This window comes from Acetobacter vaccinii, from assembly GCF_008365315.1.
Classification (GTDB): domain Bacteria; phylum Pseudomonadota; class Alphaproteobacteria; order Acetobacterales; family Acetobacteraceae; genus Acetobacter; species Acetobacter vaccinii.
On sequence record NZ_CP043506.1, the window covers coordinates 1040001 to 1153947 of the forward strand.

At 63.0% G+C, this 113947-nt stretch carries 101 protein-coding genes, 6 tRNA genes and 1 riboswitch (1 of these 108 running past the window's edge); of the genes, 63 read left to right on the plus strand and 44 right to left on the minus strand.

Translation table 11 applies throughout. The features are described from left to right. Positions 1–1178: the 5' portion of an efflux transporter outer membrane subunit gene (locus FLP30_RS04520; RefSeq protein WP_149280215.1), read on the minus strand. It extends 322 nt beyond the left edge of the window; the window shows 1178 of its 1500 coding nt (coding positions 1–1178); it begins with the start codon at positions 1176–1178; the stop codon falls past the left edge of the window. Positions 1179–1366: 188 nt separating this feature from the next. Here FLP30_RS04520 and FLP30_RS04525 point away from each other — a divergent pair, with 188 nt between their 5' ends. Further along, a complete protein-coding gene (locus FLP30_RS04525) occupies positions 1367–2026 on the plus strand; it encodes a TetR/AcrR family transcriptional regulator (RefSeq protein WP_149278773.1) in 660 nt (219 codons plus the stop codon). Between the two features lie 98 nt (positions 2027–2124). Here the strand turns inward: FLP30_RS04525 and FLP30_RS04530 are convergent, their stop codons facing one another. From FLP30_RS04530 to FLP30_RS04555, 6 genes are all read right to left on the minus strand, one after another. Next, on the minus strand, positions 2125–3051 hold the full coding sequence (locus FLP30_RS04530; protein ID WP_149278774.1) for an FAD-binding protein: 927 nt from the start codon (positions 3049–3051) through the stop codon (positions 2125–2127). 2 nt (positions 3052–3053) lie between these two features. Then, entirely contained in the window at positions 3054–3803 is a 750-nt protein-coding gene (locus FLP30_RS04535) for an electron transfer flavoprotein subunit beta/FixA family protein (RefSeq protein WP_149278775.1), read from the minus strand. 63 nt (positions 3804–3866) lie between these two features. Next, complete coding sequence (locus FLP30_RS04540) at positions 3867–5504, minus strand: electron transfer flavoprotein-ubiquinone oxidoreductase (RefSeq protein ID WP_149278776.1); 1638 nt, start codon at positions 5502–5504, stop codon at positions 3867–3869. A 140-nt stretch (positions 5505–5644) separates the two neighbouring features. Next, on the minus strand, positions 5645–6325 hold the full coding sequence (locus tag FLP30_RS04545) for a 2OG-Fe(II) oxygenase (protein WP_149278777.1): 681 nt from the start codon (positions 6323–6325) through the stop codon (positions 5645–5647). A gap of 190 nt (positions 6326–6515) precedes the next feature. Then, the gene (gene hemN, locus FLP30_RS04550) at positions 6516–7898 is read right to left on the minus strand and encodes an oxygen-independent coproporphyrinogen III oxidase (RefSeq protein WP_149280216.1); all 1383 of its coding nucleotides are present in this window, start codon (positions 7896–7898) and stop codon (positions 6516–6518) included. 10 nt (positions 7899–7908) lie between these two features. Continuing rightward, positions 7909–8733 (minus strand): OmpW/AlkL family protein, encoded by an 825-nt coding sequence (locus tag FLP30_RS04555; RefSeq protein ID WP_149278778.1) that lies wholly within the window; start codon positions 8731–8733, stop codon positions 7909–7911. 305 nt (positions 8734–9038) lie between these two features. On the opposite strand from FLP30_RS04555, the gene FLP30_RS04560 reads away from it, so the two are divergent. Beyond that, positions 9039–9821 carry a Crp/Fnr family transcriptional regulator gene (locus tag FLP30_RS04560; RefSeq protein ID WP_149278779.1) on the plus strand — a complete coding sequence of 261 codons (783 nt, stop codon included), beginning with the start codon at positions 9039–9041 and terminating at the stop codon, positions 9819–9821. 73 nt (positions 9822–9894) lie between these two features. Here FLP30_RS04560 and FLP30_RS04565 read toward each other — a convergent pair whose 3' ends face one another. Both FLP30_RS04565 and FLP30_RS04570 read right to left on the minus strand, forming a co-directional pair. Beyond that, entirely contained in the window at positions 9895–11475 is a 1581-nt protein-coding gene (locus tag FLP30_RS04565) for a Do family serine endopeptidase (protein WP_149278780.1), read from the minus strand. Positions 11476–11868: 393 nt separating this feature from the next. Then, entirely contained in the window at positions 11869–12315 is a 447-nt protein-coding gene (locus tag FLP30_RS04570) for a nucleoside deaminase (protein WP_149280217.1), read from the minus strand. A 238-nt stretch (positions 12316–12553) separates the two neighbouring features. On the opposite strand from FLP30_RS04570, the gene FLP30_RS14060 reads away from it, so the two are divergent. The 5 genes from FLP30_RS14060 to ssb all read left to right on the plus strand — a co-directional run bounded on the left by FLP30_RS14060 (position 12554) and on the right by ssb (position 15559). Further along, positions 12554–12706 carry a hypothetical protein gene (locus FLP30_RS14060; protein ID WP_168200045.1) on the plus strand — a complete coding sequence of 51 codons (153 nt, stop codon included), beginning with the start codon at positions 12554–12556 and terminating at the stop codon, positions 12704–12706. Positions 12707–12821: 115 nt separating this feature from the next. Then, complete coding sequence (locus FLP30_RS04575) at positions 12822–13553, plus strand: gamma-glutamyl-gamma-aminobutyrate hydrolase family protein (protein ID WP_149278781.1); 732 nt, start codon at positions 12822–12824, stop codon at positions 13551–13553. Further along, positions 13550–14317, plus strand: coding sequence for a pseudouridine synthase (locus FLP30_RS04580; protein WP_210419307.1), 768 nt, complete (start codon positions 13550–13552; stop codon positions 14315–14317). Before FLP30_RS04575 ends, FLP30_RS04580 begins: the two co-directional genes overlap by 4 nt. 3 nt (positions 14318–14320) lie before the next feature. Continuing rightward, a complete protein-coding gene (rsmD, locus tag FLP30_RS04585) occupies positions 14321–14887 on the plus strand; it encodes a 16S rRNA (guanine(966)-N(2))-methyltransferase RsmD (RefSeq protein WP_149278783.1) in 567 nt (188 codons plus the stop codon). A gap of 93 nt (positions 14888–14980) precedes the next feature. Then, positions 14981–15559, plus strand: coding sequence for a single-stranded DNA-binding protein (gene ssb / locus FLP30_RS04590; protein WP_149278784.1), 579 nt, complete (start codon positions 14981–14983; stop codon positions 15557–15559). A gap of 8 nt (positions 15560–15567) precedes the next feature. Here ssb and FLP30_RS04595 read toward each other — a convergent pair whose 3' ends face one another. Further along, the gene (locus FLP30_RS04595) at positions 15568–15792 is read right to left on the minus strand and encodes a hypothetical protein (protein ID WP_149278785.1); all 225 of its coding nucleotides are present in this window, start codon (positions 15790–15792) and stop codon (positions 15568–15570) included. 5 nt (positions 15793–15797) lie between these two features. Here FLP30_RS04595 and FLP30_RS04600 point away from each other — a divergent pair, with 5 nt between their 5' ends. From FLP30_RS04600 to FLP30_RS04615, 4 genes are all read left to right on the plus strand, one after another. Continuing rightward, on the plus strand, positions 15798–17090 hold the full coding sequence (locus tag FLP30_RS04600; RefSeq protein WP_149278786.1) for an O-antigen ligase family protein: 1293 nt from the start codon (positions 15798–15800) through the stop codon (positions 17088–17090). Beyond that, positions 17087–17419 carry a hypothetical protein gene (locus tag FLP30_RS04605; protein WP_149278787.1) on the plus strand — a complete coding sequence of 111 codons (333 nt, stop codon included), beginning with the start codon at positions 17087–17089 and terminating at the stop codon, positions 17417–17419. Before FLP30_RS04600 ends, FLP30_RS04605 begins: the two co-directional genes overlap by 4 nt. Further along, positions 17400–17813: an RNA polymerase-binding protein DksA gene (gene dksA, locus FLP30_RS04610; protein WP_149278788.1), complete on the plus strand. Its 414-nt coding sequence runs from the start codon at positions 17400–17402 to the stop codon at positions 17811–17813. The genes FLP30_RS04605 and dksA overlap by 20 nt, the downstream gene beginning before the upstream one ends. A gap of 71 nt (positions 17814–17884) precedes the next feature. Further along, a tRNA-Thr gene (locus FLP30_RS04615) sits at positions 17885–17959 on the plus strand. Between the two features lie 50 nt (positions 17960–18009). Here the strand turns inward: FLP30_RS04615 and FLP30_RS04620 are convergent. Further along, a complete protein-coding gene (locus FLP30_RS04620) occupies positions 18010–19032 on the minus strand; it encodes a glycosyltransferase (RefSeq protein WP_246856592.1) in 1023 nt (340 codons plus the stop codon). 455 nt (positions 19033–19487) lie between these two features. Between FLP30_RS04620 and FLP30_RS04625 the strand changes: the two genes are divergently transcribed. The 4 genes from FLP30_RS04625 to tyrS all read left to right on the plus strand — a co-directional run bounded on the left by FLP30_RS04625 (position 19488) and on the right by tyrS (position 24930). Continuing rightward, complete coding sequence (locus FLP30_RS04625; protein ID WP_149278789.1) at positions 19488–21320, plus strand: GMP reductase; 1833 nt, start codon at positions 19488–19490, stop codon at positions 21318–21320. After that, positions 21317–22006: a histidine phosphatase family protein gene (locus tag FLP30_RS04630; RefSeq protein WP_149278790.1), complete on the plus strand. Its 690-nt coding sequence runs from the start codon at positions 21317–21319 to the stop codon at positions 22004–22006. Before FLP30_RS04625 ends, FLP30_RS04630 begins: the two co-directional genes overlap by 4 nt. Positions 22007–22089: 83 nt before the next feature. Then, a complete protein-coding gene (gene tldD / locus FLP30_RS04635; RefSeq protein ID WP_149278791.1) occupies positions 22090–23547 on the plus strand; it encodes a metalloprotease TldD in 1458 nt (485 codons plus the stop codon). 120 nt (positions 23548–23667) lie between these two features. Then, complete coding sequence (gene tyrS, locus FLP30_RS04640) at positions 23668–24930, plus strand: tyrosine--tRNA ligase (protein WP_149280219.1); 1263 nt, start codon at positions 23668–23670, stop codon at positions 24928–24930. Between the two features lie 21 nt (positions 24931–24951). Here tyrS and FLP30_RS14350 read toward each other — a convergent pair whose 3' ends face one another. Continuing rightward, entirely contained in the window at positions 24952–25533 is a 582-nt protein-coding gene (locus FLP30_RS14350; protein WP_168200046.1) for a hypothetical protein, read from the minus strand. Positions 25534–25764: 231 nt separating this feature from the next. Here FLP30_RS14350 and FLP30_RS04650 point away from each other — a divergent pair, with 231 nt between their 5' ends. After that, on the plus strand, positions 25765–27012 hold the full coding sequence (locus FLP30_RS04650; protein ID WP_149278793.1) for a cation:proton antiporter: 1248 nt from the start codon (positions 25765–25767) through the stop codon (positions 27010–27012). Positions 27013–27105: 93 nt separating this feature from the next. On the opposite strand, the gene arfB is transcribed toward FLP30_RS04650, so the two are convergent. The 6 genes from arfB to FLP30_RS04680 all read right to left on the minus strand — a co-directional run bounded on the left by arfB (position 27106) and on the right by FLP30_RS04680 (position 30391). Continuing rightward, complete coding sequence (gene arfB / locus FLP30_RS04655) at positions 27106–27534, minus strand: alternative ribosome rescue aminoacyl-tRNA hydrolase ArfB (RefSeq protein WP_149280220.1); 429 nt, start codon at positions 27532–27534, stop codon at positions 27106–27108. Positions 27535–27805: 271 nt separating this feature from the next. Continuing rightward, a tRNA-Gln gene (locus FLP30_RS04660) sits at positions 27806–27880 on the minus strand. Positions 27881–27993: 113 nt separating this feature from the next. Beyond that, entirely contained in the window at positions 27994–28665 is a 672-nt protein-coding gene (locus FLP30_RS04665; RefSeq protein ID WP_149278794.1) for a TetR family transcriptional regulator, read from the minus strand. A gap of 63 nt (positions 28666–28728) precedes the next feature. Beyond that, positions 28729–29544, minus strand: coding sequence for a pyrroline-5-carboxylate reductase (proC, locus tag FLP30_RS04670; RefSeq protein ID WP_149278795.1), 816 nt, complete (start codon positions 29542–29544; stop codon positions 28729–28731). Next, on the minus strand, positions 29545–30045 hold the full coding sequence (locus tag FLP30_RS04675) for a type III secretion system chaperone family protein (protein ID WP_149278796.1): 501 nt from the start codon (positions 30043–30045) through the stop codon (positions 29545–29547). It abuts the gene before it with no gap. A gap of 67 nt (positions 30046–30112) precedes the next feature. Next, a complete protein-coding gene (locus FLP30_RS04680) occupies positions 30113–30391 on the minus strand; it encodes an accessory factor UbiK family protein (protein ID WP_149278797.1) in 279 nt (92 codons plus the stop codon). Positions 30392–30780: 389 nt separating this feature from the next. On the opposite strand from FLP30_RS04680, the gene FLP30_RS04685 reads away from it, so the two are divergent. Then, positions 30781–31665 (plus strand): DnaJ C-terminal domain-containing protein, encoded by an 885-nt coding sequence (locus FLP30_RS04685; RefSeq protein ID WP_149278798.1) that lies wholly within the window; start codon positions 30781–30783, stop codon positions 31663–31665. Between the two features lie 53 nt (positions 31666–31718). On the opposite strand, the gene FLP30_RS04690 is transcribed toward FLP30_RS04685, so the two are convergent. Then, on the minus strand, positions 31719–32168 hold the full coding sequence (locus FLP30_RS04690) for a hypothetical protein (protein ID WP_149278799.1): 450 nt from the start codon (positions 32166–32168) through the stop codon (positions 31719–31721). 175 nt (positions 32169–32343) lie between these two features. Between FLP30_RS04690 and FLP30_RS04695 the strand changes: the two genes are divergently transcribed. Continuing rightward, entirely contained in the window at positions 32344–32592 is a 249-nt protein-coding gene (locus FLP30_RS04695; RefSeq protein WP_149278800.1) for a hypothetical protein, read from the plus strand. A gap of 58 nt (positions 32593–32650) precedes the next feature. On the opposite strand, the gene FLP30_RS04700 is transcribed toward FLP30_RS04695, so the two are convergent. The 5 genes from FLP30_RS04700 to FLP30_RS04720 all read right to left on the minus strand — a co-directional run bounded on the left by FLP30_RS04700 (position 32651) and on the right by FLP30_RS04720 (position 38963). Continuing rightward, entirely contained in the window at positions 32651–33403 is a 753-nt protein-coding gene (locus tag FLP30_RS04700) for a 2OG-Fe dioxygenase family protein (protein ID WP_149278801.1), read from the minus strand. A gap of 32 nt (positions 33404–33435) precedes the next feature. After that, positions 33436–35850: a mechanosensitive ion channel family protein gene (locus tag FLP30_RS04705; protein WP_210419308.1), complete on the minus strand. Its 2415-nt coding sequence runs from the start codon at positions 35848–35850 to the stop codon at positions 33436–33438. Positions 35851–36009: 159 nt separating this feature from the next. After that, positions 36010–36645, minus strand: coding sequence for an RDD family protein (locus FLP30_RS04710; protein ID WP_149278802.1), 636 nt, complete (start codon positions 36643–36645; stop codon positions 36010–36012). 61 nt (positions 36646–36706) lie between these two features. Then, the gene (argJ, locus tag FLP30_RS04715) at positions 36707–37954 is read right to left on the minus strand and encodes a bifunctional glutamate N-acetyltransferase/amino-acid acetyltransferase ArgJ (RefSeq protein WP_149278803.1); all 1248 of its coding nucleotides are present in this window, start codon (positions 37952–37954) and stop codon (positions 36707–36709) included. Positions 37955–38024: 70 nt separating this feature from the next. Beyond that, a complete protein-coding gene (locus tag FLP30_RS04720) occupies positions 38025–38963 on the minus strand; it encodes a peptidylprolyl isomerase (RefSeq protein ID WP_149278804.1) in 939 nt (312 codons plus the stop codon). Between the two features lie 332 nt (positions 38964–39295). Here FLP30_RS04720 and secA point away from each other — a divergent pair, with 332 nt between their 5' ends. The 17 genes from secA to thiD all read left to right on the plus strand — a co-directional run bounded on the left by secA (position 39296) and on the right by thiD (position 57735). After that, a complete protein-coding gene (gene secA / locus FLP30_RS04725) occupies positions 39296–42019 on the plus strand; it encodes a preprotein translocase subunit SecA (protein ID WP_149278805.1) in 2724 nt (907 codons plus the stop codon). A gap of 39 nt (positions 42020–42058) precedes the next feature. Further along, positions 42059–42808, plus strand: a complete 750-nt coding sequence (locus tag FLP30_RS04730) for a YebC/PmpR family DNA-binding transcriptional regulator (protein ID WP_149278806.1) — start codon at positions 42059–42061, stop codon at positions 42806–42808. 2 nt (positions 42809–42810) lie between these two features. Next, positions 42811–43317: a crossover junction endodeoxyribonuclease RuvC gene (gene ruvC, locus FLP30_RS04735; RefSeq protein WP_149278807.1), complete on the plus strand. Its 507-nt coding sequence runs from the start codon at positions 42811–42813 to the stop codon at positions 43315–43317. Next, positions 43314–43922, plus strand: a complete 609-nt coding sequence (gene ruvA, locus FLP30_RS04740; RefSeq protein WP_149278808.1) for a Holliday junction branch migration protein RuvA — start codon at positions 43314–43316, stop codon at positions 43920–43922. The genes ruvC and ruvA overlap by 4 nt, the downstream gene beginning before the upstream one ends. Continuing rightward, entirely contained in the window at positions 43919–44989 is a 1071-nt protein-coding gene (gene ruvB / locus FLP30_RS04745; protein WP_149278809.1) for a Holliday junction branch migration DNA helicase RuvB, read from the plus strand. Before ruvA ends, ruvB begins: the two co-directional genes overlap by 4 nt. Further along, positions 44986–45399, plus strand: a complete 414-nt coding sequence (ybgC, locus tag FLP30_RS04750) for a tol-pal system-associated acyl-CoA thioesterase (RefSeq protein ID WP_149278810.1) — start codon at positions 44986–44988, stop codon at positions 45397–45399. The genes ruvB and ybgC overlap by 4 nt, the downstream gene beginning before the upstream one ends. A 224-nt stretch (positions 45400–45623) precedes the next feature. Continuing rightward, positions 45624–46241, plus strand: coding sequence for a protein TolQ (gene tolQ, locus FLP30_RS04755; RefSeq protein WP_408834561.1), 618 nt, complete (start codon positions 45624–45626; stop codon positions 46239–46241). Positions 46242–46244: 3 nt separating this feature from the next. Beyond that, the gene (gene tolR / locus FLP30_RS04760; protein ID WP_149278812.1) at positions 46245–46676 is read left to right on the plus strand and encodes a protein TolR; all 432 of its coding nucleotides are present in this window, start codon (positions 46245–46247) and stop codon (positions 46674–46676) included. A 29-nt stretch (positions 46677–46705) separates the two neighbouring features. After that, a complete protein-coding gene (locus FLP30_RS04765) occupies positions 46706–47710 on the plus strand; it encodes an energy transducer TonB (protein ID WP_210419309.1) in 1005 nt (334 codons plus the stop codon). Between the two features lie 27 nt (positions 47711–47737). After that, positions 47738–49105, plus strand: a complete 1368-nt coding sequence (gene tolB, locus FLP30_RS04770) for a Tol-Pal system beta propeller repeat protein TolB (RefSeq protein WP_149278814.1) — start codon at positions 47738–47740, stop codon at positions 49103–49105. A gap of 337 nt (positions 49106–49442) precedes the next feature. Further along, a complete protein-coding gene (gene pal / locus FLP30_RS04775; RefSeq protein ID WP_149278815.1) occupies positions 49443–49916 on the plus strand; it encodes a peptidoglycan-associated lipoprotein Pal in 474 nt (157 codons plus the stop codon). A gap of 162 nt (positions 49917–50078) precedes the next feature. After that, positions 50079–50912, plus strand: a complete 834-nt coding sequence (locus tag FLP30_RS04780; RefSeq protein WP_149278816.1) for a tetratricopeptide repeat protein — start codon at positions 50079–50081, stop codon at positions 50910–50912. 102 nt (positions 50913–51014) lie between these two features. After that, the gene (gene tilS, locus FLP30_RS04785) at positions 51015–52256 is read left to right on the plus strand and encodes a tRNA lysidine(34) synthetase TilS (protein ID WP_149280222.1); all 1242 of its coding nucleotides are present in this window, start codon (positions 51015–51017) and stop codon (positions 52254–52256) included. 119 nt (positions 52257–52375) lie between these two features. Beyond that, positions 52376–54292: an ATP-dependent zinc metalloprotease FtsH gene (gene ftsH, locus FLP30_RS04790; RefSeq protein WP_149278817.1), complete on the plus strand. Its 1917-nt coding sequence runs from the start codon at positions 52376–52378 to the stop codon at positions 54290–54292. A 95-nt stretch (positions 54293–54387) separates the two neighbouring features. Continuing rightward, positions 54388–55437, plus strand: coding sequence for a dihydropteroate synthase (gene folP / locus FLP30_RS04795; RefSeq protein WP_210419311.1), 1050 nt, complete (start codon positions 54388–54390; stop codon positions 55435–55437). 115 nt (positions 55438–55552) lie between these two features. Next, complete coding sequence (gene glmM / locus FLP30_RS04800; protein ID WP_149278818.1) at positions 55553–56902, plus strand: phosphoglucosamine mutase; 1350 nt, start codon at positions 55553–55555, stop codon at positions 56900–56902. A gap of 11 nt (positions 56903–56913) precedes the next feature. Continuing rightward, positions 56914–57735, plus strand: coding sequence for a bifunctional hydroxymethylpyrimidine kinase/phosphomethylpyrimidine kinase (gene thiD / locus FLP30_RS04805; RefSeq protein WP_149278819.1), 822 nt, complete (start codon positions 56914–56916; stop codon positions 57733–57735). A gap of 144 nt (positions 57736–57879) precedes the next feature. Here thiD and FLP30_RS04810 read toward each other — a convergent pair whose 3' ends face one another. Then, the gene (locus tag FLP30_RS04810; protein WP_149278820.1) at positions 57880–58698 is read right to left on the minus strand and encodes a response regulator transcription factor; all 819 of its coding nucleotides are present in this window, start codon (positions 58696–58698) and stop codon (positions 57880–57882) included. A gap of 402 nt (positions 58699–59100) precedes the next feature. Here FLP30_RS04810 and tsaE point away from each other — a divergent pair, with 402 nt between their 5' ends. The 6 genes from tsaE to FLP30_RS04840 all read left to right on the plus strand — a co-directional run bounded on the left by tsaE (position 59101) and on the right by FLP30_RS04840 (position 69106). Then, on the plus strand, positions 59101–59559 hold the full coding sequence (tsaE, locus tag FLP30_RS04815) for a tRNA (adenosine(37)-N6)-threonylcarbamoyltransferase complex ATPase subunit type 1 TsaE (RefSeq protein WP_246856594.1): 459 nt from the start codon (positions 59101–59103) through the stop codon (positions 59557–59559). Next, a complete protein-coding gene (gene addB / locus FLP30_RS04820; RefSeq protein ID WP_149278822.1) occupies positions 59556–62639 on the plus strand; it encodes a double-strand break repair protein AddB in 3084 nt (1027 codons plus the stop codon). The genes tsaE and addB overlap by 4 nt, the downstream gene beginning before the upstream one ends. Further along, positions 62636–66241, plus strand: a complete 3606-nt coding sequence (gene addA / locus FLP30_RS04825; RefSeq protein ID WP_149278823.1) for a double-strand break repair helicase AddA — start codon at positions 62636–62638, stop codon at positions 66239–66241. Before addB ends, addA begins: the two co-directional genes overlap by 4 nt. 121 nt (positions 66242–66362) lie before the next feature. Further along, positions 66363–66689 (plus strand): thioredoxin TrxA, encoded by a 327-nt coding sequence (trxA, locus tag FLP30_RS04830; protein WP_149278824.1) that lies wholly within the window; start codon positions 66363–66365, stop codon positions 66687–66689. 154 nt (positions 66690–66843) lie between these two features. Next, positions 66844–67746, plus strand: a complete 903-nt coding sequence (gene accD / locus FLP30_RS04835; protein WP_149278825.1) for an acetyl-CoA carboxylase, carboxyltransferase subunit beta — start codon at positions 66844–66846, stop codon at positions 67744–67746. Positions 67747–67804: 58 nt separating this feature from the next. Further along, positions 67805–69106 carry a bifunctional folylpolyglutamate synthase/dihydrofolate synthase gene (locus tag FLP30_RS04840; protein ID WP_149280224.1) on the plus strand — a complete coding sequence of 434 codons (1302 nt, stop codon included), beginning with the start codon at positions 67805–67807 and terminating at the stop codon, positions 69104–69106. 33 nt (positions 69107–69139) lie between these two features. Here FLP30_RS04840 and FLP30_RS04845 read toward each other — a convergent pair. After that, a tRNA-Thr gene (locus FLP30_RS04845) sits at positions 69140–69214 on the minus strand. 140 nt (positions 69215–69354) lie between these two features. On the opposite strand from FLP30_RS04845, the gene cysS reads away from it, so the two are divergent. Together cysS and FLP30_RS04855 are read left to right on the plus strand one after the other, a co-directional pair. Beyond that, positions 69355–70749, plus strand: coding sequence for a cysteine--tRNA ligase (cysS, locus tag FLP30_RS04850; protein WP_149278826.1), 1395 nt, complete (start codon positions 69355–69357; stop codon positions 70747–70749). Continuing rightward, on the plus strand, positions 70746–71534 hold the full coding sequence (locus tag FLP30_RS04855; protein ID WP_210419343.1) for an RNA methyltransferase: 789 nt from the start codon (positions 70746–70748) through the stop codon (positions 71532–71534). The genes cysS and FLP30_RS04855 overlap by 4 nt, the downstream gene beginning before the upstream one ends. 362 nt (positions 71535–71896) lie before the next feature. On the opposite strand, the gene FLP30_RS04860 is transcribed toward FLP30_RS04855, so the two are convergent. Continuing rightward, positions 71897–71972 (minus strand) — tRNA-Ala (locus FLP30_RS04860). Between the two features lie 86 nt (positions 71973–72058). Continuing rightward, complete coding sequence (locus FLP30_RS04865; protein ID WP_149278828.1) at positions 72059–72691, minus strand: Maf family protein; 633 nt, start codon at positions 72689–72691, stop codon at positions 72059–72061. A gap of 368 nt (positions 72692–73059) precedes the next feature. Here FLP30_RS04865 and hemE point away from each other — a divergent pair, with 368 nt between their 5' ends. Genes hemE through hemJ form a run of 3 tightly spaced genes read left to right on the plus strand, consistent with a single transcriptional unit; the run spans position 73060 to position 75271 of the window. After that, positions 73060–74139 (plus strand): uroporphyrinogen decarboxylase, encoded by a 1080-nt coding sequence (gene hemE, locus FLP30_RS04870; protein WP_149278829.1) that lies wholly within the window; start codon positions 73060–73062, stop codon positions 74137–74139. Further along, positions 74139–74819: an HAD family hydrolase gene (locus FLP30_RS04875; protein ID WP_149278830.1), complete on the plus strand. Its 681-nt coding sequence runs from the start codon at positions 74139–74141 to the stop codon at positions 74817–74819. Before hemE ends, FLP30_RS04875 begins: the two co-directional genes overlap by 1 nt. Further along, positions 74819–75271 carry a protoporphyrinogen oxidase HemJ gene (gene hemJ / locus FLP30_RS04880; protein WP_149278831.1) on the plus strand — a complete coding sequence of 151 codons (453 nt, stop codon included), beginning with the start codon at positions 74819–74821 and terminating at the stop codon, positions 75269–75271. The genes FLP30_RS04875 and hemJ overlap by 1 nt, the downstream gene beginning before the upstream one ends. A gap of 207 nt (positions 75272–75478) precedes the next feature. Here the strand turns inward: hemJ and FLP30_RS04885 are convergent, their stop codons facing one another. After that, the gene (locus FLP30_RS04885) at positions 75479–76054 is read right to left on the minus strand and encodes an NUDIX domain-containing protein (protein WP_149278832.1); all 576 of its coding nucleotides are present in this window, start codon (positions 76052–76054) and stop codon (positions 75479–75481) included. Between the two features lie 120 nt (positions 76055–76174). Between FLP30_RS04885 and FLP30_RS04890 the strand changes: the two genes are divergently transcribed. From FLP30_RS04890 to FLP30_RS04900, 3 genes are all read left to right on the plus strand, one after another. Further along, positions 76175–76759 (plus strand): LOG family protein, encoded by a 585-nt coding sequence (locus tag FLP30_RS04890; protein ID WP_149278833.1) that lies wholly within the window; start codon positions 76175–76177, stop codon positions 76757–76759. A gap of 59 nt (positions 76760–76818) precedes the next feature. Then, a tRNA-Pro gene (locus FLP30_RS04895) sits at positions 76819–76895 on the plus strand. 125 nt (positions 76896–77020) lie between these two features. Then, positions 77021–78088: an FkbM family methyltransferase gene (locus tag FLP30_RS04900; protein WP_149278834.1), complete on the plus strand. Its 1068-nt coding sequence runs from the start codon at positions 77021–77023 to the stop codon at positions 78086–78088. Between the two features lie 54 nt (positions 78089–78142). Here FLP30_RS04900 and FLP30_RS04905 read toward each other — a convergent pair whose 3' ends face one another. Next, positions 78143–78538 (minus strand): hypothetical protein, encoded by a 396-nt coding sequence (locus FLP30_RS04905; RefSeq protein WP_149278835.1) that lies wholly within the window; start codon positions 78536–78538, stop codon positions 78143–78145. Between the two features lie 279 nt (positions 78539–78817). Here FLP30_RS04905 and FLP30_RS14195 point away from each other — a divergent pair, with 279 nt between their 5' ends. Continuing rightward, on the plus strand, positions 78818–79879 hold the full coding sequence (locus tag FLP30_RS14195; protein ID WP_210419312.1) for a hypothetical protein: 1062 nt from the start codon (positions 78818–78820) through the stop codon (positions 79877–79879). 136 nt (positions 79880–80015) lie between these two features. Here the strand turns inward: FLP30_RS14195 and FLP30_RS04915 are convergent, their stop codons facing one another. Continuing rightward, a complete protein-coding gene (locus FLP30_RS04915) occupies positions 80016–80480 on the minus strand; it encodes a methylated-DNA--[protein]-cysteine S-methyltransferase (RefSeq protein WP_149278836.1) in 465 nt (154 codons plus the stop codon). Positions 80481–80728: 248 nt separating this feature from the next. Here FLP30_RS04915 and mnmE point away from each other — a divergent pair, with 248 nt between their 5' ends. The 8 genes from mnmE to FLP30_RS04955 all read left to right on the plus strand — a co-directional run bounded on the left by mnmE (position 80729) and on the right by FLP30_RS04955 (position 89037). Next, positions 80729–81979 (plus strand): tRNA uridine-5-carboxymethylaminomethyl(34) synthesis GTPase MnmE, encoded by a 1251-nt coding sequence (gene mnmE / locus FLP30_RS04920; protein ID WP_246856623.1) that lies wholly within the window; start codon positions 80729–80731, stop codon positions 81977–81979. Between the two features lie 24 nt (positions 81980–82003). Continuing rightward, on the plus strand, positions 82004–83884 hold the full coding sequence (gene mnmG / locus FLP30_RS04925; RefSeq protein WP_149280225.1) for a tRNA uridine-5-carboxymethylaminomethyl(34) synthesis enzyme MnmG: 1881 nt from the start codon (positions 82004–82006) through the stop codon (positions 83882–83884). Continuing rightward, the gene (gene rsmG, locus FLP30_RS04930) at positions 83868–84470 is read left to right on the plus strand and encodes a 16S rRNA (guanine(527)-N(7))-methyltransferase RsmG (RefSeq protein WP_149278838.1); all 603 of its coding nucleotides are present in this window, start codon (positions 83868–83870) and stop codon (positions 84468–84470) included. The genes mnmG and rsmG overlap by 17 nt, the downstream gene beginning before the upstream one ends. Next, entirely contained in the window at positions 84457–85248 is a 792-nt protein-coding gene (locus FLP30_RS04935) for a ParA family protein (protein ID WP_149278839.1), read from the plus strand. The genes rsmG and FLP30_RS04935 overlap by 14 nt, the downstream gene beginning before the upstream one ends. Then, entirely contained in the window at positions 85245–86186 is a 942-nt protein-coding gene (locus tag FLP30_RS04940; RefSeq protein ID WP_149278840.1) for a ParB/RepB/Spo0J family partition protein, read from the plus strand. The genes FLP30_RS04935 and FLP30_RS04940 overlap by 4 nt, the downstream gene beginning before the upstream one ends. 67 nt (positions 86187–86253) lie before the next feature. Next, a tRNA-Lys gene (locus tag FLP30_RS04945) sits at positions 86254–86329 on the plus strand. Positions 86330–86960: 631 nt separating this feature from the next. Continuing rightward, positions 86961–87248: a hypothetical protein gene (locus tag FLP30_RS04950; RefSeq protein WP_149278841.1), complete on the plus strand. Its 288-nt coding sequence runs from the start codon at positions 86961–86963 to the stop codon at positions 87246–87248. Between the two features lie 334 nt (positions 87249–87582). Then, positions 87583–89037 (plus strand): mannose-1-phosphate guanylyltransferase/mannose-6-phosphate isomerase, encoded by a 1455-nt coding sequence (locus FLP30_RS04955; protein WP_149278842.1) that lies wholly within the window; start codon positions 87583–87585, stop codon positions 89035–89037. A gap of 163 nt (positions 89038–89200) precedes the next feature. Here FLP30_RS04955 and FLP30_RS04960 read toward each other — a convergent pair whose 3' ends face one another. From FLP30_RS04960 to FLP30_RS04970, 3 genes are all read right to left on the minus strand, one after another. Next, the gene (locus FLP30_RS04960) at positions 89201–90166 is read right to left on the minus strand and encodes a sulfite exporter TauE/SafE family protein (protein ID WP_149278843.1); all 966 of its coding nucleotides are present in this window, start codon (positions 90164–90166) and stop codon (positions 89201–89203) included. Positions 90167–90243: 77 nt separating this feature from the next. Further along, positions 90244–91593, minus strand: coding sequence for a lipopolysaccharide biosynthesis protein (locus FLP30_RS04965; RefSeq protein WP_149278844.1), 1350 nt, complete (start codon positions 91591–91593; stop codon positions 90244–90246). 57 nt (positions 91594–91650) lie between these two features. Beyond that, positions 91651–93444 carry an ABC transporter ATP-binding protein gene (locus FLP30_RS04970; RefSeq protein ID WP_149278845.1) on the minus strand — a complete coding sequence of 598 codons (1794 nt, stop codon included), beginning with the start codon at positions 93442–93444 and terminating at the stop codon, positions 91651–91653. A gap of 411 nt (positions 93445–93855) precedes the next feature. Between FLP30_RS04970 and nth the strand changes: the two genes are divergently transcribed. Beyond that, entirely contained in the window at positions 93856–94515 is a 660-nt protein-coding gene (nth, locus tag FLP30_RS04975) for an endonuclease III (RefSeq protein ID WP_246856624.1), read from the plus strand. A 23-nt stretch (positions 94516–94538) separates the two neighbouring features. Here the strand turns inward: nth and hemH are convergent, their stop codons facing one another. Both hemH and FLP30_RS04985 read right to left on the minus strand, forming a co-directional pair. Further along, positions 94539–95594, minus strand: coding sequence for a ferrochelatase (gene hemH / locus FLP30_RS04980; RefSeq protein ID WP_149278847.1), 1056 nt, complete (start codon positions 95592–95594; stop codon positions 94539–94541). A gap of 69 nt (positions 95595–95663) precedes the next feature. Beyond that, entirely contained in the window at positions 95664–96725 is a 1062-nt protein-coding gene (locus FLP30_RS04985; RefSeq protein WP_210419313.1) for an A/G-specific adenine glycosylase, read from the minus strand. Positions 96726–96735: 10 nt separating this feature from the next. Here FLP30_RS04985 and FLP30_RS04990 point away from each other — a divergent pair, with 10 nt between their 5' ends. From FLP30_RS04990 to FLP30_RS05000, 3 genes are all read left to right on the plus strand, one after another. Further along, on the plus strand, positions 96736–97305 hold the full coding sequence (locus FLP30_RS04990; RefSeq protein WP_210419344.1) for a DUF721 domain-containing protein: 570 nt from the start codon (positions 96736–96738) through the stop codon (positions 97303–97305). A 165-nt stretch (positions 97306–97470) separates the two neighbouring features. Then, positions 97471–98406, plus strand: coding sequence for a glycosyltransferase (locus FLP30_RS04995; protein ID WP_149278849.1), 936 nt, complete (start codon positions 97471–97473; stop codon positions 98404–98406). A gap of 93 nt (positions 98407–98499) precedes the next feature. Continuing rightward, positions 98500–99822 carry a chloride channel protein gene (locus FLP30_RS05000; RefSeq protein ID WP_149278850.1) on the plus strand — a complete coding sequence of 441 codons (1323 nt, stop codon included), beginning with the start codon at positions 98500–98502 and terminating at the stop codon, positions 99820–99822. 234 nt (positions 99823–100056) lie between these two features. On the opposite strand, the gene gcvP is transcribed toward FLP30_RS05000, so the two are convergent. The 6 genes from gcvP to FLP30_RS05030 all read right to left on the minus strand — a co-directional run bounded on the left by gcvP (position 100057) and on the right by FLP30_RS05030 (position 109359). After that, positions 100057–102987: an aminomethyl-transferring glycine dehydrogenase gene (gene gcvP, locus FLP30_RS05005; protein ID WP_149278851.1), complete on the minus strand. Its 2931-nt coding sequence runs from the start codon at positions 102985–102987 to the stop codon at positions 100057–100059. 120 nt (positions 102988–103107) lie between these two features. Then, positions 103108–103473 carry a glycine cleavage system protein GcvH gene (gcvH, locus tag FLP30_RS05010; RefSeq protein WP_149278852.1) on the minus strand — a complete coding sequence of 122 codons (366 nt, stop codon included), beginning with the start codon at positions 103471–103473 and terminating at the stop codon, positions 103108–103110. 79 nt (positions 103474–103552) lie between these two features. Beyond that, positions 103553–104689 (minus strand): glycine cleavage system aminomethyltransferase GcvT, encoded by a 1137-nt coding sequence (gene gcvT, locus FLP30_RS05015; RefSeq protein ID WP_149278853.1) that lies wholly within the window; start codon positions 104687–104689, stop codon positions 103553–103555. 144 nt (positions 104690–104833) lie between these two features. Further along, positions 104834–104921, minus strand: a riboswitch (glycine riboswitch). Between the two features lie 62 nt (positions 104922–104983). After that, complete coding sequence (gene speE / locus FLP30_RS05020; protein ID WP_149278854.1) at positions 104984–105856, minus strand: polyamine aminopropyltransferase; 873 nt, start codon at positions 105854–105856, stop codon at positions 104984–104986. Positions 105857–105962: 106 nt separating this feature from the next. Further along, complete coding sequence (gene speD / locus FLP30_RS05025; protein WP_149278855.1) at positions 105963–106430, minus strand: adenosylmethionine decarboxylase; 468 nt, start codon at positions 106428–106430, stop codon at positions 105963–105965. 133 nt (positions 106431–106563) lie between these two features. After that, positions 106564–109359, minus strand: a complete 2796-nt coding sequence (locus FLP30_RS05030; RefSeq protein ID WP_149278856.1) for a hypothetical protein — start codon at positions 109357–109359, stop codon at positions 106564–106566. Between the two features lie 104 nt (positions 109360–109463). Between FLP30_RS05030 and FLP30_RS05035 the strand changes: the two genes are divergently transcribed. Then, positions 109464–110396: a LysR family transcriptional regulator gene (locus FLP30_RS05035; RefSeq protein ID WP_149278857.1), complete on the plus strand. Its 933-nt coding sequence runs from the start codon at positions 109464–109466 to the stop codon at positions 110394–110396. 96 nt (positions 110397–110492) lie between these two features. On the opposite strand, the gene FLP30_RS05040 is transcribed toward FLP30_RS05035, so the two are convergent. Together FLP30_RS05040 and FLP30_RS05045 are read right to left on the minus strand one after the other, a co-directional pair. Beyond that, positions 110493–112271, minus strand: a complete 1779-nt coding sequence (locus FLP30_RS05040) for a putative bifunctional diguanylate cyclase/phosphodiesterase (protein WP_149278858.1) — start codon at positions 112269–112271, stop codon at positions 110493–110495. A 694-nt stretch (positions 112272–112965) separates the two neighbouring features. After that, positions 112966–113694, minus strand: a complete 729-nt coding sequence (locus FLP30_RS05045; RefSeq protein WP_210419314.1) for a CHAP domain-containing protein — start codon at positions 113692–113694, stop codon at positions 112966–112968. Positions 113695–113947 lie beyond the last annotated feature (253 nt).

The following is a 113947-nucleotide window of genomic DNA, read 5'->3' on the forward strand; positions in this document are numbered from 1 at the left end:
ACTGTCTTGCGATACTTCAGCGCTGCGGCCTTCTGCGATGCCTTCTTCATCTGCAACTGCCCGACCAGTCGCCCACCCTGGAAAATAGGCAGTGTGATGGAAGGGCCGACATTCCATGCGCGTGAACTCCAGAACCCCAGATCTCGGAAGGACAGGGACTGGAAGCCAAACCCGGCATCGACCGTCACCTTGGGATAGAAGTCTGCCATGGCCTGCCCGACTTCCGCCGTGGCGGCATGCAGCTCGGCCTCGGCCTCCCGAATATCGGGGCGACGGCGGGCCAGTTCGGACGGCAAACCAATAGGAGGAGCAGGTGGCACCAGCGGAATAGCGGTCGCCCCCTGCAATTCCGTATTCAATGCACCGGGGGGGGCACCCATGAGCAAGGTTATCGCATTCATCTGCATGGTAATGCGCTGCTCATGCTGGGGGATCAGAGCGTTGGTGCGCTCCAGCTCTGAGCGGGCGCTTTCAACATCCAGTTCACTGACAAGGCCGGTCTTGTAGCGCGACCCGCTCAGTTGCAGCAGGGCGGCGGCAGCATCGCGGTTGGCGGTGGTAATCCGCAACTGCTCCTGCGCGTTGCGCAGAGCAATATAGTCAGACGCAAGCTCTGCCTGCCGGGCGACGAGAATCCCGCGCTGCTCCTCCTGCGTGGCAGCCATATAAGCCTTTGCGGCCTCATACTGGCGGCGCACCCGGCCCCACAGGTCAACCTCCCAACTGGCCTGAAGACCGTCCTGCCACTGGTTGAGCAAGGGAATACTGGCGGAGGATGCCTGCGATGTCAGCATATCCCCCAGCCCGGTGCCTGCGGCACTTTCACCCACGTTCTTGAGGATGTACTGCATTTCCTTGGAGCTATACTGCGCCTGACTGTACGAGCCAGAGGCCGCAAGATCAGGAAAGCGCTCCGCCCCGGCCAGCAGCAACTGCCCACGGCTGACAGCCAGCCGCTCGGCGGCCTGCAACACATCCAAGTTCTGGCTGGCCAGGCGGTTTTCCAACGCTGTCAGCTCGGCGTCATGGAAAAGGGACCACCACTGCGGGTCGGGTGCCTGCTGGCTGGGCACACTCAAAACCCGGCTTGCTGCCTGCCTGTTGGCAGGTTGCCACTGTGTGGGTGCCCAGCTTTCCGGTTTGTGATAATCCGGCCCTACCGCGCACCCGGCCAGCATGAACGCCAGCGATACCGCACCCGCCCGCTGCTTTTTCCCTTTTGCCACCCGCTTGCCCTCGTCGAAAATTATGCGCCAGCCTTAAGATGCGCTATACCGTTTTCTCGCTGACCGATCGGTTCGGTCAAGGCTCAACCTATCGTCTTTCCTTCGTGCGTCAATCGCCTTGCCTGTGAAGTTTCCCGCTCATGCTCCCTGCATCCCCTTCCTGCCAAACGCCTGATCACCCCCATGCTGGGGAATCCGAGGCCAAACGCCGACAGATTATGGAAGGTGCAAGCGCGGTTTTTGCCGAACACGGCTACGAGGGGGCCAGCATGTCCAACATCGCCCGCAAGGCCGGTGTTTCCAAGGGCACGCTGTATAATTACTTTACCAGCAAGGCCGACCTGTTTACCGCCTTTGTGGAAGAATGCAGCCGCACCAAGATGCCAAGCCTGCTGGCCTCGCTGCAAAGCGACGCCCCCGTGCAGGACACACTCCTGGCCATAGCAGGCAGCATGATCCGGCTGATGACACTGCCAGACAGCCTGACGCTGTGCCGGATCATTATTTCCGAAGCGCCGCACTTTCCGCACCTGGCGGAGTGTTTCTGGCAAAACGGGCCGCGCATTGCCATTTCCGGCATGGCCGAGTGGCTCCGCACCCAAACCGATATGGGCAGGCTGTATGTGGCAGACCCGGTCTTTGCCGCCGAGCAGTTTTTTGCGCTGTGTCAGACACGGGTGACCCACCGTAAGCGCTTTAACCTGCCCATGACCGAAGCCGAGGCGGATGAGGGCAAGGTGATTACCGAGGCCGTGCGCGTCTTTATGGCTGCCTACGGGCCACACACCGCGCAGGGCTGAGCCCACACACAGCATAAAAAAACCCCGCAGACCGGACCCGGCTGCGGGGTTTTTTACACCACAGGAGCACAGCCCCCGTGGTTATCGCCCTTTGGGGCTTATTTCTTCAGCGCGTCAGCAAGCTGGGGCACGATTTCAAACAGATCGCCCACAATGCCATAATCCGCCACCTGGAAGATCGGAGCCTCGGGGTCCTTGTTGACGGCCACGATCACGCGGCTGTCCTTCATACCTGCCAGATGCTGGATCGCACCTGAAATACCAAACGCCATATACAGTTCCGGCGCGACGATCTTGCCGGTCTGGCCGACCTGACATTCGTTAGCCACAAAGCCGGAGTCCACCGCTGCGCGGGATGCGCCAATGGCGGCCCCCAGCGCATCGGCCAACGGGTCGAGAGCATGGAACTTTTCCTCGCTCTGCATCCCACGGCCACCCGACACCACAACGCGGGCCGACTCCAGATCGGGGCGTTCGGAATCGGACAGGTGAATGGCCTCAAACCGCGACACGTCAGCACCATCGACCGGAGCCACAACCTCAACCGGGGCAGAGCCCCCTTCGGCCGGGGCAGCGTCAAACGCGGCGCTGCGCACTGTCAGCACTTTTTTGGCATCAGCCGAGCGCACGGTGGCCAGCGCATTGCCCGCGTAAATGGGGCGCACGAATGTATCGGCCCCTTCAATCCCGACCACATCGGGAATGGGCTGCACGTCCAGCAGAGCAGCGGCACGGGGCAGCACGTTTTTGCCCAGCGCACCGGCAGCAGCCACGATGTGGTCGTAACCGGGGGCGAGGGAGACAATCAGCGCGGCCAGCGGCTCGGCCAGTTCGTGGGCATAGCGCGCATCGGCGGCATGCAGCACGCGGCTGACTCCGGCAATGGCGGCGGCGGCCTGCGCGGCGGCGGCATCACCCGCGACCAGCACATGCACATCACCCAGGCGGGTTGCGGCTGCCACGGCAGACAGTGCCGCCTTCCTGATCCGGCCGCCTTCATGGTCCAGAAGAACAAGAGCGGTCATGTTCAGATCACCTTCGCTTCGTTACGCAGTTTTTCCACCAGTTCCGCGGCCGAGGCCAGCTTGACGCCAGCCGAACGCTCGGCGGGTTCCGCCACGGACACAATGGTCAGACGGGGGGCCATATCAACACCCAGATCGGCAGCCTGAAGGGTCTCAAGCGGCTTTTTCTTGGCCTTCATGATATTGGGCAGCGACGCATAGCGCGGCTCGTTCAGGCGCAGATCGGCCGTGATGATCGCGGGCAGCGCCAGGGAGACATCTTCCGTCCCGCCGTCAATCTCGCGGCTGACAAGGGCGCGGCCATCGGCCAGTTCGACCTTGCTGGCAAACGTGCCCTGGGCCCAGCCCAGCAGCCCGGCCAGCATCTGGCCGGTGGCGTTCATGTCGTCATCAATGGCCTGCTTGCCCAGAATGACCAGCCCAGGCTGTTCCTTCTCGACCAGCTTGGCCAGCACCTTGGCGACGGCCAGCGGCTCGGGGCTTTCGTCCGACAGGACCAGAATAGCGCGGTCCGCACCCATGGCCATGGCGGTACGCAATGTATCCTGCGCCTGCTGCACGCCAATGGACACCACCACAACTTCGGAAGCGGCGCCTTTTTCACGCAGGCGCACGGCTTCTTCCACCGCGATTTCGTCGAACGGGTTCATGGACATCTTGAGGCCAGCGGTTTCGACACCACTGCCATCTGCCTTGACGCGCGGTTTGATGTTGTAATCAACAACCCGCTTTACAGGTACGAGTATCTTCATGACTTCTTTCGCTTGCAGACGCAGGAGACTTCGGACTGACCCTTACAGTATTCCGGCCCGAAATTACATACCGGCCGGATAGTTCGGCCCGCCACCGCCCTCGGGCGTTGTCCAGTCGATGTTCTGTGTCGGGTCCTTGATGTCGCAGGTTTTGCAGTGCACGCAGTTCTGCGCGTTGATCCGCAGGCTGGGGTTTGTCTCCTCATCCGCCACTTCATACACCCCGGCGGGGCAGTAGCGGGCCTCGGGAGCCTGGAAGACATCCCAGTTGACCGTCTTCCACAAGGACGGATTCTTCAGCCGCAGATGTACGGGCTGATCTTCCTCATGATTGGTGGCGGACAGGAAGACCGAGGACAGGCGGTCAAACGTCAGCTTGCCATCGGGCTTGGGGTACAGAGGCTTTTCGCTCATCGCTGCAGGACGCAGGGTTTCGTTGTCCTGATGCTGGAAATGCAGGGTCCAGGGGGCGCGACCACGCAGCAGCATGGCGTCCAGCGCAGCATAAACCGCGCCACCACGTGCGCCAAAGCGGGCAAAGGCCGGGCGGATGTTGCGTGCGCCGCGCAGCTCCTGCCACAGCCAGGACCGCCGCACACGCTCGGTGTAAGAGCCGGGCTCAACACGGTCTGTCTTCAGCGCCTCGGCCACGGCTTCGGCCGCCAGCATACCCGACTTCATGGCCGTGTGGGTGCCTTTGATCTTGGGCACGTTGAGGAAACCTGCCGAATCCCCGATCAGCGCGCCACCGGGAAAGGTCAGCCGCGGGATGGATTGCAGCCCACCTTCGGACAGGGCCCGCGCGCCATAGGCAATGCGCCGCCCCCCTTCCAGATGCTTGCGGAACATGGGGTGCAGCTTCACGCGCTGCATTTCCTCAAAGGGGGACAGCCAGGTGTTGGCGTAGTCCAGCCCCATGACAAACCCGTAGGACACCAGGTTTTCGCCAAAGTGATACAGCCAGGCACCGCCATAGGTGCTGTCGTCCATCGGCCAGCCAAAGCTGTGCTGGACAAGGCCGGGGCGATGATTCTCGGCGGGGATTTCCCACACTTCCTTCACACCCAGCCCGTAGGTCTGCGGGTCCACGCCCTGGCGCAGGTCGTAATGGGCTATGACCTGCTTGGTCAGCGACCCACGGCAGCCTTCGGCAAACAGGGTGTGGCGGGCACGCAGTTCCATGCCCGGCTGATAGTTGGCGCCGGGCTTGCCATCACGCCCGACCCCCATGTCCCCCGTGGCCACACCCACCACGCGGTTGTTCTCGATCAGCACTTCGGCCCCGGCAAAGCCAGGATAGATCTCTACCCCTAGCTCTTCCGCCTGGGTGGCCAGCCAGCGGCAGACTTCGCCCAGGCTGACAATGTAATTGCCGTGGTTGGCCATGTGCGGCATCAGCTTGTCCAGCATGGGCACACGCACACCGCCCGTTGGGGTCAGGTAGAACATGTCCTCCGCCGTCACGGCAGTGGTCAGCGGGGCGCCGCGCTCGCGCCAGTCGGGCAGCAGCTCGGCCAAGGCACGCGGTTCGATCACCGCGCCTGAGACGATATGCGCCCCGATCTCGCTTCCCTTTTCGATCAGGCAGACACTGGTATCGGGCGAAAGCTGACGCAGGCGAATGGCCGCAGCCAGCCCCGCGGGGCCGCCACCAACGACAACAACGTCAAACTCCATCGACTCACGCACAGGCTCGCTCATTCCCTGTCTCTTTCCCCTTAACTTGACCGGCGGACACTCCTAAACCCGATCTTGCGCCAAATTGCAAAGCGCACGGACGGATACCGCCCGTGCGCCCAGCCCCGCCGGATGTTTTTTTTGCAGTCCTGTTGCCGCTGCGTTTAGTGCTGAAGCGCTGCCCGTGGGCCAAACGCCAGTTCATGCACTGCACGCCAGCTTGCATCGACAAAATTGACGATCAATGTCCGGCGCACCCCTGTGATGGGTCGGGGCACAAAGCCGTGCCATGTATCGTCCGACGGAATAAACAGCACCGCCGAATTAAAACGCCCCGGTGCCCGCACAGCCGACTGGCCATCGGGGGTCATCAGATCCGTGCCCCAGTCCTGCGCGCCTTCCCCATCGGAAAGGGAGACCAGGAGTGTCAGCTTCTTGGCCCCGATGTCAGTATGGGGCTCCAGCCAGAAACCATCCGTATCCAGACACAGCTCCAACCGCAGGGAGGCCGTGTCCAGCCCTATGCCGCACACGCTCTCAAACGCCTGCCGGGCCTGGGGGGCATCAAAATGCCGGGCCATGGAATCCAGCCGGGCGTCCCGCGCGCGGGCGTTTTCGTCCACAAAGACCCGGTAGGCATTATGGGTTTCGCGCCGCCCGCCGACATCACCCGCCAGAGCGCTATGGCCCGGATTCCACGCCACCAGCGCCTCGCACGCGGGCTGGGGCAGCACGTCGTGCAGGAACCAGTGCGTAAAAGGGTATGCTGCCGCCGGGGTGCGGGCAAGCTGCCCGGGCAGGGTGAAGTCCGTTGGCGCGCAACGTGTCTGGATATCGGGCCTCATGGTGTCCGATCCTTGAATATGGAACGAAAAAACGTGCCGTGCGAAAGGCCACAACGGGCGGCACTGTGCGGCGAATATCCGCCACAGGTTTTTCTTCCATGCGCCAAAACACCCTCAGGATCAAGCGCTATGGCGTACGACAGCCAGTAGCACCGGGCCTATGCGCCCCACCCCAAGACCCGCCACGCCGTCAGAGTGTGCTGGAAAAACGCCCCGCCGCAGCGCCCCCACCACTTTGCGCGGCAAGACCCACACGGTGTGTGTCAAACACGGCGGCCACGTTCCGTAAAAAGGGACGGCCCTTTTCCGTAACGCGAATAACCGGCCCTGCAAGGCTGACCAGCCCATCGCGCACAAAGGGGGCCATGGCGGCCAGTTCCCCGGCAAAATCTGCCGTGGCATCCGCTGTCTGTGCGCCCAGGTCCACACCCAGATCGCACATAATCCGTTCAATAATAGCCCCACGCTGGCGGTCCTGCGCGGTGCGGGCCACCCCACGGGCCACAGGCAGCCCCGGCCCGGCGGCCAGAGCACGGGCATATCCGGCGGGTGACACCACATTTTGCGCAAAGCCCTGCGGCAGCATGGACACGGCGGAGGCACCAATACCCAGCAAAGCCGTGCAGGAATCCGTGGTGTAACCCTGAAAATTGCGATGCAGCGTACCTGTGCGGGCAGCCTGGGCCAGCGGGTCAGCGGGCAGGGCGTAGTGGTCGAGTCCCACCGGCACATACCCTTCCTGCTTCAGCACCACATCCATCTGGGCGCGCTGGGCCAGACGCTCGGCCGAACCGGGCAGGGACTGGGTGGGAATAAGCTGCTGGCGCTTCTGCTTCCACGGCACATGGGCATAACCGAACACGGCCAGCCGGTCGGGCCGCAGGCTGGCAATGCTGCGGGCCGTGCGGGCAACGCTCTCCACGCTCTGATAGGGCAGGCCGTAAATCAGATCGATGTTGACACCACTGACCCCAGCCGCACGCACCTGACTGATGCAGTCGTGCGTCTGCTCGAAGGATTGCAGGCGGCCACAGGCCTCCTGCACACGCGGGTCAAGATCCTGCACGCCCAGGCTGATGCGGTTAAACCCCAGCTCCCCCAGCAGGGGCGGGCAGGGGGCAGGCACATGCCGGGGGTCCATTTCCATGGACAGTTCGGCCCCTGCTTCCAGCCGGAACAGGGCATGCACATCGCGCATGAGAGCCCGCAGGGCATCGGGGGGCAGGGTTGTGGGGGTGCCGCCGCCAAACTGCACATGCCGCACGGTGCGTGTGCTGCCCATCAGCCGGGCCACACGGGCCAGCTCGTCACGCAGCAGGTCGGCATAGGCGCTGCGGCCGCTGTCATGGCGCATGACGGAGGTGTTGCAGCCACAGAAGCGGCACAGCTCGTCACAAAAAGGCACATGAAAATAAAGGGAGACAGGTTCGCTGTCGGGCAGGGCCGCAAGCCAGCTTTCCACCTGGGGGGAGCCGACCGCATCCGTAAAGCTGGCGGCGGTCGGGTAACTTGTGTAGCGCGGCAGGTTCCCGCCGTAGCGGGCTATCAGCTCGGGAAGCGCTGCCGCGTCCATCACATCACGCTCAGAAGCGGTAGGCGATACCGGCGGACACAACCGTCGGGTCCAGGGACTCGTGGGCACGGATGTGGGCACCATTGCCGTAAGCCGTGTCCAGAATACCGCCTTTTTCCCAGGCGTGCATCCGCACGAACATCTGCTTGACATCGGCGTTGAAGAACCAGTTGCCAACCACCTGGTAGTCAAAGCCTACGTTGACAGACGGGCCACCGGTAAAGCCGGAGTTCAGCTTCATGTTATTTGCGCCATGCATGCTGTGGAACCACATGGCTGTCACACCAACGCCCGCATAGGGGTTAAAGCGCTTGTGCGGCATAAAGTGCCAGGCAAATGTCAGCGTGGGGGGCAGCACCCAGGCGCTCCCGACATCGAACGTGCTGCCAACGGCACCACCGTGGGCGGCCACTTCGTGGCGGGTGCTGGTGGCGATCAGGTCAACCGAGATATTGTCGGTGATGAAGTATTCAACCGTCAGTTCCGGCATGGCCTGGTTGGTGGTGGACAGGTGCGTGCCATTCAGCAGAACCTGCGAATTGCCACGGCCATTCGGGCCACCGGGTGTCAACCACACCTTGCTGTCACGGTCCTGCGGCAGGACGCCAACAGCCGACAGACGGACCATGATGTCACCACGGCCAAGGCCGATCTTGGTGCTGGCGCACGTTTCAAAAATGCCACAGTGGCCTCTGTGCTGCGGCGCATCAGGGATATGGCTCATCACCGGGGCGTTGACGTAGGCTGCGTTGCCAGCCGTCTGGGCCTGGGCGGTACCAGCCATGGCAGCCACACCGGCAACCATCGCTGTAAAGAGGGAACGGAGCTTGACCATACCTGTTGTCTCTTCCACTGCACGTAAATGTTCTGAGAGCGGAGAAATCACGCTTACGGTTACCATCACCTTGATTTAGATCAAGGTACCTGACAGCAGCGGGTATTCCTCAAAAGGCTGTGGCATTTTAACAACAATCCGTGTGTGACACCGCCAGCCCCGCGCAACCCTGCACCGCCCCATGCCGGTCACGGCTGTCATTGATTTATGTCAAGGAATTGGCAATAACTACTGCCGGTTTACTTCTTTTTCTGCCGGGGCGTGGGCGGCCGCCCAGTCACACTCCGGCCCGCGGATTTTACAGCATGGCACAGCCCACCCCGACACCGGCCTTTCCTCTTTCGGGCAAGGCCGTGCGTCCGCAGTCTGACAGCGATATCCGGCGCTGCCTGCTGTGCGAACGCCGCGCTGGCAGTGTGTGCGCTGGCATGGATGAAGCAAGCCTGGCCGTGCTGGCGCGATCGTCACGCAAGATACAGCTCCCCCCCGGCACCACGATTGTGGAGGAGGGAGACCACGCCGGGGCGTTCTTCAACATTACTGCTGGCACGGTCAAACTGTTCAAATCCCTGCCCGATGGCCGCAGGCAGATTACTGGCTTTGCCGATGCCGGGCAGTTTCTGGGCCTTGGCAATACCGATGTGTATCCTTTTGGCGCAGAAACCGTAAACGCGGTGCAGCTCTGCCGCTTCCAGCGCCAGCAGTTGGAAGCACTGCTGATCGACCTGCCCCGTTTTGAGCGGAACCTGCTGGCCTCTGTCACCGAACGCCTGACGGAAGCGCAGGAGCAGATGCTGCTGCTCGGCCGCAAGACCGCGCGCGAGAAGGTGGCCTCCTTCCTGCTCGGCCGCCTGGCCATAGGTTGTCAGGCTGACCTGAGCGCCCTGCCAGAGGCCGAACCTCTGGCCTCGGTCCCCATGACGCGGGTTGATATTGCCGATTATCTGGGCCTGACCATCGAAACCGTCAGCCGCACCATCAGCGCCCTGCGCCGTGAAAAGATTATTGCCAGCACGGAAAGCCACAGCATTCGCATTCTGGCCCCTGCAACCCTGCGCCACATCGCCACCGGCCAGCCGCAGGCATAAAAAAAACCGCCCTCCGTGGTGGAGGGCGGCCTGACCAGTCCTGTCAGTAACGTAAGGCTAGGCTGTACCGGCGTCAGTTCCCGTCGTCATCCCCATCGCCGCTGCCATCAGGAGTTGCCCCGCCAGCCGGAGCATCGGGGGAAATGGCAATAAACAGCGACTGCCCATCGCGCAGGATACGCAGCAGCACGGGCCGCTTGGCTGACAGAGCGGCCTTAACCGCCGTGACCGTAGCGCGGGGGTTATCCACCGTCTGGTTGCCCACGGCCTGAATAACATCCCCAGACCGGATACCGGCCTGGTCTGCCGGGCCACCGCTTTCAACCCCCTGCACAACAACGCCATGCACATCAGCCCCAAGACCAAGCTGCTGGCGCACATCGGGTGTCAGAGCCGCCAGGGCCACGCCCAGACGTTCCCCCGCATTGGCAGCACCGGCTGCCCCTCCGGCATCCCCCGCTGCGGAGGCTGTGGCGAGGTTGCCAATATGAACAGTCGCCGTCTGGGGCTTGTCCGCCCGGATATAACCCAGCGTGGCATCCTTGCCCGGTGCGATAGCCGCCACGCGCACCGCAAGATCATGCGGGCTGGCAATTTTCTGACCATTGAAGTCGGTAATGACGTCACCAGTCTTCAACCCGGCCTTTTCTGCCGGGCTGCCTGCGGTCACGCTGGCCACCAGCGCGCCCGACGGCGGTGCCCCGGCATCCTTTGCCGCAGGCAGGCCCAGCGCCCGCGCCATGACCGGGGAGATAACCTGAGCGTTCACACCGAGATACCCACGGACCACATGCCCCGTACGACGCAGTTGATCGACCACCGAACGCACGGTGTCAGACGGAATGGCAAAGCCGATCCCGATCGACCCGCCGCCAGACGGAGACAGAATGGCGGTATTCACACCCACCACCTTGCCGTCCTGCGTAAACAGCGGCCCACCGGAATTGCCACGGTTGATGGGGGCATCAACCTGGATGAAGTTGTCGTAAGGGCCTTCGTTAATGTCACGCCCACGGGCCGACACAATCCCCGCCGTAACAGTGCCACCCAGCCCGTAGGGGTTGCCAACCGCAATCACCCATTCACCGGGCTGTACGTCATCGGATTCGCCCAGTTCGATAAAGGGCAGCTTCTGGGTTGTTGTCACCTTCAGCAGCGCCAGATCGGTCTTGCTGTCGCGGCCTACAACCTTGGCAGGCAGGGTTGTGCCATCATCCAGTGTCACCGTGACCTTGGTCGCACCTTTGACCACATGGTTGTTGGTCACCACATACCCATCGGGTGAGATCAGAAAGCCCGACCCCCGTGCCTCAACCGGCTGGCGGGAGGTCTGGGGCATCATCTGGAACGGAAACGGGAAGGGGAAGGGTGACCCACCACCGCCCATGCCACCGCCTTCGGCCTCGACCGCCTCGGGGCGGATCATGGCGGTAATGGACACCACCGCCGGTTTGACCCGGTGCACCAGATCAACAAAATCGGGAATACGGTGCGGGGGCTCAGCGGGCTTGATCATGCCTGCCGTATCCGCCTGGGCCTGCCCTGCGGGCCAGACCGAAGCGCCAAGGCTGAACGCACACCCTGCCAGCAGGGCCAGTGTCCGGATACGGCCTACGCCACGATTTCTGACATTCGTCTCAGATTTTGCAGACATCACGATATCGACTGTTCCTTGCTTCTGTCCCGGCGGGACATCTCTTGCGGCAGACCGCCAGCAGGCCGCGCCCCTTAAGGGGCAGTGGCACAGCCTGCCATGCCTTACGCCCATTTTGTTAACATGGTTGCGCGCCGCCCCAAAAAAAGCAGGGGAGAGTATTAAAATCCGCCTTATATTATACCCGCTTGTGCCGCGTGACAGAGGCGCATACAGGCCTACCCGACCACAGCCCGTACGCCTTCTCTGCCGGGACACCGCACCCCAACCGGCAGGGTAGGAACACTGTTGTGGGTGGTCTGCACCCTTTCTGCTTCAGTCCCGGCCCGGGTACGAGCCGTTTTTTACCGGACAGAACCCGACACTGAGGGCAGGGGGCCACACCCCGGATTTTCACCCTGCGCCGGTCTGGCGCAGGGTGCGGAAAAAATCCTTCAGCAGGGCTGCGGCCTCACGCTCGCACACACCGCCCACAACCTCAGTCCGGTGCAGGGCGCCGGGCCGATGGGGCAGGCGTGCGCCATGTTCCACCGCGCCCCCCTTGGAGTCGTACGCCCCAAAAACAAGCCGCCCGAGCCGAAAATGCGCCATGGCGGCCGCACACATGGGGCAGGGTTCCAGCGTGACCACCAGGGTGCAGTCCGCCAGCCTGCGCCCGCCCCCAAGGCGCACAGCCTCGCGCATGGCCAGCATTTCGGCATGGGCGGAAGGGTCCTGCCATTCCTCCACCCTGTTGCCCGCGCTTGATATGACCTGCCCCCTGGAGTCCAGCACGACCGCGCCCACCGGCACTTCCCCCCTGGCTGCCGCAGCACGCGCCTGAGCCAGTGCCAGTGCCATTTCTCCCCGGTCTGTGCATGTTCTCACGCCTGTTGTCCCTTTTGCCCCTGCCTTACCGGCCCACAGGCTGAGTTTTTTACGCCACGATATGCGTCTGGCGCATATTTACATTGCATTTTCATTGGTTCTTTTGCCATCATGCCTAAATGATGCCACGATGTGTTCCACTCAGCGGCATCACGCTGACACGCAACGGTGACACCAGAATGTCACCCCTTGTTCCGGGAGGATTGAAACCATGCACAGCCTGTCTTTCATCCTGGTCGCGGCCGCCCTCGGCCTGGGCCTTGCCACCCTTGAACAGATCCCCGATCAGATGTCAGCCACAAACCCCGGCGCTACGGCTGCGCGGACAATGCCCATCAGCATGCCCTCACTCCTGCCCCACTAGGTGGCAGACAGCCCGCTGCGGCTGAATGGGCATAGGCAAGGCCATACCTGTTGTGGCACCTGAACGCGGGAGTTTCCACTCCAGAGCATTTTCGCGTTCGGGAACAGGCAGGGTCATGGTGGCACAGCGTCCGGTTATCGGCATTACTCTTGACCTGGAAGACGGCGGGGCAGGGCAGTATTCGCGCTATTCATGGTGCGCCATGCGTGAAAACTACATGTCCGCCGTTGCCACCGCTGGCGGGTTGCCCGTGGCGCTACCGCCGTTTGCCCAGCTTGGCCACGACTACGCCAGCCATATTGACGGCCTGCTCATAACCGGCGGCGCGTTTGACATCGACCCCGCCCTGTATGGTGACAGCGACCGCCACCCCTCCATAACCCTGCGCCCACGCCGCACCCGGGCTGAAAGCGCCTTTCTGGCCGCAGCGCTTGCGCGCGACCTGCCTGTGCTGGGGATCTGCGGTGGCATGCAGCTTATGGCGGTGGCTCTGGGCGGCACGCTGATCCAGCACATCCCTGACACGCTGCCCAACGCCCTGCCGCATGAACAACCCAACCCGCGGGACGAGGCCAGCCACACAGTCGCCCTGACCCCAGGCACCCGGCTGGCCCAGGTAGCACAGGGGCGCCTGCAGGCGGCTGTCAATTCGGCCCACCATCAGGCGGTGCGCACACCGGGCCGGGGCGTGGTCAACGCCGTGGCGGATGATGGTGTGATAGAAGGAATCGAAGATCCGGCGCACCGTTTCTTCCTTGGGGTGCAATGGCACCCGGAATTTGGCATAGACCCGGTAGACAAGGCTCTGTTCAGAGCCTTTGCCCAGGCAGCAGGAGAACGAGGGTGAGCGAGGACACGCGCGGAGAGCGCATTGCCAAATGGCTGGCCAGGTCAGGTGTGGCCAGCCGCCGCGATGCCGAGCGCATGATAGAGGAAGGGCGCGTGCGCCTGAACGGGCAGACAGTGACCCACCCGGCCACCTTTGTGGCGCAGGGGGACATTGTGCAGGCCGACGATACGGTGGTGGCTGGGGCCGAGCGCACCCGGCTGTGGCGGTACCACAAGCCCGACGGGCTGGTTACAACCCACCGCGACCCCGAAGGCCGCCGCACCGTGTTTGCCGCCATGCCCGAAGACATGCCGCGTGTGATCAGCATCGGCCGACTGGACCTGAACAGCGAGGGCCTGCTGCTACTGACCAACGACGGCGCTCTGGCCCGCCAGCTTGAGCTGCCCTCCAACGGCTGGCTGCGCCGCTACCGCGTGCGTGTGTTCGGTGTGGTGGACGAGGCCCAACTGGCTGCTCTGGCCGGGGGCAGCGTGTTTGACGGCGTGCGTTACGGCCCGATTACGGCCGCTCTGGATTCGCGCAAGGGCGACAACGCCTGGCTGACCGTGTCCCTGCGTGAAGGCAAGAACCGCGAGATCCGTAAGGTCATGAGCGGCCTGAACCTGCATGTCAGCCGCCTGATCCGCACCAGCTACGGCCCCTTCCAGCTTGGGGTGCTGCCCCGTGGCGCGCTTGAGGAAGTGTCCCCCCGTGTGCTGCGCGACCAGTTGCCCAAGGCCGATAGCAAGGACACCGCCCCCCGCACCCGTCGCAAGGACTAAGGGGTGCGTATTATTGCAGGCAGCCGCCGGGGCCGTGTTCTGGCAGCTCCGGCAGGGCCAGCCACCCGCCCCACGGCGGACAGGGTGCGTCAGGCCCTGTTTGACATGCTGCTGCACGCCCCCTGGGGCGGGCACGCCCTGCTGGCCGATGCCCACGTGCTGGACGCCTTTGCCGGCACCGGCGCACTGGGGCTGGAGGCCCTGTCACGCGGGGCGGCCCATGCCACGTTTTTTGAAACCGACCGCATGGCTCTGGCCGCCCTGCGCGCCAACATCCGCACCTGCCGGTGGGAGCAGGAGTGCACCGTGCTGGCGCGTGATGTCACCCGCCCGCCCCAGGCCCCCCGGCCTGCCAGCCTGCTGTTTCTGGACCCGCCCTATCACAAAAACCTTGTTCCACAGACCATGACAGCCCTGCAAGCCGCAGGCTGGGTGGCACCGGGGGCACTGGCTGTCGTGGAAACCGCCCGGGACGAGGCCCATCCCTATGACCCCGCCGAAGGGGCACACCCCACCCTTCTGGCCGAGCGCCAGCATGGTGCGGCGCGACTGTCCATCTGGCAGCTTTAGGCGCACGGCCAAAAAGGCGCTTTGGTTCGGCCACCGTGCTGCGCTACACAGCACGGAACAGGAACTTACAGAGCACGGAAGGCACGGTCGCACATGGCTGGCAGCGTCAACAAAGTCATACTGGTGGGCAACCTGGGCAAAGACCCGGAAGTCCGCAACAGCCAGAACGGCGGTAAAATCGTCTCTTTCTCCGTCGCCACCAGCGATACATGGAACGACCGCGCCTCGGGCGAGCGCCGCGAACGCACGGAATGGCACCGCGTTGTCATTTTTAACGAACGTCTGGCCGATGTGGCGGAGCGCTTTTTGCGCAAAGGCCGCAAGGTTTACCTGGAAGGCTCGCTCCAGACCCGCAAATGGACCGGCCAGGACGGGCAGGAGCGTTTTACGACCGAAGTTATCATCGACCGTTTCCGTGGTGAACTGACCCTGCTGGACAGCCGCAATGGCGGTGATGAAGGCGGCGGCGGTGGTGGCAGCGCCTATGGTGGCGGCTACGGTGGTGGCAATGGCGGCGGCGACAGCTACGGTGGCAGCAGCTATGGCGGTGGCAACGGCGGCTCTGCCGCACCGTCACGCCTGCCGTCCCCCCAGCGGGGTGGGTCCGCCCCCTCCGGCGGCGGGTGGGATGCCTCTGGCAACAGCGATCTGGACGACGAAATCCCGTTCTGATCTGCCATTTACCCCTTCATACTCTGAGCAACGCGCGTGGTGGCCTGTACCAGCAGAGCCACTGCGCACGATAGCCGCCCCTGCACAGCCCCCGGCGGCCCCGGCGGCGGCGTTGCCCCCCACACCAGCCTGACCACTCCGCCCAGTTCCTGCATGTGGCATGGCCCCGACTGCGGCACACCCCCACCCCATAGCCTACAGGCGGGCCACGGCGTAACACCCGGCCCAGACACACCCCATGCCCCAGACCCCCGTGCGCGCCCACCCCTTCCGGCTTGCCACACTGCTGACAGCCACGGGCATAAGCTGCCTGGCGCTCATGCCCCTGCTGCTGTTTTACACCCGCGCAGGCAGCGACATTGCCGCCACCCTGACGGGCCTGCTGTTTGTGCTGCACAGCGCCATCAAAAAAGACTGGGACTGGACACGCCAGAACTGGGTGCGGCTGGCAGCCCTGTTCTGCGGGCTGTGTCTTGTGTCCTCCCTCCTGTCCGGGGTGCGGCAGTCGTGGGAACAGGCGCTGTGCCTGCCCCGCCTGTTCCTGTTTATTGCGGCACTGCAAAGCTGGCTGCTGCCCACACCGCGCACCGCCACCATGCTGGAGCGGATTTATCTGATCATGACCGTCTGGCTGGTCAGCCAGAGCTGGATGCAGTTTGCGACCGGCCATAACCTGATGGGCTACCCCCGCTGGGCTGACGGCACGCTGACAGGCCCGTTTGAAAAACCCCGCGCGGCTTTTCCCTTTGTCATGATGTTTTTCCCCGGTGTCATGCCCTCCATCCTGCGCGCCCTGCGGGACAGCCGCCTACCCCGGCGTCTGCTGGGGTTTGCGGTGCTGCTGGGCTGTGTGGCCACCATGATCATCATCGGCCAGCGCGTGTGCACCCTGCTGCTGCTGGGCGGGCTGACCCTGACAGCCCTGCTGGTGCGCCGCTTCCGCCTGCCGTTCTGCCTGATTGCGCTGGCGACAGCGGTTATACTCGCCGCCCTGCCGGTGCTGTCGCCCCAGGCCTATGCCAAGCTGGTGCTGAAGTTCCTGAACCAGATGGGGCATTTTGCCCAAAGCGACTACGGCCTGCTGTTCCGCTCGGCCACGGCCATGGTGCTTGCCCACCCCTGGCTGGGGCTGGGCATGGACGGGTTCCGCCACGCCTGCCACCAGAGCATGCACAGCCCTGCCGTGCCGTTTCTGGGTCTGCCATCGCTCAGCAATGATATTGGCGGGGGCTGCAACATCCACCCGCATAACTACTACCTGCAGGTGGCCACATCCGCCGGGATACCGGGGCTGATGGTGTTCTGCCTGCTGATTGTAACCTGGCTGCGGACCGGGTTCCGCGCGCTTGATGTCAGCCAGCACCCCCGGCAGGCCATGCTGCTGGTCATCTGCTGTGCGGTGCTGTGGCCTGTGACCTCCACCAGTTCGGTCTTTTCCTTCCCCACCACGGGGTGGCTGTGCCTGTCACTGGGCTGGCTGCTGGCCAGCAGCCCCACCCGCAAGCCCGATACGGCGGCCGACATGTCATGATCATGTCATATCCTGCCAGCAGCCCGGTTGTGGGCCGCTGGCAGGTGTGTGCGACCGCGTTTGTAGCCGGGAAGAAAAACTGGTTTAAAAATACTTACTTAGTTAAAATTTTTTCAAAAAATACTTTCGATGCTGCTTTTTCAACCAGCACCTGCCCCGATATTCCACCACCAATACCTTGTTGCAGACAGTTTCTGACAGTCCAGCCCCCCAGCCATAAAATTCTTGGCGGACGAAGGTGTTGCGGTTATAAGCCGCCTGATTCTTTCAAGGCAGGTTACCCTGTCATTGCAAAGGCAGAAAAAAGACATGATTACTTTACCGCCTGATTATCGCCCGTCTGAAGATGAAGAATTCATGAATCCTCTTCAGACTGAATATTTCCGGCAAAAGCTGCTCAGGTGGCGGGCTGACCTTTTGAAAGAGGCAGGCGATACGCTGGCCAGTCTTTCCGAAGGGGGCATTCATGAAGCCGACATTACCGACCGCGCCAGTGTCGAAACCGACCGCGCGCTTGAACTGCGTACCCGTGACCGCGCCCGCAAGCTGATCGGCAAGATCAATCTGGCATTGCAGCGTGTTGAAAACGGGTCCTACGGCTATTGCGAGGAAACGGGTGAGCCAATCGGCCTGAAAAGGCTGGAAGCCCGCCCCATTGCCACCCTCTCGATCGAGGCGCAGGAGCAGCACGAACGCATGGAAAAAACACACCGGGACGATTAATTTTCATTTTTTCGTCCTATCAGGCTTGCGGGACACGTTCCAAGCCGCTAGAACGCCCCGCAAGTCAAGCTGCTGCTGTAGCTCAGTGGTAGAGCACTCCCTTGGTAAGGGAGAGGTCGACAGTTCAATCCTGTCCAGCAGCACCAGCTTTTCTTTCCCCTTTCCAAAACACCACGCCCCCGCGAGGGCAGGCTGGTTACGCCAGCAAAAACCACAGCCCGAACACGCATTGGTCGGGCAGCGCACTCCGCCGCATGGCGCGCAGCCGCCAGAGAGTTCTGGCCCTGCGCCAGCGGGCTGGCCCGGCATCATCCAGCACCCCACGCAACCCGTGCAGCCCCGCTCTATTCTGGGCCGACAGGGCAGGGTGCAGCAGCAGCGCGCTGATGTTGGCGTTAAAAATATCCATGAACTGCCGCGGCCCACGCCGCAGCGCACCAGCCGCCCGCACCACGAGCCGGGCAGATGCCCCCACCGTGTTGCCTCCATGCTGGCGGTAGAACAGCGTGGGTTGATTATCCACCACAATACGCCCTCCAGCCCCGCTGACCACCAGATAGGCCCACCAGTCATGCAGGATGGCCGCAGGCGGCGGGCACTGGCACACAAGCCGCACGGCCTGGGCAGACAGCACAACGGTGCAGCCGGTCGCGATGTTCTGTGTCAGCGCCATGAGGAAGCAGGGCGAGGGCGGGAGCCGCGGCGACAGGCCCAGCGGGCGCAGGGCCGAATCCGTCAGCACCTGCCGGGAGCAATACAGCGCAGGTGCGCCCTCCGGCTGGCAGGCCAGCGCCACCAGAGCCCTGTGCAACTTGTCAGGGAACCAGACATCATCCTGATCACAAAACGCCACGGGCATATTCTGGGGGGCATGGGCCAGCAGCCAGGCATAAGAGCGCATGACCCCCAGATGGCTGCCTCCCTCCGGGGCAGGCACGGCCACGCAGCGCCCCGCCCCTCCGGCCTGCGCCTGAAAACGATGCATGATGGCTGTACTGCCGTCGTGCGATCCATCGTCACGCCAGTACAGCACCCACTCCACCCCGCGCTGCTCCAGCAGGGAGGCCAGCAGGGCTTCCAGAAAAGCCGCGCCATTGTAAACGGACAGGAGAATACAGACCGTCGGGAGCGGGGCTACTGTCGCGCAGGCCAGGGCGGGCAGGCCACCACTGCCGCCATCCGCCAGCCGCCATGCGGGCCTTGGCTGCTTGTGTCGCACCTGTCTGCGCCTTTCCCCATGGGTTTGGGTCTTCACACCCACCACACGGCCGCGCAGGCCCGTTGGGTTGAAGGCAATGCGACACTCTAGGCAGCAACATCATAAAAATTCTTAAAGGACAGGCGGCCGATTTTATCCCTGCTTTCAAGTATTGGCTGTACACTCGCACCCAATGCTTTGACCTCTGCACGCCCGGCGGCCAGCACAGTTCTGGCCCCCTGTCTGACGGCCTTCCCTTGCGCGCCTGAAAGAGAGAACATGCCGCCCATGGCCCCGCACCCCACAGACAGACCGGAGATGTCGCACTGACCCTGCCACGCGAGACCGCCCGCAGCCCTGGCCTGCCACCACAGGCCACCATACCGGACCACTGGCGCGCCACCCCTTTCTACACCGCTCTGACACGCTCCATGGCCGGGCTATGCGCGGGGGCTGCCCTGACGGCCGAGAGTGCTATGCGCTTTCTTGTCATTGCCGCGCGGGCCTGCGCCTGTATCCGCCCCGCCCTGCACCCCCGCCCGGACTGGGCGCAGGACATGGCGGGGCCAACACCCCCACTACCAGACAGGCTGGCCGCCTGCCTGACAGACCTGTGGCCTCTGGCGCGCACGCAGCACGGCACCCTGCCACCCAGCCCACCCCCGGCCTCGCCCGAGTGGCTGCACACCGCATGGTCCCTCATCCGCCCCCCCTGCCAGATGATGGAAACCGGAGGGGACGAACGGCTGGACCCCGACCCCACCACCCGGCTGAACCGCTACGGCACCTGTGGCCACAGCAGGCCCGATGTGCTGGCATTTTCCTCCTCCACAGCGTCGTTTCCCTCCCCACTGGCCTGCACCGCAATGGAGGCTGCATGGTTTGGCCTCATGCAGGATCTGGCATACCAGCGCCCCTCCACCAGCATGGCCGAACTGCGTGCTTTTGTGGCTGCTCATTTCGGGGCGGACAGTGCCGGGCATGTTGTCATGGCCGCATCAGGCACCGACTGCTCTCTAGCGGCACTCGCGCTCTGTGCCATGGGGGGGGCGACCGTCAGCACCATTCTGCCCGGCGCGGAGGAGACAGGCAGCGGCGTGCCCATGGCCACCCTTGGCCGCCACTTTGCCCACCGCACGGCCCGAGGCATTGCAGTGGAACCGGGCCGGGTCATTGCCGGGTTTGCCGCGCATAACCTGTGCATCGCCATCCCACTGCGCACGCAGGATGGCACATTGCGGGCCGAAGCCTCTGTGCAGGCCGCCTGCGCGCAGGCCGTGACAGCCGCGCTGGCACAGGGCCACCGGGTGCTGCTGTATCTGCTCGATGTATCCAAAACCGGGCTGATGGCCCCAGCCCCCGACACCATCCGCGCCCTTCAGGCGCTGGACCCCGCACGGGTGGATGTGCTGGTGGATGGCTGTCAGGCACGGCTGACACCCGCCCATGTCCGCGCCTATCTGGCTCAGGGCTGGGCTGTCATGGTCACGGGCTCAAAGTTCTTTGCCGGCCCTGCCTTCTGCGGAGCACTGCTGCTGCCCGAACACTGGCGCGCCCGGCTGGAGACCGGCGCGTTACCCTCCGGTCTGGCCGATTACGCGCACCAGAACGAATGGCCACCGCTGCCTGCCGCACAGGCCACCCTGCCCACGGGGCTAAATAGCGGGCTGGTGCTACGCTGGACCGGTGCCAGAGCGGAAATGGCAGCCTTTGCCGCTGTCCCCGCCCGTGCGCGGCGCGTACGGCTGGGGCGTTTTCTCTCCGGGGTGGAGCACCTGCTACGCCAGTGCCCCTGCGTGCTGCCCGTGACTGCTGCCTCCCCCCGCCGCGCCCATCAGGACGACACCTGGGCTGGGCGGCAGAGCATTTTTTCCTTCCTCATCCTCGCACCGGGCGGGGCCGGGGTGCTGGACATGCCCCGCAGCCGCCTGCTGCACCGCTGGCTTCAGGCGGATCTGTCTGCCTGTCTGCCCCCCCACAAGGCCACACTGGCAGCCATGGCCTGTTATGTCGGCCAGCCTGTGGCCATGACCCACCCTCAGGCTCCAGGTAACATTGCCGGGGCATTGCGGATTGCCGCCAGCGCCCGCCATGCCGCCACACCCCAGCACGACCCCGCCGGGTTTATTGACAGCGAAATCAGCAAGGTCGGGCTGGTGCTGGACAAGATCGCGCTGATCCTGCGCCACTGGGACAGTGTGGCCCGGCACAACCCGGCCCCGACCCTCCCACTCGCCCCCGACACCCCGCCCCAGACCGCCTTTACGGCCTTGCGCTCCGCCCCGACTGAAAGCAAAAAAGACGCATGAGTGAACAGACAGCCTCCGACACCCCGTCCTCTCAGGATCATTTTCTTGACGGGCCAAAGCTGCCGCCGGGCATTACCCGCTTCTGGCTGATCCGCCACGCCCTGGTGGAGGAAAACGCCCGCATGTGCATGTACGGCAGCATGGATGTGCCGCTCTGCCCCGACAGCCTGATTGCCCAAAAGCCCATGTACCGTGCCCTGGCCGCCCGCCTCCCGCGCCCGGCCCACTGGTTTGTCAGCCCGCTGTCGCGCACGCGTGAGACCGCCCGCGCCATTGCCGAAGCCGGATACGGCACTGTGCCCCTGAAGGAAGAAGCCGAGCTGATTGAGCAGAACCTGGGCACCTGGCAGGGCATGCGCTACGCGGGGCTGCACCAGCACCTGACCCTACCCCCCCACCCCTTCTGGCCTGTCGGGGCCACGGAATGCCCCCCCGAGGGGGAAAGCATGATCGGGGTCTGCGCCCGTGTGGGCCGCCTGCTGGACAGGCTGGCCGTCACAAACGCGGGGCAGGACATGGTAGCTGTGGCGCATGGGGGTGTTATCCGCGCGGCACTGGCCCATGCCCTGCGGATCCATGCCGAAACGGCGCTGCATTTTTCGGTCCAGAACCTCTCGCTGACCATTCTGGAGCACCTGCCCTCCGGCTGGCGGGTAGTGACAGTCAACGAACTGCCGGGTATCTGACTCAGGCGCGAAAACCGCCGCGCCGGGGCCGGGGCGACTGACCGGCCCACCTGCGCCCATGTCCTTACTGGAGGGTTTTGCCCATGTCGTCCTCTCCCTCATCCCTCGGGGCCCTGGCGGTCACGGACCAGCTTTTTTTTGACCGCCCCGAAGCCACCCTCCAGCGTGACGAGGCCCAGAGCCTGACCCGCACCGCCCTAGAGGGCATGGATGACGGCGAACTGTATCTGGAATACCGGGAAAACGAGTCCATCGCGCTGGAAGACGGGGCCATCCGTTCGGCCTCCTTCAACACCAGCAGCGGCTTTGGCCTGCGCGCCGTGCTGGGCGAGGAAAGCGGTTTTGCCCATGCTGATGACCTGAGCCGCAACGCCCTGCTGCGCGCGACCGAGGCTGTCAGTGCCGTGCGGGCTGGCCGGTCGGGCCAGATTGCCGCCCCCCCACGCGCCACCAACCAGCGCCTGTATTCCGAAGCCAGCCCCCTGGCCGATTGTGACTTTACCACCCGTGCGGGCCTGCTGGCCGACATGGACGCCTATGCCCGCAGCCGCGACAGCCGTGTGGTGCAGGTCATGGCCTCGCTCTCGGGGGAATGGCAGGCTGTGCAGATTATCCGTGCCGATGGCACGCGCGTGGCCGACCTGCGCCCACTGGCACGGCTGAACGTATCCGTTGTGGTGGAGCAGGACGGGCTGCGCGAAAGTGGTGGCCACGGGCTTGGCGGCCGCTATGGCATAAGCCGCCTGCTGGAAGCTGACTGCTGGCGCGGCGCGGTGGACGAAGCCCTGCGCCAGGCACTTGTGGCCCTGTCCGCACAGGCTGCCCCGGCGGGCGAGATGGAAGTGGTGCTGGGTGCTGGGTGGCCCGGCATCCTGCTGCACGAGGCCGTGGGCCACGGGCTGGAGGGTGACTTTAACCGCAAGGGCACCTCGGTCTTTGCCGGGCGCATGGGCACGCGGGTGGCCGCACCGGGTGTGAGCGTGATTGATGACGGATCGCTCCCCGACCGGCGGGGCAGCCTGAACATTGATGATGAAGGCACCCCCACAGGCCGCACCACCCTGATTGAAGACGGCATTCTGACAGGCTACCTACAAGACAGGCTGAACGCCCGGCTGATGGGTGTGGCCCCCACCGGCAACGGGCGGCGGCAGTCCTATGCCCATGTGCCGCTGCCACGCATGACCAACACCTTCATGCTGCCCGGCAATGCCACCACCGAGGAGATGATCCGCTCGGTCAAGCGCGGGCTTTATGCCGTGCATTTTGGCGGCGGGCAGGTGGATATCACCTCGGGCAAGTTCGTCTTTGCCGCGTCCGAGGCTTACCTGATCGAGGACGGCCGCGTAACGGCCCCGGTCAAGGGCGCAACGCTGATTGGCAGCGGCGCGCAGGCCATGCACCAGGTGTCCATGATCGGGGGCAATCTGGAACTGGACCCCGGCATTGGCACCTGCGGCAAGGCCGGGCAGGGCGTGCCGGTAGGTGTGGGCCAGCCCACGCTGAAAATGACAGGGCTGACCGTAGGCGGCACAGCCTGAACCCTGCCACGGCCCGGCGGTGGGCATAGCGATGTTCTGTTCCCCGCCCCGCCATGCTAGAGCATGGGCCAATGGACGGTACGCCCGCCACAGGCGGGCCTGATGAGTGGAAGACAGAGTATGGTCGAAACCGAATTTCGCAGCCCCTTCATGCAGGAAGCCGCCGCACGCGGCTTTATCTTTCAGTGCACCGACCCCCAGGGGCTGGATGCGCTGATGGTGCAGGGACCTGTCGGGGCGTATATCGGCTTTGACCCCACGGCGGACAGCCTGCATGTGGGCAGCCTGATCCAGATCATGCTGCTGCGCCTGCTGCAACGCCACGGCCACCGCCCCTTTGCCCTTATGGGCGGCGGCACGGCCCGCATCGGGGACCCCTCCTTCCGGGAGGAAGCCCGCCGCCTGATGACGGAAGACATCATCCAGACCAATCTGGCGGGTATTGAATCCTGCCTGCGCCAGTTTCTGACCTTTGGGAATGCCCCCTCCGACGCACGGCTTGTCAACAATGCCGACTGGCTGGACAAGCTGGCCTATATCGACCTGCTGCGCGATGTGGGGGTCCATTTTTCCATCAGCCGCATGCTGGCGTTCGACTCCGTCCGCAGCAGACTGGAGCGCGAACAGGGGCTGACGTTCCTGGAGTTCAATTACTCCATCCTGCAATCCTACGACTTCCGCGAGCTCAACCGCAGGCAGGGCGTGCAGCTCCAGCTTGGCGGGTCTGACCAGTGGGGCAACATTGTCTCGGGCGTGGAACTTGTCCGCCGCACCGACCAGACCGCTGTCATGGGCCTGACAACGCCGCTGCTGACCACCGCATCGGGCGCCAAAATGGGCAAGACCGCCAATGGCGCTGTCTGGCTTTCCCCCGAGCGGATGAGCGCGTTTGACTACTGGCAGTTCTGGCGCAACACGGAGGATGCCGATGTCGGCCGCTTCCTGCGCCTGTTTACCGAACTGCCGCTGGAAGAATGTGCCCGGCTGGAAGCCATGACCGGGGCAGATATCAACGACGCCAAGAAGGTTCTGGCCACCGAGGCCACAGCCCTGTGCCATGGCCGCGTAGCCGCCCTTGCCGCCGCCGAAGCTGCCCGCCAGACCTTTGAGGAAGGTCGCGTTACCGCTGCTGACCTGCCTGTACACACCATGCCCGCCGCCCAACTGGCCGAGGGTGTTCCCGTCTTCCGCCTGCTGGTGGAGACCGGGCTGGCCAAAACCAATGGCGAGGCCCGCAGGCTGGTGCGCGGGGGTGGCGCACGGCTGAACACGGTTGTTGTGGAAGATGAAAACCGGGTGATCTCGACACAGGATATGGTCGATGACGGGATCCGGCTTTCTGCTGGACGCAAGCACCACATTCTGATCAAGCTGGAAGACTGACACCGCCCCACCACCACGCTGTTAAGGGGAGCAACCATCATGAAGCGCATAGTCCTGAGCCTGTCCGCCCTGAGCCTGCTTGCCACGCTGTCGGGCTGTGGCGGGCCGCCACCACGCGGTGGCATGTATGGGGGTGGAGGCGGCGGTTATGGATACGGGTACGGCTATGGCCGCCCAGCCCCACCACCCCCGGCCTACGGCGGCTGGGGCGGCGGTGGCGGATGGCGACCGGGTGGCGGTGGTCCACAGGGAGGCATGGGCCCTGGCCCCCAAGGCAGGCCCGGTGGTGGACAGCCCGGTGGCTGGCAGCAGGGCGGCCGACCCCAGGGTGGGGGTGGCCCCGGCAACAGACCGGGTGGTGGGCAGAATAACGGCCCCAGCATACGCCCCGGTGGCAGACCGGGCGGTGGTTCTGGCTGGGGGGCTGGCAACAGGCCACAGGGCGGGCCTGGTGGCGGTGGCCAGCAGGGCAGACCCCAAAGAGGCGGCAATCGCCCCGGTGGTGGGCAGGATGGCGGCCCACCCCGCCGCTAGGCTTTGGTGACGGAACCAACACCAGAAGGCTGGGGGTGACCCCAGCCAGGGAAGCCCCTTACTCGCCACGCAGGTCACGCTGCCATGCTGAAATTATGCCAACCAATGAAAACAAAAGAATAAAAGTTTTTGGGTGTTCCCTTTTTTCAAAAAGGGGACAGTCTTCGCAGCTTTTTGAAAAAAAACTTCACCAAAAACTTTTATCTTTTTTAGAGTATTCTGCTGCAATACTCGCAGAGAGTTCTTGCTCTCAATCACGTCTGCTTGACAGCACACGCCACACACAGGCCCATGGCAGATATGGACACACTCAGCCTGATTGCCCTGCTGCTAACCCTGTCGGCTGGTTTCAGCATTCTCAACCACCATACGCTGCGCCTGCCAGTAACCATTGGGGTGCTGGTATTTTCGCTGCTGACCTCCCTTCTGGTCATGGCGCTGAACCCGCTGATACCCGCCTATGACCTGCTGGCCCTGCCACGCTCAGTACTTGGTGCCATCAACCTGCCGCACACGCTGCTCAATGGTGCCTTGTCCTTTCTGCTGTTTGCAGGGGCCATGCAGGTCAGTCTGGCGGACATGAAAGCCCGCCTGCTCTCTGTAACAGCGCTGGCTATTCTCGGCACAGTTCTGTCTGTTCTTCTACTGGCAGGGGCAAGCTGGTCTGTCTTTGCCCTGCTGCACCACCCGGTGCCCTTTATCTGGTGTGTAGTGCTGGGGGCAATCCTTGCACCGACCGATCCTGTCTCGGTCGTCGGCATGCTCAAACGCCTTGGCCTGCCCGCCCCCCTGCAAGCTATTTTTGCAGGAGAAAGCCTGTTTAACGATGGTGTGGGCGTTGTGATTTTTGGCGTGACAATCGGGCTGGCCACAGGGGACAGCCAGACCTTTGCCACACAGGATCTGGCACTGGCCTTCTGCCGCGAAGCTCTGGGAGGCGGCATACTGGGGGCCATAACCGGCTGGATTGCACTGCATGTTCTTAAAAACCAGCGTGACCCGCATATCGACCTGCTGGTGTCGCTAGCCCTCGCAACAGGCACCTTCAGCCTTGCCAATCAGCTTGGCATGTCCGGGGCCATTGCCGTTGTGGTGGCGGGGATGAGCTTTGGCACAAACCGCAGCCACGCCATTCTGGATGCCCCCTCCCGCAAGGAACTGGATGCCGCCTGGGGGCTGATTGATGAAGTGCTGAATATTCTGCTGTTTTTATTGATCGGCTTTGAAATTCTGGACATCACCCTGCACCCCTTTGTGCTGGCGGTTATGCTGTGTGTCATTCCCCTTTCCATTGGTGCGCGGGGGCTCAGCGTCTTGCTGTCCACCCTGCCTGTGTACCTACGCAAGCGTGGCAATGGGCGGATGCTGGCCATTCTGACATGGGGGGGCCTGCGTGGGGGTATTTCTGTTGCGCTGGCACTGGGGCTGCCTGCTGGTCCCCTGCGCGACCTGCTGCTGCCTGTCTGTTATGGGGTGGTTGTCTTCACCATTCTTGTGCAGGGTCTGACCATGGAACGACTGGCCCGCAAGCTCTACCCAACACCATAAGCCCTTTTAAAAAGACAAAAGTTTTTGGTGAAGCTTTTTCCAAAAAGCTTCAAAGACCTTCATCTTTTTGAAAACCCGAATACAACGCGGCCCTCAGTCGTCCAAACGGGCACTGCGACCTCGTTTGATCGTGGCCCGGTGGGCTTTGCCGTCCAGCCTGCGCTGGCGGGAGGCACGACTGGGCCGGGTCGCGACCCGAAAAGCCGGACGATGGGCAGCCTCACGAATAAGCCCGGCCAGACGCTCCACCGCGTCCTCCCGGTTGCGCTGCTGGGTGCGAAACCGCCGTGCGGTAATCACAATCACCCCATCCCGCGTCGCCCTGGTGCCTGCGACCTCCAGCAACCGGGCGCGCACCCGCTCAGGCAACGAGGGTGAGCGGGCCGCATCAAACCGCAACTGGGCCGCTGTAGCCACCTTGTTGACATTCTGCCCCCCAGGGCCGGATGCCAGAATGTAGCTGACCTCCAGTTCGGACTCGGCCAGACACAGCCCAGGGAGAATGTGGATTACTGTTGCCATCTGCGCGGCATAGCATGTTTTGCCATGGGGGGAATTGCTTACCAGCGGGCCGTGCCAAACATTCAGGCTGGTTCCAGATGCCTCGCGCATCACGACCCTCCGTCACACATGCTGCTGTCCCGGATTGATACAATGTATCGGAAACGCCGCGATGACCCGGAGTATGTGCCCCGACAGGCACAGGAGTGCGCTGTCAAAAACGCACTGATAGCAATGGTCTCTGGCGTCAGACAGCCACCGGACCATGTATTGCAGACAAATTTTCAGAAAATGGCTGGGGCGGGAGGATTCGAACCTCCGCATGGCGGAATCAAAATCCGCTGCCTTACCGCTTGGCTACGCCCCAACAACACGCCTCAAGACACTGGCAAAGCCCAGCGCCATACGGCGTGGCTCCCTTTTACGCTGAACTGGCGGGTTTCGTAAAGACCACCTGTCGCATGAAATCGGCCCCGTGTTTTAAGACCATTCCCCAGTGGTGCTGGTTGTATCGTCAAACGATGTATCGGCCTGCACACTCTCTGTCTGCACCAGGTCGGGCAGCCCGGTTGTGCCGTCCTCCGCAGCCTCTGCACTTGCAGGAAACAGGCCAAACCGACCGGCCTGATCCAGTGCCTGATCCAGTGCTGCCATGGTGCTGCCCATGTCGGGGTTTTCGTCCTTTTCCCAGGCCCGCAGCGCATGGGTCCAGACACCAACAAGCGCCCCCACCCGCACAACACCGGCCGGGCCAGTAGCCTCGACACCAGCGGCATCAGCCATCCAGCGCATGCTCTCCAGCGTAGCCCCCCCCAGCAGCACAGCCTGCGCGGGGTTGAAAGGCAGGGCGCGCAGCACCGCACGCAACCCGTTGCGATACTGCTGGAAAACATCCAGTCGGCGCATCAGCAGGTCAAACAGGCGTTCGCGCACGCTGCCGCCCGCCATATCGTCCGACAGGGCCACATCGTCCGCCATACGGCCCAGACGCAGCAGAATGGAAAGCTGCAACGGAAAACGCTGCCGGGCCAACGACAGGGACAGCCCAGCATGGCGGGCCGCGTCCACGACGGAAACCCGCGCCCAGCCACGCTCCTCAGCCAGTGTCAGGGCCGAAGCAACAAGGGCTATATCGAAATCGTCAGTATCCATGCCAGAAGCCTGTCAGCGTAAACGTGAAAAACAAGGGGTAAACACCCCCTCCGGGCCGTCGTGTCAGCCTGCCAGTTCCCCGGCGCGGTTAACAGCCGCAGCCACCGCATCGGTGGTTATACGCGGCCAGGCCTCGGGCTGCATCAGCACGGCCAAGGCGGCGGCTGTAGTGCCACCGGGGCTTGTCACGTTGCGGCGCAGTTCCTCCGCATCGGTGGGCAGTTCGTGCAGCATACGGCCAGCCCCGTAAATGACCTCCCGCGCCAGGGTGCGCGCCACCGGGGCGGGCAAGCCCTGTGCCTGCCCTGCTTTTTCCAGCAGTTCGGCCAGCAGGAAGACATAGGCCGGACCACTGCCCGAAACACCCGTGACCGCGTCTATCAGGCTTTCACGCTCGACCCAGACCGTCTCGCCCACGGCGCGCATCAGGCTGTCGCAATGCTGCTTCTGCTCTGCTGTAGCAGTAAGTGGCGCATACAGCCCGCACATACCCGCCCCCAGCAGGCTTGGGGTGTTGGGCATGGCGCGGATTATGGTGGGCTGGGTCGCCGTTGCACCGGCAGCAAAGGCGGCCTCCAGGCTGGCAACAGTCCGCCCGGCCATGACCGACAGCACTGTGGCCTGCGGGTAACGCGCCGCCAGTTCGGCCAGTACGCCATCGGCCTTCTGGGGTTTGACCGCCAGCACGATAACATCGGGCACAAACCCTGCGGGAATATCGGCCACCGCACGCACAACCCTGTGCGGGGCGGGCAGGTCGGACAGGTGGCGGTCCAGCACGACGGAGGGGGCAAGCCCCCCTGCCAGCCAGCCCTGCACCATGGCGCTGCCCATCTTGCCGCACCCGGCCAAAAGAATGGAGGGAAGGGGGGTGGTCATTCAGGCTTCTCCCTGACAATCGAGCAGGGCCATGGCCAGCGCACCCTGTGCATCCAGCCCTTCGGCCAGAAAGAAACGGAACGCGGGGTAGAAACGCTCACACTCGTTGATGGCGATGTCGATCATGTCTTCAAAAATATCAGCACCGATATCCGCCCCGCGCAGCAGCAGGGCGTGGCGGAACAGCAGCACGCCGTCTTCCATATCCACGCTGAAATGTCCGACCCAGATCTGCTCGTTGGCAAGGCCGATCAGCTCATACAAAGCCGTACGGCGCTGGGGGTCGGCCCGTAGGTCAAACGCGCAGGTAAACAGGATGGTACCCAGTTCGGCCGACCAGGAAAAAAACAGACCGTAGTCACACCACCGGGCCGGGGCTTCGGCCGCCATTTCGGTGGGGGTGCAACGGTCGAATGTCCAGCCCAGCCCCCCGATAACCTGTTCCATCAGGTCCAGCGGGTTGGCGGGGATTGTCGCGGTGTCCGTGCTCAAGGCTGGCATGGCGGGGTTCTCCGTGCCTGCGGCAAAAAAGGGGAGACTGGGGTAAAGGGGGTGGACGCCGGAACCTTCAGGCTCCGGGTGCTGTCAGCACGCTTTCCAGCACCGCCACGCGCTCTTCCAGCGCGGCAAGGCGCTGTTCGGCTTCTTCCTGCCCGATGCGGGCGCGTGCAGCCAGCTCACGCATGACCTCAAATTCCTCACGGCGGACAACCTGCAGGCTGGTCAGCACCTCATCCACACGGCTGCGGACGATGGCGTTCATTTCCTCACGCACGCCTGTCAGGGCGGAAACGGCCCCACCGGCCACACCGGCAAGATCATCAAAAAAGCGGGGTCTGTCAGCCATGACCAGGGTCTCCATTCAATCCGTTGCGGGCGGGCATGGGGGGCTGCCAGCCTTCAATACTGCAACATCATATAGAGAATAACGGGATGGGCTAACAGATGTCATGCCCTACTTTGCGTGATTTGCCATACCCAGGCACCCGCAGGCTTTTTGCGCCATCCATTGACCACCCACAAGGCAGATCCCATTATCTGAAAAGAATATGGAAAAATAACGGCATGGGCGGCAGGCTGTGCAACACCTGCTGACACCCCCGATGGAGACAGCGCTCCCATGGACAGATCAGCGGCGGCGGCGTATTTCGGACCCCGCCTGGCGGCACAGGCCCAGCCGGGACAAAACGGCTCTGTGGCCTGCCCCGCAGCCCGGCCAGGAAAAGGAGAAACAGCATGAGCGGGCATGACCCCTATACAGTGCTGGGCATAACCAAAACCGCAAGCCAGGATGACATTCGCAAGGCCTATCGCAAGCTGGCCAAACAGTACCACCCTGACCTGAACCCGGGCGACACCAAGGCGGAAGAAAACTTCAAGGCCGTCAACCAGGCCAACGACCTGCTGTCCGACCCGGAAAAACGCGCCCGTTTTGACCGTGGGGAAATTGACGCCAACGGTCAGGAACGCGCACCCCAAGGCTTTGGCGGTGGTGGTTTTGGCGGCTTCCACCCTGGTGCTGGTGGCGCTGGCATGGGCGGCTTTAACGAGGAAGACCTGAGCGACCTGTTCGGCGGCATGTTCGGCGGGCGTGCCCGCCGTGCAGGGCCACGCAAGGGGGCGGATTCCTCCTACTCCCTCAAGGTCAGCTTTCAGGACGCGGTCAACGGCACAACCTCACGCGTGAACCTGCCTGACGGCAGCACGCTGGATGTACGCATCCCGCCCGGGATCGAGGACGGGCAGGTGCTGCGCCTGCGCGGCAAAGGGGCCGCAGGCCCCGGCGGTGGCCCGGCGGGAGATGCGCTGATTACCGTCAGCGTAACCCCGGACCCGGTCTTTACCCGTGACGGCGCGGACCTGCGCGAAACCCTGCCCATTGACCTGAAAACCGCAGTCCTTGGCGGTTCCATTACCGTGCCCACACCGTCGGGCGCAGTACGGATGAACGTACCCGCAGGCTCTGACAGTGGTTCTATCCTGCGGTTGCGGGGCAAGGGTGTGCAGGCCCACGGCACCAGAGCGGCGGGCAACCTGTACGTGACCCTTCAGGTCAAGGTCGGCAAGCCGGATGCCGCGCTGGAGGCTTTCCTTAAAAGCTGGACACCCGCACAGGGCTGACCCAGCCTACAGGCTGTGCCTGGGGTGGGTCTGAACAGCCCACCCCGGAAGCATCAGGGCGTAGCAGCGGGTTCGTCATCATCGCGGTAGAGGGGCAGTTCCAGCGTGTGACCGTCCTTGCGCACCACCACGATCTGGGCGCTGTTCTGTGACACCAGGCTCATGCTGATCTTGAGCGTATCCTGCGTGCCAGCCCATGTGGTGTCATTGACCTTGGCGAGCGAGAAATGGGCCTGCCCCACCACCTTGGCGTAGGTGTCGGGCAGAGTGACCAGCAGGCGGGCCGCAGGCCCCATGGCGCGGTTACCCGCCACCATGACGGGGTCGATATTGGCCATGACAGACCACTTACCCATAAAAGCCGCCATGGTGTAATGGCCTGCCTGTGCGGGTGCAGCAGCCTTGGTGGCGGGAGCCGCTGCCTTGTCCGCCGCGCCACTGGCGGCCAGAGCGGGAGAGGCCACAAGCCCCGCCGAGAGAAGAAGAAGTGGAAGACGGGTCATGCCTGCTCCATGCAAAAACATTAAAAGCCGAATGTTATTTGCCCTGTTCCAGCCCGGCCCGTCCAGCCTTGCCCCTGACTGCGGGCTTGACGAAAGCCCATCTGGGGTTGGATAAATCTGACATGAACTTACACAGACGCAGGGCAGCATTGCGAAAAACGGGAAGAGGCAGGCCATGAGCAACACACAGGACACCACAGCCGCCCCCCCCACCCAGGCCGCAGCACAGCCTGCCACCCTACAGGCCGAAATGCGCAGCGCCCTGTCGCGCCCCCCGGTGCTGACCCCAGCCCCCGCCACACCCGCCGCCCCTGTTGTGGAGGTTATCTCCCTTCAGGAAGCCGGGCAGATGGCCGGGGCCATGGTGTTTGTGCTGGGTGTCATGGCCCTGACCCTGCATGCCATGGGCTACGCGGGCTACTAAGCCACCCGCGCTCAGACAGCCGGATCACAATACGCTCCACAGGGGCCGGCCCCAGCCCCTATTCGTGCCGCAGGGTCAGCACCAGCACGTCCCGGTAGGCGGGGCGCGTGGGGTCCATGGGTTCAACCGCTGTCACACCATGGTAAACGCGGCTGTCATTGACAAAGGCCGTATCCAGCGGGTCTGTCAGGGTAAAGCTGCCTACCAGCCTGCGGTTGAGGTCGTGGATGGATGTTTCCCCACAGGCAATGTTCTCACGCCGGATCATAGCCACGCAGACCCAGTCCACACCATCGCGGTGCAGCCCTTCGGGCGTGGGCATGCCCACGTGCTCCGGGCTGGCCTCGATCCGGAACTGGTGCATTTCCGCATGCCAGGACTGGGGCTGGCGTTCGGCCGGGGTCAGGTCGGTTGCGACCTGATACACAAGCCGCATAATGGCATGCAGGGCCGGGTGTTCCGCCACGGCAGGCAGAACAGGCTCAAACCACCGCTCCACCCCACCATTGAGGGTATTGTAATCCCGGCTCTGGTAATGGGGCTGGTGCGGCTTGGGCACGATTTCCCCCGCAGCCAGCGAGAACGTGGCGTAACGCCGCCGCCTGTAGCGGCCCCCATCGGCCATGTAGCGGTCCATGCCCAGGTCGTTCCAGCTTGCGGCAAAGCTGTCCCACTGGCTCAGGCCGTAATGCTCCAGCACGGGCCGCAGGGCGCTGGCCCGCATCAGGGCAAAACCATCGCGCTCCAGCGGGGTTTCAATAGCGTGCAGGACAGCCCCCGCGGCAGGCGCGGGGGGTGGGGTATCGGTCATGATCGCGGCTTTCCGAACGTGTGGCCGGTGGATTAATCCCGCGCGGCTGGTGCCGAGGATGGCTCTGTTGGCCTGCCTGTGTCCATCGGGCTAGGGGGCATGGCGTCCAGCGCCAGGTGCATGGGCAGGTTGGGCGGGGTCGTGCTGTAGCTGGTGTTGACATAGAACTTAACGCCAGCCTGCGTCATGCTCTGGGCTGTCCGGCGATAGAATTCACGCTGGACCTTCCACTTCATCATCGGAGCAGTTTTGATGATGCCGAGCAGCACCGCGCCATTCTGGTCGGAACTATCCACCCCAAGGTCCATGTAGTCGGAGAAGATGAGCGAACGGAACGCCTCCTCCTGCCGCATGGTGCGGATGGTGTCCTTGAAGATCTCGGCCACTTTCTCTGTATCTTCCCCCAAATCCAGCGTCTGACGGACGATGATCTGGTTAAAGTCCTTGGCCGTGTTGGCAATCGAGGTCACGGAGGAAAAGGGGATGATGTGCAGGTCACCGTCAAACGCGCGCACACGCAGGGTGCGGATGGACAGATGCTCCACAGTGCCCGCAATACCCCCGGTCGTCACCCAGTCCCCTACCTGAATGGCGTCTTCGGCCAGCATGAAGAAGCCGGTGATAACGTCCTTCACAAGGCTCTGTGACCCAAAGGACAGGCCAACGCCCAGAATACCAGCCCCAGTCAGCAGCGGTGTGACGTTAATGCCGATCTGCGACAGCGTTGTGACCGATACCAGAATGATAATGACCACCAGCAGCACGGTGCGGATAATCGGCAGCACCGTACGCAGGCGCGAGGCGCGCGACATCTGCGCCGAGGAGGAATAGCGCGAGATCTGCTTGTTCAGGATCCCGTTCACCACCTCCCACGCCAGCACGGCAATGGTCAGCCCTACCAGCAGGCACAGCAGCGCACTGGTCAGCCGCAGCCCCAGCGCGGAGGTAAAGAGGAAGGACAGTGCAGGCACGCTCCAGCTCTGTGCCAGCCCCACCGCCGTACCAAACAGGATAAACCCGGTCGTGATCCGGCGGACAAACGGATAGTAAAAATCCGCCCGCTTCTGCAGGTCCGGATATTGTTCCTGCATGGCCGGGCTGACCCGGAACAGCCGGTCCTGCAAGCCATACAGCAGCAGCGCCACAACGCGCGACAGCACAAGGCAAAGGAAGCTGAGCACCGACCCATGCAGCAGCCACTGGTAGCCACCCTTAAGGTGGGCCGCCCACACAAACCACAGTGCCAGATCAAGGAACATGACCGGCACCCACCACAGCCGCGCCAGCGACCCGGCAAAGGCCCACAGGGCATTCTTCTTACGCTCGGACGAGGGTTGCAGCGCATCCCCCACAATCCGGCGGATACGCCACAGGAAGGCCGCAACAATCAGATGCTGGATCAGCACCACCGCGCGCAGCATGGCATCCACCCCACGCTGGGCCAGGTCAAATTCCCCCCCCAGTGTGGACAGGCAGATCACAATGGACGGGGCCGCCACCAGCACGTTCCACCACCGGGTCAGCACCCGGGCTGTGGAGTCAGAGGCCGGAATAAGCCGGATAGCGGGGGAGTGCTGGACCAGCAGGGTCTCCACCACCAGGTAGAGCCCGCGGGCAATCACATAGGCATTGGTCAGGGTCAACGTGACGGTGCGTGACTGCTCGGTGCCGGGCAGGAACTCCGCTCCCATATAGCCCAGCAGCATACAGACCCCCACCGGCACCAGCTTGAGCAGAAAGTGCATGAGGTTGTAAGGCACACGCGACAGATAGCGCAGGACCTCGTCCCCACGGCGCTGGTCGGTTTCACGCGTCTGGGTGGTGTCCTCGCCTTTGGCCGACATGCTCTGCGCCACAGCCTGGCGGGCCTGACGGGCCTCGGCCATGCTGGTCACCTTGCGCAGGGGTTTGCGCAGGGCAATGCTGGTGGCCCGCTCGGCCACAATCGCCACCGCCAGCACCAGGAATGCGCTGCTGAAGGCCTCGATCAGCGTCTTACGCAGGGTCTGGTCACGCATGACATCGCGGAACCATTCCCCCACAAACTCCAGGTCCTTGAACAGGCTGGTAAAGTTGCTGACATAGCCCTGCGCTGTGGAGGTCAGGCCGTGCAGCTCGGTATGCACATCGTCGGTAATGACAGGCTTGCTGCCCCCGCCCGTGGCAGCCTGCGCGGCAGGCAGTCCCTTGGCCATGAGAGAGAGTGTTTTGGAAAACTCCTCCCGCTTCTGGGGGTCGTTCAGGATGGTCAGAAGCTGCTTGGCATCCTGCTGTGTCATGGTCCCCGCAGCGGGGGCGGCTGTCTGGGCATGGGCGGCAGGGCTTGCCAGCATAAGCGCAAGACAACACAGCGCCATGGCCAGACAACGGGCCACAAGGCCACGCGCAGCGGCCGTAGCCCGCGACATCTGGAGGGCAGGAGAACGGTCGAGGCTTCTGGCCGTCATGCGCCGTATCCTTTTGCTGATAAAGAGAGAGGAAAAGCGAAGTGCCACCGCATTCCATACAGGAAAACGCCCCCCAGGGGCAAAGCGGTACGGCACGGGCGGCCTAGTGGCCAGCGGGCAGGGCGGGCGGGCCTGCACGGCCCGCGCACCCCTGCGCGCTCAGTCGTGCGGCTGAAAGGGTACGGCCTGCCCATTGGCGCGGCGCACCACCATGGTGCGGGCAATCAGGTCATGCAGCCCCTGCTTGCGGCGGGTAAATGCCACCATCAGCACGCCGATGTAGAAGAAGGGGAAGGAAATAAACGCCTTGATGACAAAGCGCAGCGTAGCCCGCCAGAACCCCACGCGCCCGCCATCATACGTGACCAGCCGCAGGCGGCAGGCCATCTTGCCCGGTGTGGCCCCCAGGTGGGAGGACTGAAAGAGGATGAAATACACCGCAGGCACCAGCGCCAGGCACAGGCTGGGGCCATGCCACACGCCCGTATGCACATACGGCACCAGAACGGACACGTGCTGCGGCTGGAGGTAGGACGCCACATCCACCACATCCATACTGCGGCCCGACCCGTCGGGAATGGGCAGTTCCTTCCATTGCAGGGAAATATCGGGGCCGATGAAAAAGCCCAGCACGGTCTCGATCACACCCAGGATGACGGCATCAATCAGGAACGCCCATACCCGCCACCAGAACCCGGCATAAACCCACAGGGGTGCCGCGCCATTACCTGGCGGGGGCGCACCATAAGGGGTGGAAGGCTCGCCCCAGCCAGGGGGCAGCGAAGAGACGGACATAAAATCAGGTTCCCTCATCCGGGGTGGGCCGGGCCAGAAACGGGCAGCGGCCGCCTTGGTGTCAGCTCCGGTACGAGCCGTTGATATCAATGTAGCCGTGGGTCAGGTCGCAGCTCCATGTCCGGGCGGAACCCTGGCCAAGCCCCAGATCGACAGCAATGTCGATATCCTGCCCCTTCATATGCGCGACCACGGGGGTTTCATCATACCCTTCGCGCACGGTGCCATCGCTGGCAATGCACACGCCACCGATGGACACGCTCAGCGTATCCCTGTCGGCTGGTTCACCGCATTTGCCAACGGCCATGACAATCCGGCCCCAGTTGGCGTCTTCCCCCGCGATGGCGGTCTTGACCAGCGGGGAATTGCCAATGGCCATGCCCACGCGCCAGGCGGACTCGTCCGACACAGCGCCCGTCACGGTAATGCTCATCATCTTGGTCGCACCCTCGCCATCGCGGATGACCATCAGGGCGAGGTCATGCAACACGGCGTTCAGCGCGGTGCGGAAGTCAGCCAGTTCTGGCGCGCTCAGCGCATCAACCGTTTCCGCCACGGGCGGGTTGGCCGCAGCCCCGGTGCCAAACAGCAGCACCATGTCGGAGGTGGAGGTGTCGGAATCAACAGTAATGCAGTTAAATGTGGTGCGCACACCCGCCGACAGCAGCGCCTGCAACACAGGGGCGGGCAGGGCGGCATCGGTCGCAATAAAGGACAGCATGGTGGCCATGTCTGGCGCAATCATGCCGCTACCTTTGGCAATACCCTGAATAACCACCTCAACACCGCCAATCCGGGCCTTGCGCACAGCCGCTTTGGGGAAGGTGTCGGTGGTCATGATCCCACGGGCGGCGGCTTCCCACCCGGTGTCGCTCAGCGCGTCATGCAGGGCGGGCAGGGCGGTGGTAATCCGTTCGGCGGGCAGTACTTCCCCGATCACGCCGGTGGAGGCCAGACAGACCTGCTCGGGCGTACACCCGGCAAGCTGTGCGGCAGCCTCGGCCGTAAGGCGGCAGGTTTCACGCCCGGCGCGGCCGGTAAAGACGTTGGCATTGCCCGCATTGACAACAAGCGCACGGGCCTGCCCGCCGGGCAGGATAGCGCGGCACCAGTCCACCGGCGCGCCGGGGCATTTGGTGCGGGTAAACACCCCCGCCAGCGTAGTGCCGGGGGCAAATTCCGCCAGGACAAGGTCCGTCCGGCCCTTGTAGCGGATACCGGCCGCAACGGCGCCAAGGCGCACGCCACGCACAACCCCAAGCGGGGGCAGAGGCAGGGCAAGGGGGGATACGGGCAATGTCTGCGCCATCTGGCGGAATCCTCGGGGGTGGTCAGGTCTTTGCGCCCCCGTAACCGGGGGCGCAAAGGGGTGGTTTAACTTACTTCTTGGGGGCTGCCTGGCCGGCCGCCGGAGGGGGCGCGTCGGGCAGGGGCTTGCCGGTGTTGGGGTCAAAACGCACGATCTTGGTGCCACCAGCAGCGTGGTCAACAGCCTCACGCACGTATTTCTGGATCAGAGCCTGACGGATCTTGTCCTTGACCTCATCCAGCTTGGGCACAGCCGCCGTGCGGGTGTCGAGCACCTGAATAACGTGGTAGCCATACTGGCTCTTGACCGGGGTGCTGCTGATTTCACCCTTCTTCATGGAGAAGGCGGCGTCGGAGAAGGCGGGGATCATGTCGGCCTTCTTGAACCAGCCCAGGTCGCCGCCGTTCTGCTTGGCGCTGCCCTTGTCGGTGGACACTTCGGCCGCCAGCTTGGCAAAGTCGGCGCCAGCCTTCAGCTTCTTGATCACGTCCTTCGCTTCGGCCTCGGTCGCCAGCAGGATATGGCGGGCGTGCACTTCTTCTTCAGCAGGCTTGCTGGCGTAGTTCTGCTCGTAATACTGCTTGACGGCATCATCCGTCAGATGCGGCATAACCTGCTGGGACAGCCACGCGTTCTGCAGGGCGCTGTCGGCGGCAGTGGCCATCAGCTTCTGCGTTTCGGGGTTTTTGTCCAGACCGACCTTGCGGGCCGCAATCAGGATGGCCTTCTGGTCCACCAGCTGGTTGACCAGCATGGGGTAGATCATGTTGGGCGGCAGCTGGCGCAGCTGTGCGGGCACGCTGGCCATGGCACCCTGCACATCGGCCAGGGTGATTTTTTCACCATCGACCGTTGCCACGACCGTGTCGGGGCCGGGCGCTGCCTTGTCCGCTGCTGCGGGAGCTGCCGCCGGAGCCTTGGCGTCAGCCGCGTGAGAGAAGGACGAAAAGGACGTGGAGCCCAGCAGGGCGGCAGCCACCAGGGCAAAAGCAGGGGTTTTGAACCGCATGAGGTAAACACCTTGAAGCCAATAAAAACAGTCCGTCATGTATGGCGGAGCCTCCGTGCCCCGGCAAGCCCTGTATGCTTGCCCACCCCCGGCCCAAGCCATCTGGCACCCACCCGGCCCCCGCAAAAGGCGGCGTGGCAGGGTGCCCACGCAGGCTGCATGAAAGCCCACAGGCGGCACCAAAGGGCCGCTCTTGGTTGACCGCAACCCGGCGCGGTCCTATTTTGCCTGCCAAGCCACGCCACGCCACTCCTGCTTTACCTGCCGCGCACGCCTGTTCCAGCGCGGGAAGGGCCTGTGCAGGAGTGATTTACTGCCCCGGAAAGGTGTTCATGCTTTCACGCTTCGTCCGCGCCCTGTTCGGCACCGCAAACGACCGGACACTCAGGGCCTTCCAGCGCCGGGTGTCGGATATCAACGCGCTAGAACCCCGGATGCAGGCGCTGGACGATGCCGGTCTGGCCGGTATGACAACCCAGCTCCGTGACAGGCTGGCCCAGGGCGCCACGCTCGATGACCTGCTGCCCGAAGCCTTTGCCGTCACGCGCGAGGCTGCGCGCCGGGTGCTGGGCATGCGCCATTTTGACGTGCAGCTTATTGGCGGCATGGTGCTGCACGCCGGGCGCATTGCGGAAATGCGCACGGGCGAAGGCAAGACCCTGGTGGCAACGCTGGCTGTGTACCTCAGCGCCCTGTCAGGCAAGGGCGTGCATGTTGTAACCGTCAACGACTATCTGGCCGCGCGTGACGCCGCCGAAATGGGCAGGCTTTACGCATTTTTGGGCCTGAGCACGGGCGTAATCGTGCCCAATATGCCCGACGAGGCCCGCCGCCAGGCGTATGCCGCCGACATTACCTACGGCACCAATAACGAATTCGGCTTCGACTACCTGCGCGACAACATGAAATACCAGTTGTCGGAAATGGTGCAGCGCCCCTTCCACCACGCCATTGTGGACGAGGTGGACTCCATCCTGATCGACGAAGCCCGCACCCCGCTGATCATCTCCGGCCCGGCGGAAGACAGTTCCGACCTGTACCGCGCGGTCGATACAGTCGTGGCCCAGCTGGTGCAGGACACCGAAAGCTACGAGAAGGACGAAAAGTTCCGCTCCGTCATCCTGACCGAGCACGGGTCGGACCAGGTGGAAGCCCTGCTGCGTGACGCAGGCGTGCTGGACGAGGGCGGGCTGTACGACCTGCACCACGTTGCCGTGGTGCACCATGTGCAGCAGTCGCTGCGCGCCCACACCCTGTTCACCCGCGATGTGGATTACATCGTGCGCGGGGGCAAGGTTGTCATCATCGACGAATTTACCGGTCGTATGATGGAAGGCCGCCGCTACTCCGACGGGCTGCACCAGGCACTCGAAGCCAAGGAACATGTCGAGGTCCAGCAGGAAAACCAGACGCTGGCCTCCATCACCTTCCAGAACTTCTTCCGCCTGTATCCCAGGCTGTCGGGCATGACCGGCACCGCCATGACGGAAGCAGACGAATTTGCTGAAATCTACAACCTTGACGTTGTGGCCATCCCGACCAACCGCCCCGTGTCGCGCAAGGACGAGGATGACGAAATCTACCTGACAGAGGCTGAAAAATTTGCCGCTGTCGTCAAGCTGATCCACGAGGTGCACGAGCGCGGCCAGCCCATTCTGGTCGGCACCACCTCGATCGAGAAAAGCGAGACTCTGTCCGACCTGCTCAAGCGCGAGGGCATCCCCCACCACGTACTCAACGCCCGCTTCCACGAAATGGAAGCCAAGATCGTGGCGCAGGCCGGGGCACCGGGGTCCATTACCATTGCCACCAACATGGCCGGTCGCGGCACCGACATCAAACTGGGCGGCAATGTGGAAATGCTGATCGCCCAGGAACTGGGCGATGCCGAGGACACACCAGAACGCGCCGCCGCCGAGCAGGCCATCCGTGATCGTGTCAGCGCCGACCACGAAATTGTCCGCGCCGCAGGCGGGCTGTATGTGATCGGCACCGAGCGGCACGAAAGCCGCCGGATCGACAACCAGTTGCGTGGCCGCGCGGGCCGACAGGGCGACCCTGGCAATTCGCGCTTCTTCATCTCGCTTCAGGATGACCTGATGCGTATTTTCGGGTCTGACCGCATGAGCGGGATGTTCCAGAAAATGGGCATGAAGGAAGGCGAGGCCATTGTTCACCCCTGGCTGAGCAAGGCGCTCGAACGCGCCCAGAAAAAGGTGGAAGCGCGCAACTTCGACATGCGCCGCAACACCCTGAAGTATGACGATGTCATGAACGACCAGCGCAAGGAGGTTTACGCCCAGCGCCGCGAATTCATGGCAACCGAAGATGTGTCCACCATTATCGCCGAAGCGCATGAGGATGTGATCGACGCGATGGTGTCGCGCCATATCCCCGATAAATCCTTTGCCGAGCAGTGGAATGTCGCGGGCCTGACAGCCGACATCAGCCAGGCCTTTGCCCTCGACCTGCCCGTGGCCGAGTGGGCGAAGGAAGACGGCATGGACGCCCAGGGCGTTGCCGAGCGCATTGGTCTGGCCGCCCAGCAGGCCCAGGCTGCCCGTGCTGCCAATATCGGCCCCGAGCTGATGCGCTTTATTGAAAAGCAGATCCTGCTGACCACCTACGACGCGGTCTGGAAGGAACACCTGCACGCGCTGGACCAGTTGCGTCAGGGCATTGGCCTGCGCGCCTACGGCCAGAAAGACCCGCTGAACGAATACAAGCATGAAGCCTTCATGCTGTTTACCTTCATGCTGGAGGAAATGCGCCAGCGCGTGGTGTCGCTGCTGGCGCGGGTTGAGGTCACGCCCCCGCCGCTGGCCAACCCCTTTGACAACACTGCCGCCATCCACGCCGACCCTGAAATCCAGGGCTACGCGTCGGAGCCGGGGCCGGGGCTTGCCCCCGGGGCCGACCCGGCCATGGCGCAGCCCATCGGGGGCAGCGCCATCATGCCTGATGACCCCTCAAGCTGGGGGGAAACACCGCGCAACGCCCCCTGCCCATGCGGGTCGGGCCGGAAATACAAGCATTGCCACGGGCGCGTGGGCTAACACCCCCACCCACCGGCAGGACAGACAAGGTTAAGGAATATGGCTGGTCATTCCCAGTTCAAGAACATCATGCACCGCAAGGGCGCGCAGGACGCCAAGCGGGCCAAGCAGTTTGCCAAGGTTATCCGTGAGCTGACGGTGGCCGCACGTTCGGGCCTGCCCGACCCGGCCTCCAACCCCCGCCTGCGCGCCGCCATTACCGCCGCGCGGGAAGTGAACATGCCCAAGGACACCATCGAGCGCGCCATCAAAAAGGCGTCCGGCGCTGCCGCGGGCGATGATTACGTGGAAGTGCGCTACGAAGGCTACGGCCCCGCAGGCGTTGCCGTGATCGTGGAAGGGCTGACCGACAACCGCAACCGCACTGCGTCCGACGTGCGGGCGGCTTTTTCCAAATACGGTGGCTCCCTGGGGGAAACCAACTCCGTCTCCTTCATGTTCCGCCGCCTGGGTGTGCTGGCCTATCCGGCCAGCGCCGCGTCGGAAGAAGACATGCTGGATGCCGCGATCGAAGCCGGGGCGGAAAACGCCACCTTCGGCCCCGCCGGGCACGAAGTCACCTGCGAGGTAGAGTCCTTCTTTACCGTGCGTGACGCGCTGGAAAGCCGCTTTGGTGACCCAGAAAGCGCCAAGCTGGACTGGCGGCCTGAAAACACCGTAACCCTGGACGAAGAAAAAGCCCGCACGCTGTTCAAGCTGCTGGACGTGCTGGACGACCATGACGACGTGCAGAACGTGTACGCCAACTTCGACCTGCCCGACGACCTGGCCGAAAAGCTGTCGTCCTGACAGTGGTGCGCCTGCTTGGCATCGACCCCGGCCTGCGTTTTACAGGCTGGGGGGTGATTGATGTCGAGGGTAACCGCCTGCGCCACGTCGCCAACGGCGTGATCGCCACCAACAGCGCCGACAGCGTGCCAGACAGGCTGAAGGTGCTGCACGAAAACCTGCTGACCCTGATTGACCAGTGGACCCCCGCCGAAGCTGCGGTGGAGGAAACCTACGTCAACCGCAATGGTGCCGCCACACTCAAGCTGGGCTATGCGCGTGGTGTCGCCCTGCTGGCCCCGGCCCTTGCGGGTCTGGTGGTGGCGGAATACGGGGCGCTGGCAGTCAAGAAAGCCGTTGTCGGCACAGGCAGTGCTGACAAGACACAAGTGGAAATGATGGTGCGCCGCCTGCTACCAGGTGTGGAGGTTGTCCGCGCCGACGCGTCGGACGCTCTGGCCGTGGCCATCTGCCACGCGCACCATCGCGCCAGTGCCCGCCACATTGCAACCGGGGTAAGAATGGCATGATCGCTTTTTTGTGTGGCCTTGTCATCCAGGTCGAGTTGGGCAGTTGCGTGGTGGATGTCAACGGCGTGGGCTACCTGGTTGCGGCCTCAACCCGCACCCTGTCCGCCCTGCCCAACCCACCCGAAAAAGCCCGCCTGCTGATAGAAACCGTTGTGCGGGAAGACGCGATCCTGCTGTACGGGTTTACCGAAAGCGCCGAGCGCGAATGGTTCCGTCTGCTGACAAGCGTGCAGGGGGTTGGGGCCAAGGTGGCCCTTGGCATCCTGTCCACCCTGTCACCGGGGGAACTGGTGGCCGCTCTTATGGTGTCGGACAAGGCCAGCCTGATCCGCGCCCCCGGCGTGGGGGGGCGGCTGGCCGAGCGTATCCTGACAGAGCTGCGTGACCGGGCAGGCAAAATGCCCGGCGGTGGCGGCGGTGTTGTGGTGCCTGCCATGGCCACCCCTGTTGGCGGGATTGAGGCCGATGCCCTGATGGCGCTGGCCGGGCTTGGCTTCCGCCGGGCCGAGGCCGCCCCCGTGGTCCGCCGGATTATGGACACGCTTGGCCCCGCCGCAACGCTGGACACCGTCCTGCGTGACAGCCTGAAAGACCTGGCCAGATGAGCCGCGCCCCAGAGCGGGAACTCGACCCCACCCGCCAGGGGGACGACACGCCCGACGCCGCCCTGCGCCCGCAAACCCTGGCCGACTTTACCGGCCAGCAGGCCAGCCGGGAAAACCTGTCCATTTTTGTCGCGGCCGCCCGCCAGCGCGGCGAGGCACTGGACCATGTGCTGCTGCATGGCCCACCGGGGCTGGGCAAAACCACTCTGGCGCAAATTGTCTCGCGCGAGTTGGGGGTGGGTTTTCGCGCCACCTCCGGCCCGGTTATCCAGCGTGCGGGTGATCTGGCGGCGATCCTGACCAACCTGCAACCACGCGACGTCCTGTTCATTGACGAAATCCACCGCCTGCAACCCGCGATTGAGGAAATTCTCTATCCGGCCATGGAGGATTTCCAGCTCGACCTGATCATCGGAGAAGGCCCGGCTGCGCGCTCGGTACGGATCGACCTGCCCCCCTTTACACTGGTCGCCGCCACCACGCGCGCAGGCCTGTTGGCCACCCCCCTGCGCGACCGCTTTGGCATTCCGCTACGGCTTGTCTTTTACACACCCGAGGAACTGTGCCGCATTGTCGCCCGTGGGGCCGACAAGCTGGGCTTTGCCCTGTCGGCAGAAGGGGCCATGGAAATTGCCCGCCGGTCACGCGGGACCCCGCGTATTGCCGGGCGGCTTTTGCGCCGGGTGCGCGACTTTGCCTCCCTGTCCATTCCGGCCGACCAGCCGGTGGATGCCACCCTGGCCGACGCCGCGCTGCAACGGCTGGAGGTTGACGCCCTGGGGCTGGACGGCATGGACCGCCGCTACCTGCGCCGCATTGCGGAATATCACCACGGTGGCCCCGTCGGTGTGGAAACTCTGGCCGCAGCACTGGCCGAATCACGCGATACGTTGGAAGATGTGATCGAGCCATATCTCATCCAGGAAGGACTGGTGCTGCGTACAAGCCGCGGGCGTGTGCTAGGGGAAAGGGGATGGCGCCATCTGGGCCTGCCCCCACCCCCACGGCCTGACGGTGCGGACAATCCCCAGTTCGACCTTCTGACTGATGCCGAAGGGGACCCATGAGCACCCATTCCATCGATTTCAGAGTGTATTACGAAGATACGGACGCCGGTGGCATTGTCTATCACGCCCGTTATCTGGCCTTTGCCGAGCGCGCCCGCACCGAGGCTATTCGCAGTCTGGGCCACCCGGTTTCTGAACTGGAGAGAGACCACGGGCTGGTCTTTGTGGTGCGCGATGTCCACCTGTCCTACAAAGCCCCCCTGCGGCTGGATGATGTGCTGAGCATCCACACCCGGCTGACAGAACTTGGCGCGGCAAGCTGCAGGCTTGAACAGATTGTGACCAAAGGCGACCAGCACTGCGCGCTGGTTGATGTCAAATTAGCCTGTATTCGCACAGACAATGGGCGGCCTGCCCGATTTCCGCCGTCATGGCATGCTCTGCTGCGCCAGCTCACAGCCCGGGACTGACAAGGCACCTCTTCTGCTTTGTTCTGGAAACAAGTAATAGACAGCACATGTCGGGATGCGTCTGCGCGCGCCCGAGTCGCAAGCTGATGACCCGAAAGCGGGCATAAAGGCAGGAGGCATTATTGGATCGTGCGGTTGATGCGGCAAATCTCGGCGTAGCCACGGCGGGAGACCTGTCGGTTTGGGCGTTGTTCTTAAACGCCTCTCTCGTGGTCAAGCTGGTCATGGTGGGGCTCCTGCTGTGCAGTGTGGTGGTCTGGGCCATCATTTTCGACAAGATCGTGACGTTGCGGCGCATCAACCGGGCCGCCGCTGGTTTTGAGGACCGCTTCTGGTCCGGCGGCAGCCTGGACAGCCTGTATGAAAGCGATGGCGCAAAGCCCACCAACCCGCTGGCCGCCGTTTTTGGTGCTGCCATGGGTGAATGGCGCCGGTCGGCCCGCATCCCCGGTGTGGACCTGGTGCGCGGTGGTGTGAAGGAGCGCGTGGACCGCGCCATCGACATTACCATCACGCGGGAAATGGACCGCCTGCGCCGGTGGGTCATCTTTCTGGCCACGGTCGGGCCTGTGGCTCCGTTTGTGGGGCTGTTTGGCACGGTGTGGGGCATCATGCATTCGTTCAGCTCCATCGCGGCCGAACACAACACCAACCTCAGCGTTGTGGCACCCGGCATTTCGGAAGCCCTGTTTGCCACCGCCATCGGCCTGCTGACCGCCATACCCGCCTATGTGGCGTATAACGTGATCAGCAACAGCCTGGACCTGTTCCAGGACCGGATGGAAGGCTTCGGGACCGAGTTTGCCGCCATCCTGTCCCGCCAGTCCGAGGAAAGGGCGTAAGTCATGGGCATGGCGTCCGGGGGAAAGGGGGGCCGCCGCAGGCGCCCCATGGCCGAAATCAATGTGACACCGATGGTCGATGTCATGCTGGTGCTGCTGATCATCTTCATGGTCACGTCCCCCATGATGACCAGCGGCGTCAATGTTGACCTGCCCAAGACCGATGCGCGGCCTGTCAATTCCGATACCAAGCCCATTACCGTGTCGATCAAGGCGGATGGCGGGCTGTATCTGGGCGACAACGCCGTAACGCCCGACCAGCTTGTGGCCGAACTCAAGGCTGCTTCCAACAATGACCCCTCGCACCGTATTTTTGTGCGTGGTGACGCCCATATCGACTATGGCCGCGTCATGCAGATCATGGGGCAGATCACGGAAGGTGGCTTCACGCACGTGGCCCTGCTGGCGCAGCAGCCTGCCAGCACCGGGCATTAAGCCCCAGAACGGGCGCAGAGGTACGAACAATGCCCATGGCACGGCCACGCCGTTCCGACCGGATTTTGCTCCGGCGGTCGCTTTACCTGTCGGGGGGGGCGCATGTTGCGCTCCTTCTGGCTATTCTGGTCACGCTTCCGCCGCCTAAACCGCCGGAAGAGCCCCCACCCCCCACGGTTGAAATGGCGTTTGAGCCATCCACCACCGACAATGGCGGCCCCTCGGCCAAGGCCGACGCCCCCGCCGAAAACCCCAAGCCGCCCGCCCCGGCCGAGCAGGAAGCCCCGCCCACGCCCGAGCCCCCCAAGGCCGTGCCGAACGAGGAAGCTCCGCCGCCACCACCGCCACCGCAGCCCGTGCCGCCTCCGCCACCGCAGGAGACGCAGGACCTGCCTGACGTGCCGGTGCCGCCCAAGGCGGACGAGCCCTCGCCCGTGCCTGTCAAAACACCGCCAGCCCCCCCGGCACCGGTGTCGCCCACGCATGCGGTCAGCACGCCATCACCCCTGACACAGCCCACCGACACCCTGCCCGATACGGTTGTGCCCTCGCACATCACCCAGCCCAACAAGGCCAAGAAACCCCAGCCGGAAACCCATTCCCTGCTGGAAACGCTTGATACCTTCCGGTCGGACCAGAAGCAGACACACGCCCCCAAGGCACGCGCCAACCCCCTGGCTGGCGGGTCGCCCAAGGGGGGTGGCAGCCCGGTGGGCAATATCGTGGGCAGCCTGAGTGTCGGCCAGCAGAAGGCCATCGGCGCGCAGGTACGCCGCTGCTACACCGAGGACACGGCCGCCAAGGACTACGCCACCTTTGTGGCGCACCTGATCGTGACCGTGGATGACACCGGGGAGGCGCGTATTGTGCAGTTCGCGCCCGAAACGCAGGCCCGCATGAATGCGGATTCATCCTACCGTGCGCTGGCCGAACGCGCCCGCGCGGCTGTGCTGAGCCCGACCTGCGCCAAACTGCCCATTCCCAAGGAGCTGCTTGGACAACCCCGGCAACTCAAATTCGTATTCCGGCCCTGAGTTCCGGGCCGCAAGGGAGGACATGACATGTTGCTGAACACCCGCCCGCTTATTTCCGACCATGACGCGGATATCCTTGCCTCTGCCTTTCGCCGCCGCACGCTGCTGGGGGCCGGTGCCGCTGCTGCCGGTATCCTGGCCACACCGCTGAGCGGGTTTGCGCAGTCGGCCGCAGGGCAGGAAGCCGAAATTACGGTTGACCAGGCCCGCACCGCGCCCATTCCCATCATCATCCCCGACTTTGGTGGGGACATGGGCCAGAAGATTTCCGAGGTACTGGCAAACGACCTGAACAACACAGGTCTGTTCAAGGTTATCCGCGGCAGCAATCCCTCTGGTCAGCCGGACTTTGCCGCTGCCAAAGGCATGGGTGCCCATGCCCAGGTGACAGGCAGCGTGTCGGGTGGCGGGTCCTCCCTGCGGGTGGAAATGCGCCTGTGGGACGTGCTGGCCCACCAGCAGATCCAGGGCACGGCCTACACCACATCGGCCGCCAACTGGCGACGGATTGCCCATATTGTGGGCGATGTCATCTATCAGCGCATGCTGGGTGAAAAAGGCTATTTTGACACCCGGATCGCCTTTATCTCCCGCTCTGGCCCGCGTGGGCACCAGCGCACACGTCTGGCCATCATGGACCAGGACGGTGCCAACGCCCGCATGCTGACCGCAGGCAACTGGCTGACCATTACGCCGCGCTTCAGCCCCGTGAAGGACCAGCTTGCCTTCATGTCCTATGCCAACAACCGCCCGCGCGTGTATCTGTTCGACCTCAACAGCGGCCGCCAGCAGCTGCTGGGTGACTTCCAGGGCATTTCCTTTGCGCCGCACTTCTCGCCCGACGGGCATTCGGTTGTGCTGTCGGTCACGCGTGGGGGTGGGTCCGACCTGTTTGTCGTCGATCTGGCATCGGGCGCACGGCGGCAGATTACTGCCTCGGGCGCGATTGATACCAGCCCCTGCTACAACCCCGACGGGTCGCAGATTGTCTTCAACTCCGATCGTGGCGGGTCGCCGCAGCTTTACATCATGCCCGCATCGGGCGGTAACGCGCAGCGCATTTCCTACGGGCAGGGCAACTACGGCTCACCCGTATGGTCCCCCAGGGGCGACCTGATCGCCTTTACCCGGATTGCCAACGGCATGTTCTCGCTGGGGGTCATGGCCCCCGATGGTTCGGGCGAGCGGATCATGACGCAGGGCTTTACGGTGGAAAGCCCCAGCTTCTGCCCCAATGGCCGTGTGCTGGCCTACTGCAACCAGACGCGCGCCGGGGCCGGTGGGGCAGGCTTTAGCTCCACCCTGAAGATGGTGGACATTACCGGCTTTAACGACCGCCACGTGCCGACGCCTGAAGAGGCCTCCGACCCGACGTGGTCCCCCCTGAACGGCTAAGCGACCTCACCCCCGCTGCACCACCCCGACGCGGGCCGGTGCAGCGGCATGAGTGTTCTTAATCTGGCCATAGTTCACTGTTAAAGAATGGTGAAATGGCTCCAGTATATCTGAAAAAACTGTGTTTTTTCGGTATCAGTCGCAACATGGCTGACACGCGCAAACGATATGCCGCTTGACCCCCACTTCAAGCTATGGCTTACGGCGAAATGGTCTCCAAAATTCGGCGGCTCTTCGATGGATTCGGAGAGGAGCTAGAAGAATACGCGGGGATACAAGGTTTTAACTCTTTTCTCCGAATAGCTCCGCTGTGGGGCTGATTCCCAGGATCCGACACATGAGACTGAAAGTTGTTGCCGCGCTTGGCATGGTTGCTCTTCTCTCAGCTTGCGCGAATGAAAAGGCAAACACCGGTGCTTCCACCGCTGCCGTTGTCCAGCCCGCCGGCCCGGTTCCGGGTAGCGAAGCTGACCTGGTGGCCAATGTTGGCGATCGCGTGTTCTTCCCCTTCAACAAGAGCGGCCTGACCGACGACGCCAAAGCCACCCTGCAGAAGCAGGCTGACTGGATGGCGAAGTACCCGCAGGTCAATGTCGAAGTCGCTGGCAACTGCGATGACCGTGGCACGGAAGAATACAACATCGCCCTGGGTCAGCGCCGCGCCAACTCCGCTCGTGACCTACTGGTCGCCAAGGGTGTTGCGTCTTCTCGCATCTCCACCATTTCCTACGGCAAGGACCGCCCGACCGCCCTCGGTGACAACGAGGAAGCATGGGCCCAGAACCGTAACGCCATTACCTCTGTCAAATAAGACGTCGGATTTTCCGATATCTTGTAACGCAGACAAGCAGGCCGGGCCATTTTGGTCCGGCCTGTTTTGCATTTCGGCTCTTGATTTTGCGGGGCGGAAGGATGAATCCTTGCCAACCCAAGATGAACGGTGAGGTTTCTGATGAAGGCCCGGGTGACGACAATGCATAAGGCCCGCCACGGCCTGGCGGTACTGGGGCTGGCAACAGCACTGGTGACAAGCGCCAGCACACTGGCCCAGGCTCAGGACATAACAAGCCGCGAAGGCATTACCCTTCAGAACCAGATCCTGGCGCTGCGCCAGACGCTGAACCAGATGCAGGAATCCCAGGGGAACGGCAGCCTGCCCGCGCCGTCAGCCAGCCCCGCCACATCCGGCAATGGCGACCTTGTGGCCCAGTTGCTTGAGCGGGTGAACACGCTGGAACAGCAGCAGCGCGAAATGCGCGGTGAAATCGACCAGCTGACCAACGACCTGCAACAAAAAACCGCAGCCCTGTCCAAGCAGGTGGCCGACAGCCAGTTTGCCGCCCAGACCGGGGCCGGTGGGGCCGCCAGTGCCGCCGCTGCCACGACAGCCGCCGCATCATCAGACACTGACAGCGCCCGCGCCACCACGCCCGATGGCCTGCTGAAAGCCGGTAAGGAAGCCTTGCAGCACAAGGACTACACCACCGCGCATGACAATGCGGAAGCTGCGCTGAAAAACGCCAAAGGGGCGTTCCGGGTCGATGCCCAGTTCCTACTGGCGCAGTCCCTTGCCGGGCAGAAGGAATACCGCCCCTCCGCCGTGGCGTATTATGACGCGTACAAGCTGTCACCCAAAAGTGCACGTGCCCCCGACGCCCTGCTGGGTGTCACGGCAACCCTGCTGGCTCTGGGCGACAAAAAAGCCGCCTGCGAGGCTTTGGGCAAGCTGAAGAGCGAATTCCCCAACCCTGCGGAACGTGTCAGCCGGGCCTCCGACATTTATGCCCAGCGGGGCGGTTGCCGCTAACCTCGGGTGCTGACACCACAAGAGCAGGGCGTCGCCTCTGCCGGTTCCGACCGGGCTGTTTTTTCCCCCAGCCCGGTTACCCCTGCCTGGTTTGCCAGCAGGATGCACGCCCTTGGCCCTTTTCTGGCTGACGGGTCTGGCCCTCCGCCGGTCGCTGTGGCCGTATCGGGCGGGGGGGACAGCCTGTGTCTGGCATGGCTGGCACGGCACTGGCGCCCCACGCTGCTGGCTCTTGTCGTTGACCACGGGCTGCGGGCTGAATCCGCGCAGGAAGCGCGCTGGACGGTCGAGCGCCTGCGCCACATGAGCCTGACAGCCCGCCTGCTGACCCTGACCGACCTCCCCTATGGCCCCGGTATTGCCGCACGGGCACGACAGGCTCGTTACGCCGCGCTGGCTCAGGCCTGTCAGGATGCAGGCTGTGTGGACCTACTACTAGGCCACCAGGCCGATGATCAGGCCGAAACCGCCTGCATGCGCGAACGCGCTGGCAGTGGGCCAGACGGGCTGGCAGCCATGGGCTGGGTCAGCATGCGACCGGGCCTGCGCCTGATCCGCCCACTGCTTGATGTCTCACGTCAGGCGTTACGCACCACGCTCACTGCTGCGGGCGAACCCTGGGTGGATGATCCCTCAAACGACGACAGACGGGCCGAGCGCGTACGGGTCCGCCAGACCCTGCACCAGCAACCCCACCTGCGCGACCAGTACTGGCACATGGCCATGCAGGCCGGGGCAGGGCGCATGCGCCAGATGGTGGCCATGGCTGGGGTACTAGCCCGGCAGGTGTCCCTGTCACCACTGGGCTGGGCACGGCTGGGGGCTACTCTGCCCGAACCGGCTGTTCTGGCCAGCCTGCTCCGTGCCGTAGGCGGCATGGCCTACCCACCAGCCCCAGCGGCTGTTGCCCGCCTTCACACAGCAGGGCAGGCGGCAACACTGGGGGGGGCACGGCTGACCCGGTGGCAGGGGCAGTGGTATCTTGTGCGGGAACAGGCTGCCATTGCCCCCCCGCAACCCGCACGCGTCGGGCTTGTGTGGGACAACCGCTTCCAGCTTGTCGCAATGCCCGCTCTGGCCAGCACACGTCCTGATGTCAGCATTGGTGCCTGTGGCTCCGGGCTGCCCCGTGCGGCCCGTCAGGGCTGGCCCGCGCTGTTCTGCGCTACCCTGCCTGCTGTATGGCAGGGCGGCAGGCGTGTGGCTGTGCCCCATCTGGGTCTGGCTGAGGCAGGCTGGGCCGGGGCCGACATCGCCTTCCACCCCCCCGGTGTGGTGACGGGGGGCAGCCTGCATGGCGGCTCCGGGGGCTGGGCGGAACAATATGTTTGCCCTGCATACTAGGAATATGGCCGCCAGCACCCATTATATAAGGGCAGAGGTTGCTTTTTCGACGGTCGCACGGGCAAGATACACCCCTTGTACAGGCGCGTGCGCGCCAGAACCATGGATATTCGGGCACAATGAACAATCTAGGCCGCAATCTGGCACTTTGGGTCAGCATCATCCTGGTGCTGCTGCTGCTTGTAAACATGTTCCAACCAGGGAGCACACAGCACGCAGCCCAGCAGCTGGCCTATTCCGACTTTGTGACAGATGTTGATTCCGGCCGTGTCCGGTCTGTGGTCATGCAGAACCACAACATCTCTGGCACGCTGACGGACGGCACCGCCTTTGAAACCTATGCCCCAACCGATCTCTCCCTTGTCTCGCGCATGGTGGGCAAGGGGGTCGAGGTGGTGGCCAAGCCGCTGGATCAGGACGGCAGCCCCCTGCTGCGCTACTTCCTGAACTCGCTGCCCATTATCCTGCTGGTCGGGGCATGGCTGTTCATGATGCGCCAGATGCAGGGTGCAGGTGGCCGCGCCATGGGCTTTGGCAAGTCCCGCGCACGCATGCTGACCGAAAAGCAGGGCCGCGTTACCTTTGATGACGTGGCAGGCATTGATGAAGCCAAGGGCGAGTTGCAGGAAATCGTGGACTTCCTCAAGGACCCACAGAAGTTTACCCGCCTTGGCGGCAAGATCCCCAAAGGGGTGCTGCTGGTCGGCCCGCCCGGCACGGGTAAGACCCTGCTGGCCCGCGCCATCGCGGGGGAAGCCAATGTGCCCTTCTTCACCATTTCCGGTTCCGACTTTGTGGAAATGTTTGTGGGTGTTGGTGCCTCCCGCGTGCGTGACATGTTCGAACAGGGCAAGAAAGCCGCACCGTGCATTATCTTCATTGACGAAATCGACGCCGTGGGCCGCCATCGTGGCGCAGGCATGGGCGGCGGTAACGATGAACGCGAACAGACACTCAACCAGATGCTGGTCGAGATGGACGGCTTTGAAAGCAACGAAGGCGTTATCCTGATCGCAGCCACCAACCGCCCCGACGTGCTGGACCCCGCCCTGCTGCGGCCCGGCCGTTTTGACCGGCAGGTTGTGGTGTCCAACCCGGACGTCAACGGGCGTGAGAAAATCCTGCGTGTGCACATGCGCAAGGTGCCTCTGGCGTCCGACGTGGACCCGCGCATTATTGCCCGCGGCACACCCGGCTTTTCCGGCGCGGACCTGGCCAATCTGGTGAACGAGGCCGCTCTGGCCGCTGCGCGCCTTGGCCGCCGCACCGTTTCCATGCGTGAATTTGAAAACGCCAAGGACAAGGTGCTGATGGGCGTTGAGCGCCGGTCCCTGGTGATGAATGATGAGGAAAAGAAGCGCACCGCCTACCACGAGGCTGGCCACGCCATTACCGCCGTGCTGGTGCCCGAGAGCGAACCCATCCACAAAGCCACCATTATCCCGCGTGGGCGTGCACTGGGCATGGTCATGCGCCTGCCCGAGGACGACCGCCTGTCCATGAGCCGCAAGAACGCCTTTGCCCACCTTGTGGTGGCCATGGGTGGCCGCGTGGCGGAGGAGGTCGTTTACGGCAAGGACAACATCTGCAACGGCGCGATGGGCGATATCAAAATGGCCACCCGCGTTGCCCGCAGCATGGTGACCGAATGGGGCATGAGCGAAAAGCTGGGTATGATCGCCTATGTGGATGACGACCAGGGCGGTGGCTTCTTTGCCGGTGCGTCGCGCAACTTCTCGGAACAGACCGCGCGTGAAATTGATGAGGAAATCAAATCCCTGATCGACACCGCCTATATCGAGGCCCGCGGCTACCTGTACGACAATGTTGATGCCCTGCACCGTCTGGCCGAAGCTCTGCTGGAGTTTGAAACACTGTCCGGCGAGGAAATCCGCCAGATCATGCGCGGCCAACCCATTGAACGTGCTGAGGAGGAAGACAACGGCCCGATCAACCGCCGTGGGTCCGTGCCTCAGGTTGTGTCGGACGACACCCCTCCGGCTAGTGGCCCGGCTCCGGTGCCCCAGCCCGGCTAACCCCCGGCACCACGTTTTGACCAAAGGGAAAGAGGCGGCATTCTGTGCCGCCTCTTTCGTATGGTAGCCCGTCACAGCAACATCGGATCAGCACTATGTGGAACAGACTGGTTGAACCCATGGGCCTGCTGTACGGGCCAGATGCCCGTGCGGCCATACAGCACGGCACCGGGCTGCCGCTCATGGGTGGCCCCGTGGCCTTTACCATGGCCCGGCTGATCGACGGCACCCACACATCCGCTCCCATGCGGGTCGAGGACATCCCCGGCCCATGGCAGGGGGTGCTACTGCGCCTGACCCGGGCAGCCCCCCCGGCCCATCTGCCTGACGGGCCTCAGGTTATGGGTATTCTCAACGTCACCCCCGACAGTTTCAGCAACGGCGGGCAGCATTTCGGGGTGGCGCAGGCGCTGGGTGCAGCCCGCGCCATGGCCGATGCCGGGTGCCGGGTGCTGGACATCGGGGGGGAGAGCACCCGTCCGGGGGCTGCAACCGTCACGCCCGAGCAGGAATGGGACCGCGTAGGCCCGGTGCTGGAGGCCCTGCGCCAAAACCTGCCCACTGTTGCCCTGTCGGTGGACACCCGCAACAGCCTTGTCATGGACCGGGCACTGGCTGCGGGGGCCGATGTCATCAACGATGTCACAGCCCTCCAGCATGACCCGCAGGCGCTGCCGCTTCTGGCAGAGCGGCACTGTGGTGTGGTGCTCATGCACATGCGTGGCACCCCGCAGACCATGGACACCCACACAGAATACTCCGATGTTGCCTGCGACGTGGTGCGCGAACTGGGTCAGAGGGTCAACGCCGCTCTGGCAGCCGGGATCAGCCATGACCGGCTGATGGTGGACCCCGGCTTTGGCTTTGCCAAAACCCATGAGCAGAATGTCACGCTGCTACGCCGCCGCCTGCTGCTGGCCAATCTGGGCTGCCGGGTGCTGTTTGGCCTGTCCCGCAAGCGCATGATCGGGGCCATGACGGGCGAACCTCGGGCCGAGGCACGAGACCCGGGCACACAGGCCGCAACACTGGAGGCCATGCCCCTGGGGGCTGCGGTGCTGCGGGTGCATGATGTGCCGGGCATGGTGCAGAGTATGCGGCTCTGGCAGGCATTACACACGCCTGCTGGCACGGAAGACGCCTGAACACGGTTTCTTCAGACCTCAAACCGTTTTAGGTAGAAACAACAGCCACAGCGGCAACGCACACGGCTGACACGCGCCGGGCCATGGGGGCCTGCCGCGGCATGGAACAGGCAGCATGAAGCGTTTTTTCGGAACAGACGGCATCCGCGGCACAGCCAACACCGCACCCATGACAGTAGAGATCGCCCAGAAGCTGGGGCAGGCGGCTGGCCTGCATTTCCGGCGTGGCGACCACAGGCACAGCGTGCTGCTGGGCAAGGACACACGGCTTTCGGGGTATATGATCGAAAGCGCGCTGGTCTCTGGTTTTCTCTCTGCGGGGATGGATGTCACGCTGGTCGGCCCGCTGCCCACACCGGCCATTGCCATGCTCACCCGCTCACTCCGGGCTGATCTCGGGGTTATGATCTCGGCATCCCACAACCCGTATGGTGACAACGGGATCAAGCTGTTCGGCCCCGATGGCTTCAAGCTGTCCGACCGGGATGAAAGCGAGATCGAAGCCCTGATGGAGGCCGATCTGTCAGCCCATCTGGCCGCACCAGACCAGATCGGCCGTGCCTCACGCCTGAACGACGCCGCCGGGCGCTACGTGGAAAACGCCAAGGCCTCCCTCCCACGCGGGCTGCGGCTGGATGGCATGCGTATTGTCATCGACTGCGCCAATGGCTCGGCCTATCGCGTGGCCCCCACCGCCCTGTGGGAACTGGGGGCCGAGGTTATCCGGATCGGATGCGACCCCAATGGGGTGAACATCAACGACCGTTGTGGTTCCACCCATGCCCAGACCCTGTGCGCGGCTGTGCTGGAACACAAGGCCGATCTGGGCATTGCCCTTGATGGTGACGCCGACCGCGTACTGATTGCCGATGAAACCGGCCATCTGGTCGATGGCGACCAGATTCTGGCGCTGATCGCCCAGTCCTGGATGCGCGAAGGGCGACTGGTCGGCGGGAGCGTGGTGGCCACGGTCATGTCCAACATGGGGCTGGAGCGTTTTCTGGCCACACTGGGGATCGGGCTTGAACGTACCGCCGTGGGCGACCGCTACGTGGTTGAACGCATGCGCGAGCTTGGAGCCAACGTCGGGGGCGAACAGTCGGGCCATATGGTGCTGACCGATTTTGCCACCACGGGCGATGGGCTGGTGGCTGCATTGCAGGTGCTGGCTGTGCTGATCGGGGCAGGCAGGCCTGCAAGCGAAGTCTGCCGCCTGTTCCGCCCCTTTCCGCAACTGCTCCGCAATGTGCGCTATCAGGGCGCCTGCCCGCTGGACACGCCAGCAGTACGCCAACGCCAGCAGGACGTGGAACGCCGCCTGGCAGGCAACGGCCGCCTTGTGTTGCGCCGCAGCGGCACCGAACCTCTGGTACGCGTGATGGTTGAAGCCGAAGACATGGCTCTGGTGGACGAGGCTGTCAGCATGATGTGCGACGTGCTGGAACAAGCAGCCCTGCCAGCCTGAAGGACACTCCAATGCCCCAGCACCCCACCGCCAAAGCCCGTGTTCTTTCCATTGCCGGCAGTGACTCCGGCGGAGGGGCGGGTATTCAGGCAGATATCAAAACCATTACCGCCCTGCATGGCTACGCCACGACAGCCATTACCGCGCTGACGGCCCAGAACACCGTGGGCGTGCAGGGTATTCTGCCTGTGCCGCCAGATTTTATCCGCAGCCAGATCCGCAGTGTGCTGGACGACATCGGAACCGATGCCATCAAAACCGGCATGCTGGGGGGCAGTGACGAAATTGCCGTTGTGGCAGAGGAAATCACCCGCGCAAAAATGGCCCGGCCGGACCTGCCGATCGTGATAGACCCAGTCATGGTTGCCAAGGGGGGCGCTGTCCTGCTGAAGGCTGAAGCGCTGGAAGCCCTGCGCCGCCTGTTATTGCCACAGGCCAGTGTGATTACCCCCAACCTGCCAGAAGCCGAGTATCTGACAGGCATGGTGCTGGCCGATGTGGCCGACATGCGCGCCGCAGCCCGCTACCTGCACGAAGCCACAGGGGCATCCGTGCTGTTAAAAGGCGGCCATCTGCCTGGGGATGATCTGGTGGATGTGCTGATGGATGAACACGGGCTGCATGACTTCCCCACCACGCGTCTACCCGGCCGCCACACACATGGCACCGGCTGCACGCTGGCCAGCGCGCTGGCAACCCGGCTGGCACAGGGCATACCCCTGCATGATGCGGTGGCGCAGGCCCGCCAGTATGTCCGCAACGCCATTATCCACGCCCCCGGTCTGGGCAGGGGGGCTGGCCCCCTATGGCACGCCGTGGACCCCACGGCCTGAAACCGCAGCAACCTCCGGGGGCTGATCAAGCCTGCCTGCCCCATATCTCTTGTCATGGGGCAGGCCTGTTTGCAGCCATGGGCTAGCCTTTATTCACCCAGCATAGCCTGAGGGATACCATACCGGGCCGTCTGCCTTGCCACCTTACTCACCCACAGCCTGACGCCGCAGGTGCTGCTGGGCCAGAGCGTGTTCCTGCATGGCCATGGCAGGCACCAGTGTCAGATCAGGCACATGGCGCACAGGGGTGGGAGCAACAGCCGGAGCAGAGGCCGCAACAGGCTTGCGTACCTGCGGATCGTGCAGGATGTAGCCTTTGCCCCACACGGTCGAGATCATGTCACCCGCACCAACGGCCTGCAGCTTTTTGCGAAGCTTGCAGATAAAGACATCAATAATCTTAATATCGGGCTCATCCCGCCCGCCATAAAGATGATTGAGGAAGGTTTCCTTGGTCTGGGCAATGCCCTTGCGCATAATCAGCAGTTCAAGGATGGCAAATTCCTTGCCTGTCAGGTGCACGGGCTGATTACGGATGCTGACACTCTGGCTGTTCAGATCCAGTGTCAGATCCCCGACCTGAATGACAGGGTGGGAGAACCCGTTGGACCGGCGCAGCACAGCATGGGTCCGGGCCACCAGTTCCGCCACATCAAAGGGGGCGGCCAGGTAATCATCCGCGCCCATGCCAAAGGCCCGCAAGCGCGCATCCGGCACATCCTGCGCGGCAATGATAATGACCGGGGTTGCAATTTTCAAAGACCGGAGCGTGGCCAGGACCGCATAACCGTCCATGTCGGCCAGATGGAGGCTGATAATTGCCAGGCCATAATCATAATTACGTAAAAGTTCGATAGCGTTCTGCCCGGAGCAGGCAAGGTCTGATGTCAGACCTGCTTTTTTCAGAACAGACTGGATGGCGCGGCTGGAGGTGAATTTATCCTCGGCAAACAGAATGCGCATGGTATGCCCTCACGGCTGAGACGATATGGTTTCATACATCTTAAGGTTGTGCTGGTGATGGTGTCCTACACCTTGGCGCGTCTTTTTGGAAAAATAAACATAATTTCATCTTAGACGCCCAGATAAGGTCATCTTTTGATGCCATAATTAGATAAATGTTATTTTTCATTTGATATGGAACTTATTTGGGGTTTTTCATTCCCCTTAATTTTCAATGTTATATCAAGCTACCTCACGCGCAGCTTTTGCCACAATTGCCACAAAGTAGGCTTTTGGGCCTCTGTTCACTTTTTCTTTTCCACGCACAAACGGCGTATTTCGTATTTTGCCATGGCGCGCCGTTATGCCAGAACTGCGCGAACCCACGCACCCTTACGACAGCAGGAAAAGGCAGGCGGAACAGTGCTCTTTCTCGACACCGAGGACGCAACAGCCGCTCTGGCGGCGCATCTGGCACGGCTGGCGCGGCCGGGCGACTCCATTCTGCTGTCCGGCCCGCTGGGGGCTGGCAAAAGTGTGCTGGCCCGCGCTTTTTTGCGCGCTTTCTGCTCAAGCCCTGGCATGGAAGTGCCAAGCCCCACCTATACGCTGGTGCAGCCCTACGCAGGGCCGATCTGCACGGCACACCATTTTGACCTGTGGCGGCTGGGTGGCCCTGATGAACTGGACGAACTGGGCTGGGACGATGCGCGTGACGGGCTGGTGCTGGTGGAATGGCCCGAACGGCTGGAGGACATGACCCCACCCGACGCCCTGCACATTACCCTTGCCGTGCTGCCTGATGGCCGCCGCACCGCCCGCCTGCACGGCTGGGCCGACCGGCTGCCCCCAACCCTGACCGACACGGGGGCAGCCCCATGACAGTGGCCACCATCCCTGCCCATCTGCCCTTTCTGGACCAGTTGGCCGCCCGCTGGATTGCCCATTCCAACCATGACAGGCTGGCCATGGGGGAGGGCACGATTGTCCTCCCCGGTCGCCGCGCCGCCCGCGCCCTGACCGAGGCCTTTCTGCGCCAGATGAACGGCCAGGGCATGCTGCTGCCCCGCATCATGCCCATTGGCGCGCTGGACGAGGCCGAACTGGGGCTGGCCCTTACCCCCGGCGCGGATGGGCAAAGCCCGCTGGACCTGCCCCCCGCCATTGGCGGCATGACACGTCTGGCCGTGCTGACCAAACTGGTGCTGCAGGCCGACGACGCCTTTGGCACCCGCCCCACACTCGATCAGGCCTGGCCTCTGGCCCGCGCCCTGGCCGAACTGATGGACGAGGCCGAATGGGCAGGCATTGCGCTGGATGAACGCCTGCCCGACGCCGTGCAGGAAGACTTTGCCGAACACTGGCAGACCATCCTCAAGTTCCTGTCCATCGTCACAACAAAATGGCCCGAGTGGCTGCGCGAACAGGGGGCCATGAACCCCATTGCCCGCCAGACCGCCCTCATGCGTATGCAGGCCGCCCTGTGGCGGCAGCAGGCAGCGCAAGACACAGGGCAGGGGGCGGGCCAGCGCCTGTGGGCTGCGGGGTTTACCCATGTCATGGCCCCGACGGTGGAGGCCCTGTCCGCCGTGCTGGCAGGACCACAGGGCTGTGTCGTGCTGCCGGGTCTGGACATGGCCATGCCTGCCGATGTGTTCGACACCCTGCCCGACAGCCACCCACAGGCTGGCATGCAGCACCTGCTGCGTGCTCTGGGGGTCAACAGGGCCGATGTGAGCGTATGGAATGCCGAGGGCGGTGTGCCAGACCGTACTGCCGTGCTGTCACGCATCATGCTGCCTGCCCAGGCGCTGGATGACTGGGCACTGCCCGGCCCCCATGCCCTGCCCGATGTCCTGCGCCTTGACCCGCAGGATGAGCAGGAAGAGGCCGTTGCCATCAGCATGGCCATGCGTGATGCGATGGAAACACCACAGACCCGTGTAGCGCTGATCACCCCCGACCGTAAACTGGCCTCACGCGTGGCAACGGAACTGGCACGCTGGGGCATTCTGGCCGACGACAGCGCAGGCACCGCCCTGGCCGATACCCCGGCAGCCGTGCTGCTGCGCCTGATCGCCCGGGCGGTGGACAGCGGCTTTGCCCCTGTGGCCCTGCTGGCGCTGCTCAAACACCCGCTAGTGGCCTGCGGGTTGCCGCCGGGTGTCTGCCGGGCCTCGGCCCGCCTGCTTGAGCGCGTGGTCCTGCGCGGCCCCGCCCCCCCACCGGGCTTTGCCGCCCTGCGCGAGGCTGTGCAGACAGCACTCAGCGCGCAACAGGCCCGCGACCGCACCCGCATGGATGGCGGGGACGACGCCGACCGCCCCTTTGGCCCCGAACCACTGCCCGCTTTCATGGACAGGCTGGCCACCTGTCTGGCCCCCGTACTGGGGTGGGAGGACGACGCAACACCCCCCACCCAGGGCGGGCACACCGCCCCCCTGCCAGACCTGCTGGCCGCCCTTGTGGCCGTGGCCGAAGCTCTGGCCCGCACCGACACGCAGGACCCCGCAGCCCGCCTGTGGCGTGGTGAGGAAGGCAACCTGCTGGCCGACCGGCTGACCGACCTGATGCTGGCCGCCACCGTCCTGCCCCCCCAGCCCCCCGCCGTGCTGGACGGGCTGCTGACAGCCGTGCTGACACAGGACCGCGCCGCCGCCCGCAAGGGCGACCCCACAGCCCTGCACCCGCGCGTGCTGATCTGGGGGCTGTTCGAGGCCCGGTTGCAAACGGCTGAAACCGTTATTCTAGGTGGGTTGTCGGAGGGTACCTGGCCCCCCGCAGCCGATGCCGGACCATGGATGAGTCGCCCCATGCGCCAGAAGGTGGGTCTGCCCTCGCCCGAGCAGGGCATAGGCCAGGCCGCGCATGATTTTTTTGCCTCGGCCACCGCTGCCCAGCGCGTGATCCTGTCCTGCCCACGGCGGAGGGAGGGCGCACCCGTTGTGCCTGCCCGCTGGCTGACCCGGCTGGACGCCTTTCTGTCAGGCCGGAACACAACCCTGCCCACACACCCGGCCCAGCACTGGCTGACCGGGCTGGACCTGCCCGCAGGGGCGGCCCGCCCTGTCAGCCCGCCACGCCCCACGCCCCCCACCGCCCTGCGCCCGCGCAGGCTGAGTGTGACGGAAATTGAAACATGGATGCGCGACCCCTACGCCATTTACGCCCGCCATGTGCTGAAACTACTGCCCCTGCCAGAGCTTGAGGAAGGGGCCGATGCCTCGGACTACGGCATGATCGTCCATGCCGCACTTGAACGCTGGGTACGCACCTATGGGGCAGGCTGGCCCGCCAACGCCCATGACCATATAGCCCGGATTTTCCGCGACAGCCTGGCCGAATACAGCCTGCGCCCGGCCCTGCGGGCCTGGTGGGAGCCCCGGCTGGCACGGATTGCCCATTGGGTCGCCGACACGGAAACCCTCCGCCGGGCCGAGCACGGCCCCCCAAAAGCCATTCTGACCGAAGCCAAAGGCCAGGTCAGTATCCCCCACGCCCCTGGGGGAGAGTTCAGGCTGGTCGGCCGTGCTGACAGGATAGAACTGGGGGCAGAAGGTAGCATAACCGTACAGGACTACAAAACAGGCATGCTCCCCACCACGCGCGACGTACTGACAGGCTGGAGCCCGCAGTTACCGCTGGAAGCCGCCATGGTGCTGCGCGGCGGTTTTCGTAACGTGCCAGAGGCCCAGGGCATCGACCGTCTGGTTTACTGGCGACTGACAGGCGGCCCCGACCCAGGGCAGGAAGTCACCATAAAGTCTGACGAGGACCAAAGCCTGACCGATCTGGCCGAGGCCACATGGCAGAACCTGCTGGACCGTATCAGCGCCTACGACAATCCCGACCAGCCCTACCTGTCCCACCCGCACCCCGGGCAGGAACCCCGCTTTGCCGATTACGCCCGTCTGGCCCGCGTGCCCGAATGGAGCACTGCCCGTACGGAGGGCGAGACATGAGCACCCAGCACAGCCCCACCCCGCAGGACGCCATTGCCCAGGCCAACAGCCAGCAGACCGTGGCGTCGGACCCTGTGGCCTCCGTTTTCGTGTCGGCCTCGGCGGGGAGTGGTAAAACCAAACTCCTGATCGACCGGCTGCTGCGCCTTATGCTGCCCCGGATCGATGCCAACGGGACTTTGCAAGCAGGCAGCCCTCCGGCGCGTATCCTGTGCCTGACCTTTACCAAGGCCGCGGCGGCGGAAATGGCCATTCGGCTGCAAACCCGGCTGGGCCGCTGGGTGACCCTGCCCGATGCCCGGCTGGATACGGAACTCCTCGCGCTGGACGTGCCCTGCACACCCCAGACCCGCCGCAAGGCCCGCGCCCTGTTTGCCGAGGTGCTGGACCTGCCCGGTGGCATGCGTATTGGTACCATCCACGCCTTCTGCCAGTCCCTTCTCCGCCGCTTCCCGCTGGAAGCCGCCATGAACCCACATTTCACCCTGCTGGAAGACACCGACGCCGCCCTGGCCCTGCGTAGCTGTGTGGAGGACGTTCTGGGCAGCATGCCCCAGCCACGTGCCGCCACCCTGGCAGGCCAGATCGGGCTGGAAGATTTTATTGCCCTGGCCGCCACCCTGCGCCGCACCCCGCGCGCGCAAGCTGTGCTGGACCTGGCCGATACCAAACCCCATAGCCTGACAGCCCTGCTGTGCCGGGTGCTTGACCTGCCCCAGAGCACAGTCAGCCTGAGCGACGCCGCCCTGCTGGAACAGGCCTGCACCGCCTTTACGGGAGAGGACACCCTGCGCGACAGCCTGCGCGAACTGTCCGAAAAAGGCACCGACACTGTCAAAAAAACCATTGCCCCCCTGCTGGACTGGCTGGCCCTGCCCCCCGACAGCCGGGCCGCGGAATGGCCGACATGGCAAAACGGGTTTCTGACCCGCGATGGCAAACCCCGCAGCCGTGGCCTTGTCACTGCCAAGCTGGTGCAGTCCTGCCCGGATGCCGTGCTGGCGGTGCAGAAGGAGGCAGAACGTATTCTGGCCGTGACGGAGCAGCGCAATGCCCGCCAGCTGGTGGTGCTGGGGCAGGCACTGCTGGAGGCCATAGCCCCCGTCGCCCGGCTTTATGACAGCCGCAAGGCCCGTCAGGGGCAGGTGGAATATGATGATCTGGTGCGCCACACACTGGGTCTGCTGGAAAAGCCGGGGGCGGCATGGGTGCTCTACAAGCTCGACGGCGGGATCGACCACCTACTGCTCGATGAGGTGCAGGATACCTCGCCCGAGCAATGGCAGATTGCAGGAGACCTGACGGCGGAATTCTTTGCCGGGGCAGGGGCGCGGGATGACGAAGCCCCCCCACGCACCGTTTTTGCCGTAGGGGACTATAAACAGTCGATCTACGGTTTTCAGGGCGCGGACCCCGAGGCCTTTCGTACCTGGCGGCAGCATTTCCGCACCCACACGGCCGCAGCACACCTGCCCTGGCGTGAACCGGGGCTGAGTGTGTCCTTCCGTTCCACCCCCACGGTGCTGGCTCTGGTAGACGCGGTCTTTGCCCACCCAGACGCCGCGCGGGGCGTGGTGGAGGATGGAGAACCTCCGATGCACCATACCTCCGCCAGACTGGGGCAGGGGGGGCAGGTGGAATTATGGCCCCTGGCCGAATCGGACAGCGCCGAGGAGGGTGACGACCCCAGCCCCTGGAATGCGGCCGCCACCAACACCACCCACCAGAGCCCGCGCCAGAAACTAGCCGATGCTCTGGCGCGCTACATTGCCCACGCCCTGTCCACCCCGCCACACGGGGGGCAGCCCGCGCTGACACCAGCGGATGTGCTGGTGCTGGTGCCCCGGCGCTCCCCCTTTGTCGGGCTGCTGGTGCGGGCCTTGAAGACACAGAACATCCCCGTCGCCACCCTTGTCCGCACCGGGCTGGCCGACCAGTTAGCCGTGCAGGACCTGATGGCCCTGTGCGCGGCCCTGCTGCTGCCCCAGGACGATCTGACACTGGCCTGCGTGCTGACATCCCCCCTGGGGGGCCTGTCGGACGACAGCCTGATGGCGCTGGCCACCAACAGGCCGGAAGGCCAGCCCCTCTGGTCCACCCTGCGGACACGCCACAGCCAGCGCCCGGACTGGACACAGGCCTGGACCCTGCTGGACACGCTGTTTGCCCGCGTGGACTACCTGCCCCCCCATGCCCTGCTGTGTCTGGCACTTGGCCAGCTTGGTGGCCGCGCCCGCCTGCTGGCACGGCTGGGGCCGGAAGCCGCCGAGCCGGTGGACGAACTACTGTCCGCCGCCCTGCGCTACCAGGACCAGCACCCGCCATCGCTGCAAGGGTTTGTGCACTGGCTGCGCCATTCGGAAGAAACTGTCCGGCGCGAGGCCGAGGCCGGGGGCAATGCCGTGCGGGTCATGACAGCCCACGGCGCCAAAGGGTTGCAGGCCCGGCTGGTCATTCTGCCCGACACGGTTGGCACCCCCCGGAATGACGAGCGGCTTTTCTGGGCCACCGATGCCAAAACCGGGCTGGACGTGCCTCTTTATGTCCCCCGCAGTGCGCTGGCTGTGCGCCAGAGCCGCGCCCTGGCAGAAGCCCGCCGCGCCCGCGCGGTAGAGGAATATAACCGCCTGCTCTATGTCGCCCTGACCCGTGCCGCCGACCGGCTGGTGGTCTGCGGCTGGAAACCCGGCCGCACGGTCCCGGCAGACAGTTGGTACGAACGCTGCCGTGCGGGGTTTGAAACGCTTGAGGCCCAACCCCGCGACTGGGTTGCGGCAGACGGCCCCTCCACCCTCTGGCAGGGCTGTGACTGGCCCGGCCAGCCTCTGGTGGTGGAAGAGGTGCCAAGCCACACCCCAGCCAAAACTGCCAGCGCGCCCAGCCAGCCGGAGGGGACACCCCCCTCCCGCCTGCCCGCCTGGGCAGGGCACGCGCCAGACTGGCGGCCGACCCCACCCGCAGCGGAAAGCCTGCCAGCACGCCCGCTGGCTCCCTCCCGCCCGGACGACACCATGCTGGGCCCACTGCCCCCCGCCCGATCCCCGCTGGAAACCGCCGCCATTACCCCCGCCCGGGCGCGTGAGGCAGCTTTCCGCCGGGGTAATCTTGTGCATGCCCTGTTGCAATTTCTGCCCGGCCTGCCCGCCGACCGGCAGGAAACCGCGGCCCGCCAGTGGCTGACACGCCCCACAAGCGGGCTGGACCCCGCCGATGCCAACACCCTGGCCACCAGCCTGCTGGAGGTGCTGCGCCTGCCAGAACTCGCCCCGCTGTTTGCCCCTCAGGCCCGGGCCGAACAACGGCTGGCAGGGCTGGTGGACGGGCAGGTTATCGTGGGGCAGGTGGACCGGCTGTGCATTCTGCCCGACCGGGTGATTGTGTGTGACTTCAAAAGCGGGCGTCATGCCCCGCGCGCGGTCGTAGGCACCCCCGTGCTCTACCTGCGCCAGATGGCGGCCTACCGCACCCTGCTGCGCCAGCTCTGGCCTGACAGAGATGTGGTGTGCGTGCTGGTCTGGACCGAACTGCCCCGGGCCGATGTCCTGCCCGACGCGCTGCTGGACAGCCACACCCCGCATGCCCGCGAACCTGCACGCTCTTGACCACCAGCGCGCCGCCCTTATGTGTAGGAAACAGGTGCACACCCCGCCCGAGGCCACGGCCCCAGGCGCAAAAGACGGGCGGCGCGGCGGGCATGCCGCCCCAGACAAAGGATACCGGACAATGAGTGAGCATACACGCGCTGTCAGCGATGCCAGCTTTGATCAGGACGTGCTGAAGGCCTCTGGCCTGGTGCTGGTTGATTTCTGGGCAGAATGGTGCGGCCCGTGCCGGATGATCGCCCCCGCACTGGACGAAATCGCCGGGGACCTGGCAGGCCAGTTGACCGTCGCCAAGATCAACATTGACGAAAACCCCACAACGCCCAACACCTACGGCGTACGCAGCATCCCCACCCTGATGCTGGTCAAAGACGGCAAGGTGGTGGACACCAAGGTAGGCGCACTGCCCAAAAGCCAGTTGAAAGCCTGGGTCGAAGCCGCTCTCTGAGCCGCCAGACCACCAGCCCCCCACCCACCAGTACCTATGGGGCCTGGGGTGGGGGTGCTCATAATACTTGGCATTACGCCCCCGTGCGCGTAATGCAACCAGGCAGCGGGGACATACCCGGCCTTTCCGTTATCGTGCAGTCACAGGGTTCAAGATGAGCTGGATCACCGAATACGTCCGTCCCAAAATCCGCGGCCTCCTGCGGCGCGAGGTACCGGACAACCTGTGGACCACCTGTGAGTCCTGCAGCCAGATGCTGCTGACCAAGGAACTGCACAAGGCGCTGAACGTGTGCCCCCATTGCGGCCACCACATGCGCGCCTCGGCCACAGACCGGCTGAAATGGACGTTTGATAACGGTGAGTTCAATCGCATTGAACTGCCTATGGCCCCGGTAGACCCGCTGGGCTTTCGTGACCAGAAAAAATATACCGACCGCCTGAAGGACGCACGCGCCAAAAGCCATCTGGATGAATCCCTGCTGGTGGCCCATGGCACCATTGGGGGCCACCCGGCTGTGGTGGGCGTTATGGCGTTTGAATTCATGGCAGGCACCATGGGTGCTGCTTTTGGCGAACGCTTTGTCGCTGCGGCCCGACTGGCCATTTTGCAGAAATCTCCGCTCGTCATCTTCACCGCATCGGGCGGGGCGCGCATGCAGGAAGGGCTTATCAGCCTGATGCAGATGCCGCGCACCACCGTAGCCGTGCAGATGCTGCGCGACGCAGGCCTGCCCTATATTGTGGTGCTGACCAACCCGACCACAGGCGGTGTGACAGCTTCCTTCGCCATGCTGGGTGACGTGCAGATTGGTGAGCCCAATGCCCTGATCGGCTTTGCAGGCCCCCGCGTGATCCAGGACACCGTGCGCGAAACCCTGCCCGAGGGCTTCCAGCGTTCGGAATACCTGCTGGACCACGGCATGCTGGACATGGTGGTGGCCCGCAAGGCACTGCCCCAGACGCTGGCGCGCATTATCGGCCTGCTCACACGGGCACCGGCCGATGTCAAAGCCCCGCCGCCGCGCAAACCTGCTCCCGCACAGGCCGCCGAGTAAGCGGCCCGTGTCCTCCCCCCAGCCCGGCAGCGCCAACACCGCCCAGCCCGCTACCGCCATGACGGAGTTTACTGGCCGCACGGGGGAAATCCTTGAACGGCTGAACCGCCTCTACCCCGCGCTGATCGACCTGTCGCTGGGGCGGCTGGAAGCCCTGCTGGCCCGTCTGGGCCACCCTGAAGACAAACTGCCGCCTGTCATCCACGTCGCGGGCACCAACGGCAAGGGCAGCACCTGTGCCACCCTGCGTGCCATTGGCGAGGCTGCGGGCTGGCGCGTGCATGTCATGTCCTCCCCCCATCTGGTGGATGTGACAGAGCGTTTTCGCATTGCTGGCCAGCTTGTCAGCGAAGCCGAGCTTGTTGCCACGCTCGAAGAAATCGAACGCGTTAATGCGGGTGCCCCCATTACCGTGTTTGAAGTGCTGACCGCCGCTGGATTCCTCCTCTTTGCCCGCCACCCGGCGGAACTGGCAATTATTGAAGTCGGGCTTGGCGGCCGGTGTGATGCCACCAATGTGCTTCGCAAACCCGCAGCCTGCGTGATTACCGCCATCTCGCGCGATCATGAGGCTTTTCTGGGCGACACGCTGGGGGCGATTGCGGCCGAAAAAGCAGGTATTTTCAAACCCGGCGTTCCCGCAGTCACGGGCTTTCAGCCTGACGAGGTTATGGCGGCCCTGCGCGCCCAGGCAGACAAAACCGGCACACCGCTGGCCTGCCGCGGGCAGGACTGGACCGTGGCCCCCCGGCCCGATGGTGCGCCCGGCATGGTCTTTACCGATGCCACAGGCAGCCTGACCCTGCCGCCATCTGCCCTGCCAGGCCCCTGGCAGGCTGACAACGCGGCCCTGGCCGTTGCGGCCCTGCGTTATGCGGGACTGACCCTGCCCGCAACCGCATGGGAGGGCATAAGCCGTGTGCGCTGGCCTGCGCGCATGCAGCGTCTGACAGGCACACTGGCCGGCCTGCTACCCACCGGGTGGGAACTGTGGCTGGACGGCGGGCACAACCCCGGTGCAGGTCTGGCGCTGGCGCGGGAACTGGCTCAGTGGTCCGACCAACCATTACACCTGTTGGTAGGGATGAAGCAGACCAAGGATGCCTCGGGCTTTCTTGACCCCGTGCTGCCTTACGCCACCGACCTATGGGCCATCTGTGAACCCCAGCAGCATCTGGCCCTGCCGGTCGAAGCCATTGTGCAGGCCAGCGGTGGCAAAGCCCATATTGGCCCCACCATCCGTGAGGCGCTGGACGCCATTGTAGCCAGCAGCACAGGCGCACCCGCGCGCGTGCTGATCTGCGGCAGCCTGTATCTGGCCGGCGTGGCGCTGAAACAGGACGGCTGGCAGGCAAGCTGACAGCCCGACAACACCGCACAGATTATGGGAAAATGGTGCCCCCAGTAGGATTTGAACCCACGACCTACCGCTTACAAGGCGGTTGCTCTACCACTGAGCTATAAGGGCTTGGCAGAACGTGCTACCTAAGGCGGGACTATAAGCGGCAACAATGCCATGCCGTCAAGCCCTGTTTTTTGGAAAGATCACCCATTTTTTGGGGATACAGGATATTGCATCGGCCCTGTCACTGGCGCATCTAGGCGGTCATGCCCCATTCTGCCCTGCCTGCCCTGTCCCTGCACGATAGCCAACGCCGCCAGACCGTACCGTTTGCGCCGCTAGACCCTGCCCATGTCAAGGTCTACTACTGTGGCCCGACGGTGTATGATCTGGCACATATTGGCAATCTGCGCGCCATGCTGACAGCCGATGTGCTGGTACGCCTGCTGCGTCAGTTGTACCCACGCGTGACCTTTGTGCGTAATATCACCGACGTGGACGATAAAATTACCGCCCGCGCCCGCGCCAACGGGGAAGATATTGCAGCCCTGACCAGCCGCACCACGGCCGACTTCCATGCCGACCTTGCGGCTCTGGGCGTGTTGCCGCCGGATATTGAACCCCGCGCCACCCACAACATTACCCAGATGCAGGAGATGATCGCACAGCTGGTCGCCAACGGGCACGCTTATGTGGCCGAGGGGCATGTGCTGTTTTCGGTCGGGTCTTTTCCGTCCTACGGTGCGCTGTCTGGCCGTAACCCTGACGAGCTTGAGGCCGGGGCGCGGGTGGAAGTGGCCCCGTACAAACAAGCAGCGGGCGATTTTGTGCTGTGGAAGCCCTCCACCCCCGACCAGCCGGGCTGGGACAGCCCCTGGGGCCGGGGCCGACCGGGCTGGCATATTGAATGCTCGGCCATGTCGCACCGCTATCTGGGCGACAGCTTTGACATCCATGGCGGCGGGTCGGACCTGATGTTCCCCCACCATGAGAATGAGCGTGCGCAGAGCCTGTGCTGCTTTCCGCACGGCAGCTTTGCGACCTACTGGGTCCACAACGCCATGCTGCTGGTGGATGGTGAGAAAATGTCCAAGTCCTTGGGCAATTTCCTGACCATCCGCGACGTGCTGGCACAGGCTCCGGCCGAGGCCCTGCGGCTTTTGCTGCTGGGGGCGCATTACCGCTCGACCCTGAACTATACGCTCTCAGGCCTACAAGAAGCCCGCCGCACGCTGGACCGCTTTTACCGTGCGCTGGAAACCGCAGGAGTTACGCAGGACACGCTGGACCCAGCCGTCGCGCAGGCTACCGCCCTGCCGCAGGGCGTGCTGGCCGCCCTGACTGACGACCTGAACACCCCCAAAGCCATAGCCGAGCTGCATGCCCTGGCCGACAAAGCCCTGGCCGGGGACCACGAGGCAGGTCTTGCCCTCAAACGGGGTGCCAACCTGATGGGCCTGCTGGCCAGCAGCCCGCAAGGGTGGTTTCGGGGTGAGACCTCCAGCGACGAGGACAGCGCCATCGAGACCCTGATTGCCGAACGGCTGGCGGCCCGCAAAGCCCGCGACTTTGCCCGCGCCGATGCCCTGCGTGACCAGTTACAGGGGATGGGCATTTTGCTGGAAGATACACGAGACGGCACCACATGGAGGCGCGCATGACCGGGCGTGACGGCGGCGCACCGCTGGAACCATTGGGCAATACGCCTGTTGTTATTCTGATCCGCCCGCAGATGGCCGAAAACATTGGCACCACAGCCCGTGCCATGGCCAATGGCGGGTTGTTCCACCTGCGGATTGTCAGCCCGCGTGATGGCTGGCCGCAGGAACGCGCCTGGCGTGCGGCCTCCGGGGCTGACAGAATTCTGGAAGCCGCCACCGTGCACGACAGCGTGGACGACGCTATTGCCGACCTGCACCATGTCTATGCCACCTGCCCACGCCCGCGCCATATTATCAAAACCGTCATGACTGCACGGGGTGGTGCGGCCGAACTGCGTGCGGCAACGCGCCGTGGCCTCAAGGTCGGGCTGATGTTTGGCCCTGAGCGCGCCGGGCTGGATAATGAGGATATGGCCAGAGCCGATGCGCTGATCCGCTATCCGCTCAACCCCGCGTTTATGTCGCTCAATCTGGCGCAGGCCGTCATGATCATGGCGTATGAGTGGTGGATGTCGGAAGACAGCACCCCTCCGCGCACGCTGATGACCAATGAGACCCATGTGGCGACCAAGGGAGAGCTGGAAAACTTCATGTCGCATCTGGTACGCGAACTGGATGACTGCGGTTTCCTGCGCAATGCCCAGAAGAAGCCGGGTATGGTGCGCAACCTGCGGCATTTCTTTACCCGTGGGGAAGTGACGGAGCAGGAACTGCGCACCCTGCATGGTGTGGTTCGGGAACTGGCCCACCCACGCGGCAAGGACGGCCTGCCCGACGCAGGCTGACACCACGCACTACCCCCACTGAATCGGGGTGAAGGGGCCTGAGGCCCCTTCCGGGTCTCAGGGCAGCGCCCTGAAAACAAAACCTCACCAGAGCCCCTCAACTACGGCCCTCTTCCTCAGACCCGCATGATTAGCAGACCAGTCTGACAGGCTTATTAGGAACAGGATTTGATTGGGTGTCTTTTCTCAGGGCTCTGCCCTGAAACCCGGAAGGGACCGTCGGCCCCTTCACCCCATTTTATTATGGGCTGAATTAACGTGTCGTATGCTTACAGCAAGCACCACAACAGCAGTCATCATTGCGTTTTGTTCTAAGTGAACAAAAGCCAGACTATTTCTTGATTTTAGGAGGGAAGAAGAACTGGTGGAGCCAATCGGAATCGAACCGACGACCTCCTGAATGCCATTCAGGCGCTCTCCCAACTGAGCTATGGCCCCACACTGTTCTTTCAACACAGCGGCTTGGGTCGCCGTGTGTGAAGTGGGTCTTACAGCCTCCTCAAACCGGTTGCAACCCCTTATTTTTATGCCTGTAACACTTTTATGGCCCGCAAGGCGGCAATCAGCGGCAGCAGGGGCAAACCCTGAATGGCAAAGGCATCCCCCTCAATCCTGTCAAAGAGCTGGATGCCCGGCCCCTCCAGCCTGTACGCCCCCACGCTGGACAGGCACTGTGGGCCTTCAAAGGCCAGATACCGTGCAACAAACCCCTCCGTTACAGGCCGCATGGTCAGCCGGGGTTCCGCCACATGCTCCCACAGCACCTGCCCATCCTGCACAAGCACAACCGCCGTATGCAGGATATGGGTCTGCCCCTGGAGCGCCATCAACTGGGTGTGAGCCTGTGCCATATCAGCAGGCTTGTCATACCACTGGCCCTGACAGGACAGGATCTGGTCCGCCCCGATCACCACCGCACCGGGGGCAGGCACGGCCAGTGCCTTGGCACGGGCAAGAGCCAGAGCTGTCTCTGACGCAGACCACCCCTGCTGTAGCCCCTGCTGCTTCAAAGGGGCTTCATCCACGTCGGGGGACTGTGTTTCAAACTCCAGACCGGCATTGTCGAGCATATGCCTGCGGGTATGAGAACCACTCGCCAAAAGGAGTTTCGACTCCCTGTTCTGTAAAGGAGTCGGCTTTAGTACTAAAGCGAGCATGGCAGCGTGTTCCTTTCAGGTACTGCGATGAAAAGAGCCTGTGAGTACTCTGTTGAGTACCGGGGTACATGTGGATTGTACGGAGGTCGGAACATGGGCGTACCGAGTACCGGTAACAACTCTGAAGATTCATGAACCGGTGAATTGTACACAGCCTCATTCTGGATAATTTGGGATAACTCTTAAAAACCCTTGTTTTGCAACGCTCTGAGTTTTGTACACACTGTGGGAAAGATGGGGTACATTTTTGGAATGTCGGGTACCCCGTCATCCACAGTACCTTTTTACAACATCAGTCTTTTTCTTTCTTTTTTTTATAGGAGGAGGGGCGTGGACAGCGCGCGCAAAGATGTGCAGGACTTCTCGCCATGAAAACGCATTCACACATTCCCTCCGCCAAGCGCCTGCTCAGAACGCTCAATGGAGAGGCTCTGTGGCCTCCTCCCATGTGGCTGATGCGCCAGGCCGGACGCTTCCTGCCCGAGTTCCGCGCCATGCGTGCCAAAGCGGATTTCATGACCCGCTGCATGACGCCCGATATCGCAACGGAACTGACCCTTCAGCCCATCCGCCGTTTTGGCATGGATGGGGCCATCCTGTTTTCCGACATTCTGATCCTGCCCTGGGCTATGGGCCAGTCGCTCGATTTTGTGGCCGGTACCGGGCCGGTTCTGGGTGCCATTCGCACAGCGCAGGACCTCGACAAACTCGACGCAGGCATGATTGCGGAAAAAACTGCCCCTGTGCTGGAAACACTGACACGGCTGCGCGGTATTCTGGACGGGCCGGACAGCATCGGTGCAGCTGCACCGGGCAGCACAACGCTGATGGGCTTTACGGGCTCTCCCTTCACCGTTGCGTGCTACATGGTGGAAGGTGGTGGGTCGAAGGAATTTGCCCAGACACGCCGCATGGCTTTTGCAGAACCTGCCTTGTTTGACCGGCTGATAGACCTGCTGACCACAACCACGGCAGACTACCTGTGCGCGCAGGTGGAGGCCGGGGCAGAAGCAGTGATGCTGTTTGATTCCTGGGCCGGACTGCTGCCGCCGTCGCAGTTCCGCAGGCATGTCATAGAGCCAACCCGCCAGATTGTGGCGGCCCTTAAAGCCCGTTACCCGCATGTGCGTGTTGTTGGCTTCCCCCGCCTTGGTGGGGTTATGGTGGCCGAATACGCCCGCCAGACCGGGGTTGATGTGGTGGCGCTGGATACCGGGGCCGACATAGCCCAGATCCGCCCCCTGTTGCCCGCAGGGGTTGGGATCCAAGGGAATCTGGACCCGATTTCCGTGCTGGCTGGGGGCGAGGCCATGCGGGCCGAAGCCCGGGCCATCTGCCATGCCGGGCGGGGTCTGCCGCATGTCTTCAACCTGGGTCACGGCGTTCTGCCAGAAACCCCGGTGGAGCACGTGGAGGACCTGGTGCGTATCGTGCGGGAGGGTGCATAATGGCCGGGGCAGCGCCGATCGGTCTGGTCATTTTTGACTGTGATGGCGTGCTGGTGGACAGCGAGGAAGCAAGCTGCCGCCTGTGTGCTCAGGCGGCGCGCGAAGCAGGCATGGCTGTTGCGGACAGCGATGCCGTTGCGACGTTTTCCGGTATGGCGCTGCCCCTGATCCAGCAGATGATCGAGCGTGAGACGGGCACAGACCTTGGCCCGCACTGGGCCGATGTCATGCAGGCCCGGTTTGTCAGCGCCATGAAGGAAGGGGTGGAACCCATGCCCGGCGTGCATGCCATGCTGGAGGCGGTACACAGGCTGGGGGTGCCGGTTCGTGTGGCGTCCAACTCCTCCATGGAGGAAATGGCCGTCAAGTTTGCGGCCACAGGGCTTGAGCCTCATTTTGAAGGCCGTATTCACTCCGCGCGGGATATGCGGGTGCCCAAACCCCGGCCCGATGTGTACCTGCATGCCGCCCGTACCCAGGGGATTGAACCTGCCCGCTGCCTGGTGCTGGAAGACAGCGACCCCGGCGCACGGGCTGCCGTGGATGCAGGCATGACCTGTGTGATGCTGCGTGAGGCCCATAAGCCCATACCGAACTGGCCGGGACTGATCCGGATTGAAAAACTGTCTGAATTTCCAGCTATTGTTGCACGCATGGCTGGGGTGGAGGAGCAGGCGTAATGGTGGTTGAGGCTTTTTTACCCTATGGCCGCTGGTTTCTGGCGCTGCATGTCATGTCTGTCATGGCGTGGATGGCAGGGCTGTTCTATCTGCCCCGGCTGTTTGTGTACCACTGTCAGGTCAGCCTGGGCGGGGCGGAGAGCGCGCGCTTCAAAATCATGGAGCGGCGGCTGTACCGCGCCATTACGACCCCGGCCATGGTGGCCAGTTTCCTGTTTGGCAGTTGCCTTGTACTGACCCCGGGGCTGGTGGACTGGCATGCCGGGTGGTGGCACCTTAAGCTGCTGGCGGTTTTTCTGATGGCCGGGTTCCATGGGGCCTGTGGCCGTTGGCTACGTGACTTTGCCAATGACCGGAATACACATTCTGAAAAGTTCTTCAGACTGGCAAATGAAATCCCGACAGTGTTGATGATCGTGATTGTGATTATGGTTATCGTCCAGCCCTTTTAAAACAACGCTGTCGTCAAACCTGACCAAGGTTTTTTGGAATTTTTTTCAGAGTTTTTTAAAGACTGTCGCCTTTTTAAAAAAAGGCGACACCCAAAAACTTTTATGACTTTGCAGAGATTGTCAGAGATTTTTTCTTTTTATAAAAAAGTCTGGTTTTGTTTTCTATCCGTCTTGTGTTCTACAGAGACAAAGCCATAAGAGATAATTTTATATAAGCCCTTTGGTTTTCAAAAGTCCAAAAGTGGCGATTGTGACCATACAGGTAATGGAACCTGTGCGGATCATCTCCTCCACTTCGGAAAGCAAGAGTGTATGGCAGGTCATATCCTGCTCTGTCGCTTCAAGCTGTCGCTCCCCCTGTGCCAGGCCTGTGGCAAGGAAGACATGGCCTTTCTGTGTTGAATAGCCCGGACCTTGGTACAGAAGCCCCGCGTGGGTCATGGTCTGGGCGGTCAATCCGGTCTCTTCACGCAGTTCGCCCGCAGCAATATCCTCAGGTCGGGCATCGGGCCGGGTTTCCCACATGCCCATTGGCAGTTCCCACAGGGTCTGCTGCACCGGGTAGCGGTACTGGCGCACGAGGGTGACGGTGGGTGTGCCGTCTTCTGTCCGGCCCAGCGGCAGGATAACAACAAAATCCCCCCGCTCGACCACGCCGTACAGGCCATCCTGCCCGTTGGGGCGGCGGATAATGTCCTCCCGCACGCGGGTCCATGGGTTTTCATACGCAATACGGGACGACAGGGTGACGTAGCCTCCGGCGTCGGGGGTAGGGTCTGTCATGGATGGTCCTTTCTGGCTGTCTATGCGCTGGACATGGGCCTGATCAGCACGGCAGGCCGTTTTGCCAGAGCAGGGGAACCTGCCCTATACTGCACCGGCAAACAGGGGAGAAAAACCTGCATGACGCTGAATGTAAGGTCGGTGGCTGTTTTTTGTGGCTCACGCACGGGTCACGACCCGGCATACAGCCAGGAGGCTGTGCGTGCGGGGGAACTGCTGGCCAGGCACGGCGTACGCCTGATTTATGGCGGTGGTGCCAATGGGCTGATGGGGATTGTGGCGGATGCCACCATCCGGGCCGGGGGCAGCGTGACCGGGATTATTCCCGAATTTCTCAAAACCCGTGAAAAAATGCACGAGCAGGTGTCGGAACTGATCGTGACCACCTCCATGCATGAGCGCAAGCAGATCATGTTTGCCAAGGCCGATGCCTTCTGGATTCTGCCCGGTGGTTTTGGAACATTTGATGAAATGATGGAGATCCTGACATGGCGGCAGCTTGGCCGGCATGACAAGCCCATTCTGCTGGTTAACGTCGGTGGCTGGGGGGATTGCGTGGTGGCCATGCTGGATGCGGCAGTCCGCCAGGGCTTTGCCTCGGCCGAGGCCCGCGCCCTGCTGGTGAGCGTGCCTGATGTTGAAACCGCATTAAGCCTGTCCGGTCGGGCGCATGATGGGGTCGAACTGCCTATGGATGTGCTGTAGGCAGCGTATTTCTGCCCTTGCTTTGTGAGCACAGGCAGGCTATAGGCTCTTCACCATATCGGAGTGTAGCTCAGCCTGGTAGAGCACTGTGTTCGGGACGCAGGGGCCGGAGGTTCGAATCCTCTCACTCCGACCATGGTTTTTTCATAAAAATAAAATAGAAAACCAGAGTAATACTGTTTTCAGTTTTATTTTAAACCATCGAACTTTCTTAAAATTTCATTTAAACTACCAGAGAAAACTTTTTATCTGGTGGTGGGCATGAGTTCGGAACTCCCTAAAAACTTTGATGCATTTTACTCCACTATTCTGGGCCTGAGCCTGAATAGCCTTAAATTCAATACCTTTACTGATAATTTTGATGCAGAACGCTTTAATATAGATGGCGTTGACCATTCCAGAGACTTTGATCTGGGGTCGAGAAACCTTTATTTCACGTGGTTCTTTTTCAACCGGGAAAATCTGTTCAAGGCCTACTCCCTCCTTGCGGACGATTCCTCCCGTCTTTTGTATCTGTGCCTGATCGTCTACCGGATGGTCGGCCATCTTGCCTTCAAAATTCCTGTAGAGTTCCTCAATCGTCCGCAGGACCTTCAGGCCCTCCGCAATGCTGAAAAATCGGTTGAGAGCACCTACCCGGTGACGGGGATGTTCGGCAACCTGCGGCATTTTGATTTTGAGTTTCAGGGCAAGCATTACGTGGGTGATTGCCTGAGCCTGGAGTTTTACCTGTACAGGCACCAGTATTTTTATAACCAGAACGGCATCAAGATTGCTCCCGAAGAGGGCGATAGTGTCATTGATGGTGGAGCCTGCCTGGGTGATACGGCGCTAGTTTTTTCCAACACGGTTGGGCCTGCGGGCAAAGTCTATTCCTTTGACCCGGTGCAGGAACATTGTGATGTTCTGAATTTCAACATCAAGCAGTTTCCCTACCATAATGTCGAGGTCATGCCTTATGGGCTGTCTGACCACGAGGTCAACGCGCCATTGATGGTCATGAACCACTATGCACCGGGCTTTTCGGCCGGGTCACAGGTGCTGCCTCTGACCTCTCTCGACATTCTGGTTGCCCGTGGTGAAATTGAGAGAATTGATTTTATCAAGCTGGATATTGAAGGGGCTGAACTGGAAGCCCTTAAAGGAGCGCAGGAGAGTATTAAGCGCTTTCGGCCGAAAATGGCTGTATCACTGTACCATAAGCCCAATGATCTTTATGAGCTGATGTTCTACATCAAAAACAATTTTGATTTTTATGAGTTCTATCTTGGCCACTATACAATCCATTCGGAAGAAACGGTTTTGTATTGCAAGCCGATCACGCGCTGAATTTTAAGGCGGGCAGGGCTTTCCTTTCCTGATGGAAAGGAAAGCCCCCGCTCTTCAGGCGCGTTCTGTTACGGTTGTGCTGTGCTGGCCCACCAGCAGGGCTTCCCAGCGGTGCATGTCGGCCATACGGTCAGCACGCTGGCTGTGGCTTAATTCCTCCAGCCGCAGGGCGGAGAAGGACCCCAGCGCAATGCTGGTTATAAAACCCAGCACAGCGGCAAGACCGGGGAGCGACAGGGCATAGTCGCTCCAGTTTTTGGATTCAGGCAGGGACTGCCACAGGTACTGGGACAGCCGTGTGGTGTTGGTGAACTCCTGATATCCAACATTCAACCCCGAATGGAAGGTTGAAAATTTCAGCCCGCAGGCAATGAAAATAAATGTGGAGCAAATGGCCAGGCTAAGCGCCATCAGCCACAGGGATATCAGGGTTGTTTTTTTCCATACCATTTTGTCACGGCCTCCTAATTCTGTAAGGTTAGGGGGCAAAAGTGGCTAGCGTTACTTGTGCTGCCTTTCGCATCCTCCGTCCTGATTAATGTATACCTGATATGCTCTTAATGCAACGTGAATCGACAGGAGTCCTAGGATTCCTGCCATTTTCACGGTCTATGGACAAGCTGAGCCCTGCTTCCCATCTATAGGGAAAAGGGCAGTATGGCGCATGCTGGCCTGCCCGGTGGACAGGCTGCGGTTTTCGCAAAGACCGACACAGGGAAAGGCACGATCATGACAATGAAAACGCGGGTCAGGCTGGGGCTTGGCATGGTGCTGGCAGTGGGCATGGCCTGCGCGACAGTGCCTGACACAAGCTACGCGCACCCAGGTGGTGGTGGTGGACCCGGTGGCGGTCCTGGTGGTGGTTTTGGGGGCGGCGGCGGTCCCGGAGGTGGACCGGGCGGCTTTGGCGGCGGCGGCGGCCCACAGGGCGGTGGGTTTGGTCCCGGCAGTGGTGGCTTCCGCCCCGGTGGAGGACCGGGCGGCTTTGGCGGCGGTGGTGGTCCACAGGGCGGCGGTTTTGGTCCCGGTGGTGGCGGTTTCCGCCCCGGAGGCGGACCGGGCGGCTTTGGTGGCGGCGGTGGTCCACAGGGCGGTGGTTTTGGTCCCGGCGGTGGCGGCTTCCGCCCCGGTGGAGGGCCGGGCGGCTTTGGCGGCGGCGGTGGCCCACAGGGCGGTGGTTTTGGTCCCGGCGGTGGCGGCTTTCGTCCCGGAGGCGGTCCGGGTGGTCCGGGTGGCGGCGGGCGGCCCGGTTATCTGGCAGATGGACGTTGGAGCAACGGTGGGGGTGGCCCCGGTCCGGGCGGCGGCGGTCATGTTTTTTATGGCGGTGGCGGCTGGGGGCCGTCGGCATGGGTTAATGGCCCCGGTGGCGGCAGGCCCGGTTTCTGGGGTCCATATTCTCCATTCGTCGGCTGGTGGGGTTCGGACTATTATGGCGGTTGGAATTACCCGTCCTACGGCTGGGGCTATGGGGACTGGGCTGGGGATTATGCTGTCAGCCCATACTGGGCGGGCTGGGGGTGGGGGTGGTCCGCGCCCTTCATGTTCGGCTCGGCTCTGGGTATGACCATTGGCAGCAGCATCAATGCTGACACATCCGCTACATACCCGGCTGCGGGAGTGTATACTCAACCGCAGGCTCAGGACTCAGCTGGGTATCCTGTGTCGGGGCGGCTGGGAACACCGGCGGCGCAGTCTCCCTCCAACATCAATTCCAACATGTCGCTGCCAATTGCGTGCAGTTCCGGTCTGGTGTTTGACGCCGTAACACAGACCTGCCGGATGCCCTGAATGGGGCCATAACGGGAGCAGAGAAAAGGGGGCGCCTTGATTGGGGCGCCCCTTTTTTTTCAGGGCTCGGCCCTGTGATCTGGAAGGGTCGAAAGTCCCTTCACTCTATTCTGTTGAATGGTCTGCAAGGTTGTGGTCATGCCTCGCGCGCGGGAATGGCCCCTTCCAGCGCCAGCAGCCAGGCTTTGTCCTCAACACCGCCCCAGCCGGAATAGCCCCCAAGCCCATGGCGCGCCACAACGCGGTGGCATGGGATGATAATGGGGATAGGGTTGCGCCCGACTGCCTGCCCGATCGACTGGGCGCTGCCGCCACACTGGGCAGCCAGTTCGGCATAGGTGACGGTTGTTCCCACCGGGATGGTACGCAGCGCGTCCCACACCCGCTTTTGGTACGGGGTGCCAAAGGGGGTCAGCGGTACGGGGAATTCCCCCAGGGTTGTGGGGGCGTCAAACCACTGGTCCAGCCAGTCACGCGCCTGGCAGAGCAGGGGGGTCTCGGTCTGGTCGCGGCCCCAGCCCCAGTCGAGCGCAAGAATGGCTCCATCTTCTTCCGACAGGGTCAGGTCCCCAAGGGGGGAGTGGAGGGAAAGCTGGGGCATGGACAAATAACCTTCTGACTGAGCAGGGCAGACAAACAGCAATGCGGCAGACCCCGCAGGGTCTGCCCGCTGGGCTTGGTCTGTCTTATCATTTTTTAAGCCTACGTTCGCGGGGGAAACTGCATTAAGACAGCCTCAGCCAGCACACAGGACCAACAAGCAGGGGGAGGCCGCATACCGTGGGCTATCAGGGGGAAGACACGATTTTTGCGCTCTCCAGTGGGGTGGAGCGCGCTGCCATAGCGGTCATGCGGGTGAGCGGGCCAGACAGTGCGCGTATTCTGGGGCAGATGTGCGGGGCACTGCCCAAAGCCCGGCAGGCTGCATTACGCAAGCTCTGGCAGAATGCCAGTACGCAGGACAGTGTGCTGGATGAAGCTCTGGTCCTGTGGTTTCCCGGCCCCCGCAGCTACACGGGGGAGGACGGGTTTGAACTGCACCTGCATGCAGGCCCGGCCATTATCCGCGCGGTATCGGCGGCACTGGTGGCCCACGGTGCGCGCCCGGCGGAGGCTGGGGAATTTACACGCCGCGCGTTCCAGAACGGGCGGATGGATCTGATTGAGGCCGAGGGGGTGGCTGACCTCGTGGCGGCCGAAACCGAAAGCCAGCGCAGGCAGGCTCTGGCGCAGGCCGATGGCGCGTTAAGCCGTGTCTATACCGGCTGGGCTGAACGGCTCAAGCAGGTGCTGGCCTGGCAGGAAGCCCTGATAGACTTCCCCGATGAAGACCTACCCCCCGAGGTGGAAGACGGTATCCGCTCCGACATTGCCGCCCTGATGGACGAAATGCACCACCACATGCAGGACGGGCAGAAGGGCGAGCGTATTCGGCACGGTATGGTGTTTGCCATTATTGGTCCGCCTAATGCGGGCAAGTCGAGCCTGCTTAACTGGCTGGCCCAGCGTGATGCGGCCATTGTTTCCCCCGTGGCAGGGACAACGCGCGACGCGTTGGAAATTGTGGGCACATTGGCCGGGGTACGTGTTACCTTTGTGGACACCGCCGGCCTGCGTGACACGGACGATGCGATTGAGGCCGAAGGCGTGCGGCGGGCTTTGTTTCACGTGAAACAGGCGGACTGTGTTATTCAGATGTTTCCCGTAGGCTCCCCCCCGGATAGCGTGTTTGACGGGGCCGTGCTGGTGGGCAACAAGGCCGATGTCGGGGCGCTGCCCGCAAGTGTGGCAGGGTGCGATGTTGTGCCTGTCAGCCTGTTGACGGGGCAGGGGCTGCCTGCGCTGCATGCCGTGCTGGAGCAGCGGGCTCTGGCTCTGACGGCATCGTCCAGCGGGGTGCCATTGCTGACAAGGGCGCGGCATGGGGCCGGGGTGCGGGATGCCTGCGCCTGTCTGGAGCGGGCCATGCAGCAGGACTGGCCAGAACTGCGGGGTGAGGAATTGCGCCTGGCCATGCGCGCATTGGGGCGTCTGACCGGGCAGGTGGGCGTGGAGGAACTGCTGGATGCGATATTCGGCCAGTTCTGTATAGGAAAGTAGATGGGGCAGGATAAAGGTACGGTCATGCACGGGTCTTATGATGTGATTGTGGTAGGTGGTGGCCATGCCGGGTGCGAGGCCGCAGCGGCTGCTGCACGGTGTGGGGCCAGGACACTGTTGCTGACACACCGCAAGGCCACGGTGGGGGCCATGTCCTGCAACCCGGCAATCGGCGGCATCGGCAAGGGGCATCTGGTGCGTGAAATTGATGCGCTGGATGGTCTCATGGCGCGTGCGGCTGACCGCGCGGGTATTCATTTCAAACTGCTCAATCGTTCCAAGGGGCCAGCCGTGCAGGGGCCGCGTGCCCAGGCCGACAGGCAGTTGTACCGCAAGGCCGTGCAGGACCTGCTGGCCGAACAGCCCAACCTTGATGTGGTGGAAGGGGCAGCAGCCGATCTGGTCTGCGATGCTCAGGGCTTCGTGCAAGGCGTTGTGACAGAGGACGGGCGGCAGTGGGCAACCGGGGCTGTGGTGCTGACCACCGGAACATTTCTGGACGGTGTTATCCATGTCGGCCACGACAGCACCCCCGCTGGCCGCGTGGGGGAAGGACCGTCGGTGCTGCTGGCCAAGCGCCTGCGTGGGTTGGGGCTGCGGATGGGGCGGTTGAAGACGGGCACTCCAGCCCGGCTTGTCAGCACCAGTATCGACTGGGCTGCGCTGGGGCGGGACGAGGGCGATGCCACGCCTGAGCCTTTCAGCCGTCTGACAGGGCAGATCACCAACCGGCAAGTGGCCTGCGGCATTACCGCCACGACCGAGCGCACGCACGCTATTATCCGTGAGCATCTGCACCTGTCGGCGGTGTATGGTGGCGCTATTTCTGGCCGGGGGCCACGCTACTGCCCGTCGATTGAAGACAAGGTTGTGCGCTTTGCCGACAAGGCCAGCCACCAGATTTTTCTCGAACCCGAAGCCCTGCCAGAGCATGAAGGTGGGCATCTGGTGTACCCCAATGGCATTTCCACCAGCCTGCCCGCCATGGCGCAGGATGCCATGATCCATTCCATCCCAGGGTTGGAGCAGGCCGTGATTGCCCAGTATGGCTACGCGGTGGAATATGACTATGTGGACCCGCGGGAGCTGTCGGCTAGTCTGGAACTGCGGCAATGCCCCGGCCTGTTTCTGGCCGGGCAGATCAACGGCACCACAGGGTATGAGGAAGCCGGAGCCCAGGGGCTTGTGGCCGGTGTTAACGCAGCCCGGCGGGCAGGCGGGCAGGCGGCTGTCAGTCTGGACCGTGGGCGTGCCTATACTGGGGTGATGATTGATGACCTGACAACACAGGGTGTCAGTGAGCCGTACCGTATGTTTACCTCCCGTGCGGAATATCGACTGACCCTGCGGGCCGACAATGCCGATATGCGCCTGACTGCGCTGGGGCTGGAATGGGGCTGTGTCGGGGCGGAACGCCGTGCTGTGTTTGAGCGTGACGTGGCCGCCATTACTCAGCTCCAGCAGCGTGCAGAGGAACAGGGCTGGCAACCGCAGGAGCTGAGCCGGGCCGGGGTACGCGTGGCGCAGGATGGCCGCCGCCGTAGCCTGCTGGATGTTCTGGCCTGTGGGGTGGAGGACGCGACACTGGCTACTCTGGCCCCCTGGTTTATGGACGCCCCCGAACGCGCCCGCCGCCATGTCATGACCGAGGCCCGCTATAGCGGGTATCTGACACGCCAGCAGCGTGAGATCCGCCAGTTGGAAGCCGAGACGGAAATCCGCTTTCCCACAGGGATGGATTTTGCCGCCATTGGTGGCTTGAGCACGGAAATGCGTGAACGGCTGGAGGCTGCCCGGCCAGAAAACTTTAGCGCAGCCCAGCGGATACCGGGCATGACCCCGTCGGCCCTGATGGCGGTGCTGGCCTATATCAAGAAGGAAAAGGCACATGCCCACACAGCTTGAAACAGCCTCTGTTTCACGTGAAACACAGGAGCGGCTGGAGGTCTTTGCAGCCCTTCTGCAAAAGTGGAACAGCCGGATCAACCTTGTGTCCCCCAAGGATATGGACAGGCTGTGGGACCGCCACATTCTGGATAGTCTGCAACTGGTTCCTTTGTTACAAGGGCACGGGCGCTTTATCGACATGGGGTCCGGCGGCGGGTTTCCCGGCGTGGTGGTGGGGATTGCCACGGGTATTCCCGGCGTGCTGATCGAGGCCGATCAGAGGAAGGCCACCTTCCTGCGTGAAGCCGCCCGCGCAACCCAGGCTGATCTGACGGTGGTGTGCAGCCGCCTGGAACAGGCCGAGGTTGCCCCAGCCCCGGTGGTTACGGCGCGGGCACTGGCCCCGTTGGGCAAGTTGCTGGACTGGGCCTTTCCGCTGTTGGCGCCCGGTGGGGTCTGTCTGTTCTTGAAAGGGCAGCAGGCCGGTCAGGAAATAAGGGAGGCGGAACAGGCCTGGCGGATGGATGTGCAGTCCTTTGCCAGTCAGACGTCTTCCGATGGTGTGATTTTGAAAGTGAGTCATTTTAATCGTGTCGAAACCTGAACAGAACGCAAAGACATGCCGCATCCTGGCGGTGGCCAACCAGAAGGGCGGCGTGGGCAAGACCACAACCGCCATCAATCTGGCAGCGGCCCTTGCACTGGGCGGTGCCAAGGTCGTGCTGGTTGACCTGGACCCACAGGGCAATGCTTCCACCGGGGTGGGCATAGGCTACGACGCCCGCAAGGGTGGGTCATATGCGCTGCTGATGCAGGAAAAACCCGTGCAGGATCTGCTCCAGCCGACCGAGACGGATAACCTGTCGGTCATTGCGGCCAATACCGAACTGGTCGGGGCCGAGATTGAACTGGTGGATGCCCAGGAGCGCGAAACCCGCCTGCGGGCCGCTCTGGCTCCGCTGGCTGATAAAGCTGATTATGTCATCATCGACTGTCCCCCCAGCCTTGGCCTGCTGACACTGAACGCCCTTGTGGCGGCCGATGGTGTGCTGGCCCCCCTGCAGTGTGAGTTTTTTGCGCTGGAAGGGCTGGGCCACCTGATCAAGACCATTGGCCGTGTCAGCAAAAGCCTGAACCCCGCCCTGCGGATGGCTGGCGTTGTGCTGACCATGTATGACAAGCGCAATAATTTGTCGGAACTGGTTGCGGCTGATGCCCGCAGCTTTTTCAAGGACGATGTGCTGGAAACGGTTATCCCACGCAACATCCGTATTTCCGAAGCGCAGAGCCACGGCCAGCCGGTCATGATGTACGATCCCAGAGCCAGCGGCGCGACCGCATACCAGGCTCTGGCCGATGAGGTGAAGAGGAGAACAGCATGAGCGAGCATTCGCGCAAATCCGCGTCCCGGCCCCGGCTGGGGCGGGGGCTGGCGGCGCTGCTGGGCGAGACCGGGGTTTCCCCCGCGTTGACCCAGCCTTCCGCTGTTTCCCCCTCCGACCCGGCAACGTCCCCTCAGGCTGATCGCCCCAGGGAGGGTGTTGGCAGCCTGCCGGTCGAGGCTCTGGAGCCCGGACCGTTCCAGCCCCGGCAGGACATGGAACCCACAGCCTTGCAAGAGTTGGCGGATTCCATTCGTGAGCGCGGCGTGTTGCAGCCCATTCTGGTGCGCCCCAACCCGGATGTGCCAGGGCAGTACCAGATTATTGCCGGAGAACGCCGCTGGCGGGCCGCCCAGCTTGCCCAGTGCCATACCGTGCCTGTGCATGTGCGTGATCTGGACGAAACCGACGCCATGGTGGCGGCTCTGGTGGAAAACCTCCAGCGGGCTGACCTGAACCCGGTGGAAGAAGCCGAAGGTTTTAGCCGCCTGTTGGAAGACCACAGCCTGACGCAGGAGGAGCTTGCCAAAGCCATTGGCAAGTCGCGCCCGCATGTGGCCAATATGCTGCGGCTCTTGCGCCTGCCGCCCATGGTGCGGGCGGAGCTGAAAAAAGGCACGCTCTCTGCAGGGCACGCCCGTGCCCTGCTGGCCCACCCAGACCCAGTTGCGGCGGCGGTGGAGGTCATGACCAAGGGGCTGTCAGTCAGGCAGACGGAAGCTTTGGTGCAAAAAGCCCTGAGCCAGAAAGAGGGTGCCCCCAACCCGGCGCAGCGCGTTCTGCCGGACCCTGAAATAGCGGCCCTTGAGCGTGACCTGCGGAACAAGCTGGGCCTTAAGGTGGCCGTGCGGTTTGACGGAGCCAAGGGTGGGTCGCTGGAAATTCAGTACAAAAGCCTCGACCAGCTTGATGCCGTTCTGGCGTTGTTAAAAAGCTGAAAATTCAGGCTTGTCATCGGCTGAAAGGAGTGTTACAAGCCACTCACTTCAGCCGAACAGGCTGTAAGGGCGCATAGCTCAGTTGGTAGAGCAGCTGACTCTTAATCAGCGGGTCCAAGGTTCGAGTCCTTGTGCGCCCACCAAACTTTCTTAAAAGTTTCTGGTGGTTTAGTCGGGAGCAGGGTTCAGGCCCTGCTTTTCTGCGTTTTGTTGGTCTGTTTGTGCCGCAATCCGACCGATCCAGTAGAATAGATCAGCGCATTTTCGGGTCAGAGACTGGCGTGATCCTTGTCGCCATAAAGGCTGGACGGGGCTGGCCAGCACATAAGGCCGTTGGGGCCCGTTCTGGCGTTTCTCTGCAATCTGTCATTACGGCGGCATGGGGCGGGTTCAGGTTCCCGGCATTGTTCTGCCGTCCTGTAAAAACCATTCTATATCCCACAACTGAGGGTGCTGAGGGGGCTTTCTTCCTGCACCCGGGAAGAGGCTACAGGCTCCTTGACCGTGATGAAGAGGGCATTTTCCTGGCCCCACTTTGTGTAAGCCCCGCTCAGTGCAGGTAACCATGTGCCTGCGGCAACGCAGCCATGGGGGAAGCCAGATTGGAGAAATGCAGTCTTTTAACTACCTGAACAAAAAAGAAAAATTCTGCGAATACAGCGGCGCATAAAAGTAAACTGACTGTAATTATAATAAGTTTTAGACGATCAAGCTTGATGTGTCACAAAACAGTAATAAATACTGTTACAGTTTTATGACACAGGAGCAGATATCATGCGAAATACAGCCTTTGTATGCGCCGCCATTCTCGGGTTGGTTGGCAGTCAGGCAGCGCAGGCTGCCCAGGCCGGTGTCTGGGATGCTGGAATGGTCAGCACTCATGTCAAAGTGGAACACCCGCAAACACCGGATACAACACAAGGCGGCATCTGGGATGCCGGTGTTGTCAGCACTCATGTCAAGGTGGAACACCCCCAAACCCCCGATACAACTCAGGGCGGTGTGTGGGACGGGGGCGTGACTGAACATGTCAAAGTGAAATACCCCGACACCCCGCAGTAAAGGGGCATCCGTTTTCAATACCCCGGAATTGGTCATGTCAGTTCCGGGGTATTGTTTTTGACGACCATGAAACCGCCGTTACTCAGCTTCCATGCCTAAGGGCAGGCTATGTACCATAGGCATAGCGGCGGGGCGGAAAACCACCGTGGCAGGCTGGTTTCCAGCATGATCACCTTTTGGCTACGGGGTTTGAAAACACATTCAGGCCATGGCAGGTGTGTGGGGCATGGGCTAAGAAAAACCACAAAGGGGCGGCAAGCGCCTACTTGGTCCGGTTTTTTTTTGCTAACCTCTCCCGCGACTTGTGATTCATCCATCAGGCCAAAGCATAACGATGCCCAAAAATCAGTCTCTCCATGCCCCCGTTACAGGCAGCGTAGTTGTTCCTGTCATCCTGTCTGGCGGGTCGGGCAGCAGGCTGTGGCCCGTGTCACGCAAGAGCTTTCCCAAGCAGTTCTGGCCGCTTCTGTCTGACAGGACACTCCTGCAGGAAACCGTGCTGCGGGGTATGGCCGGTGGGGTCGGGCGGCCGATTGTGGTGTGTAATACGGAACATCGCTTTATTATTGCCGAGCAACTGCGCGAAGTTGGGGTAACGGACGCCCGGATCGTGCTGGAGCCTGCGGGGCGTAACTCCGCCCCAGCCATTACCGCCGCGGCCCTGCTGATTGCCGAGGAAAACCCCGACGCTATCATGTGGGTCATGGCCGCCGATGCTGCCATTCAGGACGAGGCTGCCCTGGCGCAGGCGCTGACCATTGCGGTGCAGGCCGCAGCCACGGGCCATGTTGTGACCTTTGGTATGAAGCCCACCAAGCCAGAAACAGGGTACGGCTATATCCAGCGTGGCGCTGCCATTGAGGGGATTGAAGGCGCGTACCACGTGGCGCAGTTCCTGGAAAAACCTGATGCAGACCGTGCGGCGGCCTTGGTGCAGGATGACCGTAACCTGTGGAACTCGGGCATGTTTGTGGTGCAGGCCAGCACGATCCTGAGCGAGGTCGCCCGGTTTGAACCCACCGTACACGCCTGTGTCAGCGAGGCCGTAGCAGGCCGTTCCACCGATATGGATTTTGAACGTCTGGCGGAGGATGCTTTCAAGCGCTCGCCCGACATCTCGATCGACTATGCTGTGGCGGAGCGTACAGACCTTGCGGCTGTTGTGCCCGGCAGCTTTGGCTGGTCGGATATTGGAAGCTGGGATGCCCTGTGGGAACTGACCCCCAAGGACGCTGACGGCAATGCCGTGTCGGGTGATGTTTTTCTCGACGGTGCCCGCAACTGCTATGTCCGCTCGGACAGCAGCGTTGCGACGGTCACCGGGGTGGAAGACCTGATTGTGGTGGTCACGAACGATGCCGTCATGGTCGCGCACCGTGACCGCGCGCAGGATGTCAAAGCCATGGTGGCCCGGCTGACTGCCGCAGGGCGGCCCGAGGCTGTGCGGCATAACCGGATCTATCGTCCCTGGGGTTTCTATGAAAGTCTGATCCAGGGCGATCGCTTCCAGGTAAAGCGCATTGTCGTGGAGCCGGGGCAGAAGCTATCGCTGCAAAAGCATTTCCACCGTGCCGAGCATTGGGTGGTGGTGGAAGGCACGGCCATTGTCACGCGCGATGCGGAGCAGATTATGGTGCGCGAGAACGAAAGCATTTACCTGCCTCTGGGGGCGGTACACCGGCTTGAAAATCCCGGCCGTATTCCCCTGACCCTGATCGAGGTGCAGTCTGGCCCCTATCTGGGGGAAGATGACATTGTGCGTATTCAGGACGATTACGCCCGGAACTGATGGGGCCTAGCCCTCCGCCAGCACTGGGGGAGGGCAGGGTTTTGCCAGTCGTGTAGAGCGTGGCCCTGTTTGTTGGCTGTTCTCTTGTTTTTAAAGCTTTTTGAAAAAAGCTTTACCAAAAACTTTTGATATTATCTGAGTGTTTTGGGTTGAAGGTAAACGCTTACCCACGTGCCAGCCTGTGGGTTGTGTAAATACCTTTTTTTGCGGAAATATGAAGCACAGCAATAGCAATTTCCGGTCTCAGATGGCTTTCGTGCGGGTGAGAATGCTTTAACTCAAGGTCAGCGTGTTCCAGTTCAATGGAAAAACGGTGGCTCCGCCATGTCACCAGCGTTTCTGTTCTGGTCGTGTCTGCTGTGTAGCCAAGCTGTACATGGTCTTGCCGCACTACCTGGTTCCCAGCCAGCAGCACCATGGCCACCCCAGCGGCACAGGCGCTGGCATGGCCAATCCGGTGGAAGACACTGTCATGCAGCCTGTTCAGCAGGGGGCGGACAGAAAACAGCGAGCCAACAGCCGCCAGCGCAACAAGCCCACCCACTAGCGCGACCTGCTGCGTGACAAGGCCATAGCTGCAATACAGCCCGACCTTGGTAATATGGAGCAGCACGTCGTTGGCGGCCCGTGTGGCCACAATTTCTTCCTTCTTCAGGCCCAGCCGGTGGTAAGCGGTGTTGAACAGCAGCCCCACCGCACCATTAAAACCGGAAATAAACCCCGCAGCAGCCCCCATGGCAGGGAGCAGGGCGGGGGACAACGGCCGCAGGGTGGCCGTATGGTCGCGCCGTCGTAACAGCAGGGGCAGGTTGCTCAGCAGGAACAGCCCCAGCAGCAGGTCAAGGTAGACAGGCGGCATCAGGCTGAGCATCCAGACTCCCAGCCAAGCCGCGGGCAGGGCCAGTGGCACAAAACGGCAGACAACCTGCCAGCGTATGGCTTTAAAGAACGTGCTCACCCGGCCAATGGAACTGACAGCCGTGCCTATGGACAGGGCGGCAGGCACCTGTTCGGGCCGCAGGAACAGCCCCAGCAGAGGCATAAGTACCAGCCCGGCCCCTCCGCCCGAAACCGCACTGATGGTAAAGGCGAACAGGGCAACCAGAAAGACCAGAGGCACAAGCAGCATGGGGTGGTTTTTCCAAAAGGACAGGGCGCAGCATCATTCCACGCTCCGCTGCCCTCTGCCAGCGTGAAAGCGCGGGGTCAGGCCGTTGGGGGCGTGGGGGTGGGCGTGGTCTGCCGGGCCAGGGCGCGGGTATGGGCAAACACCCGTGCGGCCTTGCGCGCACAGAGTATGAACATGATGGACGATGCCAGAACACTGGCAATGGCAGACCCGTTAACCCCCATGGCATAGGTCAGCCCCGCCAGAGCCGGGGCATACAGCACCAGTGCCACCCCCTTGGCCCGCAGGACATAGGAGACATTGCCCAGCACCGTCAGCAGTGGTTCCAGCGGGGTAATGGCAATGTCCAGCAGGGCGCTGATGGTCAGAATACCCATGATCATGGCCCCACCGGGGCAGGGGTGGTGCAGCATATAGGTCAGGATATGTTCACCCAGCGTAAAGGACACCACCAGAGCCACGACCGATACCAGCCCGATTGTACGCATGATATGCAGCACGGTACGGCGGAAGGCGGGCCAGTCCTCGCTGTCCCGCAGGCGGATGAACTCGGGGTACAGGCTGGGGATCAGCAACGTGGCAGGCCGCGCCAGGGCTGAGGTAATCTGGTTGGCAACGCGGAAAATCGCAGCATCGGCCGCGCCAAGGCTTGCCCCCACGAGCAGGGTGGAGGCCTGTTTGAAGCAGGAATCCAGGATCTGGCTCACACTCGTGCCCAGCGTAAACCGCCAGATCCCATGGATACGCTCCGAGGGCAGAAAAAGCTCTTTCCACGGAAAAGGCGTGCGCATGGCCCGGTGGATCAGGACCAGACCTGCCCCGGTGTAGCAGATAAACAGCGCAAGCTGCGTCATGCTCCACACTGCCAGAAAGTAGCCCATACTCAGGTGATAGTAATAGCCGATAAAGCAGCCCAGTGTCCGCACGCAGGTGCCTGTGCATTCCACCATGGTGGACAGGCGGAACATGTTGAGCAACCGCATGACACCGACCGACCAGCCCGTGTTCATGAACAGGATTGTCAGCGCGCAGCAGGCCGCAAGGGGGCGGAGCGAGGGGGGCCAGCCCAGCAGTGTGCCAAACAGGGCAATCCCCCCAAGGCCGACCACCATGCCCACAAAACCGCTTAGAAAATCAGCCCGGATGCAAAAGGCCAGAACAGTGTGAAACTTGCGCTCCTCCCCCGCGCGGAAAGGGGCCGAGCCATAATGCAGCAGCGGCTGCCACGATTGCAGGTGCGTGATGTCAGAGACAAGGATGACATAGGCTGTCACCAGCAGAAACTGGCCAAAGGCTGTCAGCCCGATGCTTTGCACCGTCCATGGGATGAAGATGAAACTGCAAACGGCGTTAAGGATACGCCCGGCAATGATAATGGAGGTGTTGCCCATAATGCGGGAGAAAGGTGTTGTCTCCCTCCGCCTCATGGTGTGTGGCTCCGGCTTGGGGTGGTGGCTGTCATAAAAGGCATGGTGCGCGTGGGGTCAGAGGTTTTGCAGCGCACAGAGCCGCTGGTAAAGCCCGCCATCCTTGCTGACCAGGTCTGCATGGGTGCCGTCCTCCACAATGCGGCCGTGTTCAAACACGACAATCCGGTCCAGCCCCACAACGGTGGACAGCCGGTGCGCCACAACCAGCACGGTGCGGCCCTGCATCAGCCGCTCCATGGCCTGCTGCACCAGCGCTTCGGAGTGGGAGTCCAGGCTGGCAGTGGCTTCGTCCAGCACCAGAATGGGCGCGTCAGCCACAAAGGCGCGGGCCATGGCTACGCGCTGGCGCTCCCCGCCGGACAGTTTGATGCCGCGTTCCCCAACAAGCGTGTTGTAGCCATCGGGCAGGCGGTCAATAAACTCTGCCGCGTTGGCAAGCTTTGCTGCGTGTTCGATCTGTTCCTGCGTGGCACCGGGGCGGCCGTAGGCAATGTTTTCGGCCAGAGTGCGGTGGAACAGGATCGGCTCCTGCGGGACAAGGGCGATCTGGGCACGCAGGGCCGGAGGGCTGACCTGGGCAATATCCACCCCATCCACCAGCACCGTGCCGGACTGGGGCACATACAGGCGTTGCAGCAGACGTGTCAGGGTCGATTTGCCCGAGCCGGACGGCCCGACCAGCCCCACCCGGCTGCCGGGGGCCAGGGTCAGGGTCAGGTCCTCAAAAATGGTGCGTTCCTGCCCCGGATAACGGAAGGTGATGTGGGAAAAACAGATTTCCCCCCGTGTAATATGCAGCGGCACAGGCCGGGCAGGTTCGGGCACTGACAGAGGGGTGCGCCAGAGCAGCAGCAGCTCCTCCATTTCGTTGACCGAGCGCTGCACAACCGACACCTGCTGGCCAATTTCACGCAGGTAGCCCTGCACCAGAAAGGTCATGGTCAGCACATAGGCAACATCCCCCGGCCCGGCCCGGCCTTTCAGCCACAGCCACACAGCCCCGCCCGCCAGTGCCATACGCATGCCCAGCACGGCAGTGGCCTGGATATTGGCGCTGTCGGTGCCGCGCACCCACATGCGCACGGTGGCCTGCCGCCAGTTGGCCAGGGTGCTGGCCAGTCGGGTTTCCTCCCGCGTTTCCGCGCCAAAGGCCTTGACCACGGCATTGCAGGTAATGGCATCGGCCAGAGCCGCGCCCACCTTGCTGTCGGCGGCATTGGCGGCCTGCGCCGTGGGGGCCACGTAGCGCAGGGTCAGGGTGCAGGACAGCAGCATGAACAGGACCGAAAGCCCCCCCAGTAGCGCCCCCATGGCGGGCCAGTGCCAGCCCAGCACCAGTGTGGTCAGCAGCAGCATGCAGGCTTCGGGCAGCAGCATCAGCAGCAGCGTGTCATCCAGCATGTCCAGCGCCCACATGCCGCGTGTCAGGCGCCGCACGGTGGACCCGGCAAAGGTGCTGGCATGCCATTCTGCCGACAGGCGCTGCACATGGGCAAAGGCCTCGGCCCCGATCTTCTGCATGACCTGTGTTGTCAGCCGGGTAATGCCCAGATACGCCGCCCGCTTGGCCAGAATACTGGCCAGACCGCAGGCGGCCATGGCAGCCAGCATCCACAGGGCTTCATGGATCAGTGCGGTGGAGGCCGCAGGCTGGGTGACATCCTGCACCAGTTGGCCTGCGACCACAGGCAGCAGAACCTCCGCCACGGTGGAGGCCAGCGCCCCCACAAGGGTTACGGCCAGCGGGGCGGGAAAGGCCCGCCATTGCCCGATGACAAAACGCAGGACGTCAAGAAACAGCGAAGCTTTCCGCGCGGCGCCAGCCTCGGCGGAGGGGGGAGGGGACATGAACGGACCTGCCGGATCAGTGGGGGAAAGCGCGGTCGCGCCGATCGAGTATGCCGCCCTGTGTATCGTGAAGGGGGGTGGTTGTGCAAATACGGCCCATCTACGACAATGCCGCTGTCTTCGCGCTCGGCGCGCCCTTTGGCCCAGTATCAGGACTGTTGCATGCCCACCAAACCCCGGCAGAAAAAGGCCGTCCCCCCGGTCGCACCAGCCCGCCCCGTGTCGCGCCGCAGGCCAGCAGCACAGGCGACTGGGGCAGAAGCACTGCCAGCGCCGGATGCGGTGCAGCCCGATGGCAGCCTGCCACCCCGGCCCAGACGCAAGCCAGCGGAGCCCAAAAAGACAGCTCCGTCAGCCCGAACATCCAAACCCCGCACTGACGACGGACCATCGGCCGTCGCGCCCAGAAATATGAAACCCGCCGAGGTTGTGCAGTTTCTGCGTGATCTGGCCAGCGCCTGGCCCGATGCTAAGACTGAGCTGCATTATACCGGCACCTTCAGCCTGCTGGTGGCTGTGGTCCTGTCCGCCCAGGCGACGGATGCCTCGGTCAACAAGGTTACACCGGGCTTGTTTGCCGCAGCCCCCACACCGCAGGCCATGGTGGCCTTGGGGGAGGATGGCGTGGGTGCGCTTATCCGCACCATCGGGTTATGGCGGGCCAAGGCTCATAATGTGGTGGAACTGTCGCGCCAGCTTCTGGCCCTGCATGGCGGGCAGGTGCCCGACACGCGCGAGGCGTTGGAGCAGCTTGCCGGGGTGGGCCGCAAGACAGCCAATGTGGTGCTGAGTGTTGCCTTTGGCCAGCCGACCGTGCCGGTGGATACGCATGTCTTCCGCCTTGCCAACCGCTCCGGGCTGGGCCGGGGCAGCAGCGTGGTGGCAGTGGAAAAGGCGCTGGAGCAGCGTATTCCCCAGGATATGAAGTGTGAGTCCCACCACTGGATGATCTTGCAGGGGCGTTATGTCTGCAAGGCGCGCAAGCCTGAGTGCTGGCGTTGTGTGGCGCGGGATGTCTGCCTGTTTCCCGCCAAGACCAGCCCGCCGCGGCCCACGGCCCGCAGGGCATAGGGGCTGGTTCTGGCGGGGGTGTATCAGCCCGGTTCGGGCAGCCAGCCAGCCAGTTCGCGCCGTGCCAGGGTTTCCAGCAGGTCAATCCCGCCGGGGCTGTTGTTCAGACAGGGGATGAGGGTGAAGGACTCTCCGCCTGCATGTTCAAACCCTTCACGCACTTCGTTGCCGATTTCGTCCAGCGTTTCCAGACAGTCCGCCATGAAACCGGGGGTAATGACGGCAATGCGCGTAATCCCCTGTGCGGGCAGGGCCTCAATAAAGGGGGCTGTATAGGGTTCCAGCCATTTGGCAGGCCCAAAGCGGGATTGGTATGTCAGCGGCAGGGTGGTTTCATCCATGCCCAGAGCCTCCCGCAGGGCCTGCACGGTGCGCTGGCAGTCGGCGGGGTAGTGGTCGCCTTTTTGTACATAGGCCTGTGGCAGTCCGTGGAAGGACGCCACAATTTTCTGGAATGGCTGCTCGGCCTGCGCCTGTGCGGCCCGGACACTGTCGGCCAGTGCGGCAATAAAGGCCGGGTCATCAGGAAACGGCGGCAGCGTGCGCAGGGCAGGCTGGTTACGCAGCCGCATCAGGGTGCGAAAGGCGTGGTCGTTTGCGGTTGCTGTGGTGGTGGCGCTGTACTGCGGGTAAAGCGGCATGCACAGAATACGCGAGCAGCCCTGTTGCAGCAGGCTGCGGATGGCATCTTCCAACGAGGGGGAGCCATAACGCATGCCCCATGCCACCGCCACGCCGGAGGGGGCCATACGTTCTGCCAGAGCCTCTGCCTGCTGGCGGGTTATGGTGCGCAGGGGGCTTTCGTCATGCGTGCGGTTCCAGATCCGGCGATAGGCCTTGCCACTGGCAGCGGGGCGGGTGGACAGCACCACCCCTTGCAGAATGGGCTGCCAGAACAGGGGGCTGGCCTCGATCACGCGCCGGTCGGACAGAAATTCTGACAGGTAGCGGCGGACCGCGCCATAGCTGGTGTCATCCGGGGTGCCCAGATTGACCAGGGCAATGCCTGTGCGCTCCGTGGTACCTGCGGTGTGGGGCTGCGGGTGCGGGGCGTGTGGCGGAACGTGATCAAAAACCATGCAAAATCCTGTCCGTCTGTCGTGCTGGCCCCCATGGGGCAGGGTGGTTGGCGCGTGTTGTGGCGCGCATCATGCCAGTGCCTTCAACCCGGTGGCGAGACATTTGAGCATGACCGAGGGCAGGGCGGCTTTGCGGGCCTGGGCGGGGGGCAGCAAAAACCCCTCCGCCACCTGCTGGTTGGAAAACTGTGGCACCTGGCCTGCATAAACAACCAGTTCCAGCGTAAAATGCGTAAACACATGCCGCACCGGACCCGCCACGCGCCATGCTGCCGGGGCGGGCGCATGGGCCAGGGCTTCGGCCTCGGCCCAGGGGGTGGGCCGCCAGTCGGTGCCGGGCAGTTCGGTCATGGCGGCCAGCAGGCCGGTGTCGGGGCGGCGGCGCAGCAGCACCTGCCCGGCACTGTCCATGGCCAGAAAATGCACGCCATGGCGGGTTGGCCGCACCGCCTTGGGGGCCTTGCGGGGTAGCTCGGCGGCGGTACCCGCCGCATGGGCTGCGCAACTCTCCTGCCAGGGGCACAGTCCGCAGGCGGGCGTGCGGGGGGAGCAGAGCGAGGCCCCGAGGTCAAACAGGGCCTGTGCAAAATCCGACGGGCGGGCCTGAGCCTGGGGCTGTGTGTTCAGTTCCGCCGCCAGCCGGGACAGAAGGGGGCGGGCGGCGGGGAGTGGCTCGTGGGTATTGGACAGGCGCGCGGTAATGCGTTCCACATTGCCATCCACCGGCACCACGGGCACCCCAAAGGCAATGGCTGCAACAGCTGCGGCAGTATAGGCCCCAATGCCGGGCAGCGTTTTCAGCCCCGCGACATCCTGCGGAAAGCCGCCCCGCTCGGCAACAGCCTGCGCGCAGGCATGCAGGTTGCGCGCGCGGGAATAATAGCCAAGCCCCGCCCAGGCGGCCAGCACGCTGTCCCGCTCAGCCTGGGCCAGAGCCTCGATGGTGGGAAAGCGTTCCAGAAAAGCCTGATAATAGGGTATGACAGCCTTGACCGTAGTCTGCTGGAGCATGATTTCACTCAGCCAGACATGGTAGGGGTCTGCCACCTGTCCCGCCTGTGCCCGCCACGGCAATGTGCGGCGGTGTCTGTCGTACCAGGCAAGCAGGGCAGGGGCGGAAGGTATGATCACGGAGGCAGTTATGGCGAAGGAACCCGCAGCGGGCAAGCCGGGGCGCAAGGCAGCGGGCAGTGCCCGCCCGGCGGAGGAGCAGCCCCCCCCGCCCCGCAGGGCCTGGGCGGCGCGGAGCCTGGCTGCGTTATTGCCCAATGTGACGGCCCCGGCCTTTCGCCGTCGTTCCCCCACAGGGGCGCGGCTTCTGGCCTGCTGGGCCGATGTGGTCGGTCCCGCCATTGCCGCGCAGAGCACACCGCGCAAACTGTCGGCAGGAACCCTGACCATTGCCTGCCGTGGTCCCGTGGCTATGGAATTGCAGCACCGGGCTGAAATGCTTGTTGCCCGTATCAACACCTGGAGTGGTGAATCTCTGGTTGCACGGCTACGTTTTGTGCAGGACCCCACTGCGGGCACCAGTATGCTCCAGCCCCGCCCGCACCGTGTGGAGGTCCCCCCCTGCACCCTGTCACACCTGCCAGAAGGTCCGCTGCGTTCGGCGTTGGAGGCACTGGGCACAGGGATCGGGCAGGAGCAGGCCCAGCAGCGCCGCCCGTTGGCACGGGGCGGGTCCAGGGGGCCGCAGGGCAGTCGCTGAGTGTTTCAGGCAGTGGGGTCTGGCTGTATGGGATGATGGTTCTGCCCGAAAACACAGCCTGAACGGCAAAACTCCAAAAGTACAACAGGCTGCGGCCTTGTGCCGCCTTCGGGCTTTTTCATGGTATAAAGCCCGATCATTGCATTATGGGTCATGGTTTTGGAAATGAACGATACACTCGGTGACAGCACACAGGCATCTGCTTCCACCCTGCTTGTCACAGGGGCGGATGCTGCTTATTTTCCGCTGATGCTGGAACTGGTTTTATCAATCCGGCAGCACCCGCAGGGGAAAGACCAGCCCATTGGCGTGATTGATGCAGGGCTGACGGAAGAACAGAAAGATATTCTGGCCGGTCAGAACTGCCTTGTCCGCAAGTTTGAAAATCAGACCCCGCGCATAGAAAAAGCCATTGCCAAACGCAAAGCCCTGACCGTCAATCTGGGCAAGCTGTGGCTCGATGTCATTTTCCCCGAATATGACCTGCTGGTGTTTCTGGATGCCGACACATGGGTGCAGGACTGGACCGCCATAAGCTACCTTGTGGGGGCTGCGGCGGAAGGGGCGCTGGCGGTTGTCGGCTCCTGGCACCGGTATCGGGACAGCCTGCCTGTGCGCTGGTATCTGGGGCTTGTGCCGGTTTATCGGTCTTTTAACTTCAAGGCGGCCTATCACGCCCATCTGCCCCTGTCCGTTATAAAAACAATGAGCCGCTGCCCGGACCTGAACGCAGGTGTTTACGCCCTGCAACGTACCGCCCCGCACTGGCAGCGGATGCGCGCATGGCAGGATGTCATTCTTAAAAAAGGCAGGCCCTTTACTTCCGACGGTCTGGCCATGGCGCTGGTGTGTGGTGTGGACGGGCTTGCCCTGCAAAGAATGCCCGTATTCTGCAACTATACGGAACAGCCTGTTTATGATGACAGGCAGAAGCTGTTTCGGGACAGTTTTTACCCGCATGCTCCTGTCGGGATTATCCATCTGGCCGCCCAGAAAGCTGTCCGGTTCGACCCGGCCGCAACCCTGACATATTATAACCTTGCCGGGGAGGAACACCGCATCAACCCCCGCTATAACCCGAAGACCTTCCGTATCGGCTGACGGTCTAAAAAACACAGCCCTGTAGCCTGCCCCGGTGGTGCTGGCTGGCATCTTCTGACACTGTGGGGACAGTTGCCCCATGAACGGAAGCCCATGTCAGACCCAAGTTCCCCCACACGTGCGCAGTCGGCCAGACCTACCCAACACCAATGCGGGCTGACGGTTCTGTCACTGGTGTCGATCCTTGTCGGGCTGGTGGCGGGCGGGATCTGCGGGGTGTTCCGGCTGATGCTGGAGCAGGCTGATACACTGCGTACGGCGCTGGCGGTGCATACGCTGCATGGTTTTCCGGCGGGTATTCTGCTGGTTGTGGCTGTCAGCCTGACATCCTTTGTCGCGGCGTTGATGGTCAAGCGTTTAGCCCCGCTGGCGTCGGGCAGTGGCATCCCGCATGTTGAGGCCGTGCTGGCGGGGTCTGCCAGAGCCGCCACGGTCTGGCTTATTCCTGTTAAGTTTGTGGGAGGGCTGCTGGCCATTGGGGGTGGGCTGGCGCTGGGGCGTGAAGGCCCAAGTGTGCAGATGGGGGCCACAGCGGCCCATGCCATCGGGCGTGCGCTGCGGCTGGGGGCGGCAGACTGTCGGGCCTTGCTGGCGGCTGGGGCCGGGGCTGGTCTGGCCACGGCATTCAATGCGCCCGGTGCCGGAGCCATTTTTGTGCTGGAAGAACTGGTCGGCAAGTTTGAGGCCCGCACGACATGCTCGGCCCTTGGGGCATCGGTCTCTGCCATTCTGGTGGCCAATTTCCTGCTGGGGGGCAGCCCGGATTTCGTGGCCCCTCATGCGCCGATTGTTATTGATGTTTCAACACAGTTTCTGTTTTTGCTGACGGGTCTGGCGACTGGTCTGTTGTCGGTGCTGTACAACCGCACCCTGTTGCTGACCCTGCAACTGGGGGAACGTCTGCCCCTGAGTGTGGAAACCCGCGCGGCACTGATTGGTTTGCTGGCAGGTGTGCTGGTCTGGCAGGCTCCCCATCTGGTTGGGGGTGGGGATTGGGTGACACAGGCCTGTCTGAATGGCACCTTTGCCTGGACGGTCATTCCTGCCCTGTTTGTCATGCGGCTTTTGTTCGGGTCGCTGTCCTATGCGGCGGCAACACCGGGGGGGCTGTTTGCCCCCATGCTGGCTCTTGGTGCTTTGTCAGGTCTTGGTTGTGGTACTATGGCCCACGCTCTTAATTCGACATTGGCTGGTGATATCTGGCCTTTTGTGATTGTGGGTATGGCAGCCATGTTTGCGGGCTCTGTCCGCGCACCGTTGACGGGCATTGTGCTGGTAACGGAAATGACCAATGCCACAAGCCTGCTTTTGCCTTTGCTGTCAGGCAGTTTTGCCGCCATGTTTGTGGCGGATGGGATGAGGGAGGCTCCGATTTATGAAGCCCTGCGGATAAGGGCGGCGTCGGATATACGGTAAAATCCGTCCATAATGGGTGTTGTCTTTGAAGCTTTTTGGAAAAAGCTTTACCAAAAACTTTTTATTTTTTCTGTAAATTTGTTCTTCATAATATAATCGGGATGAAGGGGCCTGTGGTCCCTTCCGGGTTTCAGGGCAGAGCCCTGACAAAAAGAACAGGCCAGAAAAAAGGGGTGCAGCCGGTTATCCCGACTGCACCCCTTTTCTGTATCAGACTGTTAGCCAGCCCTACCTTCAGGCCGGGGTGGCAGTGTCCTCCCACTCCGACAGGGGCGGGCAGGAGCAGACAAGGTTGCGGTCGCCGTAAACGTTATCAATCCGGCTGACCGGCGGCCAGTATTTGGTGGCAGGGTGTACACCGGGCGGAAAAGCCCCCTGCTGGCGGGTATAGGGGTGCGGCCAGACATCGGCAGTCACCGTTGCAGCCGTATGGGGGGCATGGCGTAGGGCAGAGTGCTCTACTGCGGTTTCCCCCTGCTCAATGGCCGAAACTTCCGCACGGATGGCCAGCATGGCGTTGCAGAAACGATCAAGCTCGGCCAGCCCTTCGGATTCCGTCGGCTCGATCATGACCGTGCCCGCAACCGGAAAGCTGACCGTGGGGGCATGGAAGCCAAAATCCACCAGCCGCTTGGCAATGTCATCAACACTGACCCCGGTGCTGTCCTTGATGGGCCGCAGGTCCAGAATGCACTCATGCGCCACACGGCCCTGCGCACCCCGGTACAGCACGGGGTAGGCCTCGGACAGGCGGCTGACAATGTAGTTGGCATTCAGGATTGCCACCTGTGTTGCGCGTTTGAGCCCGTCATCCCCCATCAGGCGGATATATGCCCAGGAAATCGGGAGGATGGAGGCCGAGCCAAACGGGGCCGCGCTGACCGCCAGCGCCTGCGGGCTGGTCGGGTTGGTGGGCAGGTAGGGGGCCAGATGGGCGCGCACGCCAATCGGGCCCATACCGGGGCCGCCCCCGCCATGCGGGATGCAGAAGGTTTTGTGCAGGTTGAAATGGCTGACATCGCCGCCGTAATCCGCCGGGCGGGCCAGGCCCACCTGTGCGTTCATATTGGCGCCATCAACATACACCTGCCCTCCGGCGTCATGCACCAGATCGCAGATGGTGCGCATGTTTTCTTCAAACACACCATGGGTCGAGGGGTAGGTGATCATGACTGCCGCCAGTGTTGCCGCATGGGCAGCAACCTTGGCGCGCATATCTTCGAGGTCGATATTGCCGTGGGTGTCGCAGCGGACAACCACAACCTGCATGCCTGCCATCTGGGCCGATGCCGGGTTGGTACCATGGGCCGAGGCCGGGATCAGGCAGACAGTCCGCCCCTCATCCCCTCTGGCGCGGTGGTAGGCGCGAATGGCCAGCAGCCCCGCATATTCCCCCTGCGCGCCGGAATTGGGCTGGAAGGACACAGCATCATACCCGCTGATGGCACAAAGCCAGCGTTCCAGATCTGCCAGCAGTGCCTGATAACCCCGCGCCTGATCAGCTGGAGCAAAGGGGTGCAGGTCGCAAAAGCCGGGCCAGGTGATGGGCAGCATTTCCACCGTGGCGTTCAGCTTCATGGTGCAGGACCCCAGCGGGATCATGGTGCGGTCCAGCGCCAGATCCTTGTCCGACAGGCGGCGCAGGTAGCGCAGCATATCGGTTTCCGACCGGCAGGAGCGGAACACGGCCTGCTGCATGAAGGGGGCCGCACGGTCCAGCCCAGCGGGGAGGGCAGCGGGGCTTGCGGGCAGGGTCTGGGCCACCTGGGCGACGCGGGTGCTGTCGGTGCAGAAAACAGACCATACGGCCAGCACAGTCCGCGCGCTGGAGGTTTCATCCAAACTGATGCCAACCCGGCCAGCCCCACTGTCACGCAGGTTCATGCCTGCTGCGCGGGCGCGTTCGAGCAGGGCGGGGGCGTTGTCGCCAGCCTGTACGGTGATGGTGTCAAAGAAGTGCTCGGTTTCCACCACGCACCCCAGAGCGCGCAGCCCTGCGGCCAGTGTGGCGGCCAGACCATGCACGCGCCGGGCGATGGCAACCAGCCCGTCCGGCCCATGGTAGACAGCATACATCCCGGCAATAACGGCCAGCAGCACCTGCGCTGTGCAGATGTTGGAGGTCGCCTTTTCCCGCCGGATATGCTGTTCGCGCGTTTGCAGCGCCAGCCGGTAGGCAGGGCGGCCTTCACTATCAACAGACACACCAACAAGCCTGCCCGGCATGCTGCGCTTGTAGGCGTCGCGCACGGCCATATAGGCTGCGTGGGGGCCACCAAAGCCCATGGGCACGCCAAAACGCTGGGTGGAGCCAATGGCAATATCCGCCCCCAGAGTGCCGGGGGCTGCCAGCACGGTCAGGGCCAGCGGGTCTGCGGCCACAACGGCAATGGCACCGGCAGCGTGCAGGGCCTCAATAACCGGGCGGGGGTCGGTAATCTGGCCCGATGTGCCGGGGTACTGCACAATCGCGCCAAATACATCAGCCGCAGTCAGGTCGGTGGCGGGGTTGCCCACAATAATGCCAAAGCCCATAGGCTCGGCGCGGGTTTTCAGCACCGCGATGGTCTGGGGGTGGCACTGGGCATCAACAAAAAAGGCAGTGGCGCGGCTGGTGGCAACACGCCGGGCCAGTGCCATGGCCTCGGCCGCAGCCGTGGCTTCGTCCAGCAGCGAGGCATTGGCAATGTCCAGCCCCGTCAGCTCTGTCACCATGGTCTGGAAGTTCAGTAGGGCTTCCAGCCGGCCCTGGCTGATTTCGGGCTGGTAGGGTGTGTAGGCTGTGTACCAGGCCGGGTTTTCGAGAATATTGCGCTGGATGACCGCAGGCAGGATGGTGCCGTAATAGCCCTGCCCGATCAGCGATGTCAGCACGGTGTTCTGGTCTGCCAGCGCGCGCAGGTGGTCCAGCACGGCGGTTTCGCTCCAGCCATCCCCCAGGCCCATGGGCGCGGTGGTGCGGATGGCGGCAGGCAGGGTCTGGTCTGTCAGCGCGTCGAGCGATGCCACGCCAAGGGCGCGCAGCATGGTGTCCTGATCATGCGGGGTGGGGCCGATGTGGCGTGCGGCAAACGCGCCGGGGGCCGCCTTGAGGCCCGCAAAGGCGGGCAGGGCATCGAGGCCCTGGCCTGCCACAGGGTTGGGGCCGGAAGCGTGGGAATACATGGAGTTCTTCCTGGAAAGGGAGACGCAGAAACAGGGCAGGGGCGGCCCCCGCCACCGGGTAGTCTGGCCCGCCTGCGGGCAGGGCTGGTAAAAGCCACCCGCAGGCAGAGCACCACAGCGTTAGGCGATCAGCGCCTGATAGGCCGCAGCATCCAGCAGGCCGCTCAACTGGTCAGGCGTGCTGAGACGCAGGCGGAAAATCCAGCCAGCCCCTTCCGGGTCGTTGCTGATCTGGGCAGGGTCGTCCGCCAGGGCGGGGTTGCTGCCGATAATCTCGCCATCGACCGGGGCATAGATGTCCGATGCCGCCTTGACGGATTCCACAACTGCGGCGGCCTCACCGGCCTTGACGGTGGTGCCGTTGGGGCGGGCCTCAACAAACACCAGTTCGCCCAGCGCGTCGGCGGCGTGGCGGGTAATGCCGACAATGGCCTCTTCGCCTTCGATACGCAGCCATTCGTGTTCGGATGTGTAATAGACGGTCATGGGTTTTGCTCCTGCACATCTGTGTGCGGCTATGAAAATGGTCTGGAAAAGGGCGTATCCACGCCCGAAGGATCAAAAACTAGCGGCGGAAACCCGCAGGGACGAACGGCAGCGGGCTGACGGTGCAGGCAACAGCCCGGCCCCGCAGTTCCGCCGCCACTACGGTGCCTGGGGCGGCCTGTGGGGTGGCCACGTAGCCCATGGCCACCGGGGCATCCACCGTGGGGCCAAACCCGCCGGAGGTGACAGTCCCCAGCTTTTCAGCCAGAGCCGGGGTGGCATACAGGGGCGCACCGCCGCGGACAGGGGCGCGCCCTTCGGGCCGCAGGCCAACACGGCGGCGGGTGGTGCCGTCTTGCAACTGGGCCAGAATGATTTCGGCCCCCGGAAAGCCCCCTGCGCGGGCCCCCCCCGTGCGGCGGCTTTTCTGGATGGACCATTCCAGCGCGGCTTCCACCGGGGTGGTGGTTTCATCAATATCCGCGCCATACAGACACAGCCCGCCTTCTAGCCGCAGGCTGTCGCGTGCGCCAAGGCCAATGGGCCAGACATAGGGCAGGTCCAGCAGGGTGCGGGCCAGGGTTTGGGCATGGGTGGCGGGGATGGAAATTTCAAACCCGTCCTCGCCCGTATAGCCCGAGCGCGAAACAACACAGGCGACCCCGGCCAGTGTCAGGGTCTGCACGTCCATAAAGGCCATGTCCTGCACGGCGGGGGCCAGTGTGGCCAGAGCCTGCTCGGCCATGGGGCCTTGCAGCGCCAGCAGGGCGTGCGTGTCCAGCGGCTCTATGGTGCAACTGTCGTCCAGATGGGCGCGCAGATGGGCAATATCGGCGGCCTTGCAGGCTGCGTTGATCACCAGCAGCAGGCTGTCGGCCTCACGGATGACCATCAGATCGTCCAGAATACCGCCTGCGGGGTTGGTAAACTGCGTGTAGCGCTGGCGGCCGGGGCGCAGGGCCACAATATCGGCCGGGACAAGGCGTTCCAGCGCCAGGGCTGCGTCTTCCACCACGCCGGAGCGTGCGCGCAGGCGCACCTGGCCCATGTGGGAGACATCAAAAAGCCCGGCCTGTGCGCGCACATGCCGGTGCTCGGCCATAATGCCCGGTGCGTACTGCACTGGCATGGCATAGCCCGCAAAGGGGACCATGCGGCCCCCGTGCTCAAGATGGAGGGTGTAGAGGGGTGTCCGGTGGAGAGAGTCCGTATCCATGCGCCGCTTCCAGCAAAGGCCCGGACCCTGATCCGTACATAAAAAAAGGGCACCGGACCGTATGGTCCCATGCCCCTTCTGTGCCTTGTGCCTGAGATCGCTATCCCGTCGGCGGGTGCGGCTAAGCACCTCTCTCCAGAAGTTTAAAGCGCAGGGTCCTTTTGCCTGAGAGTTTCCGGGGCGGTTGCTCCTTCGGCGCTGGCTCTGGGCCAGTCTCTCCCTCTGCGCGGGCGCACCGTCGCACCCTTTTCACGGCAAGTCAATGCTGTGCAAAGGGCGCGCAGGTGGCGTGCGTCAGGCCTTTGTGCCGGGCAGGTGGCGGGCAATATAGGGCGGCAGATTAAACGACCCGACATGGATTTCAGGCGTCCAGTACTGGGTCTTGCCTTCCAGCCCTGCGGCACGGGCGCGTGCACGCACCTGCTCGACATCCTGCTTGGCCAGGCTTTCGCCCTTGGAGGCAATGCCCAGGGTCATAAAGCCGCCAACATAGGTCGGCACAGCCGCCACATAGGCCGAAACCTGCGGGAAGAAGCGCGCGCGCCGCACGCTGGTGTCGTGCAGTTCGTCCGCCTGCATGAAGGGCACGCCGCACTGGTTGACAATAAGCCCCTGTGCGCTGAGCACCCGGGCACAGTGTTCGTAAAATGAGTCGGTAAACAGGACTTCGCCCACCCCGATCGGGTCGGTGCTGTCCACGATAATGACATCAAACGACCCGTCGGCCGCGCGGGCCACGTAGTCGATCCCATCACCCACGATCACTTCTGCTCTGGGGTTGTCCCAGGCGTCCTGCGCGATGGAGGGGAGGTGCTGTTTGGAAAGTTCGATGACAGTGCCATCGATTTCGACCATGACGGCCTTTTCCACACCAGGGTGTTCAAGCACGCGGCGCAGCACGCCGCCATCACCGGCACCAATAATCAGCACCCGCTTGGGGTCGGGGTGGCTGAACAGGGGCACATGCGTGAGCATTTCCTGATAAACGAATTCGTCCCGCTCGGTGATCTGCGTCACACCGTCGAGCATCAGCACGCGGCCGTGGGATTCGCTTTCAAAGACGACAATGTCCTGAAAGGCGCTGCGTGTGCGCGCCAGTTCCTTGACCACGCGAAAACGCTGGCCCCAGTTGTCGTAAAGGGTTTCTTCAATCCATGTTTCGGTCATGACTGCCATTCCCCGGACGTGGCGGAACCGGCCTTGCCCGCGGTGGGGCAAAGCCGGTTCATGCCGTTCAAAAACACTGTCGTGCGTGGTGCGTGCTGGCCGATGCTCAGGCCGTTACGCGGCCACGGCGTTCTTCGCTGACATCAAGCCGCTTGGCCTGGAACAGCCGCTGCATGACCGGGATGGCCATATGCGGGTCACAGGCGCCACACATGAAGATATCCACGGCGGCGAAGTTGCGTTCGGGCCATGTGTGGATGGAGATGTGGCTTTCTGCCAGCACCACAACGCCAGACACGCCACCATTGGGCGTGAAGTGGTGGAAGTGGCTGTGCAGGATTGTGGCCCCGGCTGTCAGCGCGGCTTCACGCAGGGTCTGGTCGATCCGTTCTGGATCATCCAGGTTTTTCGCACCCCACATGTCAACAAGCAGGTGAGTGCCTGCGAATTTTTCGCCGTCACGTTCTACGAAGTAGTCTGTACGCTCTTCTTCCGTTGTTGCAACGGGAGCGGAAATTGTCTGGTTATTGCTCGGGTTTTCCGAGACCATCCCCAGTTGAGCAAGTGCGTTCATCGACGTACCCCTAAACCAGTAGACAGCCTGTTGGGCGGGTATCGCCCCCTTGGGCCAAGAGCCGGTTTGGTAAAAGCTTATACCCCGCTTTGCAAGTAATAAATGCGACGTGTCATCGTTTTTTCACAACTCTTCATGGTTGGCGCGGTGGTGTGGCGGGGCTGGGCGCTGTCAGAGGTGTGGGGGTTTGGGGGAGGGGCGTGCGCCCGTTCACCCATGTCGTAAGCCTTTGGAGTGTTGCTGAATCTCCTGCCGCCAGAGCATCGGCCGCCAGCCTGTGCGCCAGGGTGGCCTGGGCCGGGGTCAGGCTGCCGCGCTCGGGCAGGGCATGGCTGGCCAGACGGCCAAGCACAAGCACGGCCTGGGGCCATTGGTGCGCCTGCTCATACAGGCTGCCACGCAGGGTAAGCCCTGCATCCGATTCGTCCTCGGCCAGCAGTGTTTGTGCCCCTGCAATGTCTCCCCGCTGGGCGGCCAACAGTGCCTCATCATACCGGCGGCGGGCCAGCAGGTCGGTGGGCAGGTGTGGCTGTGCGCCGCGTTCCAGAGCTTTCAGAGCCAGTTGGACATGCCCTGTTGCCAGCGCGGCCCGGGCCAGCAGTTCTGCCGTATCAGCTTTTTGCTGGGGGTCCCGTGCCAGAAATTCGGCGCGGGCCAATACGGGCAGGGCATCCGCCGCATGGTCATTGTCCAGCAACTGGCGGCCCCAGCCCGAGAGGGCCTTGGCCAGACCGGGGCTGTCCTGCAACTGCGGCAGGGTGCGGTGGATCAGGGCCGTGCGGGCGTTGTCATGGGGAGTGGTGGTGAAGATGAGGGCGTACAGGACCTCCCGCCAAGCGGATTGGATCTGGTCGGTCGGTGTTGTTTCGCCGGGGGTCAGGGTCGCCAGTTCGGTTATGGCCTGCGGGATTTGCCCAGCCCGTATGGCGGCACGGGCATGGGCCAGATGCAGGGCAGGCAGCGCCCCTGCGGGCGGGCCTTCCGCCCCGGCCAGCAGGTGGGCATAGGCTGTGGTGGCCATGGTGGGGCTTATGCGGTCATGGGCCAGTAGTAGGCCCACCAGTTCGGCCCTGGCGAAGGAAGCTGTGGTGGCGGAGGCCGAGGCTGTCAGGTTTTCCAGCGCAACGCGGGCAGTCTCTTCCCGCCCGGCCCCTCCGGCGCGGAGTTCCAGCAGGATACGGGGCAGGGCAAAGCTGCTGGAATCCGGCAGGGGCGCAGGGACAGCCAGGGTGTCAGCCGGGCCAAAACGGGCCAGATAGGTGGCCATACGCGGCAGCAGCAGGGCACGCAGCGGCATGGGGTAGTGGGCCACAATGGGGTAACTGCGGGCCACCAGCGGGGCGGTGAGAGTGCTGTCCGCACCGCTGGCCATCAGAAACAGCGCGCGCCAGGGGGCCAGTTCCGGCCCGACCAGAACATCAGCCTCGGCCAGCAGGCCTGCGTTGTCAGGGTGGCCAGCCAGCAGGGCAGCACAGGCGCGCAGAATGGGCACGGCCCAAGCGTTCTGGTCATGCGGGCCGGTTGGGAGTGTGGCAGGGCTGTCGCGGAGCAGGTCCCAGCTTTCCTGCCAGTGTCCGGCGGCAAAGGCTGCTTTTGCCGCTGTCAGGCGCAGGGGCCAGGGTACCGCTGCCAGTGCCGGGGTGGCGGGCTGTGGGCTGGCGGGTTTTTTCCCATGGGGTTTGCGGCGGGGCGGCGGCGGGGGCTCGGCCTGATCGTCCGCCGGGTCGGCCGGTGGGGTTTCTGCAACAGGGGTGGGCTGGTGCGGGGGGGCGTCCGGTGTATCGGCTGTCGCTGTCGCTGTCGCTGTCGCTGTCGCTGTCGCTGTCGCTGTCGCTGGGGCGGGTTGCGGGGCAGCGGGCTGTTGTGGCGGTGGGGTGGGGTCTGTGGGGGTGTCTGGGTCGCCGGATGTATCCCAGGTGACGGTTTCGGCATCATTGTCGGCCGTGGCGGCGGGGGCCGTTGGTTGGGGGGGCTTGCTGGCAGGGGGCTGGGGTGTGGGCGCGGTGTCCTCATGCACTTCGGCTGCGGCTTCTTCAGCATCACGGGCGGCTTGCTCGGCTTTGCGCTGGGCTGCAAGCCGGGCCTTGCGCGCTGCGGCCTGTGCGGCTTTGCGGGCATCTTTCAGGCTCTTGTCCAGCGCGGTGCGGGCAGCCTGCCAGCGTTGTTCCAGCACGTCCTGGGGGGCGTCATCCAGTCCCAGCCAGGCCCATAAGGGGTCGGAACTGGCGGGTGGCAGGGGCAGACCCGCAAGGGCGGGGTGCAGGCCCACAGCCTCCAGCACCGGCCCGCGAGAGGTTTCCCGCAGGGCCAGCCCTGCTGTGCTGTCGGGCAGCACAAGCCCCTGGAGGGAGGAGTGCAGCGTATAGCCAGCCCCGCTGCTCCGGGCTGTGCCGCCTGTCACAATGGGGGCTGTGGCGACAAGCATCTGCCCACCGGTTGTTGCGTCAGGCAGGGTGATGACATGGCCCCCGGCCACGCCGGTAAACAGCACCAGCCCCGGCAGGGCCACGCCGCGTGGGCCTTGCCCGGCATGGTCTGGCTGGGCTGTCAGCCGCCAGCCTGTGGAGTCATGCATAGCGGAGAGCTGGGGCAGGGCGTGGGCATCCAGCAGCAGGAGGGTGGCATTGGCTAGTGGGATAACCTGCGCGGTAGCAAATGGCCCTGTTGCGGGCATTGTCAGGGGGGCAAGGGGCTTGTCCACCACCACAATCAGGTTCTCACCGTTGGGGAACACGGCCAGCCCTGTGGCACTGTCACAGGGCAGGGTCAGGGTGGCGGGGTGGGCCTGTGCTGTGGCGGCATGGGTCGGGGTGGCGGAGGGGGTGCCTGTGCCTGCCACCGCGCACAGCAGCATCAATGTCGCGCGCAGCCGCCTGCCATTCTGGCGTGCCACGCCCTTTAGTGCCTGCCCGGTTGCTGACGTGCCCACGTTGGTTGCCCCTTTCTGTTTCGCCCAGACCACCCCTGCATGACAAAATCCACCTCTGCCGCTAGACTGGGTGGGCCTTGGATACGCCAGACAGGAGCGGCACGATGCTGGACCGTTTTACCAGCATGCAGGTTTTCGGGAAGGTTGTCAGTGCAGGCAGCTTTAGCGGGGCCGCGCGTGTGCTGGGGCTTTCCCCCACGATGGTCACCAAACATATTATTGCGCTGGAAACCCGGCTGGGCACACCGTTGTTCAGCCGCAGCACACGCAGGCTGTCGCTGACCGAGGCTGGGCGGCTGTTTTTGGAAGGCAGCCAGAAAATACTGGCCGATATGGAGGCGGTGGAGCAGACGGTGGGTGACCAGCAGCGTGAACCGCGCGGGCTGTTGCGGGTTAATGCGCCGGTCTCTTTTGCCATACGTTATGTGGCCCCATATCTGCCGGGGTTTCGGCAACGCTACCCGCAGGTCACGGTGGAACTGGGGCTGAACGACCGCCCGGTGGACCTGATAGAGGAAGGCTGGGACCTTGCCCTACGGATCCGTCAGATGCCCTCCAGCGCGTTGCGGAGCCGCAAGCTTGCGGCCATTCGTATGGTTGTGTGTGGGGCCCCGGCCTATTTTGAGCAGGCAGGCACCCCCCGCACGGTGGATGAACTGAGCCAGCACCAGTGTCTGGGCTACACGCTGAGCGATGTTAACAGCTCGACCCGCTGGAGTTTTGGCCAGAAGGGGGAAAAGAGCGTGCCGGTCAGCGGCCCCTTGTGTGCCAATAATGGCGATGTCCTGCGAGAGGCCGCCGTTGCAGGGGCAGGGATTGTGTACCAGCCGGTGTTTGTGGTCAGCCACGAGCTACAGTCCGGCAGCCTGCGGGCGCTGACCCTTGATTATGCACCGCTGGTGGGCCCCAACCTGCATGCGGTGTATGCGCCTGGGATCAGCACACCGCTGAAGGTAAGGGCCATGATTGATTATCTGGCCGAGTGTTATGGGCCGGTGCCCCCGTGGGAGCAGGACCTGTCCTTCTGCAAGGAATAAAGGCCTTTGAGTGTCACCCTGTTTTTAAAAGGTGACGTTTATTAAGAGCTTTTGAAATATTTTCTTAACAATACATGCGCCTGTTGTGCAGGTCGGTCAGCTTTTTTTGCTGGCCGCCTGCTTCTGCATGGCCTCCATGATTTCACCCACCCGGACCATGTCGGCGCTGGAAGGGGCGGGCCTGCCAAAAAAGTAGCCCTGCCCCAGGGTGCAGCCGTCAGCTTTGACGCGCTCGTACTGGGCTTGTGTTTCCACCCCTTCGGCTACTGTCTCGACCCCCAGTGTCCTGCCCAGTTGGGCGAGGGTACGTACAATGGCAGCGCAGTCGTCACGCTCGTCACCATCCTGCACGAAGGAGCCGTCGATCTTGATCTTGTCAAAAGGAAAGGACCGCAGGTGCGACAGTGAGGAAAAACCTGTGCCAAAGTCATCCAGACAGATGCCAACCCCAATTTCATGCAGGGTCTGAAGGTCGCGCACGCTGTCGGCCTCGTGCCGGAGCAGGGCGGTTTCCGTCACTTCGATGTTCAACCGGGCAGGGGGCAGGCCGGTTCTGGCCAGTTCGGCCTGCACCAGATCGGGCAGGCGGACAAGGCCCAGGCAGGCGGCAGAAACATTGGTGGCAACAATGGCTCCGTCCTGCCAGTTTGCGGCCTCGCGGCAGGCGGTGGCGAAGACAAAGGCATCCAGTTCCTGAATAAGCCCGGCTTCCTCGGCAACGGGAATGAAATCACCCGGTGAAATCCAGCCACGCTCTGGGTGGTGCCAGCGGATCAGGGCTTCACGCGCGACAACCCGGCGTGTCGTCAGGTCCACAATGGGTTGATAGAAAACAAACATATCCCGCTTGTGGGGCATGGCCTCACGCAACAGCCCTTCCAGGCTGGCGCGGCGCTGGTGCTTGTGCTTCATCTGCGGCACAAAAACACGGTAGCTGCCTTTGCCGCCCTGTTTGACATCGTGCAGGGCCATATGGGCATGCGCCAGCAGGGTGGTGGGGTCTGCGCCATGGTCGGGGGAAAGGGCAATCCCGACTGAAACACCAATCTGGTGGCGGCCCCATTCTGGCAGGGTCAGGGGTTCCTGCATGGCGCGGATAATGCTGCGGGCTGTGTGTTCGGCCTGGCAGGGCGTGCATTCGGGAATGAACAGTGCGAACTCATCCCCGCCCATGCGGCCAACACAGCCTCCCTGCTCGCGGCTGATGACTTCCAGCTTATGGGCCACCATGCCCAGGATCGTGTCGCCCGCCGTGTGACCGTAGCTGTCGTTGACGTGTTTGAAACCGTCCAGATCGACCAGAAACAGGCCGTCGGCCGGAGGGGTGCCAGGGGGGCGGGGGCGGGCCAGATCGGTCGCCAGTTCGCCAAAAAAAGTCGGTCGGTTTCGTAGCCCTGTCAGAATGTCGTAGCGGGCCAGCCGTGTCATGGACTCTTCAGCCCGGACCTGCGCTGTCACGCGCGACCATGTCAGCATAGGCCCGACATAGGTGCCGTCCTGGCCAGTCACGCAGGAAATGGACAGGTCCAGCACTTCCTCACCCAGGCGCAGGCGGGTGGAATAGGGCAGGTTGGCGGGGTTTGTTATCAGTTCGCGCTGGTAGGGCAGGACATCATTGAAAATATCGATGCTACAGCCAATAAGCCCCTCTCCCCCGACAGGGAGCAGTGCCTGAAGGGTGCGGAAGATGGTGGCTGCCGTGTCATTCACATAGGTAATAAGGAAGGTGACGGGGTCAACCATCATCACCCCGACCGGCACCTGGTCGAGCATACGCCGGAACAGTCCCACGTCAGGCCGCTGTGGTGCCGCGTTGTCTGCCACCCCGTTGGCAGCGCCCAGATAGTAGCTTCCGGGTATGTTCATCGCGCTCATGATTCATTTATGCCTGAGTGTTCGGGTTCCGGTGCGAAGTGGGGCCTGTAACGGTGGAGAGCATCATTAACGATCGTGAAATTTGTGAAAAATTAACGTTTTTTCATGGGCTTGTCAGCCATCATCAGGCGTCTTTAGCATAGGCTTCATAAACCAAATGCCGGGCCAGGCATAAGGTTGCTATTTTCATTACGCCGTAACATGTGCGTCGGTGCCCCGGATGGAGGCCGCGTGGGGTCATCTGCGGCAGGTAAAGCCCCTGTGCAGTACGGGCCATGGGTCTTTGCCCCTGCTGGAGACTGGGTTTTTTGCGTGCCAGCAGGTTCCGCCATGCTGGCTTGTGTATGTGCAAGCCCGGACGGATATGACGATATAAGGCTGTAAATTTTTTGTAGGGGGCCATCGGGCACAGCGGCTACGCCTGCGATGGTCAGACCAAAATGCAGCCCGTGGTGCCAGGGGGCAGGGCTGGCAGACATGATTTTGTCACGGATTTGTGTGGGTTAGGGCCGAATCATCCCGCCTTGCGGCTGGGGGTTAACCCGTTTCTTGCGTCGCCAATCAGCCGCAAAAAAACCTGCCAACCCGGAGCGGGCAGGCAGGGTTAAGAATCTTGGGAGGGGAAACTGGTGGTTTTATGGTCACTGTCCCTGTCGGGGCAGTCGCCATAAAACCCGGTCAGAGTTCCGACGCGTTATTCGTCGTTGAAGGTAATATGCTCGCCACCCTGTGCAGGCGGGACGACGGCCGGAGCCTGAGCAACCTGAGTGCCAACATCACGCTTGGCCCAGGCTGTCATAACCTGCTGGCGCAGGTCGGGGGCCGGGGCATTGGTGTTGTGGTGGCCGTAAATAAAGCCATAGGTCGGGTAGATGGACCCATAGGTGCCCGAGCGGCTGTTAAGCGACACGCGCACGGCCGACCAGTCATTGTTGGGTGACACGTCAATAACGTTCACGTTGCGGCTGACACCGGCCTGTGCCCAGTGGGACTGGTCGATGGTGATGGTGCGGTTGTCAATAACATTGCGGACAACAGCCACATGGCCCAGCGGCATGCGGCGTGTAGCGCGGAAGTTCAGCACACTGCCCGATTCCGGTGCATGGCCACGGTCATACACACCGGCAGCGTTATGCCACCAGTCCCGCGCATTGCCACGCAGCACAACATCGGAGGCGCTTTTGGCATAGGCAACGCACTGGATGACATGGCCATAATGATGGCTCATGGCAGTGCGTGTGTAGCCATGGCTATGGCCGCGACGGGCAGGAACGTGGAATGCGGTATTGTGCACGTTGTGGTGTGCCACGGCGTGGTGCGTGGTGGCATGGTGTGCAGCAGAATGGCTGCTGCGGGCGTCGGCTGCGGTGATGAAAGCGGAGGCGGACAAAACGGACAGAACGGCCAGCTTCAGTTTTTGCATTCTAGACCGTCCATGTCGCATAGGTGTTCCACCTTTCCTGGGTTTTTCGCGAGCCTGACCTTAAGACTGAGACCACCTATAAACGTTCATGCAGATCAGGCAAGCTCTCATTGCGGAGCAAAAAGGCGGAACAAACGGTTTGCAATTCTGGCCGCTCTTAAAATGAGATTATAGGAAATAATTCCTATAATCCGCCACAAATTCACCCTAATTCGTTTTATTTTTTGGATTTTACGGGAACAGGCTCAGGCAG

Bases quoted from the DNA above. Each gene is read 5' to 3' on its own strand.
- FLP30_RS05045 (WP_210419314.1), bottom strand. From the start codon at position 113,694: ATGCAAAAACTGAAGCTGGCCGTTCTGTCCGTTTTGTCCGCCTCCGCT.
- folP (WP_210419311.1), top strand. From the start codon at position 54,388: ATGTGGAACAGACTGGTTGAACCCATGGGCCTGCTGTACGGGCCAGAT.
- FLP30_RS04875 (WP_149278830.1), top strand. From the start codon at position 74,139: ATGGCCGGGGCAGCGCCGATCGGTCTGGTCATTTTTGACTGTGATGGC.
- FLP30_RS04955 (WP_149278842.1), top strand. From the start codon at position 87,583: ATGCCCAAAAATCAGTCTCTCCATGCCCCCGTTACAGGCAGCGTAGTT.
- arfB (WP_149280220.1), bottom strand. From the start codon at position 27,534: ATGGCAACAGTAATCCACATTCTCCCTGGGCTGTGTCTGGCCGAGTCC.
- FLP30_RS04990 (WP_210419344.1), top strand. From the start codon at position 96,736: ATGGCGAAGGAACCCGCAGCGGGCAAGCCGGGGCGCAAGGCAGCGGGC.
- FLP30_RS04535 (WP_149278775.1), bottom strand. From the start codon at position 3,803: ATGAAGATACTCGTACCTGTAAAGCGGGTTGTTGATTACAACATCAAA.
- FLP30_RS05040 (WP_149278858.1), bottom strand. From the start codon at position 112,271: ATGAGCGCGATGAACATACCCGGAAGCTACTATCTGGGCGCTGCCAAC.
- FLP30_RS04695 (WP_149278800.1), top strand. From the start codon at position 32,344: ATGAGCAACACACAGGACACCACAGCCGCCCCCCCCACCCAGGCCGCA.
- FLP30_RS14060 (WP_168200045.1), top strand. From the start codon at position 12,554: ATGCACAGCCTGTCTTTCATCCTGGTCGCGGCCGCCCTCGGCCTGGGC.
- FLP30_RS04890 (WP_149278833.1), top strand. From the start codon at position 76,175: ATGACGCTGAATGTAAGGTCGGTGGCTGTTTTTTGTGGCTCACGCACG.
- FLP30_RS04855 (WP_210419343.1), top strand. From the start codon at position 70,746: ATGACCGGGCGTGACGGCGGCGCACCGCTGGAACCATTGGGCAATACG.
- FLP30_RS04540 (WP_149278776.1), bottom strand. From the start codon at position 5,504: ATGAGCGAGCCTGTGCGTGAGTCGATGGAGTTTGACGTTGTTGTCGTT.
- speE (WP_149278854.1), bottom strand. From the start codon at position 105,856: ATGACCGAAACATGGATTGAAGAAACCCTTTACGACAACTGGGGCCAG.
- FLP30_RS04605 (WP_149278787.1), top strand. From the start codon at position 17,087: ATGATCATGTCATATCCTGCCAGCAGCCCGGTTGTGGGCCGCTGGCAG.
- FLP30_RS04810 (WP_149278820.1), bottom strand. From the start codon at position 58,698: ATGCGCATTCTGTTTGCCGAGGATAAATTCACCTCCAGCCGCGCCATC.
- trxA (WP_149278824.1), top strand. From the start codon at position 66,363: ATGAGTGAGCATACACGCGCTGTCAGCGATGCCAGCTTTGATCAGGAC.
- FLP30_RS04905 (WP_149278835.1), bottom strand. From the start codon at position 78,538: ATGGTATGGAAAAAAACAACCCTGATATCCCTGTGGCTGATGGCGCTT.
- hemE (WP_149278829.1), top strand. From the start codon at position 73,060: ATGAAAACGCATTCACACATTCCCTCCGCCAAGCGCCTGCTCAGAACG.
- tilS (WP_149280222.1), top strand. From the start codon at position 51,015: ATGCACGCCCTTGGCCCTTTTCTGGCTGACGGGTCTGGCCCTCCGCCG.
- FLP30_RS04600 (WP_149278786.1), top strand. From the start codon at position 15,798: ATGCCCCAGACCCCCGTGCGCGCCCACCCCTTCCGGCTTGCCACACTG.
- FLP30_RS04525 (WP_149278773.1), top strand. From the start codon at position 1,367: ATGCTCCCTGCATCCCCTTCCTGCCAAACGCCTGATCACCCCCATGCT.
- dksA (WP_149278788.1), top strand. From the start codon at position 17,400: ATGATTACTTTACCGCCTGATTATCGCCCGTCTGAAGATGAAGAATTC.
- FLP30_RS04940 (WP_149278840.1), top strand. From the start codon at position 85,245: ATGAGCGAGCATTCGCGCAAATCCGCGTCCCGGCCCCGGCTGGGGCGG.
- FLP30_RS04680 (WP_149278797.1), bottom strand. From the start codon at position 30,391: ATGGCTGACAGACCCCGCTTTTTTGATGATCTTGCCGGTGTGGCCGGT.
- tyrS (WP_149280219.1), top strand. From the start codon at position 23,668: ATGGTCGAAACCGAATTTCGCAGCCCCTTCATGCAGGAAGCCGCCGCA.
- FLP30_RS04575 (WP_149278781.1), top strand. From the start codon at position 12,822: ATGGTGGCACAGCGTCCGGTTATCGGCATTACTCTTGACCTGGAAGAC.
- proC (WP_149278795.1), bottom strand. From the start codon at position 29,544: ATGACCACCCCCCTTCCCTCCATTCTTTTGGCCGGGTGCGGCAAGATG.
- FLP30_RS04865 (WP_149278828.1), bottom strand. From the start codon at position 72,691: ATGCTCGCTTTAGTACTAAAGCCGACTCCTTTACAGAACAGGGAGTCG.
- FLP30_RS04545 (WP_149278777.1), bottom strand. From the start codon at position 6,325: ATGAGGCCCGATATCCAGACACGTTGCGCGCCAACGGACTTCACCCTG.
- gcvH (WP_149278852.1), bottom strand. From the start codon at position 103,473: ATGACCGTCTATTACACATCCGAACACGAATGGCTGCGTATCGAAGGC.
- FLP30_RS04630 (WP_149278790.1), top strand. From the start codon at position 21,317: ATGAGTGAACAGACAGCCTCCGACACCCCGTCCTCTCAGGATCATTTT.
- gcvP (WP_149278851.1), bottom strand. From the start codon at position 102,987: ATGTATTCCCACGCTTCCGGCCCCAACCCTGTGGCAGGCCAGGGCCTC.
- FLP30_RS04765 (WP_210419309.1), top strand. From the start codon at position 46,706: ATGCCCATGGCACGGCCACGCCGTTCCGACCGGATTTTGCTCCGGCGG.
- FLP30_RS05035 (WP_149278857.1), top strand. From the start codon at position 109,464: ATGCTGGACCGTTTTACCAGCATGCAGGTTTTCGGGAAGGTTGTCAGT.
- thiD (WP_149278819.1), top strand. From the start codon at position 56,914: ATGCCCCAGCACCCCACCGCCAAAGCCCGTGTTCTTTCCATTGCCGGC.
- FLP30_RS04730 (WP_149278806.1), top strand. From the start codon at position 42,059: ATGGCTGGTCATTCCCAGTTCAAGAACATCATGCACCGCAAGGGCGCG.
- FLP30_RS04650 (WP_149278793.1), top strand. From the start codon at position 25,765: ATGGACACACTCAGCCTGATTGCCCTGCTGCTAACCCTGTCGGCTGGT.
- FLP30_RS04675 (WP_149278796.1), bottom strand. From the start codon at position 30,045: ATGCCAGCCTTGAGCACGGACACCGCGACAATCCCCGCCAACCCGCTG.
- FLP30_RS04915 (WP_149278836.1), bottom strand. From the start codon at position 80,480: ATGCCCCAGCTTTCCCTCCACTCCCCCCTTGGGGACCTGACCCTGTCG.
- ruvA (WP_149278808.1), top strand. From the start codon at position 43,314: ATGATCGCTTTTTTGTGTGGCCTTGTCATCCAGGTCGAGTTGGGCAGT.
- nth (WP_246856624.1), top strand. From the start codon at position 93,856: ATGAAACCCGCCGAGGTTGTGCAGTTTCTGCGTGATCTGGCCAGCGCC.
- FLP30_RS04565 (WP_149278780.1), bottom strand. From the start codon at position 11,475: ATGTCTGCAAAATCTGAGACGAATGTCAGAAATCGTGGCGTAGGCCGT.
- addA (WP_149278823.1), top strand. From the start codon at position 62,636: ATGAGCACCCAGCACAGCCCCACCCCGCAGGACGCCATTGCCCAGGCC.
- ybgC (WP_149278810.1), top strand. From the start codon at position 44,986: ATGAGCACCCATTCCATCGATTTCAGAGTGTATTACGAAGATACGGAC.
- tolB (WP_149278814.1), top strand. From the start codon at position 47,738: ATGTTGCTGAACACCCGCCCGCTTATTTCCGACCATGACGCGGATATC.
- speD (WP_149278855.1), bottom strand. From the start codon at position 106,430: ATGAACGCACTTGCTCAACTGGGGATGGTCTCGGAAAACCCGAGCAAT.
- FLP30_RS04840 (WP_149280224.1), top strand. From the start codon at position 67,805: ATGACGGAGTTTACTGGCCGCACGGGGGAAATCCTTGAACGGCTGAAC.
- FLP30_RS04690 (WP_149278799.1), bottom strand. From the start codon at position 32,168: ATGACCCGTCTTCCACTTCTTCTTCTCTCGGCGGGGCTTGTGGCCTCT.
- FLP30_RS04900 (WP_149278834.1), top strand. From the start codon at position 77,021: ATGAGTTCGGAACTCCCTAAAAACTTTGATGCATTTTACTCCACTATT.
- FLP30_RS04710 (WP_149278802.1), bottom strand. From the start codon at position 36,645: ATGTCCGTCTCTTCGCTGCCCCCTGGCTGGGGCGAGCCTTCCACCCCT.
- FLP30_RS04570 (WP_149280217.1), bottom strand. From the start codon at position 12,315: ATGGCACTGGCACTGGCTCAGGCGCGTGCTGCGGCAGCCAGGGGGGAA.
- FLP30_RS04960 (WP_149278843.1), bottom strand. From the start codon at position 90,166: ATGCTGCTTGTGCCTCTGGTCTTTCTGGTTGCCCTGTTCGCCTTTACC.
- FLP30_RS04970 (WP_149278845.1), bottom strand. From the start codon at position 93,444: ATGTCCCCTCCCCCCTCCGCCGAGGCTGGCGCCGCGCGGAAAGCTTCG.
- FLP30_RS04780 (WP_149278816.1), top strand. From the start codon at position 50,079: ATGCATAAGGCCCGCCACGGCCTGGCGGTACTGGGGCTGGCAACAGCA.
- secA (WP_149278805.1), top strand. From the start codon at position 39,296: ATGCTTTCACGCTTCGTCCGCGCCCTGTTCGGCACCGCAAACGACCGG.
- FLP30_RS04720 (WP_149278804.1), bottom strand. From the start codon at position 38,963: ATGCGGTTCAAAACCCCTGCTTTTGCCCTGGTGGCTGCCGCCCTGCTG.
- FLP30_RS04530 (WP_149278774.1), bottom strand. From the start codon at position 3,051: ATGACCGCTCTTGTTCTTCTGGACCATGAAGGCGGCCGGATCAGGAAG.
- hemJ (WP_149278831.1), top strand. From the start codon at position 74,819: ATGGTGGTTGAGGCTTTTTTACCCTATGGCCGCTGGTTTCTGGCGCTG.
- accD (WP_149278825.1), top strand. From the start codon at position 66,844: ATGAGCTGGATCACCGAATACGTCCGTCCCAAAATCCGCGGCCTCCTG.
- addB (WP_149278822.1), top strand. From the start codon at position 59,556: ATGACAGTGGCCACCATCCCTGCCCATCTGCCCTTTCTGGACCAGTTG.
- FLP30_RS04705 (WP_210419308.1), bottom strand. From the start codon at position 35,850: ATGACGGCCAGAAGCCTCGACCGTTCTCCTGCCCTCCAGATGTCGCGG.
- rsmG (WP_149278838.1), top strand. From the start codon at position 83,868: ATGCCCACACAGCTTGAAACAGCCTCTGTTTCACGTGAAACACAGGAG.
- tolQ (WP_408834561.1), top strand. From the start codon at position 45,624: ATGGTGGGGCTCCTGCTGTGCAGTGTGGTGGTCTGGGCCATCATTTTC.
- FLP30_RS05000 (WP_149278850.1), top strand. From the start codon at position 98,500: ATGTCAGACCCAAGTTCCCCCACACGTGCGCAGTCGGCCAGACCTACC.
- ruvB (WP_149278809.1), top strand. From the start codon at position 43,919: ATGAGCCGCGCCCCAGAGCGGGAACTCGACCCCACCCGCCAGGGGGAC.
- glmM (WP_149278818.1), top strand. From the start codon at position 55,553: ATGAAGCGTTTTTTCGGAACAGACGGCATCCGCGGCACAGCCAACACC.
- argJ (WP_149278803.1), bottom strand. From the start codon at position 37,954: ATGGCGCAGACATTGCCCGTATCCCCCCTTGCCCTGCCTCTGCCCCCG.
- mnmE (WP_246856623.1), top strand. From the start codon at position 80,729: ATGCGGGTGAGCGGGCCAGACAGTGCGCGTATTCTGGGGCAGATGTGC.
- FLP30_RS04665 (WP_149278794.1), bottom strand. From the start codon at position 28,665: ATGGATACTGACGATTTCGATATAGCCCTTGTTGCTTCGGCCCTGACA.
- FLP30_RS14195 (WP_210419312.1), top strand. From the start codon at position 78,818: ATGACAATGAAAACGCGGGTCAGGCTGGGGCTTGGCATGGTGCTGGCA.
- FLP30_RS04950 (WP_149278841.1), top strand. From the start codon at position 86,961: ATGCGAAATACAGCCTTTGTATGCGCCGCCATTCTCGGGTTGGTTGGC.
- mnmG (WP_149280225.1), top strand. From the start codon at position 82,004: ATGCACGGGTCTTATGATGTGATTGTGGTAGGTGGTGGCCATGCCGGG.
- ssb (WP_149278784.1), top strand. From the start codon at position 14,981: ATGGCTGGCAGCGTCAACAAAGTCATACTGGTGGGCAACCTGGGCAAA.
- ftsH (WP_149278817.1), top strand. From the start codon at position 52,376: ATGAACAATCTAGGCCGCAATCTGGCACTTTGGGTCAGCATCATCCTG.
- hemN (WP_149280216.1), bottom strand. From the start codon at position 7,898: ATGGACGCGGCAGCGCTTCCCGAGCTGATAGCCCGCTACGGCGGGAAC.
- FLP30_RS04995 (WP_149278849.1), top strand. From the start codon at position 97,471: ATGAACGATACACTCGGTGACAGCACACAGGCATCTGCTTCCACCCTG.
- cysS (WP_149278826.1), top strand. From the start codon at position 69,355: ATGCCCCATTCTGCCCTGCCTGCCCTGTCCCTGCACGATAGCCAACGC.
- gcvT (WP_149278853.1), bottom strand. From the start codon at position 104,689: ATGGATACGGACTCTCTCCACCGGACACCCCTCTACACCCTCCATCTT.
- FLP30_RS04965 (WP_149278844.1), bottom strand. From the start codon at position 91,593: ATGAGGCGGAGGGAGACAACACCTTTCTCCCGCATTATGGGCAACACC.
- FLP30_RS04885 (WP_149278832.1), bottom strand. From the start codon at position 76,054: ATGACAGACCCTACCCCCGACGCCGGAGGCTACGTCACCCTGTCGTCC.
- FLP30_RS04625 (WP_149278789.1), top strand. From the start codon at position 19,488: ATGCGCTTTCTTGTCATTGCCGCGCGGGCCTGCGCCTGTATCCGCCCC.
- pal (WP_149278815.1), top strand. From the start codon at position 49,443: ATGAGACTGAAAGTTGTTGCCGCGCTTGGCATGGTTGCTCTTCTCTCA.
- FLP30_RS04560 (WP_149278779.1), top strand. From the start codon at position 9,039: ATGGCACAGCCCACCCCGACACCGGCCTTTCCTCTTTCGGGCAAGGCC.
- tldD (WP_149278791.1), top strand. From the start codon at position 22,090: ATGTCGTCCTCTCCCTCATCCCTCGGGGCCCTGGCGGTCACGGACCAG.
- FLP30_RS04685 (WP_149278798.1), top strand. From the start codon at position 30,781: ATGAGCGGGCATGACCCCTATACAGTGCTGGGCATAACCAAAACCGCA.
- FLP30_RS04555 (WP_149278778.1), bottom strand. From the start codon at position 8,733: ATGGTCAAGCTCCGTTCCCTCTTTACAGCGATGGTTGCCGGTGTGGCT.
- FLP30_RS04700 (WP_149278801.1), bottom strand. From the start codon at position 33,403: ATGACCGATACCCCACCCCCCGCGCCTGCCGCGGGGGCTGTCCTGCAC.
- hemH (WP_149278847.1), bottom strand. From the start codon at position 95,594: ATGGTTTTTGATCACGTTCCGCCACACGCCCCGCACCCGCAGCCCCAC.
- tolR (WP_149278812.1), top strand. From the start codon at position 46,245: ATGGGCATGGCGTCCGGGGGAAAGGGGGGCCGCCGCAGGCGCCCCATG.